This window comes from Burkholderia sp. Bp9090 (assembly GCF_003857985.1).
Lineage (GTDB): Bacteria > Pseudomonadota > Gammaproteobacteria > Burkholderiales > Burkholderiaceae > Burkholderia.
The window spans coordinates 57,672-158,517 of the sequence record NZ_QTPV01000013.1 but is presented as its reverse complement, the minus strand read 5'-3'; the positions used below and the strand labels follow the sequence as shown (position 1 = coordinate 158,517).

Sequence of the window (100,846 nt, the reverse complement as noted above, 5' to 3'; positions counted from 1 at the left end):
ATCTCGGGTGCGATCCAGCATCTGGCCGGCATGAAGGATTCGAAGGTGATCGTCGCGATCAACAAGGATCCGGAAGCACCGATCTTCAGCGTGGCCGACTACGGCCTCGTCGGCGATCTGTTCGCGCTCGTGCCGGAGCTCGTGAACGAGCTGGGCTGACGCTGCGTGACTTGATGCTTCGGCAGCAAGTCGTACGACAAGGGGCGCGATGAGCGCCCCTTTTTTTGTGCAATGGCAGAAGGGGCGGGGACGCATCTGTCTTCGATGCAGCGCATCGCCATCGCACCATGCCGTACGGAACAGTTTTTGTGCGAGCAGATTGGATCGAAGCATCGATCGCCGGAGCGAAGGGGCAACGCGCGTGCGCGTTGACGCAAGCCCCTTTCCGAGCCGGTATCGCATGCGCTGAAACGAAAAAGGCGCCCTGACGGGCGCCTTCTCCACTGATACCGACCGGCCTGCGTCGCCGCGGGCCGTCCCGACTTATGCGTATGCCGGGCGCGTCTGGCCGGCCACGTCCTTCAGGTAGCGATGCACCGACAGGTCGTCGGCCTGGATCGCCGGCTTCTTGCCCGAGATCAGGTCGGCGAGCAACTGGCCCGATCCGCACGACATCGTCCAGCCGAGCGTGCCGTGGCCGGTGTTCAGGAACAGGTTCGAGACCGGCGTGCGGCCGACGATCGGCGTGCCGTCCGGCGTCATCGGGCGCAGGCCCGTCCAGAAGGTTGCCTTCGACGTGTCGCCGCCGCCCGGGAACAGGTCGTTCACGCACATTTCCAGCGTTTCGCGGCGCGCTGCGCGCAGGTTCTTGTCGAAACCGACGATCTCCGCCATGCCGCCGACACGGATGCGCTGGTCGAAACGCGTGATCGCGATCTTGTAGGTTTCGTCGAGCACCGTCGACACGGGTGCGGCCGCCTCATCGACGATCGGCGCGGTGATCGAATAGCCCTTCAGCGGATAGACCGGAATCTTCATCAGGTTCGAGACGAAGCGGGTCGAGTACGAGCCGAGCGCGACGACGTACGCATCCGCACGCACCGTCTCGCTGCCGCACTGCACGCCGGCGATCTTGCCGCCCGCGATCGCGAGCGCGTCGATCGGCGTGTTGTAGCGGAACTTCACGCCGAGCGATTCCGCGAGCGCCGCGAGGCGCGTCGTGAACAGCTGGCAGTCGCCCGTTTCGTCGCCGGGCAGGCGCAGGCCGCCGGTCAGCTTGTGCGACACGGCGGCGAGCGCCGGTTCGGCATTTTTCAGTTCGGCCGGCGACAGCAGTTCGAACGGCACGTTCGCTTCCTGCAGCACCGCGATGTCCTTCGCCGCGCCATCGAGTTGCTGTTGCGTGCGGAACAGTTGCAGCGTGCCGCCCGTGCGCCCTTCGTACTCGATGCCCGTGTCGGCGCGCAGCGCCTGCAGGCAATCGCGGCTGTATTCGGCAAGGCGGACCATGCGGCCCTTGTTGACCGCATAGCGCTCGGCCGTGCAGTTGCGCAGCATCTGCCACATCCACTGGAGCTGGAAGCGCGTGCCGTCGAGGCGGATCGCGAGCGGCGCGTGCTTCTCGAACATCCACTTGACGGCCTTCAGCGGCACGCCGGGCGCGGCCCACGGCGCCGCATAGCCGGGCGAGATCTGACCTGCGTTTGCGAAGCTCGTCTCGAGCGCCGGGCCGGCTTCCCGGTCGATCACCGTGACTTCATGACCGGCGCGCGCGAGGTAATACGCGCTTGCCACGCCCACCACACCGCTGCCCAGAATGACGACTCGCATAGCTGCTCCAGATGGAAGGGATCAGGTCGAGGCCGGGCGCACCTGCGTCTCCGTGTAACCTCTAGCTGATCTAGTTTTTTGCGCTATGGTATTGTCGAATGTGTAGGTTTTGTTATCGTATTTTTCAGGTTTTCAGCATAAACAAATGAGAACGCAACGCCAGCCAGTACGCTCGCTCGACAAGCTCGACCGGCGCATCCTGAAACTGCTCCAGGACGACGGCCGGATGGCGATGAAGGACCTCGCGGAACAGGTCGGACTGACCGTCACGCCGTGCATCGAGCGCGTGCGGCGCATGGAGCGCGACGGCGTGATCACCGGCTACCACGCACGCGTCGATCCTCACCAGCTGGATGCCGCGCTGCTGGTGTTCGTCGAGATCACGCTCGGTCACAAGGGCGGCAACATGTTCGAGCAGTTCCGCCGCGAAGTGATGAAGATCGACGAGGTGCTCGAATGTCATCTCGTGTCCGGCGACTTCGATTACCTGATCAAGGCGCGGATCGGCGAAATGGCCGACTATCGCAAGCTGCTCGGCGACATCCTGCTGCAACTTCCCGGCGCGGTGCAGTCGAAGAGCTATGTCGTGATGGAGGAAATCAAGGAGACGCTGACGATTTCGGTCGGCGAATGAGCGCGGCGGGGGCCCGCTGCCGGCTCCGCTATCTCGCCCTTGGCATGCTGCACCCAATACTGTATAAATATACAGTATTGGGTGCAGGCGAATGGGTGAGCACATGGACGGTCGATCCGACAACGAATTTCCGATAGCGCCGCCGGCGCCCCGCAAGGGGCGCGGTGCGGTCGACAATCTCCAGGGGCGGTACGAAACGGCGCTGCGCGAAGCGGTCGACGACGGCTGGACGCACGAATCGGACGACGCCGATCTGCCTGCTCCGCTGCGCACCCAGGTGTTCGAGGAGCGCGCAAAGAGCATCCTGACGCACAACCAGTCGCCGGACATTCCGTTCAGCGTGTCGCTCAATCCGTATCGCGGCTGCGAGCATGGCTGCATCTACTGCTTCGCACGGCCGACCCATAGCTATCTCGGCCTGTCGCCGGGGCTCGATTTCGAGAGTCGCATCTACGCGAAGGTCAACGCGGCCGAACTGCTCGAGCGCGAGATTTCGCGCAAGCGCTACGTGCCGGAGCCGATCGCGCTCGGCGTCAACACCGATGCATACCAGCCCGTCGAGCGCGATCTGCGCATCACGCGCAGCGTGATCCAGGTGATGCACGATTACGGGCTGCCGTTCGCCGCGATCACGAAATCGTCGCTGATCGAGCGCGATCTGGATCTGCTGGCCCCGATGGCCGAGCGCGGGCAGGTGATGGCCGCAGTCACGATCACGACGCTCGACGCCGATCTCGCGCGCACGCTCGAGCCGCGTGCGGCGACTCCGGCGCGCCGGCTGCGTACGATCCGCGCACTGCGCGACGCGGGCGTGCCGGTGGGTGTGAGCATTGCACCGATGATCCCGTTCGTCACCGAGCCGGACATGGAGCGTGTGCTGGAAGCCTGTGCGGAAGCCGGCGCGACGCACGCGAGCTACATCATCCTGCGGCTGCCGTGGGAGGTCGCGCCACTGTTCAAGAACTGGCTTGCCGCGCATTTCCCCGATCGAGCGGAGCGCGTGATGAATCGCGTGCGCGACATGCGCGGCGGGAAGGACTACGACTCGGATTTCTCGAAACGGATGAAGGGCGAGGGGATCTGGGCCGACCTGTTGCGGCAGCGTTTCCGTCAGGCCGTGAAGCGGCTCGGGTTGAACGAGCGCAGGAACGGCATTCTGGATCTGTCGCAGTTTCGCGGTGCGCCGGCGGCCGGGGCGGCCGCGCAGCGCGCGTTGGCGGGCGCAACTGGCGCGAACTCGCGCGACGACGTGCAGTTGAGTCTGTTCTGACCGACCCGCGTCGGCAGCTTATTGCGAGATTTGCTTCGCCGCTTCGACTTGCGACTCGAAATACGTCTGGAACGACAGCGCGAGCGCGGTCATCAGCAGGAACGCGCCAATCAGCAGCGAGAAGATCACGATGAAGATCACCGTCCAGCCTGACCGGCTGTGCTTGCCCGTGTCGGCATTGAATTGCGCGTCCCATTTCTCGTCGGGGCGCAGGCCGTAGACGAGCGCGGCGAGGAACGCGGCCAGCAGCGAGATCGCACCCGGCACGGCGAGCCACCAGCCGAGGCCGGCACTGCGCTGGGTCGCGGCGAGCAGCAGGAAACCCGGGATCCCGACGATCGTCGCGAGCAGGTGCGCCCAGCCGTACACGTCGCGCAAGCCGTACAGGTAGAAGCGGTGCGCGCCGAGCGAACCGAACAGGAACGCGAGGGCGGCGGTGAGCGTCTTGGAGCGGAAGCGGCGGGGCGATGCGGTGCTGCTGGACATGGGTGGCGGCGGATTATCGGTGGCATGGGCGGCCGGCAGGCCGGCGCAGGGCGCTCGGGCCCGGCACGCATTCTACGATGCCCGGTCGGGGCCGGTCACCCCTCGGCTGCGTCAAGGTGCCGCATAGGTGACACGGTAGATGACGCCCGCGTAGTCGTCGCTGACGAGCAGCGAGCCGTCCGGTAGCGGCAGTACGTCGGCCGGGCGTCCCCACACGCTGCCGTCCGCGCGCAGCCAGCCCGTGATGAACGGCGTCTGGCGCGTATGACTGCCGTCGGCCGACACGACAGCGCGCATCACGCGGTAGCCGACCTTCGTGCTGCGATTCCACGAACCGTGCTCGGCAATGAAGATGTTGTTGCGATACGACGCCGGAAACATCGGCCCCGTATAGAAGCGCATGCCGAGCGCCGCGACGTGCGCGCCGAGTTTCAGCGCGGGCGGCGCGTAGCGCCGGCACACGTCGGGGCTCCCGAATTCGGGGTCGGGCGTGCCGCCGCCATGGCAGTACGGGAAGCCGAAATCGAGGCCCGCGCGCGGCGCACGGTTCAGCTTGTCGTCGGGCACGTCGTCGCCCATCATGTCGCGCCCGTTGTCGGTGAACCATAGCTCGCCCGAATCGGGGTGCCACGCGAAGCCGACGGTATTGCGCACGCCGCGGGCAAATACTTCGCGGTTGCTGCCGTCGGCGTGCATGCGTGCGATGATCGCATATCGGCTGCGATCGGCGAGGCAGACGTTGCACGGTGCGCCGACCGGCACGTAGAGCTTGCCGTCGGGGCCGAACGCGATGAATTTCCAGCCGTGATGATGATCGGTCGGCAGCGCGTCCGTCACGACCGCCGGCGCGGGCGGCCTGGCGAGCCGGTCGTCGATGTGGTCGAGGCGCAGGATGCGCGACACGGCGGAGATATAGAGGGCGCCGTCGCGATATGCGACGCCGACGGGCGTGTCGAGCCCCGACGCGATTACATGGCGGGCAGTGATCCGGCCCTCCTGCATCACGAAGGCATGCACGCGGCCTTCCTGCGAGCCGACATACAGGATGCCGCGCGGCGACCACGCCATTTCACGCGCGGTCGGCACGGCATTGGTCAGCACGTCGACATGGAAGCCGGGCGGCACGACGAGTTCGTCCACCGGTGGCGCGGCGCAAGCCGCGGCGGATGCGAAACAGGTGACGAGGCCGGTCAGCAAGCCTGCGAGGCGGTGCTGCGCGCGGCGCGCCGGGGTGACGCGAAATAGCGGCATGGCGGCGGGAAGCGTCGTGGACGCGACGATTGTATGCCCGGCGAACAGGGCGTCTGCGGAATTTTTGCGCGTAAGTGTTTGTTGTGGCTTTGGTTTCCGGCTATAATCGCACGTTTCAGTAGTTTCGAACCCGGTTTTCCCGAAGGATTTCATATGGTTATCATCCGTCTGGCTCGCGGCGGCTCGAAGAAGCGCCCGTTCTACAACATCGTTGCTACCGATTCGCGCAACCGTCGTGACGGCCGCTTCATCGAGCGCGTCGGCTTCTACAACCCGGTCGCTACGAAGGGCGAATCGCTGCGTATCGCTCAGGACCGCCTGACGTACTGGCAAGGCGTTGGCGCGCAGCTGTCGCCGACCGTCCAGCGTCTCGTGAAGGAAGCGCAAAAGGCGCAACCGGCTGCCTAACATGGCGCGGTGTGCCGGTCGTGCCGGCTGCAAGGAGCATTGATGTCCGGTCACGATTCCGGTAACGCAAGGCGCGGGCGAGCGTCGTTTGGCGCATTCGTCCGCAAGCCGGTCGAGCGCGACACTGTCGCGAGCGCCGGTACGGCTGCCGAGCAGGGCAGTCTTGAAGCGGTGCAAGCCTGGCCCGACGATGCTGTCGAGGTCGGGGCAGTAGTCGACGCCTACGGCCTGAAAGGCTGGGTCAAGGTGGCGACGCATGCCGACGCCGGTCGCGGCGGCGATGCGCTGCTCACGGCGCGCCGCTGGTGGCTGGAACGGGGTGGGGAGCGGTTGTCCGCTCGCATCCTGCAGTCGAAGACGCACGGCGACACGGTCGTCGCGCATACCGCGGGTGTCAGCGACCGCGATGCCGCACTGGCTTTGCGCGGCTTTCGCGTGTTCGTGCGCCGGGAAGATTTCCCGGCATTGGCCGCGGACGAATTCTATTGGGTCGACCTGATCGGCCTCGAGGTCGTCAACGAGCAATCGGTGGCGCTCGGGACGGTGAGCGGGATGATCGACAACGGCGTGCATTCGATCATGCGCGTCGAGTATCCGGCAGTCGGCAAGGATGGTCGGCCGACCACCGACGAGCGGCTGATTCCGTTCGTCGGCGTCTACGTCAAGACGGTGGATCAGGCGGCACGTCGCATCGTCGTCGACTGGGAAGCCGATTACTAATGAACCAGGTTACGGAGAGCGCGGTGCAGTTCGACGTCGTCACGCTCTTTCCCGAAATGTTCCGCGCGCTGACCGACTGGGGAATCACCAGCCGGGCCGTGAAGCAGGAGCGCTTCGGGCTGCGCACCTGGAATCCGCGTGATTTCACGACGGACAACTACCGCACGGTCGACGATCGTCCGTACGGCGGCGGTCCGGGCATGGTGATGCTGGCCAGGCCGCTCGAGGCCGCGATCGGTGCTGCGAAAGCCGCGCAGGCGGAGCAGGGCGTCGCGAGCACGCGGGTGGTGATGATGTCGCCGCAAGGTGCGCCGTTCACGCACGAACGTGCGGTGCGGATGGCGCAGGAGCCCGGTGTCATCGTGCTGTGCGGTCGCTACGAGGCGATCGATCAGCGTCTGCTCGACCGTTGTGTCGACGAGGAAATCAGCCTCGGCGATTTCGTTCTGTCCGGCGGCGAACTGCCGGCGATGGCGATGATGGATGCCGTCGTGCGCCTGTTGCCCGGCGTGCTGAACGATGCGCAGTCGGCCGTGCAGGACAGCTTCGCCGACGGGCTGCTCGATTGCCCGCATTACACGCGCCCCGAGGAATACGAGGGAATGCGTGTGCCGGACGTGCTGCTCGGCGGGCATCATGCCGAGATCGAGAAGTGGCGGCGGCAGGAAGCATTGAAGAATACGTTGCGGAAGCGGCCGGACCTGATCGTCCGGGCGCGCCGCGAGAAGTTGCTGAGTCGTGCCGACGAGGCGTGGCTTGCGAACCTCGCACGCGAAGCGAAGAACGCCTCCTGAGGCGGCGTCGCGGACGGGAAATGGCGGTGCCGTGCATGTGTGTGCGGTGCCTGATGTGAATCCATCCTCTATCGGGGCCAGGCCTGGAAACGGGCGGGTGCAAACGCCGACAAGATGGCATAAGGAGTCAGTAATGAATCTGATCGCAAAACTTGAGCAGGAAGAGATCGAGCGCGCGCTCGCCGGCAAGACGATCCCCGATTTCGCCCCGGGCGACACGGTGATCGTGAACGTGAACGTGGTTGAAGGTAACCGCAAGCGCGTTCAGGCTTACGAAGGCGTCGTGATCGCGATTCGCAACCGCGGCCTGAACTCGAACTTCATCGTCCGCAAGATCTCGTCGGGCGAAGGCGTCGAGCGTACGTTCCAGACGTACTCGCCGCTGCTGGCGAGCATCGTCGTGAAGCGTCGCGGTGATGTGCGTCGTGCGAAGCTGTACTACCTGCGCGAGCGTTCGGGCAAGTCGGCTCGTATCAAGGAAAAGCTGGTGTCGAAGGATCGCGCCGCAGCAGCTTCCCAAGAGTAAGAGCTGTAAGGAAAAAGCACCCACCCGGGTGCTTTTTTCATTCTGGCGCGACAATATGCTCGTTATGTCACGAACACGAGAGCCCCATTGAATCGCCGCCCCATTATTGATCCCGAAGTGCTGCCGGTTGAAGGCACCGGCGCGGGCCTGCCGTCGATCGAGTCCCGCCTGATGACGCCGCCCGGGCTGCGCGAGCGTTTTGCGCGCACGCTCGAATGGAGCGTCGAGCCCGGCGAGGCGCGGCTGCAGGAGGGCGTCGACCCGCGCAGCGCCGCCGTCCTCATCCCGCTCGTCGTTCGCGAGAGCGGCCTCACCGTGCTGCTGACCCAGCGCGCCGATCACCTGAACGACCATGCCGGGCAGATCAGCTTCCCCGGCGGCCGTCGCGAGCCGTTCGATCGCGATGCGACGGCAACCGCGTTGCGCGAGGCGAAGGAAGAAATCGGACTGGCCGCCGAGCCGGTGGAGATTCTCGGTGCGCTGCCCGACTACCTGACGGGGACCGGTTTCTGCGTGACGCCCGTCGTGGCGCTCGTGCATCCGCCGTTCACCGTGCAGGCCGACACGTTCGAAGTCGCCGAGATTTTCGAGGTGCCGCTCGCGTTCCTGATGAGCCCCGCGAACCACCAGGTGCGCGTGTTCCGCTGGGAAGGCGGCGAGCGTCGTTTTTTTGCGATGCCCTATCCCAGTGGCGAATCAGCCGGGCATTACTTCATCTGGGGCGCAACTGCCGGCATGTTGCGCAATCTCTACCGCTTTTTGGCAGCCGGCTGACCTCCCGCGCTGTGTGGCGCGCGCGGCCGGCCGCCGGGCGATCGCATCGTCAGCCATGCGTCGCTTACGCTGTGCTATCGTTATGCAAAAAATGACATAACTCCGAAGACGGCGCACGCATGACTTTCTTTTCGGTTCTCCTCGCTCTCATCATCGAACAGGTCCGCGCGTTGTCGCCGAGCAATCCGGTGTTCGCGCTGTTCCAGTTTCACGCGGAAACCGTCGCGCATGGCCTCGACGCCGGCAAGCAAAAGCATGGCGTGCTCGCATGGCTCGCGGTCGTGCTGCCGTGGGTGTTGATCGTCGCGCTGATCTACTTCCTGCTGTACAAGGTGAGCTTCGTGCTGGCGTTCATCTGGAACGTCGCCGTCGTGTATTTCACGCTCGGTTTTCGCCAGTTCAGCCACTACTTCACCGATATCCATCTCGCGCTCAACAACGACGACGTGCCGCGCGCGCGTGAAATCCTGCACGAGTGGACGGGCCTCGACACGGTCGACATGCCGGTCGGCGAAATCGTCCGTCATACGCTGATTCATGCGGTCGTTGCGTCGCATCGTCACGTGTTCGGCGTGTTCTTCTGGTACGTGCTGCCGATCGGTCCGGCCGGCGCCGTGCTGTACCGCATCTCCGAATATCTCGCGCGCAGCTGGTCGACGCCGGGCGACGATCGCACGGCCGCGTTCTCGACGTTCGCGCAGCGCGCGTTCTTCGTGATCGACTGGATTCCGTCGCGGCTGACCGCGCTCGGTTTCGCGATCGTCGGCAACTTCGAGGATGCAATCTACGCGTGGCGCAATCACACGCGTCAGTGGCCCGACCCGAACGACGGCGTGCTGCTCGCGGCCGGTAGCGGCGCGCTCGGCGCGCGCCTCGCGGGGCCGCTCGCGGAACCATCGAGCCTCGACGCGCTGGCGGTCGGCGACAGCGGTCCGTTGACGGTCGGTGACGATTGCACGCCGCGCACGCTGCAGTCCGCAGTCGGCCTGGTGTGGCGCGCCGTGATCCTGTGGATGATCCTGCTGTTGATGCTGACGCTGGCCGTCTGGGTATCGTGACGCGGCAGCGCAGTGCGCGATGAAACGAAAAGGCCGGCTTCATGCCGGCCTTTTTGCTGTGCGTCGGGCCAGTCGCTCAGTCGTCGAGCGGATCGCGTATGGCGCCACATTGCCAGCAGGCGGTGAACTGGGCCTCGAGCGCCTCGCCGCACTGACGGCAGCGCCACGGCGCGGCGCCGGCCGACGGGCCGTGTGACGCGGCATCGAGAAGCCGCCGCGCGAGCGCATCGTCGCGCTCGTCGTCGAGCCACAGCTCGGGCGTGCACGCGTCGGCGGGCAGGCCGCCGAGCGCACCGGTCGCGTAGCAGTTGTGCAACTCGCAGCCGATGCCGGCCACCTGCAGCACGTTCGCCCAATGCTGCGCGGTGGCGAGATCGGGGGCCTTGAAACGCATCGCGGCTCCTGTCGGTGAAGGCCGGGCGGGGCACCGGCCGCCTTCTGCCCGCCGCGCGGTCAGCGGACGATCTGGCTTGCCTCGTGCACGAGCTGCGCGTAAAGCGCATGCCTCGACGGTGCAATTCGGCCGTCGGCGACGGCCTCGAGAATCGCGCAGCCCGGCTCGTGCAGATGATGGCAATTATAGAAACGGCAGTCCGCGAGCAGCGGGCGGAATTCCGGGAACGCGCGCTCGAGGCGGCCTTCCGTCAGGTGGTAGAGGCCGAATTCCTGGAAACCCGGCGAATCGATCAGCGCGCCGCCGCCGTCGAGCGGGTAGAGGCGCGTGAACGTCGTCGTGTGGCGGCCGCTGTTGAGCGCGGCCGAGATTTCGCGGGTCGCGGCCTCGGCATCGGGCACGAGCAGGTTCACGAGCGTCGACTTGCCCATCCCGGACTGGCCGAGCAGGATGGTCGAATGGCCGGCCAGATGCGGCATCAGCTGCGCACGCGCATCGTCGGGCGCGCCCTTCACCGACAGCTCGAGCACGTCGTAGCCGAGCGCGCGGTAGGGCGCGAGGCGCTCGCGGGCGACCGGCAGCGCGGCCTCGACGTCGATCTTGTTCAGCACGACGAGCGGCTTCAGTTCGTTCGCTTCGGCCGCGATCAGTGCGCGACCGAGCAGGTCCTCGCTGAAATAGGGCTCGGTCGCGAGCACGATCAGCAGCTGGTCGAGGTTGGCCGCGAACAGCTTCGACTTGAACTGGTCGGAGCGGTACAGCAGGTTGCGCCGCTCGCCGATCTCGACGATCACGCCCTGGTCGGCCGACGCCTGCTCGTATACGACGCGGTCGCCGACCGCGATCTCGCTTTTCTTGCCGCGCGGGAAGCACTGCAGCATCGGGCCGCCGTCGTCGGGCGCGACGATGTAGTGGCGGCCGTGCGCCGCGATCACGCGGCCTTCGACACGCGGCGCGCCCGACGCGCGCGGGGCCGGCTTGCGGGAGGTCGGCCGGCTCATGCGTGCTGCATCAGGCGGTCGATCCGCTGCGACGCGGGCGGATGCGAGTAGTAGAAGGCCGTGTAGACGGGGTCCGGCGTGAGCGTCGACGCGTTGTCCTCATAAAGCTTCACGAGCGCGCTGACGAGATCGTGCGCGTCGGTCTGGCTGGCCGCGAACGCGTCGGCCTCGAATTCGTGCTTGCGCGACGTCAGGCTGCTGAACGGAGTTGCAAAGAACAGGAACACGGGGATCGCGAGGAAGAACAGCACGAGCGCGGCGCCCGCGTTGCTCGTGTCGAGCGACGGCGTGACGCCGAGCCCCGTATAGAACCAGGTGCGCTGCGCGAGCCAGCCGAGCAGCGCGAGCAGCACGAGGCTCAGCACGAACGACACGAGCATCCGCTTCATCACGTGGCGGCGCTTGAAGTGGCCGAGCTCGTGCGCGAGCACGGCCTCGATTTCCTGGCCCGTCAGCCGCGCGAGCAGCGTGTCGAAGAAGACAATCCGCTTCGATGCGCCGAAGCCCGTGAAGTACGCGTTGCCGTGCGCGGAACGGCGGCTACCGTCCATCACGAACAGGCCCTTCGCCGCGAAGCCGCACCGTTTCATCAGCAACTCGATGCGCGTGCGCAGCGCTTCGTCCTTCAGCGGTTCGAACTTGTTGAAGATCGGTGCGATGAAGGTCGGATAGATCAGCAGCACGAGCATCTGGAACGCGACCCAGACGATCCAGGTCCACAGCCACCACAGGCTGCCGGCCTGGTTCATCAGCCACAGCACGACGAACAGCAGCGGCAGGCCGAGCACGGCGCCGAGCAGCGTGTTCTTCAGCATGTCGGTGAAGAACAGGCGCTTGGTCATCCGGTTGAAGCCGAACCGCTGCTCGATCCCGAACTGGCGGTAATACTCGAACGGCACGTCGATTACGCTCGTGATCGCGAGCACGGCGGCGACGAGCGCGACCTGCTGCCCGTAGCCGCGGCCGAACCAGCCCGTCAGCAGCGTGTCGAGGGCGCCGACGCCACCCAGCAGCGTGAGGCCGACCAGCACGGCCGCGCTGACGACGATCTCGAACATCGCCAGCCGGGTGCGCTCGACCGTGTAGTCGGCCGCACGCTGATGGGCGGTCAATGGAATGGTGGCGCTGAACTGCGCGGGCACGCTGTTGCGATGTGCGGCGACGAAGCGGATCTGCCGCGACGCGAGCCACAGCTTGGTGACGACCATCGCGAGCACGGCGATCGCGAACAGCAGGGTGAACGAAAAGGGTGACATCGAAGGCGCCAAAGGGTTCTATGCGAGAATTATATGTTCTTGCGGACCGGGCCCGCTCACGCGATGCCGGCCGCCCGGGCGGCGCCATGCGCCGTCCGCCATTTTCCAGGATGACTCATGACCGATACCGCCGCTTCCGCCAGCCAGTCCGCGCTCGTGCGCAACGAGTTGAACCTCGTCTGGCTCGACATGGAGATGACCGGCCTCGACCCGGATAACGACCGCATCATCGAAATCGCGGTCGTCGTGACCAACTCGACGCTCGACATCGCGGTGGAAGGCCCCGTGTTCGCGATCCACCAGAGCGACGAAACGCTCGCGAAGATGGACGACTGGAACAAGTCGACGCACGGCCGTTCGGGGCTGATCGACCGCGTGCGCGCGTCGACCGTGACCGAGGCGGACGCCGCCGCGCAGTTGCAGGCGTTCCTCTCGCAGTACGTGTCGCCCGGCAAGTCGCCGATGTGCGGCAACTCGATCTGCCAGGATCGCCGCTTCATGGCGCGCTGGATGCCGGAATTCGAACGATTCTTCCACTACCGCAACCTGGACGTCAGCACGCTCAAGGAGCTGTGCCGCCGCTGGCAGCCGGCGATCTACAAGGGCTTCCAGAAGCGTGCGATGCACACGGCGCTCGCGGACATCCACGAGTCGATCGACGAACTGAAGTACTACCGCGAGCATTTCCTGATTCCGGCCGCGTCGGCGCCGGCAGGCGAGTCCGCGCCGGCCGCCTGAGCGGGCCGGCACGCGCTCAGCGTGGCGCGCGCTGCGCGCTCTTCGGCCGGAACGCCGCGACCACCGTGGCGTCGGTCTCGATGTACGGGCCGCCGATCAGGTCGATGCAGTAGGGCACCGCCGCGAAAATGCCGGGCACGGTCGACTTGCCGTCGGCGTCGCGCAGCCCTTCGAGCGTTTCCCGGATCGACTTCGGCTGGCCGGGCAGGTTGATGATCAGCGCCGCGTGGTCGGCCGTCTCGCGAATCACCGCGACCTGCCGCGACAGGATCGCGGTCGGCACGAAATTCAGGCTGATCTGCCGCATCTGTTCGCCGAATCCCGGCATTTCCTTCGTCGCCACGGCCAGCGTGGCTTCCGGCGTCACGTCGCGCCGCGCCGGGCCGGTGCCGCCCGTCGTCAGCACCAGATCGCAGCCGGCGACGTCGACGAGTTCGGCCAGCGTGGCGGAGATCGTCGGCGCGTCGTCCTGGATCAGCCGGGTTTCGGCGCGCCATGGCGAGCGCAGCGCGCCGGCGAGCCATTCCTGGAGTGCCGGGATGCCCTTGTCCTCGTAGATGCCCGTGCTGGCGCGGTCGCTGATCGACACGAGGCCGACCACGAGTTCGTCCGGGTGGTTACGCTTCGTCGTCATGGTCGTCTCCGGCGTCGTCCGGCGCTTCGTCTGCCTCCGCCTCGTCGGTGCCGCTGGCGGTCTTGATCCACTGGAACAGCTCGCGGAAATAGCGCGGCGGCTTGCCTTGCTGCGCTTCCTTGCGCGCGTTGCGGATCAGCGTGCGGCCTTCCTGGATGTCGGCTTCGGGGTGCTGGCGGAGGAACTCGGTCAGCGCGTCGTCGTTCGCGAGCAGCTGGTCGCGCGTACGCTCGATCCAGTGCAGGCGGGCGGTCGCGGCCTTGTTCACGCCTCGCTGGGCGTCGAGCGCGGTGCGCAGCGCGGCCGTTTCGTCGTCGGTCAGCGAGCGCATCACGCGGCCGACGTACTGGAGCTGGCGGCGCTTGCCTTCGTGGTCGGTGATCCGGCGTGCCTCGCGCACGGCGTCCGCGAGGTCCTCGGGCATCGGCATGCGCTTGAGCGCGTCCTTCGGCAGGTCGACCAGGGCCTGGCCGAGCTCCTGCAGCGCGTGCATCTCGCGTTTCAACTGGGATTTGCTGGGGCGATCGTAGCCATTGCCGGCGTCGTCGTCGGCGTGCTCGATCGGCTGGATTCGGGTTTTGCGTGTCATGGGCGGCATTGTATCGCGGCGCGGACGCCCCAAGCTTGTCGGTATATGGCCCCGGACCTTGCTATGATCGCGGGATACGCAACATTTTGACCATGCGGGCGGATCGCCCGCCACCGGATAACACGACGATGGCAGCCAATCTCGACGTACAAGCGCGCTATTTCCCGCACACGCAGGACCAGCTCAAAGAAATTGCCTCGGACATCCTTCGCCATGCGAAGGCGCTCGGCGCGACGGACGCCGCGACCGAAATCTCCGAAGGCGACGGCCTGTCGGTGTCGGTGCGCCGCGGCGAGGTCGAGACGATCGAACACAACCGCGACAAGATGGTCGGCGTGACGGTGTTCATCGGCAAGAAGCGCGGCAACGCGAGCACGTCGGATTTCTCGCCGGCCGCGATCAAGGATACCGTCGCCGCCGCGTACAACATCGCGCGCTTCACGGCCGAGGACGACGCGGCCGGCCTCGCCGAGGCCGAACTGCTCGAAACCGACCCGCGCGACCTCGACCTCTATCACCCGTGGGCGCTGACGGCCGACGAGGCCGTCGAGCTCGCCCGCCGCGCGGAAGACGCCGCGTTCGCGGTCAGCCCGCAGATCCGCAACTCGGAAGGCGCGAGCGTGTCGGCGCAGCATTCGCAGTTCGTGCTCGCGACGTCGCGCGGTTTCCTCGCCGGCTACCCGTACTCGCGCCACTACATCGCGTGCGCGCCGATCGCGGGCACCGGCCGCCACATGCAGCGCGACGACTGGTATTCGTCGAAGCGCAGCGCGGTCGATCTCGCGGCGCCGGAAGCCGTCGGGCGCTATGCGGCCGAGCGTGCGCTGGCGCGGATGGGCGCGCGCCGTCTCGACACCCGCAAGGTGCCCGTGCTGTTCGAGGCACCGCTCGCGGCCGGCCTGCTCGGCGCATTCGTGCAGGCCGTCAGCGGCGGCGCGCTGTACCGCAAGACGTCGTTCCTCGTCGACAGCCTCGGCAAGCCGGTGTTCGCACCGCACGTGCAGGTCGTCGAGGATCCGCACGTGCCGCGCGCGATGGGCAGCGCGCCGTTCGACGAGGAAGGCGTGCGCACGCGTGCGCGCAGCGTCGTCAACGACGGTGTCGTCGAAGGCTACTTCCTGTCGACCTATTCGGCACGCAAGCTCGGCACGCAGACCACCGGCAACGCGGGCGGCTCGCACAACCTCGCGCTGCGCAGCTCGAACACGCAGCCGGGCGACGATTTCGACGCGATGCTGAAGAAGCTCGGCACGGGCCTGCTGCTGACCGAGCTGATGGGACAGGGCGTGAACTACGTGACCGGCGACTATTCACGCGGCGCGGCCGGCTTCTGGGTCGAGAACGGCGTGATCCAGTATCCGGTCGAGGAAATCACCGTCGCGAGCACGCTGCAGGAGATGTTCCGGCATATCGTCGCGATCGGCGCGGATTCGATCGTGCGCGGTACGAAGGAAACGGGCTCGGTGCTGATCGAGCAGATGACGATCGCCGGGCAGTAAGCGGCGCGGCATCGGCCGCCAGGAAACGAAAAGCCCGACCGGTGTTCATGAGCCGGTCGGGCTTTTTTGTCGCGTGCCGCGTGCCGAGTGTCAGCCGCGCTTGCGCTCGTACACGACGAACGCATAGCCGAACGTGTTGGGCGTGGCGGCCTGGTGCGGGTCGCGCGAGACTTCGCGCCAGTGCGCGGGATCGGGCGCCGGGAACGACGCATCGCCGTCGAAGTCGGCATCGATCTCGGTGACGACCAGCTTGTCGGCGAGCGCGAGGCCTTCCGCATAGAGTTGTGCGCCGCCGATCAGGAATGCTTCGGGCGCGCCGTCGCGCGCGGCGAGCGCGAGCGCGTCGGCGAGCGACGTGACCGTGTCGCAGCCGTCGAAGCGGCGCGCTGCGTCGCGCGTGACGACGATATTGCGGCGGCCCGGCAAGGGGCGGCCGATCGACTCGTGGGTCTTGCGGCCCATCACGATCGGCGCGCCCATCGTCGTGCGCTTGAAGAACGCGAGGTCCTCGGGAAGTTTCCAGGGCAACTGGTTGTCGCGGCCGATGATGCCGTTGCGGGCGCGCGCGACGATCAGGGTCAACGTCGTCATGAAGATCGGGGGAAGAGGAGAACCGGAATGGCGCCGATTCTACCGGAATGGCGGCGCGAGACCGCGCCGGTGAAGATGCGCGGGCATATGTGCGGTTTCCGGCCTTTGCTTCGTGATGTCCTGAATAAAAAGAGTGCCCGCCGGGGGACGGACACAAAAAACGGTTCGCGTCGCGAAGTCGACGCTGCAGGAAACGACCTGCGCCGTTCATTTTATTCTTCAATCCTCATCGATTAAGCAGCATGATGGAGTCATGTGCGGATTATTGATGCATGCGGTTCCCTGCGGTTCCTTCCATCGCATGCTGCGCGTTGCCGGGGAGCGCCACAGGAATCGGTATCGGCAGCCGGGCCGGCGGGACGAGCTCGTCCCACAGCGTCACCGACGACTTGTCTGACGAACGCGCTCGCGGCGCGGCGACGGGCATGATGCGGAAGCGGTGGTCCTGTTGCATGCGCGGCGCGTTATCGGCAAGCGGCATCGCGCGTTCGGGCCTCGTGCTTTCTTCCGAGCGTGCCGGCATGAAGTGGCAGGCGAGTGCGAATGCAATCGTCATCTGCACACAAGACTGCAAAAAAACTGTTCGCATGGCCGCCTTCTCCCGATCCGTTACGCGTTCAGCGAAATGCATGCCATCGGGCGAAGCGCATTGCCGCGTCTGCGATTTGCGGGGAAGCGTCGTGACTTGCGATCGAAAACGCCGGGAAATGTTTCAGGCGTGAAACGAGGGGGCTCGGGAATACTGCGGATTCAATCGATACGCTTCAAGGATGAAAATTTGCGCGTGTGTCGATGCAGGTACGCGTCGCTGCGCGTTTCTATGTGCAGATGATTGATCAACGTCGACCACTGAGCGATTCGACCGTTCGCTCATCCGCGCTGCAATCGGTTTGTCGTATTCGGCGCCTATAACTAAGCTGTCTTGATCAAAAAAATAACTGGACGCGAGATGAGCGCCATCATGCGAGGCCTGTCGTCGCCGCGCATCGGCATGGCGAATCGAGCCGCTTCGGCTGACCCGGTTCGATCCTTTTGCACGCGACTTGGCGTGTACGGCAATCGTTAGACGGTTGATGAACGGGGTGAGCATATGGGAGCCGAGCAGCGGCATGTGATCTACTTCTCGCGCGAGCCGAACGACGCGTTGCGCGGGCATTTCGACGAATGCGGGTGGCGCGTCGATCTTGCGGAAAGCGCACGCGACGTGCGGCGTGTCGTGCAGCACGGCGTGGCAACGGCCGGCCTGCTCGATTTCTCGCCGGGTTTTCGACCCGCGGATCTGCGCGAACTCGAAGCGTGTCTGAGCATCCAGCACATCGGCTGGATCGCGGCGACCCGGCGCGGCCAATTGCAGGACGCGACGCTGCGGCATCTCATTCGTGACTATTGCTTCGACTACGTGACGATGCCGTACGAGGCGGCGCGCATCGTCGAGACCATCGGCCACGCGCACGGCATGATCGCGCTGACCGAGCCGGTAGCCGCACCCGTCGGTGCCGGACGCGCCGAAGGCGAGATGGTCGGCACCTGCGACGCGATACTCGGGCTGTTCAGGACGATCCGGCGCGTGGCGACGACCGATGCGCCGGTGTTCATCTCCGGCGAATCGGGTACCGGCAAGGAACTGACGGCCGTGGCAATCCACGAGCGCTCGGCGCGCGCGCAAGCGCCGTTCGTCGCGATCAATTGCGGTGCGATTCCGTCGACGCTGCTCCAGGCCGAACTGTTCGGCTATGAGCGCGGCGCGTTTACGGGCGCGAACCAGCGCAAGATCGGCAGGGTCGAGGCCGCGAACGGCGGCACGTTGTTTCTCGACGAGATCGGCGACCTGCCGCTCGAGAGCCAGGCGAGCCTGCTGCGGTTCCTGCAGGAAGGCAAGATCGAACGGCTCGGCGCGCATGTATCGGTGCCGGTCGACGTGCGCGTGATCTGTGCGACGCACGTGGACATGGAAGCGGCGCTGCGCGAAGGGCGGTTCCGCGAGGACCTGTTTCATCGGCTGTGCGTCTTGAAGATCGAGGAGCCGCCGCTGCGCGCACGCGGCAAGGATATCGAACTGCTGGCGCGCCACATGCTCGAGCGTTTCAAGGGGGATGCGCATCGCCGCCTGCGCGGCTTCTCGCCGGACGCGATCGCCGCGCTGTACGGCTATTCGTGGCCGGGCAACGTGCGCGAGCTGATCAATCGCGTGCGCCGCGCGATCGTGATGTCGGAGGGCCGGATGATTACCGCGGCCGATCTCGAACTCAACGAATTCGCGGTACTGGCGCCCGTCTCGCTCACCGAGGCGCGCGAAGCGGCCGAACGGCAGGTGATCGAGCAGGCGCTGCTGCGTCACCGCGGCCGGTTTGCCGACGCGGCGCGCGAACTGGGCGTGTCGCGCGTCACGCTGTACAGGCTGATGTGCGCGCATGGCATGCGCGATCGCGGCGACCCGCTGGGCGGGTTTTCGGCACCGTTGCCGGAGGTTCAGCATCACGCTTGCTAGAATTGGCGGGTAACGGTCGCCCTCGCGGCCGAAGGAACCCGCATGAAACAGTACCTCGACCTCGTTCGCACCATCCTCGACACCGGCACCTGGCAGGAGAACCGCACGGGCATCCGCACCATCAGCATGCCCGGTGCGATGCTGCGGTTCGACCTGCAGCAAGGTTTCCCGGCGGTCACGACCAAGAAGCTCGCGTTCAAGTCCGCGATCGGCGAACTGGTCGGTTTCCTGCGCGCATCGCGCAGCGCGGCCGATTTCCGCGCGCTCGGCTGCAAGGTGTGGGACGCGAACGCGAACGACAACGCACAGTGGCTCGCGAACCCGTACCGCCAGGGCGTCGACGATCTGGGTGACGTGTACGGCGTGCAATGGCGCCAGTGGCCCGGCTACAAGGTGCTCGACGCGGGCGCCGAGGCGCAGATCGCCGACGCGACGCGCCGCGGTTTCCGGATCGTCACGCGTTTCGACGAGGACGGGGTGCCGAAGGTGCTGCTGTACAAGGCAATCGACCAGCTGCGCCAGTGTCTCGACACGATCATGGAGAACCCGGCCGACCGCCGCATCCTGTTTCACGCATGGAATCCGGCCGTACTCGACCAGATCGCGCTGCCCGCCTGCCATCTGCTGTACCAGTTCCTGCCGAACGTCACGAAGCGCGAGATTTCGCTGTGCCTGTACATCCGCAGCAACGATGTCGGGCTCGGCACGCCGTTCAATCTGACGGAAGGGGCCGCGCTGCTGTCGCTCGTCGGCCGGCTGACGGGCTACACGCCGCGCTGGTTCACGTACTTCATCGGTGACGCGCACATCTACGAGAACCAGCTCGACATGCTGCAGCAGCAGCTCACGCGCGAGCCGTACGACAGCCCGCGGCTCGAAATTGCCGAGCGCGTGCCGGACTACGCGAAGACCGGTGTTTATGCGCCCGAATGGCTCGAGCAGATCGAGCCGTCGGATTTCTCGCTCGTCGGCTACCGTCACCATGAGCCGCTGACCGCGCCGATGGCGGTCTGAGCCCGGCCTGCGACGGCGGCGGGTGACGCGACCCGCGACCCGCGCCAGGCAGAATGAAGAAGGCCCGACCGGCACTCGCCGGTTGAACTGAACCCCAAGGGTTGGACATAGATCCGACCCTTGGGGTTTTTCATGTCGGGCCTTGCCGTTTCAGCGGTCGGGTTACTGGTGGCGCCGCTCGTCGTGGCCGCCGGGCGGCGGATTGCCCGGGTGCGGCGCCTCGACGTGCGGCGCCGGTTGCGGCCGCGGTTCCATGCGCGGCGCGGGCATGGACGGCCGCGGTTCCATGTGCGGCGCGGGCATCGACGGCCGCGGCTCCATGCGCGGGGCCTGCGGCTGCGGTCGCGGCATGTCATGCACGGCGGGCGCGGGCGGACGGTACTCGTTCACGTGCGCCGGCGCGACTTCGCGGCGCGGTGCCGGTTGCGCGAATTCGGGGCGCGGTTGCGGTGCCGGAGCGGTCCGCTCGGGCCGCGGCTGCGCATGCTGGGCCGGTGCCGCGAAATCGGGGCGCGGACGCTGCTGCGGAATCTGCGCGGTCATGTCGAGTCGCGGTTGCGGCAACGCGCGCGGCGTTTCCTGCCGACGGCCGGGCTGCGTACCGGGCGTGGCTTCCGGATGCGGGACCGGCGCCGCGCTGCGCACGGGCGGCAGCGCGTTCTGTCCGGCTGCGTGGAGTGCCGTCGGCGGCGTCGGGCGCTGACGCTCCATCGGCGTGTGCGGCTGCATCCACGCGGGCGCGGGCGCCGCGGCCGCATGCGTGTTGTCGCGCCCGGCCGGCTCGTTGGCGGCCGCCGGCGGATGCGGGACGCCATTTCCGGGACTCAACGCCTGATGCGGAGCCGGATGGCCCGGCGCCTGCGGCATCGCACCGTTGGCGAAGCGCGGCGCATTGGGGGCTTCGCCGTTCGTCGGTCGTGCGCCGTTCGCCACGACCGGCATCGGCGCACCAGGCCGCGCGACCTGGGCCGGTGCCGGCTGGCCGTCGCGTGGTGCGTGCGCCGGTTGCACGACGGGACCGTGCGGATTCACGAGCTGCACGTTGCGCATCGCCCACGCACCGGCTTTCGGGTTGCCCGGAACGCGGACCGGGCGCGCCTGGTAGTCGGCCGGCACGCTCGTCCTCGCGACCGGTGCGCCTGCACCCGGCACGTGCTGGCCCTGCCGGGCGAGATGCGCGGCCGCCTGGTCACGATAGGCGGCCGGCACGGCCGGATTGCGCGTCGCGACGAACGTGTGCTGTCCGAGCGCCGCCGGCGGACGGTAGCTGGCCGTGCGCAGTCCGCCGGTCAAGCTCTGCCGTACCGGCGCAATGCCGGGCGTGCCCGGCATCACGTGCGCGTTGCGCCACTGCTGCGGATCGACGCGTTGCGCGAAGTGCGCGACCGGCTGGCCGTGCACGAACGCGGACGCCGGCACGGCCGTGATCGCATGCGGCGCGCGGAAATTCACGTACGTCTTGTTGATGTTCGTGATGTTGGTGATGTTCGTCACGTTCACGGTCTTGTTGACCGTCACGTTGTTGACCACGATGTTCCGGTTCACGCGATCGTAGTAATGCGGGCTCCAGCCGCCCCAGCCGGGATGCCAGGGTTCGCCCGGACCGAGTGCGAACCATGCGCAGCCGGCCGCCGCGACGCCGCCGACCGTCAGCGCGACGCTCCAGTCGGGACCGCCGCCGCCGCCCACGAAGGCGACGAGCGCCGGCGCGTAGACGGGCGGCTGGCTGACGACCATCGGGCCGGGCACCCACGCCCAGCTGTCGTCGACATAGGCCCAGCGGCCGTAGTGATACGGCGCGAAGCCCCACGGCGCATCGTCGACCCAGGTCCAGCCCCACGGCGCCTGCCAGATCCAGTGACCGTCGTGATACGGCGCCCAGTCGGCGGGCGTGTCGTTCGGCACCCAGACCTCGCCGTAATTCGGGGTTTCGCGCCACGTGCCGTTCGCGTCGAGATCCTGATAGCCGGGCACGTCGCGCGATACGTAGCGGGCCGACACCGAGCGCTGCTCGGCCGCATCGCGGCCGGCGGCCCACTGGTCGAGCGCATCGGGGGCCGGCGCGGCCGATTGCTGCGCGACCTGCAGGTCGGTGCCGGTGAACACGACCTGCTGTCCGGGCGACAGCGGATACTGCCCGTTGCTGCCGTAGACGGTCGCGCTGCCGCTGCGCACGGTGACCGTCGTGCTCGCGCCGTTCGGCGCGACGTCGACGCGATAGTCGCCCGGGCCCGAGATGCCGAGCGCGAGATTGGGCGTGTCGATTTCGTACGACCCGCCGGACGGCAGATCGCGCACGTGCGTCGATACGGTGCCGAGCCCGACCTTCAGCTGCGTCGTGGTGTCGTCGAGGTTGAGCACCGACAGGCTCGTCGATTCGCCGAGTCGCACCGCGGTCGAGCCGATGTGCAGTTCCGAGCGCGCGCCGGCATCGTTCCACAACTGGTCGCCGGTGGTCAGCGGCCGGTTCACGGCGGCGTACGACCACGTATCGGTGCCGGCGGGCTCCGTCGTCACGGCACCCGACTTGTAGTTGAGCCGGGCGACGCGGCTCGGCGGATCGCCGCCCGACTGCCGGGCGGCGGCCTCGGTCGTTTGCGCGAATGCGGTGGGCACGGTCGCCAGCGCGGCGAACGCGAGCAGCGTGCAGCGGGCGGTTCGCTTGAGCGTGAACAGGGAAGCCATGATGAGCGTCTTCGTCGTTATCGCGGCGCGTCGATTCGTGCCGTTGAATTCACGATATCCGCTCGGCCTGTTTCAGTGCTCGGTGTTTTGTAAGTCGGATGGCACGCGATGTAACAAAACCTGTCCATCGCGCGCCGTTGTCGTCCCGTCGCAATGTACGCGTCAAGCGGACGTAAGCCAGTCGTCGAAAACCTGCTGTCCGGGCACGGTGACGCGCAGCACGCGCGGCCGTGCGGTGCGCTCGATCCAGCCGTGGGCGCAGAAGCTGTCGAGCAGTGCCGCGCCGAGCGCGCCGCCGAGATGGGGGCGGCGCTCGCTCCAGTCGAGGCAGCCGCATGCGAAGCGGCGGCGGCGCGTGCGCTGCTGCGCGACGTCGATGCCCCAGCGCGCGAGCGCCTGCGTGCCGAGTTCGGTGGCTTCGATCGCGTCGCCGTCCGCCTGCAGCCAGCCGCGTGCGGTGAGCCCGTCGAAGATGCGGACCGCGAGTTCGCCGGCCATGTGGTCGTAGCAGGTGCGCGCGTAGCGCAGTTCGGCCGGCACCGCGCGCGACGGCGGCGGCACCGGACGGTTCGGCGCGGCCGCGCGGGCCACGTTCGCGAGCGCCTCGAGCGACGCCGCGATGTCGGCCGACGCGAGCCGGTAGTAGCGGTGCCGGCCGCGCACGTCGAGCGCGAGCAGGCCGCCTTCGGTCAGGCGCGCGAGGTGCGCGCTCGCCGCGGACGGCGACAGCCCTGCGATCATCGTCAGTTCGCCGGCCGGCCGCGCGCTGCCGTCCATCAGCACCCACAGCATCGCGGCGCGCCCCGGATCGGCGATCAGGGCTCCGATTCGGCTCAGGCCCGGAAAGTGGTGGTCGTCTTGATCGGTCATCGTCGTGTCTCGTCAGGCGGAATGACTGCAGTGTAGGTGCTGCGCACATTCGATGTTTCGTGTTCGGGTGAAATGTCGGATGCGGCGGGGCGGTGCGCGACCCGCGGTCGCCGGCCGCGCACGCGTAGAATGGCCGGACGCGGCGGCAGTGGGCCGCCGGATGCGACACGATGCAACGATGAAGACGATTTTCTGCCTGTTGGCCGCCGCGTTCCTTTGCGCGGCCTGTGCGCAGGGCGGTGCAGGCGCCGCCGGCGAGCGGGGCGGCAGCCTCGAGATGTACGGGACGATCGATCAGGGCATCACGGTGCGCCGCTGACGGACGTCGCTTGCCGGTGCCGATGCCGGTTCGGCGCACGGGCGCGGCCGGCCGTGCGGCGGGCGCTGCGACGTGTTGCCGCAGTGCAACGTATAATGCGCCGATTGCCGTACCCCGCCGCCTGGAGCTACCACGATGTCCCAACCATCCCCCGTACCGGCTGCCCTCGACCGCACCGAAACCGTATTCCGCTTCCTCGCCGAGCCGTCGTCCGTGAACTTCGGCGGCAAGGTGCATGGCGGCGCGCTGATGAAGTGGATCGACGAGGTCGCGTATGCGTGCGCGGCGGTCTGGTCGAGCCGCTATTGCGTGACGGTCAGCGTCGGCAACATCCGCTTCCAGCGTCCGATCCTCGTCGGCAACCTGGTCGAGCTGAAGGCGCGCGTCGTCGCGACGGGCCGCACCAGCATGCACATCCATGTGTCCGTGCACGCCGGCGATCCGAAGGGCGGCGTGCTGCGCCAGACGACCGACTGCCTCGTCGTGTTCGTCGCGGTCGACGAGAACGGCAACCCGGTGCCGGTGCCGCCATTCGTGCCCGAGACCGACGAGCAGAAGGTGCTCGCGAAGTATGCGGCCGACGTGCGCGCCGCGCTCGACAAGATCGTCGAGATGAAGCCCGAGGAAGTGGCGAAGGGCACCGTCTGACGACAACGGGTGCGGCGTTCGCGCCGCGCCCGTCGCATCATCGCGTCGCCCCCGCGATTACCGCGATCCGATCATTTCCTCGGGGCGCACCCACGCGTCGAATTCCGCCTCGGTCAGGTAGCCGAGCGCAAGCGCGGCGGCCTTCAGCGTCGTGCCTTCCTTGTGCGCCTTCTTCGCGATCTGCGCGGCCTTGTCGTAGCCGATATGCGGGTTGAGCGCCGTCACGAGCATCAGCGATTCGTTCAGCAGCAGATCGATGCGCGCGCGGTTCGGCTCGATGCCCGCCGCGCAGTGGTCGTTGAAGCTCTGCGCGCCGTCGGCGAGCAGCCGCACCGACTGCAGCACGTTGTGCGCGATCATCGGCCGGAACACGTTCAGCTCGAAGTTGCCGCTCGCGCCGCCGACGTTTACCGCGACGTCGTTGCCGAACACCTGGCAGCACAGCATCGTCACGGCTTCCGACTGCGTCGGGTTCACCTTGCCCGGCATGATCGAGCTGCCCGGCTCGTTTTCCGGAATCGACAGTTCGCCGAGCCCGCAGCGCGGCCCGCTCGCGAGCCAGCGGACGTCGTTGGCGATCTTCATCAGGCCGGCCGCGACCGTCTTCAGCGCGCCGTGCGCGAACACCAGCGCGTCGGCGGCCGCCATCACCTCGAACTTGCTCGGCGCGGTCACGAACGGCAGCGTCGTCAGCCGGCCGATCTCGTCGGCGACGCGCACCGCGAACTCCGGATGCGCGTTCAGCCCGGTGCCGACGGCAGTGCCGCCGAGCGCGAGTTCGTACAGGTGCGGCAGCGCCGATTCGACGTGCCGAATGCCCTGGTCGAGCTGCGCGACGTAACCGGAAAATTCCTGCCCGAGCGTGAGCGGCGTCGCGTCCTGCAGGTGCGTGCGGCCGATCTTCACGATATCGGCGAAGGCCTTCGACTTCGCGTCGAGCGTCGCGCGCAGCGTGCGCAGCGCGGGCAGCAGATGGTTGACGATCGCGTACGCGGCCGCGACGTGCATCGCGGTCGGGAACACGTCGTTCGACGACTGGCCGCGGTTCACGTCGTCGTTCGGGTGGACCTTGCGTGCTTCGCCGCGCTCGCCGCCGAGCAGTTCGCTCGCCCGGTTCGCGATCACCTCGTTGAGGTTCATGTTGGTCTGCGTGCCGGAGCCCGTCTGCCATACGGCGAGCGGGAATTCGCGCGGATGCTTGCCCGCGATGATCTCGTCGGCCGCGTCGATGATCGCGCGCGCCTTGTCGTCGGCCAGCACGCCGAGCGACTGGTTCACGGCGGCCGCGGCGCGCTTGACGATCGCGAGCGCGTGGATCAGCTCGGGCGACTGCTTCTCGGTCGAGATCCGGAAATTCTGCAGCGAGCGTTCCGTCTGCGCGCCCCAGAGCCGGTTGGCCGGCACGGCGATCTCGCCGAACGTGTCGCGTTCCATCCGAACTGCTTCGTTCATGATGCACTCCTCTTGGGAAGGGGAAAGGCCGCGCGTCGCGCGGCGTCTGGCGTATCGTGAGGCAGTCGCGCCGCTGGCGCGACGTGTTGGGTCTTCAACCGACAAGCATAGCGCCGGCCGCGATTTTGCGTCGTGTCGTCGCGCTCAGCGCGTCGATGCGACGAGCGATGCGCTCTTCAGATGGAAGCGCCAGGCCATCAGCGCGGCGACGCTCGCCAGGCCGGCCGCGAGCCCCCACCAGAGGCCGCGTGCGCCAAGGCCTGCATGGAACGCCAGCCAGTAACCGGTCGGGAAGCCGATGCCCCAGTAGCCGAGGGTCGCCGCGAGCATCGGGATGCGCGTATCGCGCAGTCCGCGCAGCGCGCCCGAGCCGACGGTCTGCATGCCGTCGACGATCTGGAACACCGCGGCAATGCCGAGGAGCGACGCGGCCAGCGACACGGTCGCCGCGTTGGCCGGATCGTCGAGCTGGAGGTACAGGCCGACGATCGCATGCGGCACGACGATCAGCACGAGCCCCGACAGCGACATGAATGCGACGCCGAGGCCGAGCGCGACGAAGCCCGCATGCCGCGCGGCGACCGGCTGGCCGGCGCCGACCCAGTAGCCGACCCGCACGTTGGCGGCCTGGCCGATCGCGAGCGGCACCATGAACGCCACCGACGCGACGTTCAGTGCGATCTGGTGTGCGGCAAGCGACGTCGCGCCGAGCACGCCGATGGTCAGGCCCGTGGCGAGAAACAGCGTCGATTCGACCCCGTACGTGATCGCCACCGGCCAGCCGATGCCGATCAGCTCGCCCATCATCGGCAGTTTCGGGCGGGCGGCGGTCACGAAATGGCGGAACCGCTGGCGGCCGTGCAGCAGCCAGATCAGCGCGAGCGCGGTGAGCCAGATGGTGATGGTCGTCGCGACCGCCGAGCCGAGGAAGCCGAGCCGCGGCAAGCCGAAGGCGCCGTGGATCAGCCCGTAGTTCAGCACGCCGTTCACGCCGACGCCGCCGATCGACACCCACAGCAGCCGCCGTGCGGCGCCGATCGCGGGCAGGAAGGCGCGCATCAGCCCGACGCCGATCAGGCTGCCGAGCGCCGCGAACCGCAGGATGCCGGTGTACTCGCCGACGTGACGCGCGAGCGTGGGCGGCTCGTGGAACATCAGCAGGATCGGCTCGGACAGCGACAGCGCGACGATCGCCGGAATCGCGAGCAGCACGGACAGCACGAAGCCGGTCCAGTAGATGTGCGGCACGCGGTGTTCCGCCTGCGCGCCGCGCGCATGCGCGACGCTCACGCTGACCGACGACAGCACACCCTGCAGCACGGTCACGATGACGAAGAAGAAGTTCGCGCCGAGGCCGCCCGCCGCGAGCGAATCGGGGCCGAGCGAGCCGAGCAGCACCGTGTCGGTGACGCTCATCGCCATTTGCGAGAGTTGTGCGATCGCGAGCGGCGCGGCGAGGCGCGCGGTATCGGCGGCATGACTGGACAGCGACGGCGGCGCGGCGGCCGTCCGCGTAAGACCGGAATGCGACATGGAATGGGCGCTCGCGCGGGTGCGGGCCCGCGCTGTCTGTATTTATTTTGAGAGACGGCTAGCTTACGGCTTTATTCGAACGGTGTCGAACGCGCGCGCCGATGGCCATGTCACGGTGAGGGGGAACCGCTATGCGTCGTGAACCGCGATCCGCGTATCGCCGAACAGCACGACCTGGCCCGCGCGGATCTTGCAGGTCTTGCGCAGTTCGACCACGCCGTCGACTTTCACCGCGCCGGACGCGACGAACATCTTCGCGGTGCCGCCGCTGTCGGCGAGGCCGGTGATCTTGAGAAGGTTGTGCAGCTCGACGTATTCGCCGGTCAGCGTGAAATCCAGGTTAGGCATGACGAAGGAGGCGCGCGACGCGCGGGAGGAATCGCCCCGCATCATACGGCACCGCGGGCCCGCGCGCGAGTGCGGCCGCGCGCGCATGTTTGCGCCCCGTAGCCGTTAAGGACTGTGAGCGATTCGTCAGCAAATGAAACGGTGGGTAACAGTCTGAGAGATTCGAGAACCGGCCGTGCCGCCCGCGGGTCTTTCATCGTACCTGCTGCGTGTCGCGGCAGGGGACGCGACGGAGCGTATCGATGCGCTCCGCGCCCACAACTTCTTGAGGAGGATTGTCATGTCCAAGATTCGTACGATGCTGATTGGTGCCGCGCTGACGGCGTTCGCCACTTCGGCCGCATTCGCGCAGACCGGCGTCGCGGCGCAGGGCACCGCCGGCGCCGGCGTGCAGACGCAGGCGCCGGCAGCGGGGGCAGGCGCAGACGCGGGTATGCAGGGTGGTGCCGGCGCGAATGCGTCGGGCAACGCGGTCGGCGGCGCAACCGATGCGGTTGGCGCGGCAGCCGACGGCGCGAAGGATACGGCGTCGTCGTCGGTCCACTCGACCAAGAAGCACGCGAAGCATGCGGCGAAGTCGGCCAAGCATCACGCCGGCTCGGCGAAGTCGAAGGTGGGCGACGAAGCGGTCGAAGGCAGTGCGTCGGCCGGCGTGCAGGGCGGTGCATCGGCCTCGGGCGCCGCGCAGTAAGCGGCACCCCGACGTCGCACGACGCTCGCCCCGGACGGCGCGTCGTGACGGCGATCGACCGGCGGCCCGGTTCGCTTCGCGCGAACCGGGCCGTTCTTCATGCGTGGACGCGGGCCGTCACGGCCGGCGCTGCTCCGGCCCCGGTCCGTGTGCCGGTCGTGCCGCGGACGGGGTAAATACGCTGCGCAGCCACGCGGCGAGCCGCGTGAATACGTCGTATGGCTCGTCGACGAAGATCTCGGGCTTCAGCAGCCGCAGATATTCCATGATCTGCTGCGCTTCCTGTTTCTGGAACGAGCCGTGCGCGAGCCCGAGCCGCAGCAGGCCGCGCAGTTCGCCGAGCTTGTCGCGCGCGGCGCTGCCGACGCTCATCTCGCACGCGAGCTTCGCCTCGTAGATGCGCTGGCGCAGCGATTCCGCGAGCCGCCACGCGGGCGTCTGCATCGATTCCTCGAGCGCCTGGATGTCGTGGACCGCGCTCTTGATCTGCGCCGCGAGCGGATCGACCAGCGACGCATCGCCCTGCGCTTCGGCGACGATCGCCTTGGCCCAGTCGCGGCACGCCTTCGCAAGCTCGTCGGGCGTCCATTCGGAGCGCGACGCGAAGCCGAAGCCGAATTCGCCGGCCTGCCGCATCAGGATCGCGACGACGTCCGGGAATTCCTTGTCGAGCGTGCGCTTCGCCCACGCGTACTGGCCGCCCTCGAGCATCCGCTGCACGGCGTGCTCGGTCAGCGGCACCATGTTGTCGAGCAGCTTGGCGCGCAGGAAATCCTCGAACGACGGCGTCGCGAACTGCGGGTCGAGTTTCAGCGACACGCGCACGAACGCGTCGTAGTCCTTGCGCAGGGACGCAAGCGTGTCGTCCTTGAGGGAAAGGGTGATCTGGCCCATGAATCGTCTCGATGGCGGCCCGCGCGGGCCGGCGGCCGACATCGCGCACCGGTGCGGGCGCGGCGTCGGCGGACCGGTTCGCGCCGAGGCCGATGGCGGGTCTTCACTTCCTATATCGGCGCGCCGGACGGAAACTTGAGCGCGGCCGGCGAGGTCCGCTCAGGCCGGCAGCCAGTGCGGCATCACGACCCCTTGCCAGAAGAAGAACACCGCGAGCCCGACCGCGATCGTCACGAGCGGCCGGCGTGTCGTCGCCGACACGAGCACGGCGGCGAGCGCGCCGACCAGCTGCGGATTGCGCCAGGTCAGCTCGGCCGTGCCGCCGTGCGGCGAGACGGTCATCGGTACGATGATCGCAGTCAGCACGGTGACGGGCACGAAGCCGAGCGCGGTCCGCACGAGCGGCGGGAAGGTCAGCCGCTCGCCGAACAGGAACAGCGTCGTCCGGATCGCATAGGTGATCACGGCCATCCCGAGGATCAGCAGCGCGTAGCTCACGATGCGGCCTCCGTGCGTGAAGCGGTGCGCGAACGCTCGTGCAGCAGCGTGAGCGCGACGCCGACCACGACGCCGGCGGCGACCGCGCCCAGCAGCCCGAGCTTGTACGGCCAGCCCTGCCAGAAGTACGCGAGCGTGCCGGCGGTCGCGGCGGCCGCCAGATAGCGCAGCGTGCCGAGCTGCGGGACGACGATCGCGATGAAGGTGGCCGCCATCGCGAAATCGAGGCCGAGCGACTGGAGGCCCGGGAAGGCCGCGCCGAAGCCGATGCCCGCGAGCGTCCAGACCTGCCAGTTCAGGTACATCGCGAGGCCCGAGCCGAAGAAGTAGTGCGGGCCGATCGCGCCGGGCGGGAAGTGGCGGTAGTGCGCGTAGGCGACCGCGAACACCTCGTCGGTCATCAGCGCGCCGAGCGTCGCGCGCCAGCGCAGCGGCAGGTGCGCGACGTACGGCGCGAGCGTCGCGCTGTACAGCAGGTGACGCAGGTTCACGATCAGCGTCGTCGCGAGCACGACGACGAAGCTCGCGCTGCCCGCGATCAGGCCGAGCGCGATGAATTGCGCGGAGCCCGCGAACACCGCGAGCGACATCAGCGCGCCGTGCCATGCGGCGAGCGGGCCGCCGCCGACGAGCGTGCCGAAGATCACGCCGAACGGTGCCGCGCCGATCATCATTGGGATCGTGTCGCGTGCGCCGTCGAGCCACTCGTTGAGCGGGCGGCGAGGCGGGGGCGTAGGTGTGGGTGTGGGGTTCAAGGGGCTCGTCTCCATGGAATGGAGGATAGCGGGGTGATGCAGCGGCGGCTTGTATGTTCTTGCGCCCGCGCGGGTGCCGATGGCGCTGCGTGCGTGCGGGTTGCCGTCCGTCGTCGAATGCAGGGAAGGGCGTCAGCGCGCCTGCCAGCGTCCGGGCGGCACGCCGAACATTCGTTTGAAATGCCGCGTGAAGTGACTCTGGTCGACGAAGCCGCTGGCCGCGGCGACATCAGCGATCGGCACGCCGGCGCGCAACGGCGCAAGCGCGCGCTGCAGCCGCAACTGGTTGCGCCACGCATGTGGCGGCATCCCGGTCGTGCGCGTGAACAGGCGCGCCGCGTGAAACGGCGACAGGCCGGCGGCCTGCGCGACGTCGTCGAGCGTGACCGTGCCCGTGAGATCGGCGGCCAGCCGTTCGCGCATCGCGTCGACGCGCGGTTCGTCCGCCGCGAGCGCCGCCGGTTGCAGCCGCGCGTCGGCATGGCGCGCGATCAGTGTCGACAGCGCATCGAGCATCGCCGTTTCGGCGGCGAGCGGATCGTAGACGCGCGGTGCCGCGGCGGCCGGATCATTGGCGGCCGGCTGCTCGTGGGGGTGGAACGGCGGCATGCGTTCGCTGCCGGCCTCCATCATCCGGTGGGCCAGCGCGAGCCGTGCCGCGAGATCGGTGTCGCGGATCACGTCGGACGGGAACCATGGCGCATCCTGCGGCCGCCCCGCGATCGCGCTCGCGAGCGAGCGAATGTAGTCGACCGGCACGTAGCTCACGCGATAGCACCAGCCTTCGTCGGTCGCGCGCGAGCCGGTGTGCACTTCGCCGGGATTGATCACGGGCACGGTGCCCGTTTCGGCGACATGGCCGCTGCCGCGACAGGTGTAGCGCTCCGCCCCCTCGAGGATCACGGGGATCGTGTACGCGTCGTGCCAGTGCGGCGCGAACGTGTGGTCGCGATAGGTGGCGGTGAGCAGATCCGCGTCCGGCAGCAGCGGCGTGCGCCAGTAACGTGCGGAGTCCGGAAGAAGGCGGGGGGCGGACATGGTCGGGCGCGAGGGCGGTCGAATCGACAGTGTAGCGCTCGCGCGCCCGGCCGGTGCGGGCTTACTTGACCGGAATCGTCGTGCCGGCCGGCATCGGCACGGCGGTCACGGCGTTCTTCGGGCTGCCGCTGACGATGCGGTCGCTGTAGGTCAGGTAGACGAGCGTGTTGCGCTTCTTGTCCACCACGCGCACGACGTGCAGCGTCTTGAAGATGAACGACATCCGTTCGCTGAACACGTCGGTCTGCTGCTTGAGCGGCTCCTTGAAGCTGAGCGGGCCGACTTGCCGGCACGCGATCGACGCTTCGCTCGGATCCTCGGCGACGCCGAGCGTGCCCTTGATCCCGCCGGTGCGCGCCCGCGACACGTAGCAGGTGACGCCCGTCACGAGCGGATCGTCGTACGCTTCGACGACCACGCGGTCGGAGCCCGTCACGCGGAAATGGGTGTTGACGCTGCCGACTTCCTCCGCGTGCGCGAGCGGCGCGGTGGCAAAGGCGGAGAGCAGAAGGGCGAGCGACGCGGCGGAAAGGAGGCGGTGCTTCATCGACGGAACCGGATGCGAATGCGGGACAGAAACTCTAGCATGCGCGGCGGTGACCGGCGGGCGCCGGAAAAACAAAAGGCCCGTCGAATGACGGGCCTTTCGCTGTCTGGCTCCCCGACCTGGGCTCGAACCAGGGACCTACGGATTAACAGTCCGGCGCTCTACCGACTGAGCTATCGGGGAACAAACAACAACAGCAGAGAAACGAGATTGTATGGAGTGTTCGCTAACCTGTCAACACTTTTGAGCGGCGGCGCACCAAAAATTTTTGCAGCGCCGCTGCGCGATCAACGCTCGAGCAGGTGCAGCTTGTCCTGCACGTCCTTCCACTCGTCCGCGTCGGCCGGTGCCGGCTTGGTCTTCGTGATCGACGGCCAGTCCTTCGCCAGCTCGGCGTTCAGCGCGGTGAACTGCTGCTGGTCGCCCGGAACGTCTTCTTCGGCATAGATCGCATTGGTCGGGCACTCGGCGACGCACACGGCGCAGTCGATGCACTCGTCCGGATCGATGGCGAGAAAGTTGGGACCTTCACGGAAGCAATCCACCGGGCACACATCCACGCAATCCGTGTATTTGCACTTGATGCAGCCTTCGGTCACAACGTGAGTCATTAAAACGCTCCTGCTTGGCGGTATATATGGGGTGGCGTGTGCGCCAAAAGCGGCATTGTAACTGAAGCGCAAAACCCGCATGGCGTGGTCGGCTTTCCGGCTTATATCGTTTCGTGATTAGTTTATGGGGCTGGCGGCGGGCGCGGCGCGTGCGGCCGCGCGCCCGGCGCGTCGGGCAGGGCGGTTTCACGATGGTCGGGCCCGCATTCGGGTAACATGGCCGACAGACCGGGCGGCGCGCGGTGCGCCGGGGCCCTGTCACGATATTGGCGGTGCCGTAAACATGATCATCACTTCGCTGCTCGACACGGATCTCTACAAGTTCACGATGATGCAGGTCGTCCTGCATCACTTTCCTGCCGCAAACGTCGAGTACCGGTTCCGGTGTCGCACGCCCGGCGTCGATCTCGTGCCGTACATCGACGAGATCCGCGACGAGGTGCGCGGCCTGTGTGCGCTGCGCTTCACCGACGACGAACTCGACTACCTGCGGCGCATGCGCTTCATCAAGAGCGACTTCGTCGACTTCCTCGCGCTGTTCCACCTGAACGAGAAGTACATCTCGATCACGCCTTCGCCGAAGGGCAACGGCGAGATCGACATCGTGATCGAAGGGCCGTGGCTGCACACGATCCTGTTCGAGATCCCGGTGCTCGCGATCGTCAACGAGGTCTATTTCCGCAACACGCAGCGCGAGCCCGACTATCGCGAAGGCCGCGAGCGGCTGGGCGAGAAGATCAAGCTGCTCGGCGCGAAGCCCGAGTTCGCCGACTGCAAGATCGCCGACTACGGCACGCGCCGGCGCTTCTCGAAGGTCTGGCACGAAGAGGTCGCGCTGACGCTGCGCGACGGGCTCGGACCGCAGTTCGCGGGCACGAGCAACGTGTTCTACGCGATGAAGCACGGCCTGACGCCGCTCGGCACGATGGCGCACGAATACCTGCAGGCCTGCCAGGCGCTCGGCCCGCGGCTGCGCGATTCGCAGACCTACGGTTTCGAGATGTGGGCGAAGGAGTATCGCGGCGACCTGGGGATCGCGCTGTCGGACGTCTACGGGATGGACGCGTTCCTGAACGACTTCGACATGTACTTCTGCAAGCTGTTCGACGGCGCGCGCCACGATTCGGGCGATCCGTTCGAGTGGGGCGAGCGCATGCTGCGCCACTACGAGGCGAACCGCTGCGATCCGCGCACCAAGGTGCTCGTGTTCTCCGACGCGCTCGACATTCCGAAGGTCATGCAGCTGTACGAACGGTTCCGCGGCCGCTGCAAGCTCGCGTTCGGCGTCGGCACCAACCTCACGAACGATCTCGGTTACGTGCCGCTGCAGATCGTGATCAAGATGGTCCGCTGCAATGGACAGCCGGTCGCGAAGCTGTCGGATACGCCGGGCAAGAGCATGTGCGACGACAAGGCGTATCTCGCGTACCTGCGCCAGGTGTTCGGCATCGCGCAGCCGGCCGACGACGCCGCATCGTAGCAAGCGTCGGCCGTCCGGCGAGGTGCGTCGCCGCGGGGGCGGCCGGTATAATCCGACGGTATCGCACGCCAACGTCACGAGGACCGTTCATGGACACTTCCGCTGCCCGTCGCCAGATCCTCGCACGCATTCGCGCGGCGCAAGGACGCGCGCCCGAACCCGATGCAGCGGAGCGCGACGGCGTCGCCGACTATCTCGCCCGCCATCCCGAGGGGCCGCGGCCGCCGATGCCGGCCGACCTCGTCGCCGCATTCGTTGATGAAGCGGCGCGCCTGTCGACGACGGTCGACGAAGTCGCGACGCTGGCCGACGCGCCCGCCGCCGCTGCCCGCTATCTTTCCGCTCACGGCTTGCCGATGCAGGCCGTCGCATGGCGTACGCTGGCCGAGCTCGACTGGGCCGGCGCCGGCCTGTCGGTCGAATGCCGCAAGCCGCGCGACGGCGATCTCGTCGGCCTCACCGGCTGCTTTTGCGCCACCGCCGAAACGGGCTCGCTGGTGCTGCTGTCCGGCCCCGACACCTATGCATCGGCCGGGCTGCTGCCGGAAACCCACATCGCGATCGTGCCGGCGTCGCGGATCGTCGCGGGCCATGAAGACGCATTCGCGCTGATTCGCGCGGAGCGCGGCGAATTGCCGCGCGCGGTCAATTTCGTATCGGGCCCGTCGCGCACCGGCGATATCGAGCAGACCATCGTGCTGGGCGCACACGGCCCGTACCGCGTTCACGCGATCGTCGTGCGCGGTGCATGACGATCGCGTCCGCTCGATCCTCACTCGACTCACTCGCACAAGGAAGTTCTGCATGAAACGACATGCCGCCTGGGCGGGCATGGCGTCGGGAGCCGCGCTTGGCGCCGTTCCCGCGCTCGCATCGGCCGCCACGCTCGACGGTGCCACGCTGTCCGCACTCTGGGGCATCCCGTTCGCCGGGATCCTGCTGTCCATCGCGGTGTTCCCGCTCGTCGCGCCGGTGTTCTGGCATCACCACTTCGGCAAGATCGCCGCGGCATGGGCGATCGCGTTTCTGGTCCCGTTCGCGGTCGCGTTCGGCGCGGGCACGGCGTTCGGAACGCTGGTGCACGCGCTGCTCGAGGAGTACATCCCGTTCATCGTGCTGCTGACCGCGCTGTATACGGTCGCCGGCGGCATTTGCGTCAACGGCAACCTGCACGGCACGCCGAAGCTGAACACCGCGATCCTCGCGCTCGGCACGCTGCTCGCGAGCGTGATGGGCACGACGGGCGCCGCGATGCTGCTGATCCGGCCGCTGCTGCGCGCGAACGACAATCGCAAGCACGTCGTGCACGTCGTGATCTTCTTCATCTTCCTCGTCGCGAACGCGGGCGGCTCGCTGTCGCCGCTCGGCGATCCGCCGCTGTTCCTCGGCTTCCTGAACGGCGTGAGCTTCTTCTGGACGACCACGCATCTCGCGCTGCCGATGCTGTTCATCTGCGCGGTGCTGCTGACGCTGTTCTTCGTGCTCGATACGTACTTCTACCGGAAGGGCGGCGAGGAGCGGCCGGTCGTGCTCGACCCGACACCTGACGATGGCGCGCTGTCGATCGACGGCAAGGTCAACTTCGTGCTGCTCGCGGCCGTGATCGGCCTCGTGCTGATGAGCGGCATCTGGAAACCGGGCATCACGTTCGACGTGTGGGGCACGCACGTCGCGCTGCAGAATCTCGTGCGCGACGTCGCGCTGGTTGTCGTGGCACTCGCGTCGCTCGCGCTGACGCCGCGCTCCGCGCGCGAAGGCAACGCGTTCAACTGGGCGCCGATCGAGGAGGTCGCGAAGCTGTTCGCGGGGATCTTCGTGACGATCGCGCCGGTGATCGTGATCCTGCGCGCGGGGGCGGACGGTGCGTTCGCGCAGATCGTCCATCTCGTGACGGGGTCGGACGGCAAGCCGATCGATGCGATGTACTTCTGGGCCACCGGCCTGTTGTCGTCGTTCCTCGACAACGCGCCGACCTACCTCGTGTTCTTCAACCTCGCGGGCGGCGACGCGCAAGCGCTGATGACGGCGGGCGCGACGACGCTCGCCGCGATCTCCGCGGGAGCGGTGTTCATGGGCGCGAACAGCTACATCGGCAACGCGCCGAACTTCATGGTGAAGGCGATCGCGGAATCGCGCGGCGTGAAGATGCCGAGCTTCTTCGCGTATCTCGGCTGGGCGTTCGCCATACTGGTACCTGTATTCCTGCTGACGTCGTGGATCTTCTTCACGGCGTAGGCTGACGATTTTCAACCAAGCGCGGACGGTTCGGGCGGCGCACGATGCGCCGCGTTCCGGCCGCGGCATGCGGAGATGGCGATGCAGAAGATCCTGGTCGCACGTCCGATCTTTCCGGACGTGATCGAACGGCTCGAGCAGTATTTCGAAGTCGACTGGAACAACGGCGACGCGCTCGCCCCCGATACGCTCGCCGCGCGTCTCGCGGACAAGGACGGCGCGCTGACGGCGGGCGACCCGGTCGGCGCGGCGGCGCTCGCGGCGGCGCCGCGCCTGCGCGTCGTGTCGAACATGGCGGTCGGCTACAACAACTTCGACATGGCCGCGTTCAACGCGGCGAACGTGCTCGGCACCAACACGCCCGACGTGCTGAACGAGTCGACCGCGGATTTCGGCTGGGCGCTGATGATGGCCGCCGCGCGCCGGATCGCCGAATCCGAGCACTGGCTGCGCGCCGGGCACTGGCAGAAGTGGGCGTACGACGGTTTCCTCGGAGGCGACATTTACGGCTCGACGCTGGGCGTCATCGGCATGGGGCGCATCGGCCAGGCGCTCGCGCGCCGCGCGCGCGGCTTCGGGATGCAGGTGATCTATCACAACCGGTCGCGGGTCGCGCCCGAGATCGAGGCCGAGCTGAACGCCGAATACGTGTCGAAGGATGCGCTGCTCACGCGCGCCGATCACGTCGTGCTGGTGCTGCCGTACACGAAGGAGAACCATCACACGATCGGCGCGGCCGAGCTCGCGAAGATGAAGCCCACCGCGACGCTGACCAACATCGCGCGCGGCGGCATCGTCGATGACGCGGCGCTGGCCGTCGCGCTGCGCGACGGGACGATCGCCGCGGCCGGCCTCGACGTGTTCGAAGGCGAGCCGAGCGTGCACCCGGCGCTGCTCGAGGTGCCGAACGTCGTGCTGACGCCGCATATCGCGAGCGCGACCGAAAAGACGCGCCGCGCGATGGCGAACCTCGCGGCCGACAACCTGATCGCCGCGCTGGGCGAAGGGCCGCGCGCGGGGCAGCCGCCGAATCCGATCAACCCTGACGTGATCGGGAAGCCGCGCGCATGACGACGATGTTGTTGCTGGCGGCGGTCGTCGTGCTGGCCGTCGCGCTGGCGGTGGCGATCGTCGCGATCGTGCGCGGCGGCGGCCGCCACGACGACGCGGCCGTGCTCGGCGACCAGATCGAGGACGCCGCGCACGCGCAGGCGCTTGCGGTCGAGCGGCTCGAACGCGAGCTGCGCGGCGAGATCGTCGAGAACGCGCGTGGTTCGCGCACCGAGCTGGCCGGCAGTTTCTCGCAGCTTCAGCAGACGCTCGCGACGCAGCTGACGAGCATCGCGACCGTGCAGAACAACCAGATCGACGGTTTCGCGCAACAGCTCGGCAAGCTGGTCGCGGGCAACGCGCAGCAGTTCGACGCGATGCGCGAGAGCGTGCAGCGCCAGGCGCAGCAGGCGCGCGAAGAGCAGACGGTCGCGCTGCGTCTGTTCGGCGACACGCTGAACCGGCAGCTCACACAGCTGACCGAGGCCAACGATCGCCGGATCGGCGAAGTGCGCGCGACGCTCGAACAGCGATTGAAGGAAATCGAGACGAACAACGCGGCGAAGCTCGAGGAGATGCGCCGCACCGTCGACGAGAAGCTGCATGCGACGCTGGAGCAGCGGCTCGGCGAATCGTTCAAGCTCGTGTCGGACCGGCTCGAGCAGGTGCACCGCGGGCTCGGCGAGATGCAGACGCTCGCGGCCGGCGTCGGCGACCTGAAGAAGGTGCTGACCAACGTGAAGACGCGCGGCACCTGGGGCGAGGTGCAGCTCGAGGCGTTGCTCGAGCAGATGCTTACGCCCGACCAGTATGCGAAGAACGTCGCGACGGTGCCGAAGAGCAGCGAACGCGTCGAGTTCGCGATCCGGCTGCCGGGACGCGACGCGGGCACGCGCGACGCGCCGCCGGTGTGGCTGCCGATCGACGCGAAGTTTCCGCGTGAGGACTACGAGCGCCTGATCGATGCGCAGGAGCGTGCCGATTCGGTGGCGGTCGAGGAGGCGGCCCGTGCGCTCGAGGCGCGCGTGCGGATGGAGGCGCGCACGATCGCCGAGAAGTACGTCGCGCCCCCGCATACGACCGATTTCGCGCTGCTGTTCCTTCCGACCGAGGGGCTTTATGCGGAGATCCTGCGCCGCCCGGGGCTGACCGACCTGCTGCAGCGCGACTATCGCGTGACGGTGGCCGGGCCGACCACACTGACCGCGTTGCTGAACAGCCTGCAGATGGGCTTCCGCACGCTCGCGATCGAGCAGCGCTCGAGCGAGGTATGGCAGGTGCTCGGTGCGGTGAAGACCGAATTCGGCAAGTTTGGCGACGTGCTCGCACGCACGAAGGCGCAGCTCGAGACGGTCACGCGTTCGATCGAGGCCGCCGAGCAGCGCACCCGTGTGATGAACCGCAAGCTGAAACAGGTCGAGGCGTTGCCGGGCGAGACGGCGGCCGGGCTGCTCGGCGCGGAAGCCGCCGACGGCGCCGATGCGGACGACGCATGACGCATCCCGCATGATGCACCCAGCCGAAACCGGCTGGAACGAAAAACGGGCGCCGCGGCGCCCGTTTTCCTTTGACACGGCGACCGGCGTAGCCGGCGCGCGTTCAGCGTGCGGCGAGCGCGTCCAGTGCGTCGCCGGTGACGCGCACGATGCGCCACTCCGGCAGCACGGTCGCGCCCATCTTCTCGTAGAAGTCGATCGCCGGCTGGTTCCAGTCGAGCACCGACCATTCGAAGCGAGCGCAGCGGCGCTCGACGGCGAGTGCCGCGAGGTGCTGCAGCATCGCGGTGCCGAGGCCCGTGCCGCGCTGCGACGGCTGCACGTACAGATCCTCGAGATACAGCCCGCGCCGGCCGAGGAACGTCGAATAGTTGTGGAAGAACAGCGCATACGCGACGATCGCGCCGTCGCGCTCGGCCACTAGCGCTTCGGCGGCGGGGCGTTCGCCGAACAGCGCGTCGGCCAGGTCGGCGTCGCTCGCGACGAACAGGTGCGTGAGCTTTTCGAACTCGGCCAGCTCGCGCATCAGCGCGAGGATCGCGCCGACGTCGCGCGCTTCGGCCGCGCGGATCAGCGGTGCGCCGCTCACGCTTCCTCCGGCGGATCGGACAGCACGATCTCGATGCCGCCGAAGCGCGACGCGACCCAGTTGTACGCGTGGCAGGCGATCCACAGCAGCACGAAACCGAGGATCGCGTTCAGCAGCAGCGCGCTCAGGATCGTGCTCAGTTCGACCATCCCGTAACGGATGTACGCGACCAGGATGCCGAGCAGCACGATCGGCACGCTGAACGTCAGGTAGACGAGGATCAGCGCCTTCGCGGTCTGCCCCGCGGCGATCGACGAGATTTGTTTCTTCATGTGCGGATTGCCCCCGTAGAAATATACCGATTGGAATTCAGATCAGGCCGTCGAGCGGCAGAATGTCGACCGGGGCGCCCGCGTCGACTGCCGCGGAATCGTGGCCCAGGACGATGAAACAGTTGGCGGCCGCGAGGCCGCTCAGCGATGCGGAACTCTGCGAACCGGCCGGCGCGACGTGCCACTGGCCGTCGGCGGCGCGCGTCGCGATCGCACGCAGGTATTCGGTACGGCCCGGACGCTTTTTCAGCGCCTGCGTGCTGCGTGCCGTGTACATCGCCGGCGGCGGCGCATGCGCGCCGGCCAGCGTCAGCAGCGCGGGGCGCACGATCGCGTAAAACGTCACGGCGGAGGCGACCGGATTGCCGGGCAATCCGAAGAACAGCACGCGGCCGTCGCCCGTGTGCGCGAGCGTGCCGCACGCGAGCGGCCGGCCGGGCCGCAGCGCGAGGCTCGCGAAGGTCACGTCGCCGAGCCGCGCCATCACGTCGCGCGTGAAATCGGCTTCGCCGACCGATACGCCGCCGGACGTGATCACCGCGTCGGCCTGTGCGGCGATCGCATCGTGCAATGCGCGTTCGAGCGCGGCCGGATCGTCGCGGACGATCCCGAGATCGAGTGCGTCGATGTGCAGCCTTTCGAGCATCGCGACCAGCATCCCGCGATTGCTGTCGTACAGCGTGCCGCGGCCGATCGGCTCGCCGGGTTCGCGCAGTTCGTCGCCGGTCGAGAACACGGCGACGCGCACGCGGCGGCGCACCGTGACTTCGCGCAATCCGAACGATGCGAGCAGGCCGAGATCGGACGGGCACAGGATGCGGCCGGCGGCAAGCGCGCAGGCGCCGCGCGCGAGATCCTCGCCGGCCCGGCGGCAGTTTGCGCCGCGCGCGACCTCGTGTGCGGCGAAGCGGATGACGTCGCCGTCGACGCGCACGCGTTCCTGCGGAATGACCGTGTCGCATCCGGCCGGCATCGCCGCGCCGGTCATGATGCGGATGCACGTGCCGGGCACCACGGCCCCATCGAACGGATGGCCGGCGAGTGCCGTGCCGGCGACCGTCAGCGCGATGTCGGCGGCCGCTGCCAGCGCGACTGCGCTGCCGTCGAATGCGTAGCCGTCCATCGCCGAGTTGTCGTATGCGGGAATGTCGAACGGCGCATTCACGTCGGCCGCGAGCACGCGGTCGAGGGCGTCATGCAGCGGCACCGTTTCGCACGCGTCGACCGGCACCGCGAACCGGCACGCGAGCGCCTGCGCATCGGCGAGCGACAGCGGGGCCGCGGAATCGGGTGCGGTTCGGGAGGCGGGCGAGGATTGCGTGATCATCAGTCGGACTGCGCCGCAAGGCGTATCGGGTTCGTGGCCGGTGGCGCGCGGAGGGCGCCGAAGCGCGAAGGCGCATGCGGCGGGCGGGAACGGATGCCGGTGCCGTCAGCGGCGGGCAAGCGCGGCAAGTTCCTGCCAGGAATTGGCATTGTAAAACGCACGCTCGTCGCGAAACTCGACTTCGACCGTCTTGTGGCGTGCGTACCACGCACGCACCTTGCGCTCGCCGGCCGCGAGCCTGGCCGCGAGATCGTCGGCGAGCGACGCGCGCAGCAGCGCGAAGGTCGGCTGCGGCGAACGCGCGTGGTGCGCGTCGACGGTCACCGCCATCGCGATGTCGGCCTGCTGCGCGTCGAGTGCCGCGTGCAGCCGCGCGACGAGGTCGGCCGGCAAATAGGGCGTATCGCACGGCGAGCACACGACGAGCGGTGCGCGCGCCGCGCGCATGCCGGCGAGCAGGCCCGCGAGCGGGCCGGGGAAATCGGGGGTTTCGTCCGGCACGATGCGCGCATCGAACGGCGCACCGAGTTCGGCGTAGCGCGCGGCGTTGCGATTCGCGCTGATCAGCGTCTCGTCGACCTGCGGCGCGAGCCGGCGCAGCACGTGCAGCGCGAGCGGCGTACCGTCGAGCAGCTGCAGGCCCTTGTCTGCGCCGTCCATGCGCGTCGCGCGCCCGCCCGCGAGCAGCAGGCCGGTGATGGAAGGCGAGGCGGAAGCGGACATCGCGGGAAAGCGGGGCGGGCGGCGCGCGTCAGCCGCCGATGTACGACATTTCGACGCGCTTGCCGGCGCCGTCGGGCGCGGCGTCGGCGGCCGCGCTGCCGCGCAGCTGCGAGTAGCGGTCGGTGCGGGCCTGCCAGATCCGGGCGATCGCGGTCGCGATCTCGGCGTCGCTCGCGCCGCCGCGCACCAGTGCGCGCAGGTCATGGCCGGTCGACGCGAACAGGCACAGGTACAGCTTGCCTTCGGTCGACAGCCGCGCGCGCGTGCAGTCGCCGCAGAATGCCTGCGTCACGCTCGAGATCACGCCGATTTCGCCGCTGCCGTCCGCATAGCCCCAGCGCTGCGCGGTTTCCGCCGCCGTGTGCGGCTCGAGCGGCACGAGCGGAAACTGCTCGGCGATCCGTGCGACGACGTCCGCGGACGGCAGCACTTCGGTCATGTTCCAGCCGTTCGATGTGCCGACGTCCATGTATTCGATGAAGCGCAGGATCACGCCGGTGCCGCGGAAGCGCTTGGCCATCGGCAGGATCTCGCGGTCGTTGGTGCCGCGCTTCACGACCATGTTGACCTTGACCGGCGCGAGGCCCGCGGCCTGCGCGGCGAAGATGCCGTCGAGCACGTCGGCGCTCGCGAAGTCGGCATCGTTCATGCGCTTGAACAGCGTGTCGTCGAGCGCGTCGAGGCTGACCGTCACGCGTGTGAGGCCGGCATCCTTCAGCGCACGCGCCTTGCGCGCGAGCAGTGAGCCGTTGGTGGTCAGCGTCAGGTCGAGCGGGCGGCCGTCGTGGGTCGTCAGGCGCGCGAGGCGCTCGATCAGGAACTCGAGGTTCTTGCGCAGCAGCGGCTCGCCGCCGGTGATCCGGATCTTTTCGACGCCGTGTGCGACGAACAGCCGTGCCACGCGCTCGATCTCTTCGTGCGTGAGCAGGGCGCTGTGCGGCAGGAACGGGTAGTCCTTGTCGAACACGTCCCGCGGCATGCAGTACACGCAACGGAAGTTGCAGCGATCCGTCACCGAGATGCGCAGGTCGCGCAGCGGCCTGGCGAACGTGTCGGCCAGGGCGCCGTCAGGGGTATGCGCGACGCCGGAGATATCCGGCATCCCGCTGACGTCGGCGAGGGGAATGATGCGTCGGGACATGTTGAAAGAAGTGCGAGCCAGTCTTCTATTTTAGCCGCAAGCGGCCGGCCGGGCCGGTGGGCGGAAACCCGCAGCGCGGACATGAAAAAGCCCGCCGGAGGCGGGCTTTTCCTGGTCGGGCGATGCGCCGCTTAATGGTGCGACGTCTCGACCTGCTGCATCGGGGTCGTATCGACCGGCGGCAGCGCCTTGCGCTCGCGCGGCACGCGGGCCGGACGCGGCAGGCGCGACGCGGCTTCCTGGGCAGCGCGGAACTTGTCGGCATCCGTGTTCACCCACACGAGGCCGGCTTGTTCCAGCACGACGTCGAGGCTCGCCGAAGCGGGCGCAGCGGCCGGTTGAACCGGCGCCGGCGCGGGCGCGGCAACGGCTTCGACCGGGGCCGGTTCGACCTGAGCCGGTTCGACGGCTGCCGGCGCGACCGGTGCTGGGGCGACCGGTGCCGGAGCGACTTCAACCGCGGCGACCGGTGCCGGTGCGGCTTGCTCGACGGGCGCGGACTGCGGCGCTTCGACGGCAGCCGGCACTTCGAACGCATCGGTCGGCGACACCGCGACCGGTGCCGGGCCGGCTTCCGGAGCAGCGGCCGGCGCGACCGGTACCGATTCGGCGACCGGTGCGACCGGGGCGGGCTCGATCGGCGCGACCGGCGTCGCTTCGACGCGAACCGGTGCCGGTTGCGGCTCGACCACGGCCGGCTCGACCGCTTCGGCACGCTGTTCGACTGCGGCCTCGGCTACCACGGCGCCCGCTGCGGCGACCGCTGCCACGGCGACCGGTGCGGCCGTATGGGCCGGCTCGACCGCGCTCGGGGCTTCCGTCGTCATAGCTTGCACGGCTTCGCCGTCCGCGCCTTGCTCGGCGTGGTCGACGACTGCGCCTTCGTCCTCGCGCTCGCGACGACCGCCGCGGCGACCGCGGCGGCGGCGGCGACGTTCCTCGCCGTCACGTGCGCCGGCTTCCGCGTCGGCTGCGACATCGGCGCCCGGCAGGGCGACGGCTGCGGCCTGGTCGGCTTCCGCTTCCGGATGGTTCTCGCCACGGGTGACGGTCTCGAGCGTAGCCGCGTGTTGCGTCGGCTTGCGGCGCTCACCGCGCTCGCGACGTTCGCCGCGTTCCTGGCGCTCGCCGCGGCCGGCTGCCTCGACGGCTTCCGGCTGCTCGGTGCGCTCGCGCGGTTCGCGGTTCTCGCGCGGTTCGCGCGGCTCACGGCTTTCACGCGGCTCGCGCGGTTCGCGGCCTTCGCGCGGGCCACGGCCCTCGCGACCTTCGCGGCCCTCACGACCTTCACGGCTTTCGCGCGGCTCGCGGCCTTCACGCGGTTCGCGACCCTCGCGCGGTTCACGCGACTCGCGCGCTTCCTTGCCTTCGCGTTCCTGGCGTTGCGACTGGCCACGGCCTGCCGCTGCCTGGTCGCGACCACCCTGAGCCTGCTGGGCGCCGCCACGACGATTGCGGTTGCGATCGCCGCCGCGCTGCTCGGTCTTCTCGGTCCGCTCGCGGGCCGGACGGGCAGCCTGTTCCTTTGCCGGTGCCGGTGCGACCGGCGCGGGCGCCGGGGCCGGCGACATGCCGAACAGACCCTTCAGCCAGCCGATGAAGCCGCCGCTCGCCGCGGCGACCGGTGCGGGTGCCGCAACCGGCTCGACCGGGCGCTGCGGTGCCGGGCTCGGCGCCGGACGCTCGGGCGTGATGCCCTTGACCGCCGCTTCCTGCTTCGGCTTCACGTCGGCCGCGCGCTTGCTGTAGCCGGTTTCCGACTCCAGTTCGCGGGCGGCTTCCTCGGCCATCTTCCAGGACGCGCGCGGATCGTCGAGGCGCGCGTCGTCATGGCGCAGGCGCTCGAGCTTGTAATGCGGCGTATCGAGGTGCTTGTTCGGGATCAGCACGATGCCGACCTTGAAGCGCGACTCGATCTTGTTGATTTCCTGACGCTTTTCGTTGAGCAGGAAGGCGGTCACCTCGACCGGCACCTGGCAATGGATCGCCGCGGTGTTTTCCTTCATCGCTTCTTCCTGAATGATCCGCAGGACCTGCAGCGCGGACGATTCGGTATCGCGGATGTGGCCCGTGCCGTTACAGCGCGGGCACGTCACGTGGCTGCCTTCCGACAGGGCCGGACGCAGGCGCTGGCGCGACAGTTCCATCAGGCCGAAGCGGGAGATCTTGCCCATCTGCACGCGCGCACGGTCGTGCTTGAGCGCGTCCTTCAGGCGTTGCTCGACTTCGCGCTGGCTCTTCGCCGACTCCATGTCGATGAAGTCGATGACGATCAGGCCGCCGAGGTCGCGCAGGCGCAGCTGGCGGGCCACTTCGTCGGCCGCTTCGAGGTTCGTGCGGGTCGCCGTTTCCTCGATGTCCGCGCCCTTGGTCGCCCGCGCCGAGTTCACGTCGATCGCGACGAGCGCCTCGGTGTGGTCGATCACGATCGCACCGCCCGACGGCAGCGGCACCGTGCGCGAGTACGCGGTCTCGATCTGGTGCTCGATCTGGAAGCGGGAGAAGAGCGGCACGTCGTCGTGGTAGCGCTTCACCTTCGACACGTTGTCCGGCATCACGATGTCCATGAACGCACGGGCCTGATCGTAGATCTCGGTCGTATCGATCAGGATTTCGCCGATGTCGGGCTGGAAATAGTCCCGGATCGCGCGGATCACGAGGCTCGATTCCAGATAGATCAGCATCGGCTGGCCGGCATTGCCGCTTTGCGACGCCGCTTCGATCGCGCGCCACAGCTGCAGCAGGTAGTTCAGGTCCCACTGCAGTTCCTCGGCGCTGCGGCCGATGCCCGCGGTGCGGGCGATCATGCTCATGCCGTCCGGAATCTGCAGCTGCGCCATGGTTTCGCGCAGTTCCTGACGCTCGTCGCCTTCGATCCGGCGCGACACGCCGCCGCCGCGCGGATTGTTCGGCATCAGCACGAGGTAGCGGCCGGCGAGCGAGATGAAGGTCGTGAGGGCGGCGCCCTTGTTGCCGCGCTCTTCCTTCTCGACCTGGACGATCAACTCCTGGCCTTCGCGCAGGGCATCCTGGATGCGCGCGGAGCGCATGTCGATGCCTTCCTTGAAGTACTGGCGGGCGACTTCCTTGAACGGCAGGAAGCCGTGGCGGTCTTCGCCGTAGTTGACGAAGCACGCTTCGAGCGACGGCTCGATGCGCGTGATGACACCTTTGTAGATATTGCCTTTGCGCTGTTCGCGCCCGGCTGTCTCGATGTCGATGTCGATGAGCTTTTGCCCATCGACGATGGCGACGCGCAGCTCCTCCTGCTGCGTCGCATTGAACAGCATGCGTTTCATGAACGACTCCAGGCGGCTCTGCTGCCGGCGCCTCGCGGTTGTCAGTCGCGAGGGCGGGAACGACGGCAGGCCGCACCTTGTTGTGTTGTCACAAGCACGCTGGAGCGGGAAGGATGGCGGGGAGAATTGCCTGAAGAGGCGCTTGGGCCCGAAAGACGGGGCCGGCGGCCATAGGGCACCTGCGAACACGGCTTCAAAGCACGGCGTCCACACACCGCACGCTGCGAAAGCGCGCTAAGCCTGAGACCGGGGCACTGCCACGGGGCGCGCGCAATGCGTCGCGCGCGCCGACGGGCGGCAGATGCTGCGGCTTGGGCCGCAGCGGGGAGTATCGAATCCAGCCCGACTTTCCCGCCTGGGGTGTACTTCCCTGGTTTGACGTCGCCAAGCCCCGCACGCTTCGCGGGGCCAAATCGGGCGCAACGCCGTAATTTTCGCAACCGGCAGCCTGCGGACGCACCTCGCGCCGTCGGGCTGCCGATCAAATTCTTTTCAACCAACTTTCCGTTACCGCGGCGCCTGGTCGACCGAATCCGCCTGTGGGCGCGATCCTTGCCGACGGCCGGCGCCGTGCGTGCAACTTGCTGCATCTCTTTGATTAGGGGCGAGCAGCAGACCCCCGGCGCAAGTAAAATAACGGTTTGCGCTTGCGCCTTGCCCGATTCCGTCGGGACCGGCCTGTCAGGCCACCCTCAACGTCAGGCTGGGCAAAATTATATTCAGTATGAATGAGTTAGGCAAAATATCCCAGAATTCAGTCGCAAGCGGCCAGGTATCGATGATCCAGATCGACGAAAACTCGGCCGGTCAGCGGATCGACAACTTCCTGTTGCGCGTCTGTAAAGGCGTGCCCAAAAGCCATATTTACCGGATCCTGCGCAGCGGCGAAGTCCGCGTGAACAAGGGTCGGGTCGACGCCCAGTACCGTCTCGCGTTCGGCGACCTCGTCCGCGTGCCGCCCGTGCGGGTGGCGGCGGCCGACCTCGCGCGCGCCGACACGCCGATCGTGCCGCCCGCGCAGTTCGAGGTGCTGTACGAAGACGACGCGCTGCTCGTCATCAACAAGCCGGCCGGCGTCGCCGTGCACGGCGGCAGCGGCGTCGCGTTCGGCGTGATCGAACAGATGCGCCAGGCCCGCCCGCGCGCGAAATTCCTCGAACTCGTGCACCGGCTCGACCGCGAGACCTCCGGGATCCTGATGCTCGCGAAGAAGCGCACGGCGCTCGTCGGCCTGCACGAGCAGATCCGCGAGAACCGGATGGACAAGCGCTACTTCGCGTGCGGATACGGCGAATGGCAGCCCGACTGGGGCCGCCGTCGCGTGGTGAAGGCTCCGCTGTTCAAGTATTCGACCCCGGAAGGGGAGCGGCGCGTGCGCGTACAGGACGATGGCCTGCCGTCGCACACGGTGTTCAACCTGATCGAGCGCTGGCCGGACTACGCGCTGGTCGAGGCGGAACTCAAAACGGGTCGGACCCATCAGATCCGGGTGCACCTCGCGCATCTCGGCCTGCCGATCGCCGGCGACGCCAAGTATGGCGATTTCGCACTGAACAAGGCGCTGGCGCGCGCGAACGCGCAACCGTCGCTCAAGCGGATGTTCCTGCATGCGCACCGGCTCAAGCTCGCGCATCCGCTGACCGGCGAGGCGTTGCAGTTCGATGCGCCGCTGCCGGACGAATGCCGGCGCTTCCTCGATCAACTCCGCGCTCTGCGCGATACCGCCTGACTCGCATGGCCCGACAGCAATTTGATCTGATCGTCTTCGACTGGGACGGCACGCTGATGGATTCGACTGCGCACATCGCGCACAGCATCCAGGCCGCCTGCCGCGATCTCGGCCTGCCCACGCCGTCGGACGAGGCGTCCCGCTACGTCATCGGCCTCGGCCTGCGCGATGCACTGCAGATTACTGCTCCGACCCTCGATCCGTCCGACTATCCGCGGCTGGCCGAACGCTACCGCTATCACTACCTGCTGGACGATCAGCGCATCGAGCTGTTCGCCGGCGTGCGCGAACTGCTCGCGGAATTGCGCGATACCGGCTACCTGCTCGCGGTCGCGACCGGCAAGGGCAGGGTCGGGCTGAACCGCGTGCTCGACCAATCGAAGCTCACGAGCCTGTTCGATGCGACGCGCTGCGCGGACGAAACGTTCTCGAAGCCGCATCCGGCAATGCTGCACGAACTGACCCGTGAATTGGGGCAGGATCTCGCGCGTACCGTGATGATCGGCGACACCACGCACGACCTGCAGATGGCCGCGAGTGCGGGGGCGGCCGGCATCGGCGTCGCGTACGGCGCGCACACGGCCGATGCGCTGGCCGCGCTGACACCGCGCTTCGTCGCGCCGGACGTCGGCGCACTGGCCGCGTGGCTGCGGGAGCACGCATGAGCGCGGCGCCGGATGCCGTGCGCGTGTGCGCATCGGACGCGCTGGCCGACGGCGGTGCCGGCGTGCGCGTCGATGCGACGCTGCGCGGCGAGCAGGCGGTCGTGTTCTTCGTGCGCTACGAAGGCCGTGCATACGGCTACCTGAACCGCTGCGCGCACGTGCCGATGGAGCTCGACTGGGCCGAAGGGCAGTTCTTCGAGTCGTCGGGCCTGTACCTGATGTGCGCGACGCACGGCGCGATCTACGCGCCGGATACCGGCAAGTGCGTCGGCGGCCCGTGCCGCGGCGGCCGCCTGCGGCCGGTCGAGGTCGACGAGCGCGACACGCCGGACGGGCGTGCGGTATTCTGGCTACCGGATGCCGACTTGGGTCCCGCCGCTTCGCCCCCTCCCGCCACGACCGACTGACGACACCACTGCATGGCCGACCAACCGAACCTTCCTGATTCCTCGTCCCGTTCCGACAGCCGCGAACCGAACTGGGAGCGCGCGGCGCTCGAGCGGATCGCGCTCGCGGCCGTCAAGGAACAGCGCGCCGCGCGGCGGTGGAAGATCTTCTTCCGTTTCGCGTTCCTCGGCGTGTTCGTGCTGCTCGCGTTCGCGCTGATCGATTTCTCGAGCGACTCGAAATTCTCGGCGAGCGGGCGCCACACGGCGCTCGTGACGATCGACGGCGAGATCGCGGCGGGCACCAACGCGAACGCCGACGACATCAACACGGCGCTGGATACTGCTTTCGACGACAGCGGCACGGCCGGCGTCGTGCTGCGGATCAACAGCCCGGGCGGCAGCCCGGTGCAGGCCGGGATGGTCTATGACGAGATCCGCCGGCTGCGCAAGAAGTATCCGGACAAGCCGTTGTACGTCGTCGTGACCGACATGTGCGCATCGGGCGGTTATTACATTGCGTCCGCCGCCGACAAGATCTTCGTCGACAAGGCGAGCATCGTCGGCTCGATCGGCGTGCTGATGGACGGGTTCGGCTTCACGGGCCTGATGGGCAAGCTCGGCGTCGATCGCCGCCTGCATACGTCGGGCGAAAACAAGGGCTTCTACGACCCGTTCTCGCCCGAGACGCCGAAGATGGATGCCCACGCGCAGGCGCTGCTCGACCAGGTCCATGCGCAGTTCATCAAGGCCGTGAAGGACGGCCGCGGCAAGCGGCTGCACGAAACGCCCGACATGTTCTCGGGGCTGTTCTGGACCGGCGAAAAGAGCGTCGAGCTCGGACTCGCCGACGGCTACGGCACGACCGACACGGTCGCGCGCGACGTGCTGAAGGCGCCGGATCTCGTCGACTATACGGTGAAGGAAAGCCTGACGAACCGCGTCGCGCGCAAGTTCGGCGCGGCGGTCGGCGGTGCCGCGATGAAGGCGCTCACCGCGGGCGGCACGTCGTTCAGCCTGCGCTGAGCGGCGGCCAGCCGGCGCCGCGGCGAACGGGGCAGGGCGCCCCGTGTCGCGCGGCCGCCGGCTTCAGTTCGCGAGCAGCAGGAAGATGGCCGGGCGCTTCTGCAGATTCGGCGCAGGCGTCTTTTTCCAGTCCGCCACGGAGCGGCTGGCGATCGTCTCGGTCTCGAGGGTCAGGTCGGCCGCGACGCAGATTTGCGTCGACGGCGCGCAGGTCGCGACCAGCGTATCCAGCATCGCCTGGTTCCGGTACGGCGTCTCGATGAAGATCTGCGTCTGGCGCGCCTTGCGTGACAGTTGCTCAAGTTCGCGCAAGCGCTTCGCACGTGCGGCCGCATCGACCGGCAGGTAGCCGTTGAACGCGAAACTCTGGCCGTTCAGGCCCGACGCCATCAACGCGAGCAGGATCGAACTCGGCCCGACGAGCGGCACGACCTTCACGCCGCGCTCGTGCGCGCGGCGCACCAGCAGCGCGCCCGGATCGGCGACGGCCGGGCAGCCGGCCTCCGACACGAGGCCGGCGTCCGCGCCGGCAAGTATGGGCGCGAGCAGCCGGTCGATGGCGCCGGCCGGCGTATTGACGTTCAGTTCGCTGATCTCGATTTCCTGGATCGGCCGCGTCGCGCCGATCTTCTTCAGGAACGCGCGGGTCGTTTTCGCGTTTTCGCCGATGTAATAGCCGAGTGTGCCGGCGCGCGCCTGCACGGCGGCGGGCAGCACGGCGGCGAGCATCGATGCGTCGCCCTCGCCGAGCGTGTTCGGGACGAGATAGAGCGTGCCGGCGGTCATGCGCGGTCTCCTTGGGGTGCGGCGAACAGCGGATAACCGACGGCGCGCAGCATCCGCGTGAGCGCGATCAGCGGCAGGCCGACGAGCGCCGTCGGGTCGTCGGAGTCGATGGCATCCAGCAGCGCGATGCCGAGCCCTTCGGACTTCGCGCTGCCGGCGACGTCGTACGGCGTTTCCGCGCGCAGGTACGCATCGAGTTCGGCTTCGGGCAGCGAGCGAAAGCGCACGTGTGTGACGACGTCCTCGCTCTGCGTTTCGCCGGTGCGGCTGTCGTAAAGGCTGAGCGCGCTGTGGAATTCGACGTCGCGGCCCTGCATCGACAGCAGCTGCGCGAGCGCGCGCTCGTGCGTGCCGGGCTTGCCGATCTGGTGGCCGTCGAACGTCGCGACCTGGTCCGACCCGATCACGAGCACGCCGTCCGGCGCGTCGATCGTCGCCGCGACCGCGCGCGCCTTCGCACCGGCGAGGCGCAGCGCGGTCGCGGCCGGCGCTTCGCCCGCGAGCGGGGTTTCGTCGAGGTCGGGCGACACGACGTCGAACGGCAGGCCGAGGCGCTCGAGGAGCGCGCGGCGGTAGCGGGAACTGGAGGCGAGAATCAGCCGCGGCGGGCGGCAAACGGTATCCGGCATGGTCGGTTGGGTCGGTGAGTCGTCGGGTGTGGCGCGGTGTTGCAAGGGCGCAAGCATAAGTGATTGACCGCAAAAGGTAAAACAGGTATGCTTTCCCGCTTTTCGTCGGCAGGCTTTCCGCAGTGGTGGCGCCTGCCGGGTCTTCGGAAGTAAAGTACGTAATCGTGCGAGGCGTACGTGGCGTGGATCGCGTACGTGCGCGGCGTCAAATGAGTGGCGCCAGCAAGCCGGATCCCGCAAGTCAGCCTGTAGGCAGGAGCGCAACATGAACACTTCTTCTGGCAAGCCTGCGGCAGCGCTTGATCCGCACGCGGTCGATCTGTTCGAATTCGCCCGCAGCGGGCGGCAGGCAGCGGGTGCCGTGCGCCTGTCGCAACTGCAGCGCATGCTGAACGAAGTGCCGGCGGACGCGCCCGATCGCGACACGGTCTTCACGTGGCAGGCTGAAGGGTTCACCCAGAAGGAGTTGCAGGACGACGGCGCCGAAGGGCAGCAGCCGTATCTGCGCCTCGCGGTGCATGGCCATGCGTGGCTCACGTGTCAGCGCTGCATGACCCCGTACGACCAGACGTTCGACGTCGACATGACGTACCGGGTCGTTGCGACCGAAGAAGAAGCTGAAGAATTTCCGCTCGACGACGATGAAGCCGATGTGATCGTGGGCTCACGCCAGTTCGATCTCGTCGACTTGATCGAAGAGGAATTGCTGCTTTCGTTGCCGCTCGTGCCCAAGCACGAGGTTTGCCCGGCAGTTCACGAAAGCCTCGTGTCGGGTGCGAGCGGTCCTTCGGAAGACGCGGACGACGAGTCCGCCGAAGACGAGGACGAAGGCAAACGGCCGAATCCGTTCGCAGCGCTGGAAGCGCTGAAGAAGGACGGGGACGGCAGCAAGAAACACTAAGCAGTTGTGGCGCGGGAAGGCGTAAGGGCTTTGGGCCAGGGTAGTTAAGCGCCGGATCGGGCTGTGTTAGAATCCGGAAAATTATTTAGGAGTTAGTCATGGCAGTCCAGCAAAACAAGAAGTCGCCGTCGAAGCGCGGCATGCATCGTTCGCACGATTTCCTGACGGCAGCGCCGCTGGCAGTCGAGCCGAGCACGGGTGAAGTGCACCTGCGTCACCACGTCAGCCCGAACGGCTACTATCGCGGCAAGAAAGTCGTCAAGACGAAGAACGACTAAGCGTCAAGTCACGCGTTGCGCGCTACGATCGCCGTTCGCGTGACAACTGGTTCGCTTGACACTTTCCTGGCTCAACAAAAAGGCGGCATTCAACTGCCGCTTTTTTGTGCCTGAAATTCGTCGCATTCCATGACCGTAAAGCTCACAATCGATTGCATGGGAGGCGACCACGGCCCGTCCGTGACCGTTCCCGCGGCAGTCAAGTTCGTCCGCGCGCATCCCGATGCGCACCTGATGCTCGTCGGCATCGAAAGCGCGATCCGCGCTCAGCTGAAAAAGCTGAAAGCCCTCGACGATCCCGCGCTGACCATCGTGCCCGCCACCGAAGTCGTGGCGATGGACGACCCTGTCGAAGTGGCGCTGCGCAAGAAGAAGGATTCTTCGATGCGTGTCGCGCTCAACCACGTCAAGGAAGGCGCGGCCCAGGCCTGTATTTCCGCCGGCAACACCGGCGCGCTGATGGCCGTTTCCCGTTATGTGCTCAAGACGCTGCCCGGCATCGAGCGGCCCGCGATCGCGTTCGCGCTGCCGAACCCGACCGGCTACACGATGATGCTGGACCTCGGCGCGAACGTCGACTGCGAGCCGCAGCACCTGCTGCAGTTCGCGGAGATGGGACACGCGCTCGTCGCCGCGCTCGAAGGCAAGGAGCGTCCGACGATCGGCCTGCTGAACATCGGCGAAGAGGTCATCAAGGGCAACGAGACCATCAAGCGCGCCGGCGAACTGCTGCGCGCCAGCACGCTGAATTTCCGTGGCAACGTCGAAGGCAACGACATCTACAAAGGCACGGTCGACGTGATCGTCTGCGACGGCTTCGTCGGCAACGTCGCGCTGAAGACGTCCGAAGGGCTCGCGCAGATGCTGTCCGACATCATCCGCGAGGAGTTCGGCCGGTCGCTGATGTCGAAGCTGATGGCGCTGCTCGCGCTGCCGGTGCTGATGCGTTTCAAGAAGCGCGTCGATCACCGCCAGTACAACGGCGCGGCGCTGCTGGGGCTGAAGAGCCTCGTGATCAAAAGCCACGGTTCGGCCGACGCCTACGCGTTTGAGTGGGCGATCAAACGGGGTTATGATGCCGTCAAAAACGGCGTGCTGGAGCGCCTCACGCGTGCGATGGCGGACAATTCGGTGTCGCTCGGCGACGGCGAACACGACGCGGGCGGCGCAGGCCCGACGAGCCCGGCCGCAGGCCACCACGCCGAACCTTCCGCTGCGCAATCCTCTAAAGCATAAATGGCCCAATCGACTCTCTATTCCCGCGTGCTCGGCACGGGCAGCTACCTGCCGCCCGACCGGGTCACGAACCAGCAGCTCGCCGACCGTCTCGCGAAGGAAGGCATCGAGACGAGCGATGAGTGGATCGTTGCGCGCACGGGCATCCATGCGCGCCATTTCGCCGCACCGGACGTCACGACGAGCGATCTCGCGCTCGAAGCGGCGCGCCGTGCGATCGAGGCGGCCGATATCGATCCGCAGTCGATCGACCTGATCATCGTCGCGACTTCGACCCCCGATTTCGTGTTCCCCAGCACGGCTTGCCTGCTGCAGAACAAGCTCGGCATCAAGAACGGCGGCGCGGCATTCGACGTGCAGGCCGTGTGCTCGGGCTTCGCCTATGCGATGGCGACGGCCGACAGCTTCATCCGCAGCGGCCAGCACCGCACGGCGCTCATCGTCGGCGCGGAGACGTTCTCGCGCATTCTCGATTTCAAGGACCGCACGACCTGCGTGCTGTTCGGCGACGGCGCGGGCGCGGTGATCCTGTCCGCCTCGGAAGAGCCGGGCGTGCTCGGCAGCGCGCTGCACGCGGACGGCAGCTATTCGAACATCCTCTGCACGCCGGGCAACGTCAATCGCGGTGTGATCGACGGCAGCGCGTTCCTGTACATGGATGGGCAAGCCGTGTTCAAGCTCGCGGTCAACGTGCTCGAAAAGGTCGCGATCGAGGCGCTCGCCAAGGCGAATCTCGCGCCCGAGCAGGTCGACTGGCTGATTCCGCACCAGGCCAACATCCGCATCATGACCAGCACCTGCCGCAAGCTCGGCCTGCCGCAGGAGCGCATGGTCGTGACGGTCGACCAGCACGGCAACACGTCGGCTGCGTCGATCCCGCTGGCGCTCGACGCCGCAGTGCGCGACGGCCGCATCCAGCGCGGTCAGCACGTGCTGATCGAAGGCGTCGGCGGCGGCTTCACGTGGGGCGCGTCCGTCTTCCGCTACTGATCCGCGGCGCGCAACTGCTGCGCGCGGATCCCGAACCGGCGCGCCGTTCGTGCGCGCCGTCCGAATCGATTCAATTGGGGACGATATGAAATTCGCATTCGTTTTTCCGGGGCAGGGCTCGCAGTCGGTCGGCATGCTCAACGCATTCGCCGATCTCGCCGTCGTGCGCGAGACGCTCCAGGAAGCATCCGATGCACTCAATCAGGATCTCGGCAAGCTGATCGCCGAAGGTCCGGCCGAAGAGCTGAATCTGACCACCAACACGCAGCCCGTGATGCTGACGGCCGCCTACGCGTGCTATCGCGCATGGCAGCAGGCCGGCGGTCCGGCACCGTCGATCGTCGCGGGCCACAGCCTCGGCGAATACACGGCGCTCGTCGCCGCGGGCGCGATCGCGTTCAAGGACGCGGTGCCGCTCGTGCGCTTCCGCGCGCAGGCGATGCAGACGGCCGTGCCGGTCGGCCAGGGCGGCATGGCGGCGATCCTGGGTCTCGATGACGACACGGTGCGCGCGGTGTGCGCCGAAGCCGCGGAAGCGGGCGTCGTCGAAGCCGTGAACTTCAACGCGCCGGCGCAGGTCGTGATCGCGGGCGCGAAGGCGGCCGTCGAGAAGGCCTGCGAGATCGCGAAGGCGAAGGGCGCGAAACGCGCGCTGCCGCTGCCGGTATCGGCGCCGTTCCATTCGTCGCTGCTCAAGCCGGCATCGGACCAGTTGCGCGACTATCTGGCAAACGTCGACGTGAAGGCGCCGCAGATTCCGGTCGTCAACAACATCGACGTCGCGGTGGTCAGCGATCCGGCCGCGATCAAGGACGCGCTGGTGCGCCAGGCCGCGGGCCCGGTGCGCTGGGTCGAATGCGTGCGGCACATCGCGGGCACGGGCGTCACGCACGTGATCGAATGCGGTCCGGGCAAGGTGCTGGCAGGCCTGACGAAGCGCATCGACGGCAACCTGGTCGGCGCATCGGTGTTCGATCCGGCTTCGCTCGACGAAGCACTGAAGCTGGCGACCGCCTGACGCGGCGCCTTTCCTCAAGAGACGGATATTCGATTCATGGAAAAGACTCTCGATAAACAGGTCGCGATCGTGACCGGCGCATCGCGCGGCATCGGCCGGGCGATCGCGCTCGAACTCGCGCGCCTGGGCGCGACGGTGATCGGCACGGCGACGAGCGAATCGGGCGCCGCCGCGATTACCGCCGGGTTCGCGGAAGCGGGCGTGACGGGCCGCGGCGCGGTGCTGAACGTCAACGACGCGGCGGCAGCCGAAGCGCTGATCGACGCGACCGTGAAGGAATTCGGCGCGCTCCACGTGCTCGTCAACAACGCGGGGATCACGCAGGACCAGCTCGCGATGCGGATGAAGGACGAGGACTGGGATGCGGTGATCGACACCAACCTGAAGTCGGTGTTCCGCCTGTCGCGCGCGGTGCTGCGCCCGATGATGAAGGCCCGCGGCGGCCGCATCATCAACATCACGTCGGTGGTCGGCTCGGCCGGCAACCCGGGCCAGGTCAACTACGCGGCCGCGAAGGCCGGCGTCGCGGGCATGACGCGTGCGCTTGCACGTGAAATCGGCAGCCGTGGCATCACGGTGAACTGCGTCGCGCCGGGCTTCATCGACACCGACATGACGAAGACGCTGCCGGAAGAACAGCAGGCCGCGCTCAAGACCCAGATTCCGCTCGGCCGCCTCGGCAGCCCGGCAGACATCGCCCATGCCGTCGCGTTCCTCGCATCGCCGCAGGCCGGTTATATCACCGGCACGACGCTGCACGTGAACGGCGGCATGTACATGTCGTAACGGTTTTCGTTTACCATCCGCGCCGTATCCCGTTTTTCAGGCGGATCGGTGCTTGATCGACCATCAAGCCAACGCGCGTTTTGCCGTCAGCAAACCTGATAAAATGCGCGCACTTGTAAATCTGAACTTTCCCTCGGAGGGGTAATGGATAACATCGAACAACGTGTCAAGAAGATCGTCGCTGAGCAACTGGGCGTCGCGGAAGCCGAGATCAAGAACGAAGCATCGTTCGTGAACGATCTGGGCGCGGATTCGCTCGACACGGTCGAACTGGTGATGGCTCTGGAAGACGAGTTCGGCATGGAAATCCCGGACGAAGAAGCAGAGAAGATCACGACCGTTCAGCAAGCGATCGACTACGCTCGCGCAAACGTCAAGGCGTAAGCGCCTTTCGCGCTTGTCCGCCACGTCGCCGCGATCTTCGCGATTGACGCGCCATCCTGCCGGCTTCGTGCCGGACGGACTAACAGCCACAGGGCTCGCAGGGCTGGTTCCTGTGGCCACTGTGGCTTTTGTTTTTGTCATCCAATAATGGAAAAGAGGTTACCGTGAGCCGCCGTCGTGTTGTTGTTACAGGCCTGGGGCTGATTTCGCCTGTTGGCAATAATGTTGCCGACGGCTGGGCCAATCTCGTCGCCGGCAAGTCCGGTATCGCCACCGTCACGAAGTTCGATGCGTCGAACCTCGCCTGCCATTTCGCGGGCGAAGTGAAGGGTTTCAGCGCCGAGGAGTACATCCCGGCGAAGGAAGCCCGCAACATGGATACGTTCATCCATTACGGCATCGCAGCCGGCGTCCAGGCGATCCGGGACAGCGGCCTCGAAGTGAACGAAGCCAATGCGGAACGCATCGGCGTGCTGGTCGGCTCCGGTATCGGCGGCCTGCCGATGATCGAAGACACGCACCAGACCTACGTCGATCGCGGCCCGCGCCGGATTTCGCCGTTCTTCGTGCCGGGTTCGATCATCAACATGATCTCGGGTCACCTGAGCATCATGTTCGGCCTGAAGGGCCCGAACCTCGCGGCCGTGACGGCCTGCACGACCGGTCTGCACAGCATCGGCCTCGCGGCGCGCCTGATTCAGGCCGGCGACGCCGACGTGATGGTCGCGGGCGGCGCCGAATCGACGGTGTCGCCGCTGGGCATCGGCGGTTTCGCGGCCGCGCGCGCGCTGTCGACCCGCAACGACGATCCGGCCACCGCGTCCCGTCCGTGGGACAAGGACCGTGACGGCTTCGTGCTGGGCGAGGGCGCAGGCGTGATGGTGCTCGAGGAATACGAGGCGGCGAAGGCACGCGGCGCGAAGATCTATGCGGAGGTCTCGGGCTTCGGCATGACGGGCGATGCGTATCACATGACCGCGCCGAACATGGACGGTCCGCGCCGCTGCATGGTCGCGGCACTGCGCGACGCCGGCGTGAACGCGGACGAGGTCCAGTACCTGAACGCGCACGGCACGTCGACGCAGCTCGGCGACAAGAACGAGTCCGATGCGGTGAAGGCGGCATTCGGCGAGCACGCGTACAAGCTCGTGGTGAACTCGACGAAGTCGATGACGGGTCACCTGCTGGGTGGCGCGGGCGGCCTCGAGTCGGTGTTCACGGTGCTGGCGCTGCACAACAACGTGTCGCCGCCGACCATCAACATCTTCAACCAGGACCCCGAGTGCGATCTCGACTACTGCGCGAACACCGCGCGTGACATGAAGATCGACGTGGCCGTGAAGAACAACTTCGGCTTCGGCGGTACCAACGGCACGCTGGTGTTCAAGCGCGTCTGACGCTGAAATCGCTTGACGAGTCCATTCGATGCTCCGGCCGGGCGTCCGCAATGCTTTGCATTGCGGGCCTCGGCCGTGTCGTATGTGGTGCTGGCCGCGTTCGTCGCGGCGGCGGCCGCCTGCGCGTACCTGTTCTGGGCGCCGCGGGCCGGTGCCGCTGCCGGCGCGTGCGTGTCGGCGGCGACGGCCGCGCTGCTTGCCGTGTGCGCCGCGCGGGCCTGTGCCCGCCGGCTGCCGGCCGAGTTGCGGATCGATGCATTCGGGGAGATTGCGGCGTTTGGCCGCACCGGGCGCTTGCTGGCCCGGGGCCGCGTGACGGGCCATGCACACTGGAGCAGCCTGCTGCTCGTGCTGTCGGTCGGGCAGGGCGCCCGGCGCGCGCGGCCGTTGCTGATTCCGGCCGATGCGCTCGACGCCGCGTCGTTCAGTGCGCTGTCCGTGCTGGCGCGTACCGCGGGCACGGCGGGGCGGGCATGACGGCGGCGCGGTTACCAGCCGTAACCAGCGGCCGGCGCCGGAACGCTACAATAACGCTCCGCGTTGCATCCCTAGTTAACGGATTTGTCAGGTGAGTGAAAAAGAAATCGATCAGGCTCTGGTCGAGCGCGTACAGAAAGGCGACAAGGCAGCGTTCGAACTCCTGGTCTCCAAATACCACCGCAAGATCATTCGGCTGATCTCGCGCCTCGTGCGGGATCCCGCCGAGGTCGAGGATGTGGCCCAGGACGCGTTCATCAAGGCGTACCGTGCGCTGCCGCAATTTCGCGGCGAGTCGGCGTTCTACACGTGGTTGTACCGGATTGCCGTCAATACGGCGAAGAACTACCTTGCGACGCAGGGCCGGCGGGCACCGACCTCCACCGAGGCCGATGCCGAGGAAGCGGAAACTTTCTCCGACGCAGACCAACTAAGGGATATCAACACGCCTGAGTCGATGTTGATGAGCAAGCAGATTGCCGAGACGGTCAACGCTGCAATGGCCGTCCTGCCCGAAGAGCTGCGCCAGGCGATTACGCTGCGCGAGATCGAGGGCTTGAGCTACGAAGAGATCGCGGAAATGATGGATTGTCCGATCGGGACGGTCCGGTCGCGGATCTTCCGGGCGCGCGAGGCAATCGCTGCGAAATTGCGTCCGCTGCTCGATACGCCCGAAGGCAAGCGCTGGTAAGCGCGGCGGGCGCAACGACGCGGGTCGGGGTCTATTACGGATAGAGTCGTGAAATCACGACGGGGTGTGTGCAAGATGGGGAGCATCATGGGGTCGGTCAATACGCAGTCGCAAGCGTGCTCGCGCGGCGAGCGCCTTTCCGCTCTGGTCGACGGTGAACTGTTCGACGGCCCGGATCACGGGCAGTTTCTGGCTGAGCTCGACCGCGCGGATCGCGCTGCGTGGGCCCATTACCACCTGATCGGCGATGCGCTGCGCTCGGACGAGCTCGCGCTGTCGCCCGCGCTGAGCGTCGCGTTCACCGCGCGCATGTCCGCCGCGCTCGAAAGCGAGCCGCACCTGCTCGCGCCGGCCGCCGCGCCGGTCGCGCGCAAGCTGCTGTCGCTGCGCCGGCGTGTCGTGCCCGCGTTCGCGGTGGCCGCCGCGGCAGCCACGCTGACGTGGATCGTCGTCCCGCAGATGCAGACGGCGGGTGTGCCGGGCGCCGTCCAGGTCGCATCGGCAGGCGCGCCGCAGAGCGGCAACCTGCAGCGCGTGACGGTTGCACAGGCATCGGCGCAGCCGGGCCTGCAGGACGTCAACATCATCCGCGACGCAAGTCTCGACCAATACCTTGAAGCGCATCAGCAATTCGCGCAGCAGCCCGTCGTCACGGGCTCGATGCCGCTGATCCGCGCTGCCGTGACCACCACGCCAGGCCAATAAACCCGATGCGGACATTGCAGTTGAATCACGCCATCTCCGGATGGAAGCGGCTGCCGGCTCTCCTGCTTTGCGCAGCCGCCCTGTTGTCCGTTCAATCCCTGCCTGCCAGCGCCCAGCAACCGGACGATCCCGTCGCGACCCGCAAGGGTGCGGCGGACTGGCTCGACCGCATCCAGCAGGCGGCGCAGCAGCAGAGCTACGAGGGTACGTTCGTCTACCAGCGCGGCGGGTATGTCCAGTCGTCGCGCATCGCGCATGTGGCGTCCCGCGACGGCGAGTTCGAGCGCATCGAGTCGCTCGACGGTAAGCCGCGCAAGGTGCTGCGGCATAATGACGAGCTGTACACGTTCGTGCCCGAGCGCAAGCTGTGCGTGGTCGAGCGCCGCCAGACGCGCGATTCGTTCCCCGCGCTGCTTGGTGCCGGCGGCGAGCACGTGATGTCCGTCTACGACGCGAAGCTGCTCGGCAAGGACCGTGTGGCCGGGATTGACGCGCAGGTGGTCGAGCTCGTGCCGAAGGATGCGTACCGCTTCACCTACAAGCTGTGGGCCGACACCCGCACCGGGCTGCTGCTGCGTTCACAGACGCTCGATGCGAGCGATCACGTGCTCGAGCAGGTCGCGTTTTCGCAGCTGCAGACGGGCGGCGCGACCGGTGACAAATCCGCGATCGCGGCCGGCATGCGCAACCTGAGCGGCTGGACGGTGGTCCGCCCGCCGGTCGCGGCGGTCGACATGGAGGCGCAGGGCTGGCAGATCGCGCCGACCATCGCCGGCTTCCGGAAGATTCGCGAGGTGCGCCGGCCGATGGCCGCGCGCGACGCCGGCGATCCGCCGATTCCGGTCGACCAGGCCGTCTTCACGGACGGCCTCGCGACGATCTCCGTCTTCATCGAGCCGGCCGAAAAGAATACGCGCAAGGAAGGCGCGGGCAGCACCGGCGCGACCCACGTGCTCGTGAAGCGTCGCGGCGACTACTGGATCACCGTGCTCGGCGAAGTGCCGCCGGCCACGTTGCAGCAGTTCGCGTCTGCCATAGAATACAAGGCTTCCAAGTAACGCTACGGCTTCCGACATGACGAAACTCACGCTGCGCAAAGTGTTCGCGGCGGCGGTGCTGTGTGCCTGCCTGCCCCTCGCCCCGCATACCGCGGCCGCGGTCACGCCTCCCGCTGCCAGCCTTCCCGATTTCGCCGATCTGGTCGAAAAGGTCGGGCCGGCTGTCGTGAACATCCGGACCACCGCGAACGTGCCGACGCCCGGCCCGCGCGGCGTGCTCCCGCCAGGCTTCGATAATGGCGACATGTCGGAATTCTTCAGGCGCTTCTTCGGCATTCCGCTGCCGCAGGCGCCCGGCAACGGTGGTGGCGGCGGCAATGGCAATCCGAAGAACGCGCCGGCGCCGGACAATCCGCCCGACACCGAACAGAACCGCGGTGTCGGTTCGGGCTTCATCGTGTCGGCAGACGGCTACGTGATGACAAACGCGCACGTCGTCGACGACGCGGACACCATCTACGTGACGCTGACCGACAAGCGCGAATTCAAGGCGAAGCTGATCGGCGTCGACGACCGCACGGACGTCGCGGTCGTCAAGATCCAGGCGTCGAACCTGCCGGTCGTCGCGATCGGCGATTCGAACAAGGTGCGCGTCGGCGAGTGGGTCGTCGCGATCGGTTCGCCGTTCGGCCTCGACAACACCGTGACGGCCGGCATCGTGAGTTCGAAGAGCCGCAACACGGGCGATTACCTGCCGTTCATCCAGACCGACGTCGCGGTGAACCCCGGCAACTCGGGCGGCCCGCTGATCAACATGCAGGGCGAGGTGATCGGCATCAACTCGCAGATCTACAGCCGCACCGGCGGTTTCATGGGCATTTCGTTCGCGATCCCGATCGACGAGGCGATGCGCGTGGCCGACCAGCTGAAGGCGACCGGCAAGGTCACGCGCGGCCGCATCGCGGTGGCGATCGGCGAGGTGACGAAGGACGTGGCCGACTCGATCGGGCTGCCGAAGGCGGAAGGCGCGCTCGTCAGCAGCGTCGAACCGGGCGGTCCGGCCGACAAGGCCGGTATCCAGCCGGGCGACATCATCCTGAAGTTCAACGGCCGGCCGGTCGATACGGCGTCGGATCTGCCGCGCATGGTCGGCGACACGAAGCCGGGCACCAAGGCGACCGTCAGCGTATGGCGCAAGGGTCAGGCGCGCGATCTGCCGATCACGATCGCCGAGACGCCGGCCGAGACGACGGCGAAGGCCGAGCAGCGCAAGAGCGCGCCGCAGAAGCCGCGCCAGGCGAATTCGCTCGGCTTGACGGTCAGCGACCTTTCCGCGGATCAGCTGAAGTCGCTGAAGCTGAAGAACGGCGTGCAGATCGACGGCGTCGACGGCCCGGCGGCCCGAGCGGGGCTGCAGCGCGGCGATATCGTGCTGCGCGTCGGCGACACCGACATCACGAGCGCGAAGCAGTTCGCCGACGTGACCGCGCAGCTCGATCCGCAGAAGGCGGTCGCGGTGCTGGTGCGGCGCGGCGACAACACGCAGTTCGTGCCGGTGCGCCCGCGCGCGGTTCAGAAGTAACGCGCCGATGTTCACGCTCTACGGCCGCGGCTGGTGCCATCTGTGCGACGACCTGCGCGATGCGCTGGCGCCGCTGGCGGCCGAATTCGGCGTCGCGGTCGACTACGTCGACATCGATGCGGATCCGGCACTCGTTGCGCGTTACGACGAGGACGTGCCGGTGCTGTTGCTGGATGGCACGGAAGTGTGCCGCCACCGGTTCGACGAGGCGAGGGTGCGCGGCGCGCTCGCGGCCCGGCGCTGAACCCGGCTCCGCTGCCGGCCGGCCGCGCGTTGCGCGGGGCTTCCGGCGGCGGACCCGCCGGCCAGGGCCTCCGGCGGGGCGTCCCTGGCCGGGCGTCCCTGACCGGGCGTCCCAAATTACCGCCCGGCAAAGGCCTTTTCGGCTAAAATAAGCCGTTTTTTCACCGACTTACAAGGCGTGCTCCGCAGTCGTCGAGCGCGCCTTTTTCGCTTGATCGGCACTGAATGGATCATATTCGCAATTTCTCGATCATCGCGCACATCGACCATGGCAAGTCGACGCTCGCGGATCGCATCATCCAGGTATGCGGCGGCCTCGCCGACCGTGAAATGGAAGCGCAGGTGCTCGACTCGATGGATATCGAGCGCGAGCGCGGCATCACGATCAAGGCGCAGACGGCTGCACTGTCCTATCGCGCTCGCGACGGGAAGGTCTACAACCTCAACCTGATCGATACGCCGGGGCACGTCGACTTCTCGTACGAAGTCAGCCGTTCGCTGTCCGCGTGCGAAGGGGCGCTGCTCGTGGTCGACGCGAGCCAGGGCGTCGAGGCGCAGACGGTCGCGAACTGCTACACGGCGATCGAGCTCGGCGTCGAGGTCGTGCCGGTGCTGAACAAGATCGACCTGCCGGCCGCGAACCCCGAGAATGCGATCGAGGAGATCGAGGACGTGATCGGCATCGACGCGACCGACGCGACGCGCTGCAGCGCGAAGACGGGTCTCGGCGTCGAGGACGTGCTCGAAGCGCTGATCGCGAAGGTGCCGCCGCCGAAGGGCGATCCGGCCGCGCCGCTGCAGGCGCTGATCATCGACTCGTGGTTCGACAACTACGTCGGCGTCGTGATGCTCGTGCGGATCGTCAACGGCACGCTGCGTCCGAAGGACAAGATCAAGATGATGGCGACCGGCGCGCAGTATCCGGTCGAGCACGTCGGCGTGTTCACGCCGAAGTCGCGCAATCTCGACTCGCTGTCGGCGGGGCAGGTGGGTTTCATCATCGCCGGCATCAAGGAACTGACGGCCGCGAAGGTCGGCGACACCGTCACGCACGCGACCAAGGCGGCCGCCGAACCGCTGCCGGGCTTCAAGGAAGTGAAGCCGCAGGTGTTCGCGGGCCTCTATCCGGTCGAGGCGAACCAGTACGACGCGCTGCGCGAATCGCTCGAGAAGCTGAAGCTCAACGATGCATCGCTGCAGTACGAGCCGGAAGTGTCGCAGGCACTCGGCTTCGGTTTCCGCTGCGGCTTCCTCGGGCTGCTGCACATGGAAATCGTGCAGGAGCGACTCGAGCGCGAGTTCGACATGGACCTCATCACGACCGCACCGACGGTCGTCTACGAGGTCGTGCAGAGCGATGGCTCGACGATCATGGTCGAGAACCCGGCGAAGATGCCGGAGCCCGGCCGCATCGCCGAAGTGCGCGAGCCGATCGTCACCGTGAACCTGTACATGCCGCAGGACTACGTCGGTTCCGTGATCACGCTGTGCGAGCAGAAGCGCGGCTCGCAGATCAACATGCAGTATCACGGCCGCCAGGTGCAGCTCACGTACGAAATCCCGATGGCCGAGATCGTGCTCGACTTCTTCGATCGCCTGAAGTCGGTGTCGCGCGGCTATGCGTCGATGGACTACGAGTTCAAGGAATACCGTTCGTCGGACGTCGTGAAGGTCGACATGCTGATCAACGGCGACAAGGTCGACGCGCTGTCGATCATCGTGCACCGGTCGCAGTCGCAATACCGCGGTCGCGAGGTTGCCGCGAAGATGCGCGAGATCATTCCGCGCCAGATGTACGACGTGGCGATCCAGGCCGCGATCGGCGCGCACATCGTCGCACGCGAGAACATCAAGGCACTGCGCAAGAACGTGCTCGCGAAGTGCTACGGCGGCGACATCACGCGAAAGAAGAAACTGCTCGAGAAGCAGAAAGAAGGTAAGAAACGCATGAAGCAGGTGGGTTCGGTCGAGATCCCGCAGGAGGCGTTCCTCGCGATCTTGCGCGTCGAAGACAAATAACAGGACTGATCCTTTTATGAATTTTGCGCTGATTCTTTTTGTGCTCGTCGTCGTGACGGGCGTAGCGTGGGTGTTGGACAAACTGGTGTTCCTGCCGCAGCGGCGCAAGGCGGCCGACGCGGCGATCGAGGAGTTCGATCGTCAGCAGTCGCGTATCGACAAGCGTTTCGCGGACGAAAACGCGGGGCAGACGCGTTCGAAGCTGCGCGACGAAAAGCTGCGCCAGCCGTGGTGGCTCGAGTACACCGCGAGCTTCTTCCCGGTGATCCTGGCCGTGTTCGTCGTGCGTTCGTTCATCGTTGAGCCGTTCAAGATCCCGTCGGGCTCGATGGTGCCGACGCTGCTGGTCGGCGACTTCATCCTCGTCAACAAGTTCGAATACGGCCTGCGCATGCCGATCACGAACACGAAGATCACGCAGGGCAGCCCGCTGTCGCGCGGCGACGTCGTCGTGTTCCGTTATCCGAAGGACGAGTCGGTCGACTACATCAAGCGCGTGATCGGCCTGCCGGGCGACACGGTCGCTTACCAGGACAAGCAACTGACGATCAACGGCCAGCCGGTGCCCGAAACGCCGCTGCCGGATTTCTTCGACGACGAGCGCCAGAACTACGCGAAGCAGTTCGAGGAAACGATCGGCACGAAGAAGAACGCGATCCTCAACAATCCCGCCGTGCCGCCGTTCGTGATGGGCGCCTACGACTATCCGTATCGCGACAACTGCACGTACAACAGCCGCGGCGTGATCTGCAAGGTGCCGCCCGGTCACTACTTCATGATGGGCGACAACCGCGACAACAGCGCGGACAGCCGCTACTGGGGTTTCGTGCCGGACAACAACATCGTCGGCCGTGCGTTCTTCATCTGGATGAACTTCGGCGACCTGAAGCGCATCGGTTCCTTCAACTGACCGTATTCGATTCACACGCAATACGCGACGCACGGGCCGCGTCGCGTATTGCCGAACTACTTTAAGAACCGGCGGCAACACCGCCTCGTCACGCCTTTTCGCGTCCGGCCGTGCCGTTTCGGCCCGACCGGCGCCCGCGTTATACTCCTGCACATGCCCCTATCCCAGTTGGAAAGCCGGCTGCGCTACGAATTTCGCAATGCGGAATTGTTGCGCCAGGCTTTGACCCATCGCAGTCACAGTGCCACGCACAACGAACGGCTCGAGTTTCTCGGCGATTCCGTTCTGAATTGCGCGGTGGCCGCCCTTTTGTTCCAGCGTTTCAGCAAGCTGGACGAAGGCGACCTGTCGCGCGTGCGCGCCAATCTCGTCAAGCAGCAGTCGCTGTATGAAATCGCTCAGGCCCTGAATATTTCCGAAGGGTTGCGGCTGGGCGAGGGCGAGTTGCGCAGCGGCGGCTTCCGTCGCCCGTCGATCCTCGCGGACGCGTTCGAAGCCATCATCGGGGCGGTATTCCTCGATGGCGGCTTCGAAGCCGCCCAAGGGGTCATCAAGCGCCTCTATATCCCGATTCTCGACCACATCGATCCGCGCACGCTCGGCAAGGACGCGAAGACGCTGCTGCAGGAATACCTGCAGGGGCACAAGATCGCGCTGCCGACCTACACGGTCGTCGCGACCCATGGTGCAGCGCACAATCAGCAGTTCGAGGTCGAATGCACGGTGCCGAAGCTCGACGTGAAGGTGTCGGGCTCCGGCGCGAGCCGGCGGGCGGCCGAGCAGGCCGCCGCGAAGAAGGCGCTCGACGAGGTGCTGGCAGCCGCGCCGATGCTGGCCGCGAAGCCGAAGCGTTCGAAGAACGCACGCGGGTCGAAGCATATCGAGCCTGAAATCGTGCCCGGCGTGAAGGGTGTGCAGGAAGCGCTCGACCTGCGTTCTCCGGAGCGCAAGGAGCGTGCGGCGGCGCGCGACGCGAAGGCGGCCGCCGCCGCGTCCGCAGCGGCCGATGCCGGCGCACAGCCGGGCGATCGGCCGGCGCAGGCGCCGATGGCCGCGATTCGCGCGGCGCATGTCGATACAGCCGCGGACAAGGCCGACCGGCCCGCGAAACCGACGGCCGACAAGCCTGCCGAGAAACCTGCCGACAAGGCGACCGACAAACCGTCAGACAAGCCGGCGGATCGCAGCGAACCCGGCGCGCGCGCGGCGGACAAGCCAGCCGAACGCACTGACAAGCCAGCCGAAGGCGCGCCCCGTGCAGCCGACAAGCCGGCGGGCCAGGCGACCGATCCGGCCGTGTCGTCCGCCGACAAGCCTGCTGCCGGTTCCGACGCCGCTTCGCGTGCGACGCCGCGCGCCCGCGACGCCGCGGCGCCCGGCCCCGAGGCGCCGCAGGGCGGCGCAAGCCTCGCTGCCGCGCAGGCGCGCGTGGCCGATGCCGATCACTGAATTGCCCATCGATCGTGCCGCGCGTCGCGCGGCCGTTTCCGAACCTGTCTCCCAAACGATATGAACACTCCCGCTCCTACCGGTTTCCGTTGCGGCATGATCGCGATCGTGGGCCGCCCGAACGTCGGCAAGTCGACGTTGATGAACGCACTCGTCGGCCAGAAGATCAGCATCACGTCGCGCAAGGCGCAAACCACGCGCCATCGCATCACCGGCATCAACACGTTCGACGACGCGCAATTCGTGTTCGTCGACACGCCGGGCTTCCAGACCCGTCACAGCACCGCGCTGAACCGCTCGCTGAACCGCGCGGTCACGTCGACGCTCACGTCGGTCGACGTGATCCTGTTCGTGATCGAGGCCGGCCGCTTCGGGCCCGACGACCAGAAGGTGCTCGACCTGATCCCGCCCGGCATGCCGACGCTGCTGATCGCGAACAAGATCGACCGCGTGAACGACAAGGCCACGCTGTTCCCGTTCATGCAGAAGGTGAGCGAGCTGCGCGAATTCACCGAGCTCGTGCCGCTGTCGGCGCAGAAGCCGGAAGACATCAAGCGCCTGCTGGACACGATCAAGCCGTACCTGCCGGAAGGCGAGCCGATCTACGGCGAGGACGAGCTGACCGACCGCAGCTCGCGCTTTCTCGCGGCCGAAATCCTGCGCGAGAAGGTGTTCCGCTGGACCGGCGACGAACTGCCGTACACGAGCACCGTCCTGATCGACAAGTTCGAGGAGGAAGGGCGCCTGAAGCGCATCTTCGCGACGATCCTCGTCGAACGCGATTCGCACAAGGCGATGGTGATCGGCAAGAAGGGCGAGAAGCTCAAGCAGATCAGCACCGAGGCGCGGATGGACATGGAGAAGCTGTTCGACGGCCCCGTGTACCTCGAGACCTTCGTGAAGGTGAAGAGCGGCTGGGCCGATAACGAGGCGGGGCTGCGCGCCTATGGGTACGAATGACGCGCTGACGTCGACCGAAGATGCGGTGACCGCCGGCGCGAACGACGCGCCATTGCCGGCACCGCCCGAACCGCCGCGTCGCAAGGCGCGGCGCGCGACCTCTCGCACGTCCGATTTCCGCGTCGCCGAGCAGCCGGCGTTCGTGCTGCACAGCTATCCGTACCGGGAAACGAGCCTGATCATCGACGTGCTGACGCGCGATCACGGCCGGCTCGCGCTCGTCGCGAAGGGCGCGAAGCGCCCGCACTCCGCGCTGCGCGGCGTGCTGCAGACGTTCCAGCCGCTGCTGCTGTCCTGGTCGGGCAAATCCGAAGTACGCACGCTGACGGGCGCCGAGTGGGTCGGCGGGATGCTGCCGCTCGGCGGCGACGGGCTGCTGTGCGGCTTCTACGCGAACGAGCTGCTCGTGAAATTCTGCGCGCGCGAGGATCCGCAGCCGCCGCTCTTCAATCATTACGTGCTGACCTTGACGCGCCTCGCGCACGGCGAGCCCGCGGTGCAGGTGCTGCGCTCGTTCGAGCGCGTGCTGCTGCGCGAGACCGGCTATGCGATGGCGCTGAACCGCACGGTCGCGCGCCGGGCGGTCGAGCCCGATCGCCGCTACGTGTTCGATCCCGAGCGCGGCGTGCGCAATGCGGACGACGACGTGCCGTCGCACTGGCCGGTGATTACCGGACAGACGTTGCTCGACATGGAGCAGGACGATTACCATCGAGCCCAGACGGTCGCGCAAAGCAAGACGCTGATGCGCTTCCTGCTGAACACCTATCTCGGCGGTACGCCGCTTGCCACGCGTCAGATCCTGATCGACCTGCAAAACCTATGAGCTTCTTCCTGACAACGCCCACCGTCATCGACCTCGGCGTGAACATCGACCACGTCGCGACGCTGCGCAACGCGCGCGGCACGGCCTATCCCGATCCGATCCGCGCGGCGCTCGCGGCCGAAGAGGCCGGTGCTGACGCGATCACGCTGCACCTGCGCGAGGACCGCCGCCACATCGTCGACGCCGACGTGCGCACGTTGCGCCCGCTGCTGAAGACGCGGATGAACCTCGAATGCGCGGTGACGGCCGAGATGCTCGACATCGCATGCGAAGTGCGTCCGCACGACGCGTGCCTCGTGCCCGAGAAGCGCGAGGAACTGACGACCGAAGGCGGTCTCGACGTCGCCGGCCGTTTCGAGGCCGTGCGTGCGGCATGCCGGCAGCTCGCCGACGCCGGCGTGCGCGTGTCGCTGTTCATCGATCCGGACGAAACGCAGATCCGCGCCGCGCACGAAGCCGGCGCGCCGGTGGTCGAGCTGCATACCGGCCGCTACGCCGATGCGCACGACGAAGCCGAGCAGCAGCGCGAATACGAACGCATCGTCGCGGGCGTGCAGGCCGGCGCGCAACTGGGCCTGAAGGTCAACGCCGGTCACGGACTGCATTACACGAACGTGCAGCAGATCGCCGCGATCGACGGCATCGTCGAGCTGAACATCGGCCACGCGATCGTCGCGCACGCGATCTTCGCGGGCTGGGACAACGCGGTGCGCGAGATGAAGGCGATCATGGTCGCCGCGCGTGTGGCCGCGCTGCACGGCGGCGCGCGCTGACGATGCATTCCGTGCGCGCGCGCTTCGCTCGTCACCCGGCGTCGTCCGTGCGTCACGGCGGGCGCTGACATGGCGATCTACGGCATCGGTACCGACATCGTCCAGGTGAGCCGCATCGCGGCCGTGCTCGAGCGCACGGGCGGCCGGTTTGCCGAGAAGGTGCTGGGCCCCGACGAGCTGCGCGTGTTCCATGCGCGCCGCGCGCGCTCCGAGGCGCGCGGCATCGCGTTTCTCGCGACGCGCTTTTCCGCGAAGGAAGCGTTCTCGAAGGCGATCGGGCTCGGCATGCACTGGCCGATGACGTGGCGCGCGCTGCAGACCCTCAACCAGCGCAGCGGCGAACCGTACGTCGTCGCGTCGGGTGAACTGGCCGACTGGCTCGCCGCGCGCGGCATCACGGCGCGCGTGACGGTCAGCGACGAACGCGACTACGCGGTGTCGTTCGTGGTCGCCGAGACCGACGCAGCGCCGCCTGCACCCGCACCTGTTTCCCGAACCACTCCCTGACGGACTTTCCGATTCGATGAAAACGACTCCCGGCCCGGTCATGCTCGACGTCGTCGGCACGGCCCTGTCGCGCGACGATGCGCGGCGCCTTGCGCATCCGAACACCGGCGGCGTGATCCTGTTCGCGCGGCATTTCCAGAACCGTGCGCAGCTCACCGCGCTGACCGACTCGATCCGCGCGGTGCGCGAGGACATCCTGATCGCCGTCGATCACGAAGGCGGCCGCGTGCAGCGGTTCCGCACCGACGGCTTCACGGTGTTGCCGGCGATGCGCCGCCTCGGCGAACTGTGGGACCGCGACGTGCTGCTCGCGACGAAGGTCGCGACCGCGGTCGGCTACATCCTGGCGGCCGAGCTGCGCGCATGCGGCATCGACATGAGCTTCACGCCGGTGCTCGATCTCGACTACGGGCACTCGAAGGTGATCGGCGATCGTGCGTTCCATCGCGACCCGCGCGTCGTCACGCTGCTCGCGAAGAGCCTCAACCACGGGCTGTCGCTCGCGGGCATGGCGAACTGCGGCAAGCATTTCCCCGGGCACGGCTTCGCGGAAGCCGATTCGCACGTCGCGCTGCCGACCGACGACCGGCCGCTCGACGCGATCCTCAAGCAGGACGTTGCGCCGTACGACTGGCTCGGCCTGGCGCTGACCGCGGTGATTCCCGCACACGTGATCTACACGCAGGTCGACAAGCGGCCGGCCGGCTTCTCGCGCGTGTGGCTGCAGGACATCCTGCGCGGGCAGCTCGGCTTCACGGGCGCGATCTTCAGCGACGACCTGTCGATGGAGGCAGCACGCGAGGGCGGCACGCTCACGCAGGCGGCCGACGCGGCGCTCGCCGCCGGTTGCGACATGGTGCTCGTCTGCAACCAGCCGGATGCGGCCGAAGTCGTGCTGAACGGCCTGAAGGCGCAGGCGTCGGCCGAGTCGGTGCGGCGCATCAAGCGGATGCGGGCGCGCGGCAAGCCGCTCAAGTGGGACAAGCTGATCGCGCAGCCCGAGTATCTGCAGGCGCAGGCGCTGCTGAGCAGCGCACTGGCGTAAGCGGGAAGGGCGGCGCGAAGCCGCCTGTTCCGTTGCCGAAAGCAAAAAAGCCGCGCTTTTGCGCGGCTTTTTTGCTTTGACGGCGAAGCATGGGGTCACACGCCTTTGCGCAACTAACCGTCAGCTCCGGCCGGCGCCCCGAACAACGGCCGCCCGGTCAGTTGACCTTCATCCGCTGCAACTTGTTGTACAGCGTCTTGGGGCTGATGCCGAGCAGCGTCGCTGCGCGATGGCGCGTGCCGCCGACCGCGTCGAGCGTCGCGCGGATCAGCAGATCCTCGACGTCGGACAGCGGGGTGCCGACCTTGATCTGCACGCTGCTGCCGTTCAGCGCGGCGCCGGCCGCGAAGCTTGCTTCGCCCGCGCGCAGCGTTTCGATGAAATCGCCGGATGCGTCATAGGCGAAGCGCACGCGCTCCTGGAGTTCGCGCACGTTGCCGGGCCATTCGTAGGACACGCATTCGCGCACGAAGCCCGGCGCCGCGCGCTTGTCGGTCGTGCTGCGGCCGGTGCCGCGCGCTTCGCGGTTGAGGTCGTCGATCAGCGCGTCCGCGATGGCGAGGACATCGCCGTCGCGTTCGCGCAGCGATGGCATCGTGATCGATGCCGCATCGAGACGCAGCCACAGATCCTCGCGCAGCATGCCGTTCGCGACCGCCTCGCGGGCCGGGCGGCGCGTGGTCGCGATCAGCCGGAAGTCGCTCGCGATCGAGCTCGTGCCGCCGATCCGCATGAAGTTCTGCGAGTCGAGCGCATGCAGCAGCGCCTCCTGCAGCACGAGCGGCAGTGCGGTGATCTCGTCGAGGAACAGCGTGCCGCCGCCGGCCTGTTCGAACAGGCCCGACTCGCGCCGCTCGGCACCGTCGAACGCGCCGCGCTCATGGCCGAACAGCACGCTGTCGAGCGACGCGCCGTGGCGTCCGGCCTGGGCGATCGTGCGGCAGTCGAACGACACGAACGGCCCTTTGCGGCGCCGGCTCAGGTCGTGCAGCGTGCGCGCGGCCAGCTTCTTGCCGGTGCCGGCTTCGCCGGTGAACAGCACGGCCGTTTCGGTGCCCGCGTTGTGCTCGATCATGTCGTACACGTGCTGCATCGCCTCGCTGCGGCCGACCAGCGCGCCGAAGCGGCCGAGGTGGCGCAGCGACGCGCGCAGCGTCCGCACTTCGTCGATCAGTTCGTAGGGGCGCGGAATCCGGGCCAGCAGGCTGCGCAGGCGCGGAATGTTGATCGGCTTCAGCAGGTAGTCCCAGATGCCGTGACGCAGGCCTTCGATCGCGCTCTCGACCGTCGCGTTGCCCGTCAGCACGATCACCGGCAGCGAGCCGTTCGGTTGCTGCTGCGGCAGGTGCTGGAGCAGGTCGAACCCGCTGCCGTCCGGCAGGTTCAGGTCGACCAGGACGACATCGGGAATCGAGCGGCCGAGCGCCGTGCGTGCCTCGGCGAGCGACGTGGCCGTGTCGACCGAGAAGCCGTCTGCGGCGAGCAGCGCGGTCAGGCCGGACAGACTGTTGGGATCGTCTTCGACAATCAGGGCGTGTGGCATGGTGGACGCGAGTCGAGTCAAGAGAGGCGGGCTGTCGGCCATCGAGCCGGCCGCAGCCGCATGTCAGATTAAAAACTGATTTTATGCCCCGCTGAACGCCTGACGTGCATTATTTCTTTCACGCTATAAAACAGTTACCGATGATACAAATTGAATACCTTTAATGCTGGATTTCGTGCTGTCCATGGTGCCGACGCCCGCTGCTGTTGACGCCAGACAAACAAAAAGCGCCCCGAAGGGCGCTTTGTTCGATCCGGAAATCGCAGGCGATTACGCGCGGCTGCGATATTCGTTCGTACGCGTATCGATTTCGATCTTGTCGCCGGTATTGCAGAACAGCGGCACTTGCAGTTCGAAGCCCGTTGCGAGCTTGGCGTTCTTCAGCACCTTGCCCGACGACGTGTCGCCCTTGACGGCCGGTTCCGTGTAGGTGATCTCGCGAACCAGGATCGTCGGCAGTTCGACCGAGATCGCCTTCTCGTTGTAGAACACGACTTCGCACGCCATGCCGTCTTCGAGGTAGTTCAGCGCTTCGCCCATCATTTCCGCTTCGACTTCGTACTGGTTGTAGTCGGCGTCCATGAACACGTACATCGGATCGGCGAAGTACGAGTACGTCACTTCCTTGCGGTCGAGCACGACGACGTCGAACTTGTCGTCAGCCTTGTAGACCGATTCCTGGCCTGCGTTCGTCAGCAGGTTCTTCATCTTCATCTTGACGACGGCGGAGTTGCGGCCCGACTTGTTGTATTCCGCCTTTGCGATGACCCATGCTTCGCTGCCGATCTGCACGACGTTGCCTACGCGGAGTTCCTGTGCGGTCTTCATAAAAACTGTCCTGATCCAATCAAATAAATAGGTGCCTGAGCGTTGCGCAACGGCTGACGGCGCAAGCGGCGGTGCGTTCCGGTAGGTGCCAAGAGCCCCAAACGCGAGCGCTTGCGTGGTCAGCCGTCGGATAACCGCTTATTTTAACTGAGATTTTACGTATTCCGCCAGCTTTCCGGCGAGATCGCCGACGCTCGCCAGCGCGTCGGCCCAGCACGCCGCGTTGGCATCCAGTGCGGCACGGTGTTGCAGCAAATCGGCCCAGTCGGGCGTGCCGGCGCCGTTCCATGCATGCCAGAAGCGCCCGAGTGCCGCGCGCGGTGCGTCGGCGAGGCCGGCCGACAGGTGCGCGAGCGCGGCGTCGAGCTTCGGCAGGTGCGCATCGTCGGCCTGCGGGTAGATGTGCCATACGAACGGCTTGCGCGCCCACTGCGCGCGGACGAACGAGTCCTCGCCGCGCACGAAGTTGACGTCGGCCACCCACAGGAGCGGGTCGTAGTCGGCCTGCGGGACGAACGCGAGCCCGTACGCGGTCAGATTGCCGCGGCTTGCGCGCGCGCCGGCGCCGAACGATTCGACCCCGAAGAAGCGGGCGACGGCCGGCGACACGCGGCCGGCGGGCACGAGCGCGACGACGGGCGACGCGCCGTCGCGCCACTGCGCGAGCAGTGCGTCGACGCCCGGATTCTCATACGCGAACAGGCTGACGACGGTCGTGCCCGGCGCCGGTGGCGCGTCGCCCGTCGCATGCCGCCACCAGGCGGTGCGCGCCGCCGCGTCGGCTTCGAAGGCGGTGCGGCGCGCGTCGAGGTCGCGTTCCTTCAGCACGCCGCCCGTGCCGGCCGACAGTCCCGGGAAGAAGAACGTCTTCAGCAGCGGATAGCGCGGATGCGGCGACGGCCGCAAATGGAAATCGGCGACCCAGTCCTCGGCGCTCAGGTATTCGAGATTGATCCACACCGGGCGGCGCGCGCGGCGCGCCATCGCGGCGAGATAGGCGCCGGGCAGCTCGCACGCGAAGGCCTCGATCACGACGTCGGCGATCTCCAGTGCGTCGCCGACTTCCGCATGCCAGTGCTCGATCACGATGCCGTCGAGCGTCTGCCGCCCGGCATCGGGATCGACCCCCGGCAGCAGCCGCGCGAACGTGCGCAGGTCGTCGATGAACAGGCGCACCTGCCAGCCGTGCTCGTGCGCGAGCTGGCGGGCGAGGCGCCAGCACACGCCGATGTCGCCGAAGTTGTCGATCACGGTGCAGAAGAGGTCGCACGCGATCGGTTCGTCGGGCGCGAGCGGCGCAGCGGAGGCAGGGGAGGCGGGGGCGGTGCGGGGCATCGAAGCGGACCGATGAATGCTCTAAACTGGCGATTCTAATGGACCCGTTCCGCGCCACAAGGCACCCGAATCGCGCATGACATCCCCAGAAGCCGCCGACACCCCGTTCGAACCGAAGAAGATCCTCGTGCAACTGCCGCACATGCCGGGCGTCTACCGCTACTACGATGCGGCGGGCGCCGTGCTTTACGTCGGCAAGGCGCGCGACCTGAAGAAGCGCGTCTCGAGCTATTTCACGAAGACGCAGCTGTCGCCGCGCATCGCGATGATGGTCACGCGCATCGCGCGCATCGAGACGACCGTCACGCGCTCGGAGGCGGAGGCGCTGCTGCTCGAGAACAACCTGATCAAGGCGCTCGCGCCGCGCTACAACATCCTGTTTCGCGACGACAAGTCGTATCCGTACCTGAAGCTCACCGCGCACCGCTTTCCGCGCATGGCGTACTACCGCGGCTCGGTCGACAAGCAGAACCAGTATTTCGGGCCGTTCCCGAGCGCGTGGGCCGTGCGCGAGAGCATCCAGATCCTGCAGCGCGTGTTCCAGCTGCGCACCTGCGAGGATTCGGTCTTCAACAATCGCACGCGGCCGTGCCTGCTGCATCAGATCGGGCGCTGCACGGCGCCGTGCGTCGGCGCGATTTCCGAGGACGACTACGCGATCGACGTGTCGAACGCCGCGCGCTTCCTGCTCGGCCGGCAATCGGAAGTGATGAAGGAACTCGAGCAGAAGATGCACGCGTTCGCGGCCGAGCTGAAGTTCGAGCAGGCAGCCGCCGTGCGCAACCAGATGAGCTCGCTCGCGACGGTGCTGCACCAGCAGGCGATCGAGGTCGGCAGCGACAGCGACGTCGACATCCTCGCGGTGGTCGCGCAGGGCGGACGCGTGTGCGTGAACCTGGCGATGGTGCGCGGCGGCCGGCATCTCGGCGACAAGGCCTATTTCCCGGCGCACGTCGAAAGTGCGCTGACGCTGGCCGAAGGCGGGCTCGGCGACGAGGCCGAGGGCGAGGCAGCGGAGGCTGCCGGCGACACCGCTGCGGCGTTGCCCGAGCGGCCCGCGGAAGATGCTGCCGCCGCGCGTGACGCGGGCGCGTCGGTGGAGGCCGAGGTGCTCGATGCGTTCATCGCGCAGCACTATCTCGGCAATCGCGTGCCGCCCGTGCTGGTCGTGAGCCATGCGCCCGCGAGCCGCGACCTGCTCGAGCTGCTGTCCGAGCAGGCCGGTCACAAGGTCTCGCTGGTGCGGCAGCCGCAGGGGCAGCGGCGCGCGTGGCTGTCGATGGCCGAGCAGAACGCGCAGATCGCGCTCGCGCGGCTGCTGTCCGAGCAGGGTTCGCAGCAGGCGCGCACGCGCGCGCTCGCGGAAACGCTCGGCTTCGAAAGCGACGATCTCGCGACGCTGCGGATCGAATGTTTCGACATCAGCCATACGATGGGCGAGGCGACGCAGGCGTCGTGCGTCGTCTATCACCATCACAAGATGCAGTCGGGCGAGTACCGTCGCTACAACATCACCGGCATCACGCCGGGCGACGATTACGCGGCCATGCGGCAGGTGCTGACGCGCCGCTACGAGAAGATGGTCGAGCAGGCCGCGCAGGCGGCGGCCGCCGACGATGCGGCCGGCATCGACGGCGAATCGACGCGCCAGGCCGAGGCATCGAGCCTGCTGCCGAACATCGTGCTGATCGACGGCGGCAAGGGGCAGGTCGAGATCGCGCGCCAGGTGTTCACCGAGCTCGGGCTCGATACGTCGATGCTGGTCGGCGTCGCGAAGGGCGAGGGGCGCAAGGTCGGCCTCGAGACGCTCGTGTTCGCGGACGGCCGCACGCCGCTCGAACTCGGCAAGGAGAGCGCCGCGCTGATGCTCGTCGCGCAGATCCGCGACGAGGCGCACCGCTTCGCGATCACCGGGATGCGCGCGAAACGGGCGAAGGCGCGCCAGACCTCGCGGCTCGAGGAGCTCGAAGGCGTCGGTGCGAAACGCCGGCAGCGGCTGCTTGCGCGGTTCGGCGGGCTGCGCGGTGTCGTCGCGGCGAGCGTCGAGGAGCTGGCGAGCGTCGACGGCATCTCGCACGCGCTCGCCGAGCAGATCTACAAGCAGCTTCACTGATCCGGCCGTGCGATCGGCCGCGCCCGAGCGCGATCTCGCGTTCTTGTGGCAGGCCGGTCGACACGGCACAATTGCGAATCCTTTACTGACCCGCATGCCATGCCGTTCAATTTCCCGATTTTCCTGACGTGGGTACGGATCGTGCTGATCCCGCTCGTCGTCGGCGTGTTCTATCTGCCGGACACGGTGATGGGCGGCGCGCACCGCAACCTCGCGGCGGCGGCGATCTTCATCCTCGCCGCGCTGACCGACTGGTTCGACGGGTTTCTCGCCCGCAAGTGGAACCAGACGTCGTCGTTCGGCGCGTTCCTCGATCCGGTCGCGGACAAGCTGATGGTGACGGCCGCGCTGCTGATCCTCGTGCAGATTTCGCGGGTCGATGCGGCGATCGCGCTCGTGATCGTCGGCCGCGAGATCGCGATTTCGGCGCTGCGCGAATGGATGGCACAGATCGGTGCGTCGAAGAGCGTCGCGGTGAATCAGCTCGGCAAGTTCAAGACCGCGTGCCAGATGGTCGCGATTCCGATGCTGCTGTACTACGGCCCGCTGCCGCTCGGCATCGCGACGATCGACACGCGCGTGTGGGGCGAGTGGCTGATGTACCTCGCCGCGGTGCTGACGATCTGGTCGATGCTGTACTACATGAAGCTCGCATGGCCGCAGATTCGCGAGCGCGGCGGCGCGTGACCGGCCCCTGCACGGTCGGTTCGCAGTTTTTTGGAAAAAGGGCTGGAAAAGCCCTTGACACACGAATGTGCCTTCGACATAATCTCGCTTCTCCGCTGCACGACGAAGTAAGTGTGTGACGGGGAAGCAGTAGCGCAGCAATACGCGGGAGTAGCTCAGTTGGTAGAGCGCAACCTTGCCAAGGTTGAGGTCGCGAGTTCGAGACTCGTCTCCCGCTCCAGATTTTTCTGGCAGCGTGTTGTAAGGCAAAGCGCTGCAGGTGCAGGACAATGCGGGAGTAGCTCAGTTGGTAGAGCGCAACCTTGCCAAGGTTGAGGTCGCGAGTTCGAGACTCGTCTCCCGCTCCAAGTCATGGGGAAGCCACGCTTCCCTTTTTATTTGATGGACTGATGGTCCTCGAATAAAAAATCTGTCGCTTGCCTCAACGGCATCCGGACAGTCCGCTTTTGGCGCGATAGCAAAGCGGTTATGCAGCGGCCTGCAAAGCCGTTTAGGCCGGTTCGACTCCGGCTCGCGCCTCCAGCAAGAAAAGAAAAGCCCCGCTTCGGCGGGGCTTTTCTTTTTTCCGCGCTCGATCCGCGCGGCTACTCCACCGGATACGTCAGCGTCACCCGCTCGCACTTCGACGTGCTCTTGCCGTCGTAGTCGTAGATCGCGAGCAGACGCCGGCCGTTGCTGTTCAGGATCTGCAGCGTGATCGTCCCGCGATTCGGATTGTTGCCGTCGGCCGGTTCGTCTAAAACCTGTTTGCGAATTTCCGATTCGAGATCCGACGGGGTGTCGATGCCGTTTTCCGGACCGCGGCTGCGGCCGCCCGCGTCATCATGCGCGTGCCAAACATTCGGCGATGTCGATCAGCCATCGACCGGCCGAGCCGGCGTGTCGAGCCTCAGCTGATAGAACGCCGCATCGAGCCAGCGGCCGAACTTGAAGCCCGCTTCGGTGATCGTGCCCGAGTGCACGAAGCCGAGGCGCGTGTGCAGCGCGACGCTGCCGCCGTTGGTCGCATCGATGCAGCCGACCAGCACATGCACTTCGGCTTCGCGCGCACGCCGGATCAACTCGCGCAGCAGCAGTTCGCCGAGCCCGCGGCCGCGATGGTCGCGGTGGACGTACACGCTGTGTTCGACCGTGTACTTGAACGCGGGGAACGCGCGGAACGTGCCCCAGCTCGCGAAGCCGACCAGCGTGCCCGATTCATCCACCGCGCCGACGACCGGAAAACCGCCGGCGCGCTTCGTCGCGAACCACGTGACCATCGCTTCCGGCGGGCGCGGCCGGTAGTCGTACAGCGCGGTCGAATTCACGATCGCGTCGTTCAGGATGTCGAGGATGGCCGCGGCATGCTCGGCCTCGCTGCAATCGATCAGGCGCACGTCTTCGCGCGGTTTCGGGGAATTCATGCGGGCTCCTGCGCCTGTCGGCCTTGAACGGATGAAACACTCCGCGCGCCGGCGGCGGCGGGGACATCGCAGATCGCGACGACATAGCGCGCGACGTGCGACGACGGGTTGCTGAAAATCAGCGGCTGATCGACGCGCATGGCCAGACAGTCGCCTTCGTGAAGTTCGTGAAGCTGGTCGCCGCACGTGACGTCGACGCGCCCGTGGATGACCCATATTTGTTGATGCAGCGCGCTTTCGCGCCCGCCGGAGTCGTACGCGACGCGCGCGCCGGGCGGGAAATCGACTTCGACGAGCTGGATCGGCGACGGCCAGCCGGGTGGCGACAGGTTGCGCCGCACGTAACCGGACGCCGGATCGCGCCATTCCGCCTGCTGCGCGCGCCGCACCAGCGGTTGCGCGGGCGCGCCGTCGCGATCGCCGCCGAACAGCCCGGCCAGCGACACGCCGAGACCGGCCGCGAGCTTGTCGAGCACGACGGCCGTCGGGCTCGCCGACGCGCGCTCGATGAGCGAGATCATCGAACGGCTGACGCCGGAACGCGCGGCGAGCGCATCGAGCGTGTAGCCTCGTAGCGTGCGCAGCTCGCGCACGCGCCGGGCGATGCGTTCGTTGATGCCGGTGTCGTCGCCAGGGGCGTCGGTTGATTCTTTCATGATGGATTTATTTTCCAGCAAGTTGGAATTCGATGTCAACGGGATCCCGGATCGGCGATTCGCCGGCAGCCGGGCGCTTGCCGGGCGACCGGGGTGAGCGTAATATACGAAACGGCTACATTTCGTTTAATTAGAGACATATGGGAATCATCAAGATATCCGAGCACATGCACGAACGGCTGCGCTCGACCAGTACCGCGCTGAGCCGTTCGATCAATGCGCAGGCGGAGCACTGGCTGCGCGTCGGAATGCTGGCGGAACTCAATCCGTCGCTGTCCTACGGCGATATCTGCCGGCTGCTGATCGAGACCGAAGCGCGCGGCGGCGATGCCGGCGGCACGGAATCGGTCGTCGCCCACGGCATCGAGCAGGTGGCGTAATGGCGAGGCGCGAAATCCCGATCCGCGGTGCCGCGGAAATCGCCAAGTCGCGCGAGGCCGCGAAGCTCGCGTCCCAGGTGCTGACGATGATCACCGAACACGTGAAACCGGGCGTCACCACCGACGAGCTCGACGTGCGCTGCCGCGAATATATCGTCGACGTGCTCGGCGCGATCCCGGCGAACATCGGCTATCACGGCTATCCGAAAACCCTGTGCACGTCGGTCAATCACGTGGTCTGTCACGGCATTCCGTCGTCGCGGCCGATGCGCGACGGCGACATCGTGAATCTCGACATCGCGGTGATCAAGGACGGCTGGTTCGGCGACACGAGCCGCATGTACTTCGTCGGCGAGCCGGGCGAACTCGCGCGGCGCCTCGTCGCGACGACCTATGAGGCGATGCATGCGGGCATTCGCGCGGTGCGTCCCGGCGCGACGCTCGGCGACGTCGGCTATGCGATCCAGCAGGTCGCGCATCGTGAGGGATTCAGCGTGGTCCGCGAGTACTGCGGGCACGGGATCGGCGACGTGTACCACGACGAGCCGCAGGTGCTGCACTATGGTCGCCCGGGCACCGGCGTGCCGCTGCGGCCGGGGATGATCTTCACGATCGAGCCGATGCTGAATGCGGGCAAGCGCGATACGCGCGTGCTGGCGGACGGCTGGACGGTCGTCACGAAGGATCATTCGCTGTCCGCGCAGTGGGAGCACATGGTCGTCGTGACGGAGCAGGGCTTCGAGATCCTGTCGGACGACGTGAAGCCGCCGGCGTTCGCGGCGCTTTCCGGCACGCACGCGGCCTGACACGCGGCGCGCCGCGACGCAACGAAAACGGGCCCCGCGTGAATGAGCGGGGCCCGTGTTCGTTGGCGGCCAAGCGGCGCGATCAGCAGGCTGCGGCCTCCGCAGCCACCGCCGGCAGCGTCACGCGGCTCGACCGCGCGCCTTCTGCCACGCGTGTTCGACGAACACGCGGCACAGCGCTTCCATTCCGTTGCGGTCCGCGTCGTCGAAACGCGCGGCGACGGGGCTGTCGACGTCCCACACACCGATCAGCGTGCCGTCGGCAGCGACCAGCGGCACGACGATTTCCGATTCCGACGCGGCATCGCAGGCGATATGGCCGGGGAATGCATGCACGTCGCGCACGACCTGCGTCTCGCGGGTCTGCGCAGCCGTGCCGCACACGCCCTTGCCGAGCGCGATCCGCACGCACGCGGGCTTGCCCTGGAACGGCCCGACCACGAGTTCCGAACCGTCGAAGAAGTAGAAGCCGGCCCAGTTCAGGCGGTCGAGCGAGTGATAGACGAGCGCGGAGAAGTTCGCGGCGTTCGCGGTCAGGTCGCGTTCCGATTCGACGAGCGCGCGTGCCTGCTCGACGAGCGTCGCATAGAGTTCGGCCTTGGAGGCGTGAGGGTCGGTGGACAGCGTGAACATGGCTGAAAGGCGAAAAGAGGTTGTGAACAGCGGGGTTGTGAAAACGGCGTGAAAAGCGCGATGCGCGTCCCGCAGTCTACGGCACGCGCGGCCGGTCTGCAGCGTCCGGTTCGCGACGCACACGCCGAACGCCGAACGCGGGGCGACCGCCGTGGCGATGCCGCTCAATCGGGCTCGAGTTCGGCGAACCGCTCTGCCAGGAAATCGAGCAGCGCGCGCACCGCGGGCAGCAGCCCGCGCCGCGACGCGAACACCGCATGCACGATCTCGCGGCGCGGCGCCCAGTCCGGCAGCACGGTCGCCAGTTCGCCGCGCGCGACTTCGTCGCGCACCATCATCGTCGGCAGCTGCACGACGCCGACCCCCGCGACGGCGGCCGCGCGCAGCGCGAGCATGCCGCCCGTGACGAGCCGCGGCTGATGGTGGATTTCCGCATGCGCGCCGTCGGGGCCGCGCAGCCGCCACACGTGCGTGGCCTGCGGCACGCCGTGGTCGAGGCTCGGCAGGCGGGTCAGGTCGGCGGGGACGGCCGGCACGCCGCGCTCGCGCAGCAACGCGGGGCTCGCGACGAGGCACTGGCCGCGTTCGGCCAGCACGCGCAGCGCGAGGTCGCTGTCCTCGAGCGGCGGCGGGCGCACGCGGATCGCGACGTCGATCCCTTCGCCGACCACGTCGACGCGCCGGTTGGTCGCTTCCAGGTGAATCTCGACGCGCGGGCACGCGACCATGAACGCGGCGATCATCGTGCCGACCAGCGAATCGAGCAGCACGACCGGGCAACTGAGCCGCACGATGCCGCGCGGCTCCTCGTGCAGCAGCGCGATCGCCTCGTCGGCGGCGTCCGCCTCGACGAGCATCGCGCGACAATGCGCGTAGTAGGTCTGGCCGACGTCGGTGACGGTGAAACGGCGCGTCGAACGCTGGATCAGCCGCATCCCGAGCCGCGCCTCGAGCAGCGCGATGCGGCGGCTCAGCTTCGACTTCGGCATGTTCAGCGCGCGCCCGGCCGGCGCGAAGCCGCCGTGCTCGACCACCTGCACGAAGTAATAGAGATCGTTCAGATCCCGTTCGTTATCGTTCATGAAATAGAACGCTGAGTGCGATTTTGGCAGTCTACCGGATCGATCGTTCCACCTCTATATTCCTACTCAGGTTGCGAAACACGTGTTTCGCCGCAATTCGGAGAAGGCAAATGAAGAAGATCCAGGGTGTGTACAGTGCGCCGCGCGGTCATTGGGTCGGCGACGGTTTCCCGGTGCGTTCGATGTTCAGCTACCAGTCTCACGGGACGCACCTGAGCCCGTTCCTGCTGCTCGACTACGCGGGTCCCGCGAACTTCGAGCCGGCTTCGGCACCGCGCGGTGTGGGCCAGCACCCGCACCGCGGGTTCGAAACGGTGACGATCGTCTATGACGGCGAAGTCGCGCACCGCGACTCGACCGGTGCGGGCGGCGTGATCGGCCCGGGCGACGTGCAGTGGATGACGGCCGCGAGCGGGATCCTGCACGAGGAATTCCACTCGGAAGCGTTCACGAAGCGGGGCGGCCCGCTCGAGATGGTGCAGCTGTGGGTGAACCTGCCCGCCGCCGACAAGATGGGTGCGCCCGGCTATCAGACGATTCTGGACGCGGACATCCCGGTGGTCGAACTGCCGGACGGCGCAGGTCGCGCGCGGATCATCGCGGGCGAATTCGACGGCCGGCGCGGCCCGGCCCGCACGCACACGCCGATCGACGTGTGGGACGTGCGGCTCGCAGCCGGCGGCCGTGCGCGGTTCCCGATCGCCGAAGGGCGCACGCTCGCGGTGGTCGTGCTGAGCGGTACGCTGCTGGTGAACGGCGAGACGGTCGCCCGTGAAGCGCAGTTCGTGCAGTTGAGCCGCGACGGCCGCGACGTCGAGATCGAAGCGAACGGCGACGCCAAGCTGCTGATCCTGAGCGGCGAGCCGATCGATGAGCCGGTCGTCGGTTACGGCCCGTTCGTGATGAACTCGCAAGAGGAAATCCGGACCGCGATCGAGGATTTCAACAACGGCCGCTTCGGCCAGATGCCGGCATGACGGACAGGCCCCGCGCAATGCGGGGCCTTTTTTTCGCGCGCGGAAGGGCGGCACGCGTGCCGCGTGCGCTTCGAGGCATAATCGACGGTTGCCGCGCGCCGGCCGGCGCGCCCGAATCAGGACCGACCATGAATGCTTCCGCACCCGCCGCATCCCTGCATGCCGACGATCTCGACTGGCACTGGAAATTCTTCGACGCGCTGACGGCGCGCGAAGTCTATTCGATCCTCGACGCGCGCAGCGCCGTGTTCGTCGTCGAGCAGAACTGCGTCTATCGCGACATCGACGGTGCGGACCAGGCTGCGTGGCACCTGGCCGCATACGATCCCGCGGGCCGTCTCGCCGGTTACCTGCGCGTGCTGCTGCCGGATGCGCAGCACCCTGACGTGCGCATCGGCCGCGTGCTGACGACCGCCGCGTTTCGCGGCGCCGGCCTCGGTAACGCGCTGCTCTCTCGCGCGATCGGGCACATCCGCGCGCAGTGGCCGGATGCGCAGGTGAGCCTGCATGCGCAGGCGCACCTGCAGCGCTTCTACGGGGCATTCGGCTTCACGCCGAGTTCGGACGTGCACGACGAGGACGGCATCCCGCACGTGTGGATGACCAGCGCGCGCGGCTGACGCGCGGCGCGCCGTCAGTGGGCGGCGCGCGTCACCGGCGGGCGTGCCGCGTGCAGGGCGGCAGCCCGCTCTTCGATCAAGCGGCCGCGCGCGGACAACCGCAACCAGTGCCGCAGCGCGATCAGCGCGCCGATCACGCTCATCATCGAACCCGGAATCCACAGCAGCAGGCCGCCGATCTGCTGGTCGCGCAGCGGGCTGAGCCACGTGAACGCACGTCCGCAGATCGAGTAGATCGGATACAGCTCGTGCGGCGTGAAGAAGATCAGCGCGCCGAGCGCGATCTGCGGCGGAATCGCCGCGACGACGATCAGGATCCGGCGGCCCGGCGACAGCCGCGCGGGCGGCGCGGGACGCGGATCGACGACGAGCCACCAGAACAGCAGCCCGTCGATCACCATGCTCCAGTTCATCACGCGATACAGGCGCCAGTCGAGCATCGCGACGAAGTGGATCGGCGACAGCAGCCAGAAATAGATCAGCCCGACGAACAGCACGACCGCGACGACCGGATGGAACACCACGTCGAGCGTCGCGCGCACGGGTGCCCACGCGAGCGCGGGGCGCACGAAGCGCTGCCGCCAGCGAAACGGAATGCCCGCGCGGATCGCGGCGCCCGGGTAGGCCAGTGCGATGAAGAACGGCCCGAGGTGATGCAGCACCAGGTGCTGTGCGCGGTGCAGGAAGAATTCGTGCTCGAAGAAGTAGTCGAGCCGCGTATGCAGCGCGATGTAGAGCGCCGTCAGCCCGAGCCAGAACGAGAACTGCCGCAGCGGCGACACCTTCGCCTTCTTCACGCCGCGCGCGAACAGCACGGCGGCCGTCAGCACCGCGATGACCACGGTCGGCGACGGTTCCCACGGATCGAGCCAGTACAGGACGTTCATCGCGCGCGCATCACTTCGCCTGGGCCGGCGACTTCACGGCGAACGGCGTGTCGACCGTTTCGCCGTCGGAGAACTTCAGGCGCAGGCGCACGGTGTCGCCGGGCTTGATCGCGTGCTTCGGTTCCTCGAGCATGAAGTGATAGCTGCCCGGCGCGATGTCGACCTTGCCGCGCGCGGGGATCGTCAGCTTGTCGACCATTTCCATCTTCTGCGTCGAGCCGTTCGACACGGTCTGGTGCAGCATCGCCATCCCGTAGTCGGGGCTGTCGACGTCGACGAGATCGACGGGCTTGTCGCCCGTGTTGACGAGCGTCACGTAGCCGCCCGCGGGCAGCCGGTTCGGCAGCCAGCGCACCCATGCATTCTGCGCGGTGATCGCGCCCGCGGCACAGGCTTGCGCAGCGGTGCACAGCGCGGCGAGGAGGGCGAGCGTCTTGAGGGTCGTCTTCATGTCGGAGATGTCGGAGTTCGGAATTCAGGAGGAGGTGGAGGCGGTGTCGATGATACGGCGGACATCGGCGGCGATCGCGTCGGGCGAATCGCGGTCGGTCGCGAGCAGGCGCGCGCGGCCGGTCGCGTCGAAGATGTACACGGCCGAGCTGTGCGTGACTTCGTAGCCACCGGACGGGTCGCGTTTTTCCATCTGGTACGCAACCCGATAGCGTTTCGCGAGCGATTCGATCTGGCCGTCGGTGCCGGTCAGGCCGCGCGCGTGCGCGGCATCGAACGCGGCGACGTACGACTGCATCGCCTGCGGCGTGTCGCGCGCGGGATCGACCGAGACGAACAGGATGCGCACGCCGTTCGCCTGCGGGCCGAGCTTCGCGAGCACTTCCATCAGCCGCGCCATCGTTTCGGGGCAGACGTCGGGACAGTGCGTGTAGCCGAAGTAGACGAGCGCGATGCGGCCGCGAAACGCGTTCGCGTCGACCGTGCGGCCGTCGCCGCCGGTGAGCGTGAACGACAGGTCGGGCAGGTGGCCCGTGACGTTGGTCAGGCGCCAGCCCGGCTCGTCGTGCGTGCAGGCCGCGAGCGCGACGGCGGCGGTCAGCGCCGCGGCCGCGCGGACGAGGCGGGTCAGGCTGAGGAAGCGCCAGTGCGGCGCGGGACGGGCAGACGACATCCTGGGGCTCGATCGGACGGAACGGTCGTCGGCCGGCGCGGCGCCATGCGTCGCGCGGCCGGCGGTTGCCGACTGTAGCGCAATTCCCGCGCCCGCGTCCTTTCGAAACCCGTACGGCACGGGCGAGCGGGGCAATATGTCGCAGTTGACGCGGACGGCGGCGCGAGGCAAGCCCCGCACCGGTTTCGCCCATCTCGGTACGCAGGCGCGGTAAGATGCGCACAATTCCATTCTCGCAGCGGCGGCCCCCGCGTTGGCAGGCCGCTCTCAGACCATCGAATCGATGCAATCCGTTCCGGCTTCCCTGTCCCTGACCGATACCGCGTTCTTTTTCGACTTCGACGGCACGCTCGTCGAGCTGGCGCCGACGCCCGACAGCATTCACGTGCCGGCGTCGCTGCTGACGCTGCTCGATGAACTGCGGCGCCGTTCGCACGGTGCAGTCGCCATCGTGTCGGGTCGCGGCATCGACAACCTCGACACGTTCCTGAACATGCCGGACCTGCCGATCGCCGGCCTGCACGGCGCCGAGCGGCGCGACGCGAACGGCGACACGCAGCGCATCGGCTTCAACGACGAACGGCTGCTGCGCATCGAGCGCGAGCTCGCGGCCGTCGTCGACCGTCATCCGGGCATGCTGCTCGAAATCAAGGGGGCGGCCGTCGCGCTGCACTACCGCAACGCGCCCGAGCGTGAGCCGGCCGCGCGCGCGGCGGCCGAGCGCCTCGTCGCCGAATATGCGGATGCGTACGTGCTGCAGCCCGGCAAGATGGTGTTCGAGATCAAGCCGAAGGGTGTCGACAAGGGGCGCGCGCTGGCCGCGTTCCTCGACGAGCCGCCGTTCGCGGGCCGCGTGCCGCTGTTCGCGGGCGACGACCTGACCGACGAGAAGGGCTTCGCGGTGGTCAACGCGCGCGGCGGCCTGTCGATCAAGGTCGGCGCGGGCGAGACGTCGGCCCGCACGCGGCTCGACTCGGTCGACGCGCTGCACGCGCAGATCGCCCGCTGGCTTGGCGCGGAGCTGCAGGGCGCATGAGTCGACTCATCATCGTTTCGAACCGCGTCGCCCCGATTTCGGAAGGCGAGCCGGCGGCGGGCGGTCTCGCGATCGGCGTCTACGATGCGCTGAAGGAGACGGGCGGCATGTGGTTCGGCTGGAGCGGCGAGGTGGTCGCGTCCGGTGCGCCGCAGATCCGCATCGAGGAGCGCGGGCCCGTGACGTTCGCGACCGTCGGGCTGTCGCGCCGCGATTACGACCAGTATTACCGCGGTTTCTCGAACGCGACGCTGTGGCCCGCGTTCCATTACCGCGCGGACCTGATCCAGTACGACCGGCACGAGTTCGACGGCTACGGCCGCGTGAACGTCTGGCTCGCGCAGCAGCTCGTGCCGCTGCTGCGGGACGACGACGTGATCTGGGTGCACGACTATCACCTGATCCCGTTCGCGCGTGCGCTGCGTGCGGCCGGCGTGAAGAACCGCATCGGCTTTTTCCTGCACATTCCGTTTCCGGCCGCGCAGGTGCTCGTCAACGTGCCGCCGCATCGCGAGCTCGTCGAGTCGCTGTGCGCGTTCGATCTGCTCGGCTTCCAGACCGAGCCGGACCTGCGCGCGTTCTGCGACTACATCGAGTTCGAGGCCGGCGGCGAAGTGGCGCGCGAAGGGCACACGGTGCGCGTGAGCGCGTTCGGCAACACGCTGCGCGCGGCCGCCTATCCGATCGGCGTGTATCCGGACGAGATCGCGTCGCTCGCGCAGGCGGGCGAGCACGGCAAGGCCGCGCGCATGGCCACGTCGCTGCGCGGGCGCCAACTGATCATGAGCGTCGACCGGCTCGATTATTCGAAGGGGCTCGTCGAGCGGTTCCGCGCGTTCGAGAAGCTGCTGGAGCACCAGACCTCGATCCGCAACCGCGTGTCGTTCCTGCAGATCGCGCCGTCGACGCGCGCCGACCTGCGCGCGTACCAGGACATCCGCCTGCAGCTCGAAGCGGAGTCGGGGCGCATCAACGGCCGCTATGCGGAGCTCGACTGGGCGCCGATCCTCTACATTCACCGCCAGTACGATCGGCAGGTGCTGGCCGCACTGTATCGCCTCGCCCGCGTGGGCTTCGTGACGCCACTGCGCGACGGGATGAACCTGGTCGCGAAGGAGTACGTGTCCGCGCAGAATCCGGACGATCCGGGCGTGCTGGTGTTGTCGCGCTTCGCGGGCGCCGCGCGCGAGCTGACGGGCGCGCTGATCGTCAATCCGATCGACATCGACGGGATGGCCGATGCGCTGTCGCAGGCGCTGACGATGCCGCTCGCGGAGCGGCGCGCGCGTTATGCGGACATGATCGCGCAGCTGCGCGAGAACAACGTGTCGGTGTGGCGCGACAACTTCCTGCGCGACCTGCAGCGCGTGTGATCCGCGTGCCGCGCGGCGACGGTCGCGCGGCGCCATGAAAAAAACCGCCGTGCTTCGCGCACGGCGGTTTTTTATCGGCTGCCAGGACGGGATGCTGCCTGGGCGGCGTCAGGCCACGCGTTCGCCGGTCGGCGCGGTGCCGTCGGGGGCGTGATGGCGGCCGTGCTGCTTTGCGAGCAGGTCGCGGTACAGGCCCGGACGATTGCGCAGCACGTCGGGGCTGCCGTCGTCGATCACCTTGCCGTTGCTCATCACGATGATCCGGTCGAAGTTGCGCAGCGTCGACAGCCGGTGCGCGATCGCGATCACCGTGCGGCCGACCATCAGGCGGTCGAGCGCGCTCTGGATCGCTTCCTCGGATGCGCTGTCGAGTGCGGACGTCGCTTCGTCGAGCAGCAGGATCGGCGCGTCCTTCAGGATCGCGCGCGCGATCGCGATGCGCTGGCGCTGGCCGCCCGACAGTTTCACGCCGCGGTCGCCGACGATCGTGTCATAGCCTTCCGGCATCGCCTCGATGAACTCCGAGCAGCGGGCGTCGCGCGCGGCGGCAAGCACTTCCTCGCGGGTCGCCTCGGGGCGGCCGTACGCGATGTTGTCGTAGATGGTCCGGTGCAGCAGCGAGATGTCCTGCGGCACGAGCGCGATCGCATGGCGCAGGCTGTCCTGCGTGATCGCCTTCACGTCCTGGCCGTCGACCATCACGGCGCCGTCCTGCGTGTCGTAGAAGCGCTGCAGCAGCGCGAGCACGGTCGACTTGCCGGCGCCCGACTTGCCGATCAGGCCGACGCGCTGGCCCGGTTCGATATGGAGATCGAAGTGGTCGAGGATCGCGCGGCGATGCGGATACGCGAACGTCACGCGTTCGAAATCGACGCGGCCGCCCTTGGCCGACAGCGGCTGCGCGTCGGAGCGGTCCGGCATCCCGTGCGGCTCGAGCAGCGTCTTCACGGCTTCGGACAGGCGTGCCACGTGCTGCGTGACGTCGACGAGCGCGACGGCGAGGTCGCGGGTGCCGTGCAGGATCGTGAAGCCGAGCGAGCTGACGAGCACGATGTCGCCGGAGGTCGCGCGGCCCTGGTCCCACAGCCACAGCGCCCAGCCGAGCAGGCCGGCGGACAGCATCGCGGTGATCACCGCGTGCAGCAGGCGCAGCTTCTCGAGGTAGAACAGGCTTTGCTGGCGCGCGTCCATCTCGGCCTTCACCGTCGCGCCGAAGCGCTTCTGTTCGCGCAGCGTCATCCCGAATGCGCGCACGAGGCCCATGTTGCCGATCACGTCGACGAGCTCGCCGTCGACCGCGGCGGCCTTCGACGCGAACGCGTGATGGCGCGCGGAGCCGCGCCCGGCGAGCTTGAACAGCACGACGGAGAGCACGGCCGAACAGCCGAGCAGGCCGGCGGCCATCAGCGGGTTCACGACGATGATCATCAGGATCGCGCCCATCACCGCGATGCACGGCGGCAGCACGTTCCACGCCATCGTGTTCTCCGACGTATAGACGGCGTTCGACGTGGCGGTGATGCGGCTCGCGAGCGTGCCCGGCTGCTTTTCCGAGTAGTAGGTCGGCGAATGGCCGATCAGGTACTGGAACAGGTCGCGCCGCAGGTCGCCGGTGACCGCGACGAACGTGTGCGCGGCGGCCCAGCCGCCGACGCGCCACAGCAGGTTGTCGGCCGCGATCAGGCCGACGAGCAGCGCGAACGCGCTCCACAGCGGGCCCGGATGATGGCGCCCGGTCGCGAGCACGTCGATCAGGTGCTTGATTGCGTATTGCGAGCCGAGCGCGCAGCCGACGGCGGCCAGCACGCTGCAGAGCACGACCAGGTGCGCGACCGGATGCAGGCGGATGTAGCGGAACAGGAACGCGATCGGCCGATGCGCGTAGCTCGACAGCTTCGCGTTGTGGGCGTTGCGCTGGGCAGGGGTGAGAGATTCCAAAATATGCGTGCGGTGATTCGGTGGTTGAGCGGATCGTCAGGATCGCAGCCCACGGCCGCCCGGACTGAATAATCCGGCATTGTAAACAAGGCCGTGCATTGCGCAGCGCGAATCTTGCCTTGGTCAGGGGCGCGCGATCAATTTTGAGATAAAATCCGGCATCCGTCCTGCCGCGTGCACCGGAATCACGATGCCGGCCGTGGCGGATGACTCGGAACGCCAAAAAGAGCCTTCCACTCTAGAACGGACACCCAAGTCCGCGGGTTGCAAAGTGTTGCGCCTTTGTAACAAAGCAAAGAGTTTGAAATGTTGTGCGCCGTATCGGGATTAACCCTAGATAATCGGCTCCGGGTTCGATTCCAGGTTTTTACGAACCCCTGTCAACGGGTCTTCGTTTCAAACGTTCTATGCCTGTCGCGTCGCCGACGCTCCTTGAGCAGCGCGGGTTCGACGCCCCCGGCAGGCTGATTCGTCCGATTTTTCGGATGAAATGCATCCAGCCCGGACCGCCGGCAGGTTGCCGACCCATACCTGGTTTTTAGCCGATTTTTTAGGAGTTACGCATGCGAATCGCCCAAATCGCTCCGTTGCACGAAGCGGTGCCCCCGAAACTGTACGGTGGCACCGAGCGAGTGGTGTCCTACCTCACCGAAGCACTTGTCGAGATGGGGCATGACGTCACGCTCTTCGCGAGCGGCGATTCGCAAACGTCGGCGAAGCTCGAAGCGTGCTGGCCGCAGGCACTGCGCCTCGACCCGACGATCCGCGACGTGATGGCTCCGCACATGCTGCTCCTCGAGCAGGTGCGCCGCCGCGCGGAAGAGTTCGACGTGCTGCACTGCCACATCGACTACTACCCGTTCTCGCTGTTCTCGCGCCAGCCGGTCCCGCATCTGACGACGATGCACGGCCGTCTCGACCTGCCGGAACTGCAGCCGATCTTCAATGCGTTCAGCGACGTGCCGGTCGTGTCGATCTCCGACAACCAGCGTATCCCGCTGCCGCAGGCGAACTGGCTGTCGACCGTGTACCACGGCCTGCCGGAAAACCTGCTGACGCCGATCCCGAACGTGAAGCCGAGCTACCTCGCGTTCCTCGGCCGCATCTCGCCGGAAAAGCGCGTCGACACCGCGATCCGCATCGCCGAGCAGGCCGGCCTGCCGATCAAGATCGCCGCGAAGCTCGACAAGGCTGACCGCGCGTACTACGAAGAGAAGATCAAGCCGCTGTTCGCGCTGCCGCACGTCGAGTACATCGGCGAAATCAGCGAGTCGGAAAAGACCGAATTCCTGGGCAACGCGCACGCGCTGCTGTTCCCGATCGACTGGCCGGAGCCCTTCGGCCTGGTGATGATCGAGGCGATGGCGTGCGGCACGCCGGTGATCGCGTTCAAGCGCGGCTCGGTGCCGGAAGTGATCGAGAACGGCGTGTCGGGCTTCGTCGTCGAAGACGAACTGTCGGCCGTCGCGGCGCTCAAGCGCCTCGATACGCTGCCGCGCGAGAAGGTGCGCGCCGCGTTCGAAGCCCGTTTCTCGTCGAAGGTGATGGCGCAGAACTACGTGAAGGGCTACGAGGAACTGCTGCGCCAGAAGCGCCGCACCGTCCTGCGCGAAGTCAACGCAGGCTGATGCCGGGCCGCCGGCCGCACCGCGGCTGAGGCCCCGTCATCGACGCCCCGTCCGGGTCTCCGGCGGGGCGTTGTCACATCTGCGGCGCGGATCTGTTGTATTCTCGCCGCGCCCGGCGCCGCGAACGGACGCGGAAGCGGTCCGGCACGCCATCCGGCCGTCTGTCCAGACGGTAATGTCCCTATAATGGCCGTGCCGTGAAATCCGGCCCGCACGAACATCGAGAGGAGAGCAGTCTTGGCGAGAACGAAAACCACGCGCGCAGCACCGGCCCCCGGCGCCGGCGTGATCTTCGCGTTGCGCGCGATCGGTCTCGTGCTGCTCGCGCGCTGGCTGTTCTCGATGTCCCAGATGGGCTATCGCGCGTCGCTGTCGGCGATGGTGTCGTCGCCCTGGGCGTTCGTCTATCTCGTCCTGATCTTCCTGCTGCTCGCGCTGCCGGGCGCCGTCGCGCGCGCCGAGCGGCCGTTCCATCCGCTGCCCCAGTGGCTGCGCCAGGCGCTGCGGGTCTTCGCGCTGATCGGTTTCCTGTTCGCCGTGTGGTCGATCGGCGCGTTCGCGTGGGCGGCCGGCTGGCGCCGTGCGCTGCACGCGGTGACGGCGACCAACGGCTGGCTCGTCGCCGCGCCGGCGCTGTATGCGGCGATCGTCTGGATGTGCCGCCCGCGGCCGCTGTGGCGCACCAACGTGGCCGCGCGCCGCTTCGCGGTCGGCCGCTATGCGATCTCGCTCGATACGCTCACGCGTACTGCGATCGTCTGGATGGAGAGCCGCAAGGTCGGTCAGTACGACGCGCGCGAACTGTCGGTGCGCTGGCCCGGCCGGGTCGCGCCCGCCGCGGGCGAGCAGGGTGCGCAGCCGGCCGCCGTGCCGCCGCGTCGCGGCAGCCTGTTCCGGCGGCCGAAGGTGGAACTGCTGTGGGATTCGCCGGCGGCCGTCGGCCATAACCGGCAGATCGTGATGCGCGCGCCGCTCGCGACCGAGGGCGACCGCGTCGCGGTGCTCGCGCTCGACGCGGCGCTCAAACAGATCGTCTGACAAGGCCTGCGCGGCGCGCGGGCGACAAGGAGGCGCAATGATCGTCCGCTGGTTGCTGGCAGCCGTTCACCTGATGGCATTCGGCGTCGCGTTCGCCGCGATCGCGGGACGCAACCGTGCGCTGCGCCGGGTCATCGCGTCGGCGCAGGCCGCCGACCTGCCCGGCGTGTTCAAGGCCGACGCGGCCTGGGGATTGTCCGCGCTGGTACTGATCGCGACCGGGCTCACGCGCGCATTCGGCGGCTTCGAGAAGGGCTCGGCGTACTACCTTCATGAGCCGCTCTTTCACCTCAAGATGACCGCGCTCGTGCTGATCCTCCTGCTCGAGATCGTGCCGATGCTCGGGCTGATCCGCTGGCGCATCGCCGCGCGGCAGCAGCAGATGCCCGATCTGGGCCGCGCACGGACCTATGTGCGGATCGGCCACTGGCAGGCCGTGCTCGTGATGGTGATCGTGCTCGCCGCGTCGGGGATGGCGCGGGGGATTGGGGCGGCCGGCTAGGTCTGGCCGGGTAGGTGCGGTCGGCTAGGCTCGGCCGACTAGGCCCGGCCGGCCGCGCATGTCGACCGGGCGGACCCGCCGCCCGTTTCGTCCCGCGCTCAGCGCACGAGGCAGGGGCGCTTGTTGTTGAACGTCCACCCCGGAATCAGATACTGCATCGCGGCCGCGTCGTCGCGCGCGCCGAGCCCGTGCTGCTTGTACAGTTCGTGCGCGACCGCGACCGCCTCCATGTCGATGTCGATGCCGAGGCCCGGACGCTTCGGCACTTCCACGAGCCCGTTCTCGATCTTCAGCGGCTCGCGCGTCAGCCGTTCGCCGTCCTGCCAGATCCAGTGCGTGTCGATCGCGGTGACCTGGCCGGGCGCGGCGGCCGCGACGTGCGTGAACATCGCGAGCGATACGTCGAAGTGGTTGTTCGAATGGGAGCCCCACGTGAGGCCCCAGTCGCGGCACATCTGCGCGACGCGCACCGAGCCCTGCATCGTCCAGAAGTGCGGATCGGCGAGCGGGATGTCGACCGCCTGCAACTGCACCGCGTGGCCCATCTGGCGCCAGTCGGTCGCGATCATGTTGGTGGCCGTCGGCAGCCCGGTCGAGCGGCGGAATTCGGCCATCACCTCGCGGCCCGAATAACCGTTCTCCGCGCCGCACGGATCTTCCGCATACGCAAGCACGTGATGCAGGTCGCGGCACAGCCGCACGGCCTCGTCGAGCGACCATGCGCCGTTCGGATCGAGCGTCACGCGCGCTTCGGGGAAGCGCTCGGCAAGTGCCGTCACGGCGTCGATCTCGCGCGCGCCTTCGAACACGCCGCCCTTCAGCTTGAAGTCGTTGAACCCGTAGCGCGCATGCGCGGCTTCGGCGAGGCGCACGACCGCCTCGGGCGTCAGCGCGGCTTCGTCGCGCACGCGGGTCCAGTCGTCGGTCGCGCCGCGGCCGTCGCGATAGGGCAGCGCAGTTTGCGTGCGATCGCCGATGTAAAACAGATAGCCGAGCATCTCGACGCGCTCGCGCTGCTGCCCTTCGCCGAGAAGGGCCGCCACGGGCACGCCGAGATGCTGGCCGAGCAGGTCGAGCAGCGCGGCTTCGAGCGCGGTGACCGCGTGGATCGTGGTGCGCAGGTCGAAGGTCTGCAGGCCGCGGCCGCTCGCGTCGCGGTCGGCGAAGGTGCGCCGCACGTCGTTGAGCACCGCATGGTAGTTGCCGACAGGCTGACCGACGACGAGCGCGCGCGCGTCCTCCAGCGTGCGGCGGATGCTTTCGCCGCCCGGCACCTCGCCGACGCCGGTCCGGCCCGCGCTGTCCTTCAGGATCACGAGGTTGCGGGTGAAGAACGGGCCGTGCGCGCCGCTCAGGTTGAGCAGCATGCTGTCGTGGCCGGCGACCGGAATGGCTTGCAGGTCGACGATGCGCGGCGTGTCGTGGGAAGGCGAGGCAGTGACGGCGTTCATGGCGGCGATGGCAAAAGAGTGGGCAATGCCGTGCGGCAAAATCTTTGCTGCGCGCGGCGGGAGGTGCGATCATTCGACAACCGACGTGCGCGGTGCGCAAGCCCCGCATGTCGACGGCAACCCGAAAGGATGGGGGCGACCCGCTCGATGCCGGTGTGGCGACAGGCCGGAGCACGCGCGCAAGCGCGCTTCGATCGGTCGCGAAACCGGGCGCTGGCAGCCGCGCAGAAGCGCGAATGCCGGCCGATCGCGAACCACGGGACCGGGCAGCGCTGGAGCGCCAGCCTCGGTCGACAGGAGATCCGTGTCGCGATCATCAGTCGTCGGATGACTTGTGACGCAGTATAATGAATCATCGGCGTTCGCTCAAACCCCGCGTAAACCCTCGGCTCACATTACGATCATTCAAAAAGGAACCGGCCTCATGTCCGTGCCCACGCTTCCCGCAGCGCCGCGCCGTCGCGCACGCAGCCTCGCACAAGATGTCGTCGACGCGCTGACCGCGCAGATCGAAAACGGCACGCTGCGTCCCGGCGACAAGCTGCCGACCGAAACCGAAGTCATGGCGGCGCAGGGCGTCAGCCGCACGGTCGTGCGCGAAGCGATCTCGCGGATGCAGGCGAGCGGCCTCGTCGAGACGCGCCACGGCATCGGCAGCTTCGTGCTCGAGCCGGCGCGCCGGCAGACGCTCGGCATCGATCCCGCGACCATCACGACGCTGCGCGACGTGCTGGCGGTGCTCGAGCTGCGCATCAGCCTCGAAAGCGAATGCGCGAGCCTCGCCGCGCAGCGCGCGAACGATACCGACCTCGCCGCGTTGCGGCGCGCGCTCGACGCGATCGCGTCGGGGGCGGGCGGCGGCCGTGACACGGCACCACTCGATTTCCAGTTCCACCTGCAGATCGCGCAGTCCACCGGCAACCGCTATTTCGTCGACATCATGACGCAGCTCGGCGCGTCGATCATTCCGCGCACGCGCGTGAATTCGGCGCGCTTCGCCGGCGACGACCTCGAGCGCTATGTCGGCCGGCTCAATCACGAGCATGAAGACATTTACGAGGCGATCGCGCGTCACGACCCGGAAGCCGCGCGCGCCGCGATGCGCACGCACCTGACCAACAGCCGCGAGCGGCTGCGCCGTGCGCACGAGGCGGCCGAGGCGGAACGCGACACGCAGGCCAGCTGACGCGTGGCCGCTGACATGGCCTGCGCGGCGCCGCAGGCCTTGACGAATATCGCCGCAACATCAGTCATCGTATGAGATCGATGCGATTGCGCCGATCGTTTGAGCGCCGGCTGCGGATCGTCCGGTCACCTGCATCGTGGGAGGGGCGCCGGGGCGGCGTTCCCGCCGTCGCCCGCGCCCCGGGCGCGGCCCGGCTACCCGGACCGCCGAGCCTGCCCGATCAGCCCCCCTTCGTCACGATGGTCTTCCACGCGCCGCTCTTCACCTGGTACAGCGTCGACATCCCGCTCTTCAGCGAGCCGTCGTTCGCGAACGAGATGCGGCCGGTCACGCCTTCGAAGTCGACCTTCTTCAGCGCCGGGCGATAGACCTTCGGGTCGGTCGAGTTGGCCGCCTGCATCGCCTTGATCGCCGCCCACGCCGCGTCGTAGCCGAACTGCGCGTACGACAGCACGTCGACGCCGAAGCGCTTCTTGAAACGCTGCTCGAAATCCTTGCCCTGCGGCAGCTCGTCGAGCGGCCGCCCGTATTCCCACGCCATCGCGCCTTCCGCGGCCGGGCCTGCGATCTTGATGAACTCGTTGTCCTTCACGCCGCCGCCGCCGACGAACTGCGCGTTCAGCCCGAGCTGGCGCATCTGCTTGATGAAGTTCGCGGCGAGCGAGTCGAGACCGCCGAAGAAGATCAGGTCGGGGTTCTTGCCCTTCAGGCTCGTGATCTGCGCGCGGAAGTCGACCGCCTGGTTGCTGGTGAACTCGCGGCCGATGATGTTGCCGCCGGCCGCCTTCACGGCCTTCTCGAACTCGTCGGCCTCACCCTGGCCGAACGCGGTGCGGTCGTCGATGATCGCGATGCGCTTCGCCTTGGTCACGTCGACCGCGTACTTGCCCGCGTTGCCGGCGTTCTGGCCGTCGGTCGCGATCACCATGAACATGTTCGCGAGCCCGCGCGACGTGAGCGTCGGGTTGGTCGCGGCCGGGTCGATCACCGGAATGCCGGCCTTGTCGTAGACCACCGACGCCGGAATCGTCGTGCCCGAGTTGAAGTGGCCGACCACCACCGACACGTTCTGGTCGACGAGCGCCTGCGCGGCCTGCACGCCGATGCGCGGGTCGGCCTGGTCGTCCTGCACGACCAGGTCGAAATGCACGGGCTTGCCGGCGATCTGCACCTTCTGCGCGGCGGCGTCGTCGAGCGCGAGCTGCACGCCGTTCTGGAGATCCTTGCCGTAGCCGGCGTTCACGCCGGTGAGCGGCGCGGCAAAGCCGACCTTCACGTCGGACGCGTCGGCGGCCTGGGCGGCGTGTTGCGAGAGAAGGGCTACCGCGGATACGACCGATACCGACAACAGGGAATGACGGAATGTCATGTTCGTTCCTCTTGTTCTAACACCAGCGGGTGGGTACCGCACGCAGCCGGCGGGCCGGGCGCGTGCGACGGGCGGGCGGTTCGACCGCTTCTCGGAATCGGACGTGGAGGTCGGCTTGCTGATGCTTCCCGGAAAGGACCTCCCGTCAGGCTCTGCGAGGAGCCCCGATCGTCTCGATATATAGGTCGCCGATATGCGCGGGTCTTGGCAATTTGCCGCGCATTCGATGCGGATTTGCGCACAGCTTCCGGGCGAGCGCGGGCGGCTGGTATCGGGAGTTTCCCGTCACGAATGGACGGGAGGCGGGTGCGGGCGGGCGGCGCAACCCCCAGAGGGGGCCGCGCCGCGTTCGCCGTCGTCAGTCGGACAGGGCGTCCGACGCGGCTTCGGCGTCGTCATGCGACGCGTTCGTGCGGATCGCCGGGTCGCTCGTGCTCGGGCGGCCGGTCTCCACGTGGCCCGCGAAACGGCGCAGGAAGCCGAGTGGGCGGCCGTCGCTGACGGTCAGGTCGTACCAGCCGTGGCTGCCGCGCAGATCCCAGTAGTCGTCGACGTGCGTACCCGGCTTGAGGTCGAACTCGCGCGCATGGCCGTGGCCGTAGGCGCTCGTCACCCTGAGCCGCACGGCCTGGTGGCCGCGGTTCATCAGGCGCAGCGTGATGTTGCCGTTCGCGACGTCGTAGCCGTAGATCACCTCGGGATTGATGCTCGCGGGGCCGACCGCCATCGCCGCGGGGCTGCGGAAGTGGCAGTAGAAGCCGTTCGGGCCGTACACGTCGAGGTCGTACAGGCCGAGCGACGGCGCCGGGCTCCACAGGTCGGAGAGCCGCTTGCCGGCGTCGACCGTGTAGGTCCACGGGCCGTCGACACGATTGCGCGCCTGGACCTGGAACGCCGCGCCCGCGGTGCCGGTGTTCGCGAAGGTCAGCCGGAACTGGCCGCTCGCATTGTCGATCCGGCCGTGCACGAACAGTTCGTACGGCAGCGCGCGCGCCGGACGCAGGCCGGCCTCCTGCTTCGGCAGATGCTGGACGACCGGCGGCACCGGGATGTAGTCGGGGTGACGGTTGCGGTCGGGCGGCGCGTAGCCGCTCGTGTCCGGGAGCTGCGGCCAGCTTGCGTCGGGCGTCGCGAAGTCGAACGCGGACGTCAGGTTGCCGCACACCGTGCGGCGCCACGGCGACACGTTCGCCGCGGTGACCGCGTACTGCGCGCCGAAGCGTGCTTCGATGAATTGCAGCAGCGACGTGTGATCGAAGGTCTGCGAGCAGACCCAGCCGCCCTTGGTCCACGGCGACACCACCAGCATCGGCACACGCGGCCCGAGCCCGTACGGGCCGGCCATGTGCGACGCGTCGCCGGCGAATGCCTCGTTGGTCGTCGCGACCGTCGACAGCCCGTTGTCGCGCGACTGCGGTGCGAACGGCGGCGGCACGTGGTCGAAGAAGCCGTCGTTCTCGTCGTAGGTGATGAAGAGCGCGGTCTTGCTCCACACGTCCGGATTCGATACGAGCACCTTCAGCACCTGCTCGATGTACCACGCGCCGTAGTTCGCCGGCCAGTTCGGGTGCTCCGAGTACGCTTCCGGCGCGCAGATCCACGACACCTGCGGCAGCGTGCCGTTCTTCACGTCCTGCTGCAGCACGTCGAACAGCGTGCCGCCGGCGCTGATGTTGGTGCCGGTGCGCGCCTTGTCGTACAGCGGCGTGCCGGGCAGCGCACTGCGGTACTGGTTGAAGTAGAGCAGCGCGTTGTCGCCGTAGTTGCCGATGTACGGGTTCTGCGTCCAGCCCCACGAGCCGTTCGCGTCGAGCCCCGTGCCGACGTCCTGGTAGATCTTCCACGACACGCCGGCCTGCTCGAGCACTTCCGGATAGGTCGTCCAGCCGTAGCCCTTTTCCTCGTTGCCGAGCACCGGGCCGCCGCCCGTGCCGTCATTGCCGACGTAGCCGGTCCACATGTAGTAGCGGTTCGGGTCGGTCGAGCTCGGGATCGCGCAGTGGTACGCGTCGCAGATCGTGAACGCGTCGGCGAGCTGGTAGTGGAACGGGATGTCGTCGCGCTTCAGGTACGCCATCGTCGTGGTGCCCTTGTTCGGCACCCACTGGTCGTAGCGGCCCTTGTTCCATGCGGCGTGCATGTCCTGCCAGCCGTGCGGCAGGTCCTGCAGGAACTGCAGGCCGAGCTTGTCGGCGCCCGGGTGGAACGGCAGCAGCTCGGCCGGGCCGACCGGCTGATGGAACACCGACTTGCCGTTCGCGAGGCGCAGCGGGCGCGGGTCGCCGAATCCGCGGACACCACGCATCGTGCCGAAGTAATGGTCGAACGAGCGGTTCTCCTGCATCAGGATCACGATGTGTTCGATATCGCGGATCGTGCCGGTACGGCGGTTCGCGGGGATGGCGAGCGCATCGCGGATCACGGGCGGGAACAGGTTCAGCGCGGCTGCGCCGGCGGTGC

103 protein-coding genes, 4 tRNA genes and 1 pseudogene (1 of these 108 running past the window's edge) are annotated in these 100,846 nt (G+C 67.6%); 63 read left to right on the top strand and 45 right to left on the bottom strand.

Translation table 11 applies throughout. The annotated features are described in order from the left end of the window. A pseudogene (locus DIE16_RS15320) lies at positions 1 to 159 on the top strand (electron transfer flavoprotein subunit alpha/FixB family protein); the annotation flags it as partial. 324 nt (positions 160 to 483) lie between these two features. Here the strand turns inward: DIE16_RS15320 and DIE16_RS15315 are convergent. Continuing rightward, positions 484 to 1,770, bottom strand: coding sequence for a D-amino acid dehydrogenase (locus DIE16_RS15315; RefSeq protein ID WP_124521932.1), 1,287 nt, complete (start codon positions 1,768 to 1,770; stop codon positions 484 to 486). Between the two features lie 145 nt (positions 1,771 to 1,915). On the opposite strand from DIE16_RS15315, the gene DIE16_RS15310 reads away from it, so the two are divergent. Together DIE16_RS15310 and DIE16_RS15305 are read left to right on the top strand one after the other, a co-directional pair. Next, positions 1,916 to 2,404, top strand: coding sequence for an Lrp/AsnC ligand binding domain-containing protein (locus DIE16_RS15310; RefSeq protein WP_044844820.1), 489 nt, complete (start codon positions 1,916 to 1,918; stop codon positions 2,402 to 2,404). A gap of 91 nt (positions 2,405 to 2,495) precedes the next feature. Further along, positions 2,496 to 3,674, top strand: coding sequence for a PA0069 family radical SAM protein (locus DIE16_RS15305; RefSeq protein ID WP_124892584.1), 1,179 nt, complete (start codon positions 2,496 to 2,498; stop codon positions 3,672 to 3,674). An 18-nt stretch (positions 3,675 to 3,692) separates the two neighbouring features. Here the strand turns inward: DIE16_RS15305 and DIE16_RS15300 are convergent, their stop codons facing one another. After that, positions 3,693 to 4,160, bottom strand: coding sequence for an NINE protein (locus DIE16_RS15300; protein WP_044844818.1), 468 nt, complete (start codon positions 4,158 to 4,160; stop codon positions 3,693 to 3,695). Between the two features lie 111 nt (positions 4,161 to 4,271). After that, complete coding sequence (locus DIE16_RS15295) at positions 4,272 to 5,411, bottom strand: sorbosone dehydrogenase family protein (RefSeq protein WP_124892583.1); 1,140 nt, start codon at positions 5,409 to 5,411, stop codon at positions 4,272 to 4,274. A 153-nt stretch (positions 5,412 to 5,564) separates the two neighbouring features. Between DIE16_RS15295 and rpsP the strand changes: the two genes are divergently transcribed. The 6 genes from rpsP to DIE16_RS15265 all read left to right on the top strand — a co-directional run bounded on the left by rpsP (position 5,565) and on the right by DIE16_RS15265 (position 9,691). Beyond that, positions 5,565 to 5,819, top strand: coding sequence for a 30S ribosomal protein S16 (gene rpsP / locus DIE16_RS15290; RefSeq protein WP_006476550.1), 255 nt, complete (start codon positions 5,565 to 5,567; stop codon positions 5,817 to 5,819). A gap of 42 nt (positions 5,820 to 5,861) precedes the next feature. Next, complete coding sequence (rimM, locus tag DIE16_RS15285; protein WP_124487489.1) at positions 5,862 to 6,539, top strand: ribosome maturation factor RimM; 678 nt, start codon at positions 5,862 to 5,864, stop codon at positions 6,537 to 6,539. After that, entirely contained in the window at positions 6,539 to 7,333 is a 795-nt protein-coding gene (gene trmD, locus DIE16_RS15280) for a tRNA (guanosine(37)-N1)-methyltransferase TrmD (RefSeq protein WP_124487488.1), read from the top strand. The genes rimM and trmD overlap by 1 nt, the downstream gene beginning before the upstream one ends. Positions 7,334 to 7,466: 133 nt before the next feature. Continuing rightward, the gene (gene rplS, locus DIE16_RS15275; protein ID WP_006486838.1) at positions 7,467 to 7,859 is read left to right on the top strand and encodes a 50S ribosomal protein L19; all 393 of its coding nucleotides are present in this window, start codon (positions 7,467 to 7,469) and stop codon (positions 7,857 to 7,859) included. An 87-nt stretch (positions 7,860 to 7,946) separates the two neighbouring features. Continuing rightward, entirely contained in the window at positions 7,947 to 8,633 is a 687-nt protein-coding gene (locus DIE16_RS15270; protein WP_044844814.1) for a CoA pyrophosphatase, read from the top strand. 119 nt (positions 8,634 to 8,752) lie between these two features. After that, a complete protein-coding gene (locus DIE16_RS15265) occupies positions 8,753 to 9,691 on the top strand; it encodes a CobD/CbiB family protein (protein ID WP_044844813.1) in 939 nt (312 codons plus the stop codon). A 76-nt stretch (positions 9,692 to 9,767) separates the two neighbouring features. Here DIE16_RS15265 and DIE16_RS15260 read toward each other — a convergent pair whose 3' ends face one another. The 3 genes from DIE16_RS15260 to DIE16_RS15250 are packed head-to-tail and all read right to left on the bottom strand — an operon-like array spanning position 9,768 to position 12,342. Continuing rightward, positions 9,768 to 10,085, bottom strand: coding sequence for a putative signal transducing protein (locus tag DIE16_RS15260; RefSeq protein WP_044844812.1), 318 nt, complete (start codon positions 10,083 to 10,085; stop codon positions 9,768 to 9,770). Positions 10,086 to 10,144: 59 nt separating this feature from the next. After that, positions 10,145 to 11,086, bottom strand: coding sequence for a ribosome small subunit-dependent GTPase A (rsgA, locus tag DIE16_RS15255; protein WP_040143718.1), 942 nt, complete (start codon positions 11,084 to 11,086; stop codon positions 10,145 to 10,147). Further along, positions 11,083 to 12,342 carry a M48 family metallopeptidase gene (locus DIE16_RS15250; RefSeq protein ID WP_124487485.1) on the bottom strand — a complete coding sequence of 420 codons (1,260 nt, stop codon included), beginning with the start codon at positions 12,340 to 12,342 and terminating at the stop codon, positions 11,083 to 11,085. Before DIE16_RS15250 ends, rsgA begins: the two co-directional genes overlap by 4 nt. A gap of 117 nt (positions 12,343 to 12,459) precedes the next feature. Between DIE16_RS15250 and orn the strand changes: the two genes are divergently transcribed. Next, a complete protein-coding gene (gene orn / locus DIE16_RS15245) occupies positions 12,460 to 13,080 on the top strand; it encodes an oligoribonuclease (protein ID WP_124487484.1) in 621 nt (206 codons plus the stop codon). A gap of 16 nt (positions 13,081 to 13,096) precedes the next feature. On the opposite strand, the gene mog is transcribed toward orn, so the two are convergent. Together mog and yjgA are read right to left on the bottom strand one after the other, a co-directional pair. Next, positions 13,097 to 13,714: a molybdopterin adenylyltransferase gene (gene mog, locus DIE16_RS15240; protein WP_124892581.1), complete on the bottom strand. Its 618-nt coding sequence runs from the start codon at positions 13,712 to 13,714 to the stop codon at positions 13,097 to 13,099. Then, positions 13,698 to 14,303: a ribosome biogenesis factor YjgA gene (gene yjgA / locus DIE16_RS15235; protein ID WP_311766850.1), complete on the bottom strand. Its 606-nt coding sequence runs from the start codon at positions 14,301 to 14,303 to the stop codon at positions 13,698 to 13,700. The genes mog and yjgA overlap by 17 nt, the downstream gene beginning before the upstream one ends. A gap of 128 nt (positions 14,304 to 14,431) precedes the next feature. Here yjgA and pmbA point away from each other — a divergent pair, with 128 nt between their 5' ends. After that, a complete protein-coding gene (gene pmbA / locus DIE16_RS15230) occupies positions 14,432 to 15,802 on the top strand; it encodes a metalloprotease PmbA (RefSeq protein ID WP_044844808.1) in 1,371 nt (456 codons plus the stop codon). Between the two features lie 90 nt (positions 15,803 to 15,892). Here pmbA and DIE16_RS15225 read toward each other — a convergent pair whose 3' ends face one another. Continuing rightward, a complete protein-coding gene (locus tag DIE16_RS15225; RefSeq protein ID WP_044844807.1) occupies positions 15,893 to 16,393 on the bottom strand; it encodes a dihydrofolate reductase in 501 nt (166 codons plus the stop codon). A gap of 27 nt (positions 16,394 to 16,420) precedes the next feature. Between DIE16_RS15225 and DIE16_RS15220 the strand changes: the two genes are divergently transcribed. Next, the gene (locus tag DIE16_RS15220) at positions 16,421 to 16,630 is read left to right on the top strand and encodes a hypothetical protein (protein ID WP_124892579.1); all 210 of its coding nucleotides are present in this window, start codon (positions 16,421 to 16,423) and stop codon (positions 16,628 to 16,630) included. Between the two features lie 25 nt (positions 16,631 to 16,655). On the opposite strand, the gene DIE16_RS15215 is transcribed toward DIE16_RS15220, so the two are convergent. Together DIE16_RS15215 and DIE16_RS36605 are read right to left on the bottom strand one after the other, a co-directional pair. Continuing rightward, positions 16,656 to 16,982 carry a hypothetical protein gene (locus DIE16_RS15215; RefSeq protein WP_124487482.1) on the bottom strand — a complete coding sequence of 109 codons (327 nt, stop codon included), beginning with the start codon at positions 16,980 to 16,982 and terminating at the stop codon, positions 16,656 to 16,658. Between the two features lie 123 nt (positions 16,983 to 17,105). Then, entirely contained in the window at positions 17,106 to 17,504 is a 399-nt protein-coding gene (locus tag DIE16_RS36605) for a hypothetical protein (RefSeq protein ID WP_185641329.1), read from the bottom strand. Here DIE16_RS36605 and DIE16_RS15210 point away from each other — a divergent pair. Together DIE16_RS15210 and DIE16_RS15205 are read left to right on the top strand one after the other, a co-directional pair. Next, positions 17,484 to 18,881 carry a sigma-54 dependent transcriptional regulator gene (locus DIE16_RS15210; RefSeq protein ID WP_124487481.1) on the top strand — a complete coding sequence of 466 codons (1,398 nt, stop codon included), beginning with the start codon at positions 17,484 to 17,486 and terminating at the stop codon, positions 18,879 to 18,881. The genes DIE16_RS36605 and DIE16_RS15210 overlap by 21 nt on opposite strands. A 42-nt stretch (positions 18,882 to 18,923) precedes the next feature. Next, positions 18,924 to 19,895, top strand: a complete 972-nt coding sequence (locus DIE16_RS15205; protein ID WP_044844804.1) for a thymidylate synthase — start codon at positions 18,924 to 18,926, stop codon at positions 19,893 to 19,895. Between the two features lie 162 nt (positions 19,896 to 20,057). Here DIE16_RS15205 and DIE16_RS15200 read toward each other — a convergent pair whose 3' ends face one another. After that, positions 20,058 to 22,580 carry a DUF6600 domain-containing protein gene (locus DIE16_RS15200; RefSeq protein ID WP_124892578.1) on the bottom strand — a complete coding sequence of 841 codons (2,523 nt, stop codon included), beginning with the start codon at positions 22,578 to 22,580 and terminating at the stop codon, positions 20,058 to 20,060. Positions 22,581 to 22,742: 162 nt separating this feature from the next. Continuing rightward, a complete protein-coding gene (locus DIE16_RS15195; protein ID WP_124892576.1) occupies positions 22,743 to 23,450 on the bottom strand; it encodes a helix-turn-helix transcriptional regulator in 708 nt (235 codons plus the stop codon). Between the two features lie 178 nt (positions 23,451 to 23,628). On the opposite strand from DIE16_RS15195, the gene DIE16_RS36600 reads away from it, so the two are divergent. Together DIE16_RS36600 and DIE16_RS15190 are read left to right on the top strand one after the other, a co-directional pair. Then, positions 23,629 to 23,769, top strand: a complete 141-nt coding sequence (locus tag DIE16_RS36600; protein WP_185500387.1) for a hypothetical protein — start codon at positions 23,629 to 23,631, stop codon at positions 23,767 to 23,769. Positions 23,770 to 23,904: 135 nt separating this feature from the next. Next, complete coding sequence (locus DIE16_RS15190; RefSeq protein ID WP_014897688.1) at positions 23,905 to 24,417, top strand: acyl-CoA thioesterase; 513 nt, start codon at positions 23,905 to 23,907, stop codon at positions 24,415 to 24,417. Between the two features lie 57 nt (positions 24,418 to 24,474). On the opposite strand, the gene fumC is transcribed toward DIE16_RS15190, so the two are convergent. The 3 genes from fumC to DIE16_RS15175 all read right to left on the bottom strand — a co-directional run bounded on the left by fumC (position 24,475) and on the right by DIE16_RS15175 (position 27,750). Next, positions 24,475 to 25,869: a class II fumarate hydratase gene (gene fumC / locus DIE16_RS15185; RefSeq protein ID WP_044844800.1), complete on the bottom strand. Its 1,395-nt coding sequence runs from the start codon at positions 25,867 to 25,869 to the stop codon at positions 24,475 to 24,477. Positions 25,870 to 26,013: 144 nt separating this feature from the next. Next, positions 26,014 to 27,402, bottom strand: coding sequence for a multidrug efflux MATE transporter NorM (gene norM / locus DIE16_RS15180; RefSeq protein ID WP_124487478.1), 1,389 nt, complete (start codon positions 27,400 to 27,402; stop codon positions 26,014 to 26,016). A 129-nt stretch (positions 27,403 to 27,531) separates the two neighbouring features. After that, the gene (locus DIE16_RS15175; protein WP_006753074.1) at positions 27,532 to 27,750 is read right to left on the bottom strand and encodes an RNA-binding S4 domain-containing protein; all 219 of its coding nucleotides are present in this window, start codon (positions 27,748 to 27,750) and stop codon (positions 27,532 to 27,534) included. 280 nt (positions 27,751 to 28,030) lie between these two features. On the opposite strand from DIE16_RS15175, the gene DIE16_RS15170 reads away from it, so the two are divergent. Next, positions 28,031 to 28,441 (top strand): hypothetical protein, encoded by a 411-nt coding sequence (locus DIE16_RS15170; RefSeq protein WP_124892574.1) that lies wholly within the window; start codon positions 28,031 to 28,033, stop codon positions 28,439 to 28,441. Positions 28,442 to 28,558: 117 nt separating this feature from the next. Here the strand turns inward: DIE16_RS15170 and DIE16_RS15165 are convergent, their stop codons facing one another. The 7 genes from DIE16_RS15165 to fdxA form a co-directional block, all read right to left on the bottom strand. Continuing rightward, entirely contained in the window at positions 28,559 to 29,335 is a 777-nt protein-coding gene (locus DIE16_RS15165) for a DUF4088 family protein (RefSeq protein ID WP_044844797.1), read from the bottom strand. 159 nt (positions 29,336 to 29,494) lie between these two features. Then, a complete protein-coding gene (locus DIE16_RS15160; protein WP_044844796.1) occupies positions 29,495 to 29,833 on the bottom strand; it encodes an AzlD domain-containing protein in 339 nt (112 codons plus the stop codon). Continuing rightward, positions 29,830 to 30,603 carry an AzlC family ABC transporter permease gene (locus DIE16_RS15155; RefSeq protein WP_124892572.1) on the bottom strand — a complete coding sequence of 258 codons (774 nt, stop codon included), beginning with the start codon at positions 30,601 to 30,603 and terminating at the stop codon, positions 29,830 to 29,832. The genes DIE16_RS15160 and DIE16_RS15155 overlap by 4 nt, the downstream gene beginning before the upstream one ends. Before the next feature lie 117 nt (positions 30,604 to 30,720). Further along, entirely contained in the window at positions 30,721 to 31,626 is a 906-nt protein-coding gene (locus DIE16_RS15150; RefSeq protein WP_124521383.1) for an AraC family transcriptional regulator, read from the bottom strand. Positions 31,627 to 31,687: 61 nt separating this feature from the next. After that, positions 31,688 to 32,173: a CreA family protein gene (locus DIE16_RS15145; protein WP_044844793.1), complete on the bottom strand. Its 486-nt coding sequence runs from the start codon at positions 32,171 to 32,173 to the stop codon at positions 31,688 to 31,690. Positions 32,174 to 32,280: 107 nt separating this feature from the next. Further along, positions 32,281 to 32,356, bottom strand: a tRNA-Asn gene (locus DIE16_RS15140). A 104-nt stretch (positions 32,357 to 32,460) separates the two neighbouring features. After that, the gene (gene fdxA / locus DIE16_RS15135) at positions 32,461 to 32,784 is read right to left on the bottom strand and encodes a ferredoxin FdxA (RefSeq protein ID WP_011351384.1); all 324 of its coding nucleotides are present in this window, start codon (positions 32,782 to 32,784) and stop codon (positions 32,461 to 32,463) included. A 283-nt stretch (positions 32,785 to 33,067) separates the two neighbouring features. Here fdxA and pncB point away from each other — a divergent pair, with 283 nt between their 5' ends. The 5 genes from pncB (at position 33,068) to DIE16_RS15105 (ending at position 39,045) form a co-directional block, all read left to right on the top strand. Further along, the gene (gene pncB, locus DIE16_RS15125) at positions 33,068 to 34,264 is read left to right on the top strand and encodes a nicotinate phosphoribosyltransferase (protein WP_124521381.1); all 1,197 of its coding nucleotides are present in this window, start codon (positions 33,068 to 33,070) and stop codon (positions 34,262 to 34,264) included. A gap of 89 nt (positions 34,265 to 34,353) precedes the next feature. Beyond that, positions 34,354 to 35,016, top strand: a complete 663-nt coding sequence (locus DIE16_RS15120) for a lactate utilization protein C (RefSeq protein ID WP_059523763.1) — start codon at positions 34,354 to 34,356, stop codon at positions 35,014 to 35,016. Positions 35,017 to 35,068: 52 nt separating this feature from the next. After that, on the top strand, positions 35,069 to 36,499 hold the full coding sequence (locus DIE16_RS15115) for a sodium:proton antiporter (protein ID WP_124571082.1): 1,431 nt from the start codon (positions 35,069 to 35,071) through the stop codon (positions 36,497 to 36,499). A gap of 81 nt (positions 36,500 to 36,580) precedes the next feature. Further along, positions 36,581 to 37,570, top strand: coding sequence for a D-glycerate dehydrogenase (locus DIE16_RS15110; protein WP_124892571.1), 990 nt, complete (start codon positions 36,581 to 36,583; stop codon positions 37,568 to 37,570). Then, positions 37,567 to 39,045: a DNA recombination protein RmuC gene (locus DIE16_RS15105; RefSeq protein ID WP_124487469.1), complete on the top strand. Its 1,479-nt coding sequence runs from the start codon at positions 37,567 to 37,569 to the stop codon at positions 39,043 to 39,045. Before DIE16_RS15110 ends, DIE16_RS15105 begins: the two co-directional genes overlap by 4 nt. Positions 39,046 to 39,148: 103 nt before the next feature. Here the strand turns inward: DIE16_RS15105 and DIE16_RS15100 are convergent, their stop codons facing one another. The 6 genes from DIE16_RS15100 to DIE16_RS15075 all read right to left on the bottom strand — a co-directional run bounded on the left by DIE16_RS15100 (position 39,149) and on the right by DIE16_RS15075 (position 46,396). Further along, positions 39,149 to 39,634 carry a GNAT family N-acetyltransferase gene (locus tag DIE16_RS15100; RefSeq protein WP_124892570.1) on the bottom strand — a complete coding sequence of 162 codons (486 nt, stop codon included), beginning with the start codon at positions 39,632 to 39,634 and terminating at the stop codon, positions 39,149 to 39,151. Continuing rightward, positions 39,631 to 39,906: a hypothetical protein gene (locus tag DIE16_RS15095; RefSeq protein ID WP_006476519.1), complete on the bottom strand. Its 276-nt coding sequence runs from the start codon at positions 39,904 to 39,906 to the stop codon at positions 39,631 to 39,633. The genes DIE16_RS15100 and DIE16_RS15095 overlap by 4 nt, the downstream gene beginning before the upstream one ends. A 37-nt stretch (positions 39,907 to 39,943) precedes the next feature. Further along, the gene (gene glp / locus DIE16_RS15090; RefSeq protein ID WP_124892568.1) at positions 39,944 to 41,233 is read right to left on the bottom strand and encodes a gephyrin-like molybdotransferase Glp; all 1,290 of its coding nucleotides are present in this window, start codon (positions 41,231 to 41,233) and stop codon (positions 39,944 to 39,946) included. Positions 41,234 to 41,338: 105 nt separating this feature from the next. Beyond that, on the bottom strand, positions 41,339 to 41,956 hold the full coding sequence (gene mobA / locus DIE16_RS15085) for a molybdenum cofactor guanylyltransferase MobA (RefSeq protein ID WP_124487466.1): 618 nt from the start codon (positions 41,954 to 41,956) through the stop codon (positions 41,339 to 41,341). A 28-nt stretch (positions 41,957 to 41,984) separates the two neighbouring features. Next, positions 41,985 to 43,097 (bottom strand): GTP 3',8-cyclase MoaA, encoded by a 1,113-nt coding sequence (gene moaA / locus DIE16_RS15080; RefSeq protein ID WP_124892566.1) that lies wholly within the window; start codon positions 43,095 to 43,097, stop codon positions 41,985 to 41,987. 131 nt (positions 43,098 to 43,228) lie between these two features. Further along, complete coding sequence (locus DIE16_RS15075; RefSeq protein ID WP_124892594.1) at positions 43,229 to 46,396, bottom strand: Rne/Rng family ribonuclease; 3,168 nt, start codon at positions 46,394 to 46,396, stop codon at positions 43,229 to 43,231. 724 nt (positions 46,397 to 47,120) lie between these two features. On the opposite strand from DIE16_RS15075, the gene DIE16_RS15065 reads away from it, so the two are divergent. The 4 genes from DIE16_RS15065 to DIE16_RS15050 are packed head-to-tail and all read left to right on the top strand — an operon-like array spanning position 47,121 to position 50,202. Continuing rightward, a complete protein-coding gene (locus tag DIE16_RS15065) occupies positions 47,121 to 48,125 on the top strand; it encodes an RluA family pseudouridine synthase (RefSeq protein WP_124892564.1) in 1,005 nt (334 codons plus the stop codon). 5 nt (positions 48,126 to 48,130) lie between these two features. Further along, positions 48,131 to 48,790: an HAD-IA family hydrolase gene (locus DIE16_RS15060; protein WP_044844782.1), complete on the top strand. Its 660-nt coding sequence runs from the start codon at positions 48,131 to 48,133 to the stop codon at positions 48,788 to 48,790. Beyond that, the gene (locus DIE16_RS15055; protein ID WP_124487462.1) at positions 48,787 to 49,197 is read left to right on the top strand and encodes a Rieske 2Fe-2S domain-containing protein; all 411 of its coding nucleotides are present in this window, start codon (positions 48,787 to 48,789) and stop codon (positions 49,195 to 49,197) included. Before DIE16_RS15060 ends, DIE16_RS15055 begins: the two co-directional genes overlap by 4 nt. Before the next feature lie 12 nt (positions 49,198 to 49,209). Next, positions 49,210 to 50,202, top strand: a complete 993-nt coding sequence (locus DIE16_RS15050; protein ID WP_124487461.1) for a S49 family peptidase — start codon at positions 49,210 to 49,212, stop codon at positions 50,200 to 50,202. A 63-nt stretch (positions 50,203 to 50,265) separates the two neighbouring features. Here DIE16_RS15050 and DIE16_RS15045 read toward each other — a convergent pair whose 3' ends face one another. Together DIE16_RS15045 and DIE16_RS15040 are read right to left on the bottom strand one after the other, a co-directional pair. Beyond that, positions 50,266 to 50,988 (bottom strand): SAM-dependent methyltransferase, encoded by a 723-nt coding sequence (locus DIE16_RS15045; protein ID WP_124892563.1) that lies wholly within the window; start codon positions 50,986 to 50,988, stop codon positions 50,266 to 50,268. Next, entirely contained in the window at positions 50,985 to 51,617 is a 633-nt protein-coding gene (locus DIE16_RS15040) for a Maf-like protein (RefSeq protein ID WP_124487459.1), read from the bottom strand. The genes DIE16_RS15045 and DIE16_RS15040 overlap by 4 nt, the downstream gene beginning before the upstream one ends. A gap of 265 nt (positions 51,618 to 51,882) precedes the next feature. Here DIE16_RS15040 and DIE16_RS15035 point away from each other — a divergent pair, with 265 nt between their 5' ends. From DIE16_RS15035 to nagZ, 22 genes are all read left to right on the top strand, one after another. Further along, a complete protein-coding gene (locus tag DIE16_RS15035) occupies positions 51,883 to 52,518 on the top strand; it encodes a DUF177 domain-containing protein (protein WP_124892562.1) in 636 nt (211 codons plus the stop codon). Between the two features lie 98 nt (positions 52,519 to 52,616). Beyond that, on the top strand, positions 52,617 to 52,796 hold the full coding sequence (gene rpmF, locus DIE16_RS15030) for a 50S ribosomal protein L32 (RefSeq protein ID WP_006051932.1): 180 nt from the start codon (positions 52,617 to 52,619) through the stop codon (positions 52,794 to 52,796). 129 nt (positions 52,797 to 52,925) lie between these two features. Next, positions 52,926 to 54,032, top strand: coding sequence for a phosphate acyltransferase PlsX (gene plsX / locus DIE16_RS15025; protein ID WP_044844776.1), 1,107 nt, complete (start codon positions 52,926 to 52,928; stop codon positions 54,030 to 54,032). Next, on the top strand, positions 54,033 to 55,022 hold the full coding sequence (locus DIE16_RS15020) for a beta-ketoacyl-ACP synthase III (protein WP_044844775.1): 990 nt from the start codon (positions 54,033 to 54,035) through the stop codon (positions 55,020 to 55,022). Between the two features lie 85 nt (positions 55,023 to 55,107). After that, on the top strand, positions 55,108 to 56,040 hold the full coding sequence (fabD, locus tag DIE16_RS15015) for an ACP S-malonyltransferase (RefSeq protein WP_124892560.1): 933 nt from the start codon (positions 55,108 to 55,110) through the stop codon (positions 56,038 to 56,040). A gap of 36 nt (positions 56,041 to 56,076) precedes the next feature. Next, positions 56,077 to 56,826: a 3-oxoacyl-ACP reductase FabG gene (gene fabG, locus DIE16_RS15010; RefSeq protein WP_044844773.1), complete on the top strand. Its 750-nt coding sequence runs from the start codon at positions 56,077 to 56,079 to the stop codon at positions 56,824 to 56,826. A gap of 144 nt (positions 56,827 to 56,970) precedes the next feature. Beyond that, the gene (gene acpP, locus DIE16_RS15005; RefSeq protein ID WP_004197638.1) at positions 56,971 to 57,210 is read left to right on the top strand and encodes an acyl carrier protein; all 240 of its coding nucleotides are present in this window, start codon (positions 56,971 to 56,973) and stop codon (positions 57,208 to 57,210) included. A gap of 164 nt (positions 57,211 to 57,374) precedes the next feature. After that, the gene (gene fabF / locus DIE16_RS15000) at positions 57,375 to 58,607 is read left to right on the top strand and encodes a beta-ketoacyl-ACP synthase II (RefSeq protein ID WP_044844772.1); all 1,233 of its coding nucleotides are present in this window, start codon (positions 57,375 to 57,377) and stop codon (positions 58,605 to 58,607) included. Between the two features lie 12 nt (positions 58,608 to 58,619). Next, positions 58,620 to 59,084, top strand: coding sequence for a hypothetical protein (locus tag DIE16_RS14995; RefSeq protein ID WP_124892558.1), 465 nt, complete (start codon positions 58,620 to 58,622; stop codon positions 59,082 to 59,084). Between the two features lie 91 nt (positions 59,085 to 59,175). Beyond that, a complete protein-coding gene (gene rpoE / locus DIE16_RS14990; protein WP_006752490.1) occupies positions 59,176 to 59,775 on the top strand; it encodes an RNA polymerase sigma factor RpoE in 600 nt (199 codons plus the stop codon). 87 nt (positions 59,776 to 59,862) lie between these two features. Beyond that, a complete protein-coding gene (locus DIE16_RS14985; protein ID WP_124487502.1) occupies positions 59,863 to 60,480 on the top strand; it encodes a sigma-E factor negative regulatory protein in 618 nt (205 codons plus the stop codon). Positions 60,481 to 60,485: 5 nt separating this feature from the next. Beyond that, positions 60,486 to 61,538, top strand: coding sequence for a MucB/RseB C-terminal domain-containing protein (locus tag DIE16_RS14980; RefSeq protein WP_124487456.1), 1,053 nt, complete (start codon positions 60,486 to 60,488; stop codon positions 61,536 to 61,538). Between the two features lie 16 nt (positions 61,539 to 61,554). Continuing rightward, positions 61,555 to 63,060, top strand: a complete 1,506-nt coding sequence (locus tag DIE16_RS14975; RefSeq protein ID WP_044844768.1) for a DegQ family serine endoprotease — start codon at positions 61,555 to 61,557, stop codon at positions 63,058 to 63,060. 7 nt (positions 63,061 to 63,067) lie between these two features. Then, positions 63,068 to 63,304 (top strand): glutaredoxin family protein, encoded by a 237-nt coding sequence (locus DIE16_RS14970; protein ID WP_124487454.1) that lies wholly within the window; start codon positions 63,068 to 63,070, stop codon positions 63,302 to 63,304. 224 nt (positions 63,305 to 63,528) lie between these two features. Beyond that, the gene (gene lepA / locus DIE16_RS14965) at positions 63,529 to 65,322 is read left to right on the top strand and encodes a translation elongation factor 4 (RefSeq protein WP_044844766.1); all 1,794 of its coding nucleotides are present in this window, start codon (positions 63,529 to 63,531) and stop codon (positions 65,320 to 65,322) included. Positions 65,323 to 65,338: 16 nt separating this feature from the next. After that, positions 65,339 to 66,232 (top strand): signal peptidase I, encoded by an 894-nt coding sequence (gene lepB, locus DIE16_RS14960; RefSeq protein ID WP_124487453.1) that lies wholly within the window; start codon positions 65,339 to 65,341, stop codon positions 66,230 to 66,232. Between the two features lie 153 nt (positions 66,233 to 66,385). Then, entirely contained in the window at positions 66,386 to 67,681 is a 1,296-nt protein-coding gene (rnc, locus tag DIE16_RS14955) for a ribonuclease III (RefSeq protein WP_124667182.1), read from the top strand. Between the two features lie 60 nt (positions 67,682 to 67,741). Further along, positions 67,742 to 68,641, top strand: a complete 900-nt coding sequence (gene era / locus DIE16_RS14950) for a GTPase Era (protein ID WP_006476493.1) — start codon at positions 67,742 to 67,744, stop codon at positions 68,639 to 68,641. After that, entirely contained in the window at positions 68,628 to 69,467 is an 840-nt protein-coding gene (gene recO, locus DIE16_RS14945; RefSeq protein WP_014897645.1) for a DNA repair protein RecO, read from the top strand. The genes era and recO overlap by 14 nt, the downstream gene beginning before the upstream one ends. After that, a complete protein-coding gene (gene pdxJ, locus DIE16_RS14940; RefSeq protein ID WP_124667181.1) occupies positions 69,464 to 70,240 on the top strand; it encodes a pyridoxine 5'-phosphate synthase in 777 nt (258 codons plus the stop codon). The genes recO and pdxJ overlap by 4 nt, the downstream gene beginning before the upstream one ends. Before the next feature lie 69 nt (positions 70,241 to 70,309). Then, positions 70,310 to 70,747, top strand: a complete 438-nt coding sequence (gene acpS / locus DIE16_RS14935; protein WP_044844762.1) for a holo-ACP synthase — start codon at positions 70,310 to 70,312, stop codon at positions 70,745 to 70,747. Between the two features lie 16 nt (positions 70,748 to 70,763). Continuing rightward, positions 70,764 to 71,792, top strand: a complete 1,029-nt coding sequence (nagZ, locus tag DIE16_RS14930) for a beta-N-acetylhexosaminidase (protein WP_124521372.1) — start codon at positions 70,764 to 70,766, stop codon at positions 71,790 to 71,792. Positions 71,793 to 71,949: 157 nt separating this feature from the next. Here nagZ and DIE16_RS14925 read toward each other — a convergent pair whose 3' ends face one another. The 3 genes from DIE16_RS14925 to earP form a co-directional block, all read right to left on the bottom strand. Beyond that, a complete protein-coding gene (locus DIE16_RS14925) occupies positions 71,950 to 73,335 on the bottom strand; it encodes a sigma-54 dependent transcriptional regulator (RefSeq protein WP_124892556.1) in 1,386 nt (461 codons plus the stop codon). A 270-nt stretch (positions 73,336 to 73,605) separates the two neighbouring features. Next, positions 73,606 to 74,163: an elongation factor P gene (efp, locus tag DIE16_RS14920; protein WP_044844759.1), complete on the bottom strand. Its 558-nt coding sequence runs from the start codon at positions 74,161 to 74,163 to the stop codon at positions 73,606 to 73,608. Positions 74,164 to 74,301: 138 nt separating this feature from the next. Then, positions 74,302 to 75,498 carry an elongation factor P maturation arginine rhamnosyltransferase EarP gene (earP, locus tag DIE16_RS14915; RefSeq protein WP_124521370.1) on the bottom strand — a complete coding sequence of 399 codons (1,197 nt, stop codon included), beginning with the start codon at positions 75,496 to 75,498 and terminating at the stop codon, positions 74,302 to 74,304. A 76-nt stretch (positions 75,499 to 75,574) separates the two neighbouring features. Here earP and uvrC point away from each other — a divergent pair, with 76 nt between their 5' ends. The 5 genes from uvrC (at position 75,575) to DIE16_RS14890 (ending at position 78,820) form a co-directional block, all read left to right on the top strand. Continuing rightward, positions 75,575 to 77,611 (top strand): excinuclease ABC subunit UvrC, encoded by a 2,037-nt coding sequence (gene uvrC / locus DIE16_RS14910; protein WP_124892555.1) that lies wholly within the window; start codon positions 75,575 to 75,577, stop codon positions 77,609 to 77,611. A gap of 99 nt (positions 77,612 to 77,710) precedes the next feature. After that, positions 77,711 to 78,298: a CDP-diacylglycerol--glycerol-3-phosphate 3-phosphatidyltransferase gene (pgsA, locus tag DIE16_RS14905; protein ID WP_006757520.1), complete on the top strand. Its 588-nt coding sequence runs from the start codon at positions 77,711 to 77,713 to the stop codon at positions 78,296 to 78,298. A gap of 144 nt (positions 78,299 to 78,442) precedes the next feature. Beyond that, a tRNA-Gly gene (locus DIE16_RS14900) sits at positions 78,443 to 78,518 on the top strand. A 51-nt stretch (positions 78,519 to 78,569) separates the two neighbouring features. Beyond that, a tRNA-Gly gene (locus DIE16_RS14895) sits at positions 78,570 to 78,645 on the top strand. A 101-nt stretch (positions 78,646 to 78,746) separates the two neighbouring features. After that, positions 78,747 to 78,820, top strand: a tRNA-Cys gene (locus tag DIE16_RS14890). A 332-nt stretch (positions 78,821 to 79,152) separates the two neighbouring features. Here the strand turns inward: DIE16_RS14890 and DIE16_RS14880 are convergent. Together DIE16_RS14880 and DIE16_RS14875 are read right to left on the bottom strand one after the other, a co-directional pair. Continuing rightward, positions 79,153 to 79,701, bottom strand: a complete 549-nt coding sequence (locus DIE16_RS14880) for a GNAT family N-acetyltransferase (protein ID WP_044844756.1) — start codon at positions 79,699 to 79,701, stop codon at positions 79,153 to 79,155. Beyond that, positions 79,698 to 80,357, bottom strand: coding sequence for a helix-turn-helix domain-containing protein (locus DIE16_RS14875; RefSeq protein WP_124892553.1), 660 nt, complete (start codon positions 80,355 to 80,357; stop codon positions 79,698 to 79,700). Before DIE16_RS14875 ends, DIE16_RS14880 begins: the two co-directional genes overlap by 4 nt. 140 nt (positions 80,358 to 80,497) lie before the next feature. Here DIE16_RS14875 and DIE16_RS14870 point away from each other — a divergent pair, with 140 nt between their 5' ends. Continuing rightward, on the top strand, positions 80,498 to 80,737 hold the full coding sequence (locus tag DIE16_RS14870) for a ParD-like family protein (RefSeq protein ID WP_044844754.1): 240 nt from the start codon (positions 80,498 to 80,500) through the stop codon (positions 80,735 to 80,737). After that, positions 80,737 to 81,543, top strand: coding sequence for a type I methionyl aminopeptidase (gene map / locus DIE16_RS14865; protein ID WP_044844753.1), 807 nt, complete (start codon positions 80,737 to 80,739; stop codon positions 81,541 to 81,543). The genes DIE16_RS14870 and map overlap by 1 nt, the downstream gene beginning before the upstream one ends. Before the next feature lie 120 nt (positions 81,544 to 81,663). On the opposite strand, the gene DIE16_RS14860 is transcribed toward map, so the two are convergent. Both DIE16_RS14860 and DIE16_RS14855 read right to left on the bottom strand, forming a co-directional pair. Beyond that, the gene (locus DIE16_RS14860; RefSeq protein ID WP_124892551.1) at positions 81,664 to 82,176 is read right to left on the bottom strand and encodes a GAF domain-containing protein; all 513 of its coding nucleotides are present in this window, start codon (positions 82,174 to 82,176) and stop codon (positions 81,664 to 81,666) included. Between the two features lie 164 nt (positions 82,177 to 82,340). Next, positions 82,341 to 83,258: a LysR family transcriptional regulator gene (locus tag DIE16_RS14855; protein WP_124521360.1), complete on the bottom strand. Its 918-nt coding sequence runs from the start codon at positions 83,256 to 83,258 to the stop codon at positions 82,341 to 82,343. 110 nt (positions 83,259 to 83,368) lie between these two features. Between DIE16_RS14855 and DIE16_RS14850 the strand changes: the two genes are divergently transcribed. Both DIE16_RS14850 and DIE16_RS14845 read left to right on the top strand, forming a co-directional pair. After that, complete coding sequence (locus DIE16_RS14850; protein ID WP_124521359.1) at positions 83,369 to 84,235, top strand: pirin family protein; 867 nt, start codon at positions 83,369 to 83,371, stop codon at positions 84,233 to 84,235. Positions 84,236 to 84,363: 128 nt separating this feature from the next. Beyond that, positions 84,364 to 84,855, top strand: coding sequence for a GNAT family N-acetyltransferase (locus DIE16_RS14845; protein ID WP_124487421.1), 492 nt, complete (start codon positions 84,364 to 84,366; stop codon positions 84,853 to 84,855). Positions 84,856 to 84,869: 14 nt separating this feature from the next. Here DIE16_RS14845 and DIE16_RS14840 read toward each other — a convergent pair whose 3' ends face one another. Genes DIE16_RS14840 through DIE16_RS14830 form a run of 3 tightly spaced genes read right to left on the bottom strand, consistent with a single transcriptional unit; the run spans position 84,870 to position 86,865 of the window. Next, positions 84,870 to 85,742 carry a cytochrome c oxidase assembly protein gene (locus DIE16_RS14840; protein ID WP_124521357.1) on the bottom strand — a complete coding sequence of 291 codons (873 nt, stop codon included), beginning with the start codon at positions 85,740 to 85,742 and terminating at the stop codon, positions 84,870 to 84,872. Positions 85,743 to 85,752: 10 nt separating this feature from the next. Next, positions 85,753 to 86,193 carry a copper chaperone PCu(A)C gene (locus tag DIE16_RS14835; protein WP_124521355.1) on the bottom strand — a complete coding sequence of 147 codons (441 nt, stop codon included), beginning with the start codon at positions 86,191 to 86,193 and terminating at the stop codon, positions 85,753 to 85,755. Positions 86,194 to 86,217: 24 nt separating this feature from the next. Beyond that, complete coding sequence (locus DIE16_RS14830) at positions 86,218 to 86,865, bottom strand: SCO family protein (RefSeq protein ID WP_124892549.1); 648 nt, start codon at positions 86,863 to 86,865, stop codon at positions 86,218 to 86,220. A 283-nt stretch (positions 86,866 to 87,148) separates the two neighbouring features. Between DIE16_RS14830 and otsB the strand changes: the two genes are divergently transcribed. Both otsB and otsA read left to right on the top strand, forming a co-directional pair. After that, on the top strand, positions 87,149 to 87,901 hold the full coding sequence (gene otsB, locus DIE16_RS14825; protein WP_124487418.1) for a trehalose-phosphatase: 753 nt from the start codon (positions 87,149 to 87,151) through the stop codon (positions 87,899 to 87,901). Further along, entirely contained in the window at positions 87,898 to 89,274 is a 1,377-nt protein-coding gene (otsA, locus tag DIE16_RS14820) for an alpha,alpha-trehalose-phosphate synthase (UDP-forming) (RefSeq protein WP_124487417.1), read from the top strand. Before otsB ends, otsA begins: the two co-directional genes overlap by 4 nt. Before the next feature lie 108 nt (positions 89,275 to 89,382). Here the strand turns inward: otsA and DIE16_RS14815 are convergent, their stop codons facing one another. Continuing rightward, the gene (locus DIE16_RS14815) at positions 89,383 to 91,212 is read right to left on the bottom strand and encodes an ABC transporter ATP-binding protein (protein ID WP_044844743.1); all 1,830 of its coding nucleotides are present in this window, start codon (positions 91,210 to 91,212) and stop codon (positions 89,383 to 89,385) included. Between the two features lie 563 nt (positions 91,213 to 91,775). Here DIE16_RS14815 and DIE16_RS14810 point away from each other — a divergent pair. The 3 genes from DIE16_RS14810 (at position 91,776) to DIE16_RS14800 (ending at position 94,380) form a co-directional block, all read left to right on the top strand. Continuing rightward, positions 91,776 to 92,840: a glycosyltransferase family 4 protein gene (locus DIE16_RS14810; RefSeq protein ID WP_044844742.1), complete on the top strand. Its 1,065-nt coding sequence runs from the start codon at positions 91,776 to 91,778 to the stop codon at positions 92,838 to 92,840. Between the two features lie 237 nt (positions 92,841 to 93,077). Beyond that, entirely contained in the window at positions 93,078 to 93,878 is an 801-nt protein-coding gene (locus DIE16_RS14805; RefSeq protein WP_124487414.1) for a hypothetical protein, read from the top strand. A gap of 37 nt (positions 93,879 to 93,915) precedes the next feature. After that, positions 93,916 to 94,380: a DUF2214 family protein gene (locus DIE16_RS14800; RefSeq protein WP_124521349.1), complete on the top strand. Its 465-nt coding sequence runs from the start codon at positions 93,916 to 93,918 to the stop codon at positions 94,378 to 94,380. 98 nt (positions 94,381 to 94,478) lie between these two features. Here DIE16_RS14800 and gudD read toward each other — a convergent pair whose 3' ends face one another. Beyond that, positions 94,479 to 95,831, bottom strand: a complete 1,353-nt coding sequence (gene gudD, locus DIE16_RS14795) for a glucarate dehydratase (RefSeq protein WP_124892547.1) — start codon at positions 95,829 to 95,831, stop codon at positions 94,479 to 94,481. 424 nt (positions 95,832 to 96,255) lie between these two features. On the opposite strand from gudD, the gene DIE16_RS14785 reads away from it, so the two are divergent. After that, positions 96,256 to 97,017 (top strand): FadR/GntR family transcriptional regulator, encoded by a 762-nt coding sequence (locus tag DIE16_RS14785; protein ID WP_124487410.1) that lies wholly within the window; start codon positions 96,256 to 96,258, stop codon positions 97,015 to 97,017. Positions 97,018 to 97,237: 220 nt separating this feature from the next. Here DIE16_RS14785 and DIE16_RS14780 read toward each other — a convergent pair whose 3' ends face one another. Together DIE16_RS14780 and DIE16_RS14770 are read right to left on the bottom strand one after the other, a co-directional pair. Next, positions 97,238 to 98,386, bottom strand: a complete 1,149-nt coding sequence (locus DIE16_RS14780; RefSeq protein WP_044844737.1) for a branched-chain amino acid ABC transporter substrate-binding protein — start codon at positions 98,384 to 98,386, stop codon at positions 97,238 to 97,240. Between the two features lie 358 nt (positions 98,387 to 98,744). Continuing rightward, positions 98,745 to 100,846, bottom strand: the 3' portion of a protein-coding gene (locus DIE16_RS14770) for a phosphocholine-specific phospholipase C (RefSeq protein ID WP_124892543.1). Its footprint extends 43 nt past the window's final position; 2,102 of the gene's 2,145 nt are visible here — the last part of the coding sequence; the start codon falls outside the window, past its right edge; it ends in the stop codon at positions 98,745 to 98,747.

Excerpts from the sequence above, each read along its gene's own strand:
- DIE16_RS15315 (WP_124521932.1), bottom strand. The coding sequence starts at position 1,770 with ATGCGAGTCGTCATTCTGGGCAGCGGTGTGGTGGGCGTGGCAAGCGCG.
- DIE16_RS15310 (WP_044844820.1), top strand. The coding sequence starts at position 1,916 with ATGAGAACGCAACGCCAGCCAGTACGCTCGCTCGACAAGCTCGACCGG.
- DIE16_RS15305 (WP_124892584.1), top strand. The coding sequence starts at position 2,496 with ATGGGTGAGCACATGGACGGTCGATCCGACAACGAATTTCCGATAGCG.
- DIE16_RS15300 (WP_044844818.1), bottom strand. The coding sequence starts at position 4,160 with ATGTCCAGCAGCACCGCATCGCCCCGCCGCTTCCGCTCCAAGACGCTC.
- DIE16_RS15295 (WP_124892583.1), bottom strand. The coding sequence starts at position 5,411 with ATGCCGCTATTTCGCGTCACCCCGGCGCGCCGCGCGCAGCACCGCCTC.
- rpsP (WP_006476550.1), top strand. The coding sequence starts at position 5,565 with ATGGTTATCATCCGTCTGGCTCGCGGCGGCTCGAAGAAGCGCCCGTTC.
- rimM (WP_124487489.1), top strand. The coding sequence starts at position 5,862 with ATGTCCGGTCACGATTCCGGTAACGCAAGGCGCGGGCGAGCGTCGTTT.
- trmD (WP_124487488.1), top strand. The coding sequence starts at position 6,539 with ATGAACCAGGTTACGGAGAGCGCGGTGCAGTTCGACGTCGTCACGCTC.
- rplS (WP_006486838.1), top strand. The coding sequence starts at position 7,467 with ATGAATCTGATCGCAAAACTTGAGCAGGAAGAGATCGAGCGCGCGCTC.
- DIE16_RS15265 (WP_044844813.1), top strand. The coding sequence starts at position 8,753 with ATGACTTTCTTTTCGGTTCTCCTCGCTCTCATCATCGAACAGGTCCGC.
- DIE16_RS15260 (WP_044844812.1), bottom strand. The coding sequence starts at position 10,085 with ATGCGTTTCAAGGCCCCCGATCTCGCCACCGCGCAGCATTGGGCGAAC.
- rsgA (WP_040143718.1), bottom strand. The coding sequence starts at position 11,086 with ATGAGCCGGCCGACCTCCCGCAAGCCGGCCCCGCGCGCGTCGGGCGCG.
- DIE16_RS15250 (WP_124487485.1), bottom strand. The coding sequence starts at position 12,342 with ATGTCACCCTTTTCGTTCACCCTGCTGTTCGCGATCGCCGTGCTCGCG.
- orn (WP_124487484.1), top strand. The coding sequence starts at position 12,460 with ATGACCGATACCGCCGCTTCCGCCAGCCAGTCCGCGCTCGTGCGCAAC.
- mog (WP_124892581.1), bottom strand. The coding sequence starts at position 13,714 with ATGACGACGAAGCGTAACCACCCGGACGAACTCGTGGTCGGCCTCGTG.
- yjgA (WP_311766850.1), bottom strand. The coding sequence starts at position 14,303 with ATGACACGCAAAACCCGAATCCAGCCGATCGAGCACGCCGACGACGAC.
- pmbA (WP_044844808.1), top strand. The coding sequence starts at position 14,432 with ATGGCAGCCAATCTCGACGTACAAGCGCGCTATTTCCCGCACACGCAG.
- DIE16_RS15225 (WP_044844807.1), bottom strand. The coding sequence starts at position 16,393 with ATGACGACGTTGACCCTGATCGTCGCGCGCGCCCGCAACGGCATCATC.
- DIE16_RS15220 (WP_124892579.1), top strand. The coding sequence starts at position 16,421 with ATGGCGCCGATTCTACCGGAATGGCGGCGCGAGACCGCGCCGGTGAAG.
- DIE16_RS15215 (WP_124487482.1), bottom strand. The coding sequence starts at position 16,982 with ATGCGAACAGTTTTTTTGCAGTCTTGTGTGCAGATGACGATTGCATTC.
- DIE16_RS15210 (WP_124487481.1), top strand. The coding sequence starts at position 17,484 with ATGGGAGCCGAGCAGCGGCATGTGATCTACTTCTCGCGCGAGCCGAAC.
- DIE16_RS36605 (WP_185641329.1), bottom strand. The coding sequence starts at position 17,504 with ATGCCGCTGCTCGGCTCCCATATGCTCACCCCGTTCATCAACCGTCTA.
- DIE16_RS15205 (WP_044844804.1), top strand. The coding sequence starts at position 18,924 with ATGAAACAGTACCTCGACCTCGTTCGCACCATCCTCGACACCGGCACC.
- DIE16_RS15200 (WP_124892578.1), bottom strand. The coding sequence starts at position 22,580 with ATGGCTTCCCTGTTCACGCTCAAGCGAACCGCCCGCTGCACGCTGCTC.
- DIE16_RS15195 (WP_124892576.1), bottom strand. The coding sequence starts at position 23,450 with ATGACCGATCAAGACGACCACCACTTTCCGGGCCTGAGCCGAATCGGA.
- DIE16_RS36600 (WP_185500387.1), top strand. The coding sequence starts at position 23,629 with ATGAAGACGATTTTCTGCCTGTTGGCCGCCGCGTTCCTTTGCGCGGCC.
- DIE16_RS15190 (WP_014897688.1), top strand. The coding sequence starts at position 23,905 with ATGTCCCAACCATCCCCCGTACCGGCTGCCCTCGACCGCACCGAAACC.
- fumC (WP_044844800.1), bottom strand. The coding sequence starts at position 25,869 with ATGAACGAAGCAGTTCGGATGGAACGCGACACGTTCGGCGAGATCGCC.
- norM (WP_124487478.1), bottom strand. The coding sequence starts at position 27,402 with ATGTCGCATTCCGGTCTTACGCGGACGGCCGCCGCGCCGCCGTCGCTG.
- DIE16_RS15175 (WP_006753074.1), bottom strand. The coding sequence starts at position 27,750 with ATGCCTAACCTGGATTTCACGCTGACCGGCGAATACGTCGAGCTGCAC.
- DIE16_RS15170 (WP_124892574.1), top strand. The coding sequence starts at position 28,031 with ATGTCCAAGATTCGTACGATGCTGATTGGTGCCGCGCTGACGGCGTTC.
- DIE16_RS15165 (WP_044844797.1), bottom strand. The coding sequence starts at position 29,335 with ATGGGCCAGATCACCCTTTCCCTCAAGGACGACACGCTTGCGTCCCTG.
- DIE16_RS15155 (WP_124892572.1), bottom strand. The coding sequence starts at position 30,603 with ATGGAGACGAGCCCCTTGAACCCCACACCCACACCTACGCCCCCGCCT.
- DIE16_RS15150 (WP_124521383.1), bottom strand. The coding sequence starts at position 31,626 with ATGTCCGCCCCCCGCCTTCTTCCGGACTCCGCACGTTACTGGCGCACG.
- DIE16_RS15145 (WP_044844793.1), bottom strand. The coding sequence starts at position 32,173 with ATGAAGCACCGCCTCCTTTCCGCCGCGTCGCTCGCCCTTCTGCTCTCC.
- fdxA (WP_011351384.1), bottom strand. The coding sequence starts at position 32,784 with ATGACTCACGTTGTGACCGAAGGCTGCATCAAGTGCAAATACACGGAT.
- pncB (WP_124521381.1), top strand. The coding sequence starts at position 33,068 with ATGATCATCACTTCGCTGCTCGACACGGATCTCTACAAGTTCACGATG.
- DIE16_RS15120 (WP_059523763.1), top strand. The coding sequence starts at position 34,354 with ATGGACACTTCCGCTGCCCGTCGCCAGATCCTCGCACGCATTCGCGCG.
- DIE16_RS15115 (WP_124571082.1), top strand. The coding sequence starts at position 35,069 with ATGAAACGACATGCCGCCTGGGCGGGCATGGCGTCGGGAGCCGCGCTT.
- DIE16_RS15110 (WP_124892571.1), top strand. The coding sequence starts at position 36,581 with ATGCAGAAGATCCTGGTCGCACGTCCGATCTTTCCGGACGTGATCGAA.
- DIE16_RS15105 (WP_124487469.1), top strand. The coding sequence starts at position 37,567 with ATGACGACGATGTTGTTGCTGGCGGCGGTCGTCGTGCTGGCCGTCGCG.
- DIE16_RS15095 (WP_006476519.1), bottom strand. The coding sequence starts at position 39,906 with ATGAAGAAACAAATCTCGTCGATCGCCGCGGGGCAGACCGCGAAGGCG.
- glp (WP_124892568.1), bottom strand. The coding sequence starts at position 41,233 with ATGATCACGCAATCCTCGCCCGCCTCCCGAACCGCACCCGATTCCGCG.
- mobA (WP_124487466.1), bottom strand. The coding sequence starts at position 41,956 with ATGTCCGCTTCCGCCTCGCCTTCCATCACCGGCCTGCTGCTCGCGGGC.
- moaA (WP_124892566.1), bottom strand. The coding sequence starts at position 43,097 with ATGTCCCGACGCATCATTCCCCTCGCCGACGTCAGCGGGATGCCGGAT.
- DIE16_RS15075 (WP_124892594.1), bottom strand. The coding sequence starts at position 46,396 with ATGAAACGCATGCTGTTCAATGCGACGCAGCAGGAGGAGCTGCGCGTC.
- DIE16_RS15065 (WP_124892564.1), top strand. The coding sequence starts at position 47,121 with ATGAATGAGTTAGGCAAAATATCCCAGAATTCAGTCGCAAGCGGCCAG.
- DIE16_RS15060 (WP_044844782.1), top strand. The coding sequence starts at position 48,131 with ATGGCCCGACAGCAATTTGATCTGATCGTCTTCGACTGGGACGGCACG.
- DIE16_RS15055 (WP_124487462.1), top strand. The coding sequence starts at position 48,787 with ATGAGCGCGGCGCCGGATGCCGTGCGCGTGTGCGCATCGGACGCGCTG.
- DIE16_RS15050 (WP_124487461.1), top strand. The coding sequence starts at position 49,210 with ATGGCCGACCAACCGAACCTTCCTGATTCCTCGTCCCGTTCCGACAGC.
- DIE16_RS15045 (WP_124892563.1), bottom strand. The coding sequence starts at position 50,988 with ATGACCGCCGGCACGCTCTATCTCGTCCCGAACACGCTCGGCGAGGGC.
- DIE16_RS15040 (WP_124487459.1), bottom strand. The coding sequence starts at position 51,617 with ATGCCGGATACCGTTTGCCGCCCGCCGCGGCTGATTCTCGCCTCCAGT.
- DIE16_RS15035 (WP_124892562.1), top strand. The coding sequence starts at position 51,883 with ATGAACACTTCTTCTGGCAAGCCTGCGGCAGCGCTTGATCCGCACGCG.
- rpmF (WP_006051932.1), top strand. The coding sequence starts at position 52,617 with ATGGCAGTCCAGCAAAACAAGAAGTCGCCGTCGAAGCGCGGCATGCAT.
- plsX (WP_044844776.1), top strand. The coding sequence starts at position 52,926 with ATGACCGTAAAGCTCACAATCGATTGCATGGGAGGCGACCACGGCCCG.
- DIE16_RS15020 (WP_044844775.1), top strand. The coding sequence starts at position 54,033 with ATGGCCCAATCGACTCTCTATTCCCGCGTGCTCGGCACGGGCAGCTAC.
- fabD (WP_124892560.1), top strand. The coding sequence starts at position 55,108 with ATGAAATTCGCATTCGTTTTTCCGGGGCAGGGCTCGCAGTCGGTCGGC.
- fabG (WP_044844773.1), top strand. The coding sequence starts at position 56,077 with ATGGAAAAGACTCTCGATAAACAGGTCGCGATCGTGACCGGCGCATCG.
- acpP (WP_004197638.1), top strand. The coding sequence starts at position 56,971 with ATGGATAACATCGAACAACGTGTCAAGAAGATCGTCGCTGAGCAACTG.
- DIE16_RS14985 (WP_124487502.1), top strand. The coding sequence starts at position 59,863 with ATGGGGTCGGTCAATACGCAGTCGCAAGCGTGCTCGCGCGGCGAGCGC.
- DIE16_RS14980 (WP_124487456.1), top strand. The coding sequence starts at position 60,486 with ATGCGGACATTGCAGTTGAATCACGCCATCTCCGGATGGAAGCGGCTG.
- DIE16_RS14975 (WP_044844768.1), top strand. The coding sequence starts at position 61,555 with ATGACGAAACTCACGCTGCGCAAAGTGTTCGCGGCGGCGGTGCTGTGT.
- DIE16_RS14970 (WP_124487454.1), top strand. The coding sequence starts at position 63,068 with ATGTTCACGCTCTACGGCCGCGGCTGGTGCCATCTGTGCGACGACCTG.
- lepA (WP_044844766.1), top strand. The coding sequence starts at position 63,529 with ATGGATCATATTCGCAATTTCTCGATCATCGCGCACATCGACCATGGC.
- lepB (WP_124487453.1), top strand. The coding sequence starts at position 65,339 with ATGAATTTTGCGCTGATTCTTTTTGTGCTCGTCGTCGTGACGGGCGTA.
- rnc (WP_124667182.1), top strand. The coding sequence starts at position 66,386 with ATGCCCCTATCCCAGTTGGAAAGCCGGCTGCGCTACGAATTTCGCAAT.
- era (WP_006476493.1), top strand. The coding sequence starts at position 67,742 with ATGAACACTCCCGCTCCTACCGGTTTCCGTTGCGGCATGATCGCGATC.
- recO (WP_014897645.1), top strand. The coding sequence starts at position 68,628 with ATGGGTACGAATGACGCGCTGACGTCGACCGAAGATGCGGTGACCGCC.
- pdxJ (WP_124667181.1), top strand. The coding sequence starts at position 69,464 with ATGAGCTTCTTCCTGACAACGCCCACCGTCATCGACCTCGGCGTGAAC.
- acpS (WP_044844762.1), top strand. The coding sequence starts at position 70,310 with ATGGCGATCTACGGCATCGGTACCGACATCGTCCAGGTGAGCCGCATC.
- nagZ (WP_124521372.1), top strand. The coding sequence starts at position 70,764 with ATGAAAACGACTCCCGGCCCGGTCATGCTCGACGTCGTCGGCACGGCC.
- DIE16_RS14925 (WP_124892556.1), bottom strand. The coding sequence starts at position 73,335 with ATGCCACACGCCCTGATTGTCGAAGACGATCCCAACAGTCTGTCCGGC.
- efp (WP_044844759.1), bottom strand. The coding sequence starts at position 74,163 with ATGAAGACCGCACAGGAACTCCGCGTAGGCAACGTCGTGCAGATCGGC.
- earP (WP_124521370.1), bottom strand. The coding sequence starts at position 75,498 with ATGCCCCGCACCGCCCCCGCCTCCCCTGCCTCCGCTGCGCCGCTCGCG.
- uvrC (WP_124892555.1), top strand. The coding sequence starts at position 75,575 with ATGACATCCCCAGAAGCCGCCGACACCCCGTTCGAACCGAAGAAGATC.
- pgsA (WP_006757520.1), top strand. The coding sequence starts at position 77,711 with ATGCCGTTCAATTTCCCGATTTTCCTGACGTGGGTACGGATCGTGCTG.
- DIE16_RS14880 (WP_044844756.1), bottom strand. The coding sequence starts at position 79,701 with ATGAATTCCCCGAAACCGCGCGAAGACGTGCGCCTGATCGATTGCAGC.
- DIE16_RS14875 (WP_124892553.1), bottom strand. The coding sequence starts at position 80,357 with ATGAAAGAATCAACCGACGCCCCTGGCGACGACACCGGCATCAACGAA.
- DIE16_RS14870 (WP_044844754.1), top strand. The coding sequence starts at position 80,498 with ATGGGAATCATCAAGATATCCGAGCACATGCACGAACGGCTGCGCTCG.
- map (WP_044844753.1), top strand. The coding sequence starts at position 80,737 with ATGGCGAGGCGCGAAATCCCGATCCGCGGTGCCGCGGAAATCGCCAAG.
- DIE16_RS14860 (WP_124892551.1), bottom strand. The coding sequence starts at position 82,176 with ATGTTCACGCTGTCCACCGACCCTCACGCCTCCAAGGCCGAACTCTAT.
- DIE16_RS14855 (WP_124521360.1), bottom strand. The coding sequence starts at position 83,258 with ATGAACGATAACGAACGGGATCTGAACGATCTCTATTACTTCGTGCAG.
- DIE16_RS14850 (WP_124521359.1), top strand. The coding sequence starts at position 83,369 with ATGAAGAAGATCCAGGGTGTGTACAGTGCGCCGCGCGGTCATTGGGTC.
- DIE16_RS14845 (WP_124487421.1), top strand. The coding sequence starts at position 84,364 with ATGAATGCTTCCGCACCCGCCGCATCCCTGCATGCCGACGATCTCGAC.
- DIE16_RS14840 (WP_124521357.1), bottom strand. The coding sequence starts at position 85,742 with ATGAACGTCCTGTACTGGCTCGATCCGTGGGAACCGTCGCCGACCGTG.
- DIE16_RS14835 (WP_124521355.1), bottom strand. The coding sequence starts at position 86,193 with ATGAAGACGACCCTCAAGACGCTCGCCCTCCTCGCCGCGCTGTGCACC.
- DIE16_RS14830 (WP_124892549.1), bottom strand. The coding sequence starts at position 86,865 with ATGTCGTCTGCCCGTCCCGCGCCGCACTGGCGCTTCCTCAGCCTGACC.
- otsB (WP_124487418.1), top strand. The coding sequence starts at position 87,149 with ATGCAATCCGTTCCGGCTTCCCTGTCCCTGACCGATACCGCGTTCTTT.
- otsA (WP_124487417.1), top strand. The coding sequence starts at position 87,898 with ATGAGTCGACTCATCATCGTTTCGAACCGCGTCGCCCCGATTTCGGAA.
- DIE16_RS14810 (WP_044844742.1), top strand. The coding sequence starts at position 91,776 with ATGCGAATCGCCCAAATCGCTCCGTTGCACGAAGCGGTGCCCCCGAAA.
- DIE16_RS14800 (WP_124521349.1), top strand. The coding sequence starts at position 93,916 with ATGATCGTCCGCTGGTTGCTGGCAGCCGTTCACCTGATGGCATTCGGC.
- gudD (WP_124892547.1), bottom strand. The coding sequence starts at position 95,831 with ATGAACGCCGTCACTGCCTCGCCTTCCCACGACACGCCGCGCATCGTC.
- DIE16_RS14785 (WP_124487410.1), top strand. The coding sequence starts at position 96,256 with ATGTCCGTGCCCACGCTTCCCGCAGCGCCGCGCCGTCGCGCACGCAGC.
- DIE16_RS14780 (WP_044844737.1), bottom strand. The coding sequence starts at position 98,386 with ATGACATTCCGTCATTCCCTGTTGTCGGTATCGGTCGTATCCGCGGTA.